The following is a 115,343-nucleotide window of genomic DNA, read 5'->3' as shown; positions in this document are numbered from 1 at the left end:
ATTAGCGCTCATACGTGCTGCAAACAATGCAAAGTATCCTGCGACTGATCCTGAAATACCTGAAACAGGAGGATACCAAGCAGTTGCCCCTGAAACGAGTGCGCCGCCACCTGCCACACTATTATAGTAATCTATCGCTTGTTTAGTTTGAGAGTCAGTGAATTTCCGATCATATCCCCACCAATGGTAGGTCCAGGATCCGTATTCTGCATTAAGCGAGATGGTATTGTCCTTTATGCTTAAATCGCTATTAACAGTAATTTTACCTGATTTTGATAACTCATTTAATTCATCAAAATGCTTTTGCAAATCCGATAAATTATACTGGTTATAAATATTTTCAGGAACGTCTTTTAGGGACAATACCCCATCCTTAACTTGTACATAGGGTTTTACTGCCTCAACTGCACTCTTTTGAGTTACACTTGAACTTGAATTTTGTGTGATTTGTTCTGTGGATGATTCAGCAGATGCTGCAATTGGAGCAACTGCTGTAAGAGCCAATACACCTGAAAGAATGATTGCTGTGTTCTTTAACTTCATCCAAAACCGTCCTCTCGAAATGGTATTATTTTGAACTACCAATCCAGTGTACCACAAAATAAGGAATAATTTGTGTGTTTTAAATAATTAAATGGAAAATGACACTATAGAACTATTTGTCTTACAGTAGTCGACAATATTCAAAAAATATAATTTAGTCGAATATCGAATGACAAAAATTTCAAAACTTATTGACAACTGTTAAATTATCGACAACAATAGATTGCAATAATATAAAAGTTTTGGGATTTCTGTATGAAGGGTGGATATGATATGAAGCATACACCTACGATTAGAGCAGAATTAGACAGATATCTAGAACAAAAGGGTTTGAGCTTAGCGCAATTTGGACAACTTGCAGGCATGAATAGGGGGATAATAAGTGCTATTGTGACAGGGAATAAGTCAATGTCTGTTAACCAGCTTGACCGAATCACTGAGGCTATGGGTTTACCAGAAGGGGAGTTTTACGATCTGTTTATAGAAAACTTCATCATCGACCATCCTCCGAATATGAGGCGTATCGAACCATTTTTGTTTCGGTGTGCGGAGTTGGACAAGTTGGATGCGATCCGTCGAGTGGTGGGAGCTATCATGGACAATCTACTCTACTCACCCAAGCTATTTGAAATAGCGGAAAAATTATTGTCGCAGGGACGACATGCGGCTGCATTGTTGCTGTATGAGGGGGTAGCTGAAGCGGAGAGATATCAACATTCTGAGCGTTTGGCAGTCTGCCAATATCGTATACTACGGAGGCGGCCATTCTTTAAGCGATGCCGTTATTTACGTGCCTGAAGAACGAACCTTGATTGCTGGTGATTTAATACCAACAAGACGATTCCGGTCATGCCATACGGTAATCCATACGCTTGGATACGCATCCTTAGACGCATTCAAAGAGATCTTAAGGTAGATACTGTCATTCCCGGGCATGGAGATGTGTCCACTCCAGATAAAATCCTAGATGTCATTCGCTTTTTAGAAAAAACGATCGCTTATGTGTCTGAAGCTGCGACGAGCGGAAAACCAGAGTCTTACTGGTTAAATGAAGGTGTATTAAATGGCTATGAAGATTGGCATCTAGCTCAGTATTTCAGATGGAATTTTCGCTGGCTCTTCAATACAATGCTTGTTCAAAAAAATAGATGAGACACAACTAGCACTCCCTTTAACTCCACCAGATTCACAAGACCAGTTCTGAATGTCAACCCGGCAGCACGTTTGGGGATTTTCAAACGTAATTGGCAGTCTGCTTGTTAGGTTAACCTGCCACGTTAGCTTAACATCGCCGTTCAGTCTACAACTTTTCAGCAGGCTGCCGTAACTATGTTAGATCTGGAGATAAAGACGCGGAGGTGTACAGAAAGCATAAAAAGTTAGTTGCTTGCTTTAGAGCAAAATAACTATATTCTGGGGCCGGATAAGTCTACACTACGAGATATCGTCATTCTGGAGAGTTGGGAGCGGGATAGAGCATACCTATGCCGCCAAGAGAAGGTGAGATATTTTAGAATATTAAAATTCAGAAAGATCATTGCTACTTCCTTTGTCTCAATATACAATAAAAGGAAAATGTTGATGGAACCGAATGGTGTGTGGCAACATGGCTGCTTGAATCTCAAAAAAATCACGTGAAAAATACCAATTCTGGCGAATGAGGGCAGATGTAGACGAATAAAACTTTCTGAAGATAAGCCCAAACAAGCTATACAATAGAAGATAAGTTTTATGACGTTCCTCTGCGCGAGTAAATCAAAGATGGGCGGCATGATGTAATAAGGGCCTCAAAAACCTGTAATCCCGCTATTTAAAGGGCTCCCGAGAGGAAGCCCTTTTTTATACCATTGCTACACCATGAGTGCTCAAACAGCTTACAGCAGAGTTTATGTAATTCGGCAGTTTACGTTAGATCATTTGCTCTAATAGTTTCTAACATACTGGTTGATTGATAACTCGCACAGGTGAAAATTAAAAAGAAAATAGGTTTTCTAGTATGCAGAGGTTGACCAATGTGTCGGCCTTTTTGATTTTCTTTAATATTTGAATAGGAACAAATTCATGAAGAAAAGCCCAGGGCACGAATATGTATGCATTGTAATGACTCCAACCCGAATCCAGAGAATACAACAATGGGCGCGTCCTTTTGCGATCAACTCAATTGTCAGATCCCTTTATTGTGGTGTAGTATATATTCAAATTATCCAAAGGGGGAAGTTTTGTGGAGCTTCAATCTATATTAGCTTTTTTGGGAGCAGCAATTGTTCTCACCATTATGCCGGGCCCCGACAACGTGTTCACACTGACACAGAGCATAGCAAAAGGTAGGAATGCAGGGATATTTACTACTTTAGGCCTTTGCACGGGATTGTTGGTTCATATTTTTGCAGCAACCTTCGGCCTCGCGGCAATAATTTATCAATCTTCCTTGGCGTTTGCAGTAATCAAATACGCTGGAGCAGCTTATCTATTATTTTTGGCGTATAAGTCATTTAGAGCAAAAGATACGAGTTTTGAACTTAAGAGTGGAGATACCTTAAATTACAAATCATTGTATAAAAAAGGTGTTATCATGAATGTATTGAATCCCAAAATATCACTTTTTTTCTTGGCTTTTCTCCCTCAGTTCGTAAACCAAGGAAGTGGTAATGTTTCTACTCAAATGCTAGTTCTTGGAGTAGTATTTTTAATGCAAACTTTAGTGCTTTTTATTTTGATAAGTATTTTTGCTGGAAAAGTAGGCTCCTTTCTACGGAGAAATCCATCCTTTTCTAAAAAAATCAATTATATTCAAGGCTCGTTATTTACACTTATCGGATTAAAAATCGCATTTTCCCAAAAATAATAGATTTTCAAACCAATCATTAAGGACTAGCTGTTGAGCTAGTTCTTTTTTTGTTGAAAAAGCATACAACCCACGGGTTGACCTTAGCCGGGCGATGTTGAATAAGAGAAGCTAAAGCAGTCCATTGTGTGGTTGGGTTACATCGACCCGATCATTTGGAACGAACGCACTGGGAACATAGTGGACGGTCACCAACGGTACAAGATCATAGTCAACGAGTTGGAGCATACGGACAGGCCTATGCCTATCTTTTCCTAGATGAAGTCAACAGCCCAATCTTTTTGGTTAATTGCACAATAAGCTAATTTGACTAGACTTTGGAGGTGACCATAAATTATGTTTCGACATTATTGTTGGCAAAAGAGAATGCATCGGAGAAAATTTAGAAGATGTGCAGTTAAAAAGGTCAAAGTTTTGCCGAAGGTCATTGTTAAAGGGATTAGAGGACCTCAAGGACCTCAAGGACCGCAGGGACCCCAAGGACTGCCAGGTCCACAGGGAGTTCCAGGTGCTCAAGGCCAGCAAGGGCTACAAGGTTTTCAAGGAATTCCCGGTCCTGCAGGGCCAGTAGGAGTAACGGGACCGGCAGGAGCAGTAGGACCAGCAGGACCGGCAGGAGCAATAGGACCAGCAGGACCAGCGGGAGCAACGGGGCCAGCAGGACCAGCAGGGCCTGCTGGCTTCGGGATATCAGATTTCTTAAGTGTTTTCCGAGCAGATCCTGGCACGGGGACTGACACAGTTCCGGGTAACACACCAATTACCTTTACTGGGGTTTTAGCGAATGTTGGAGGTGCATTTACTTTCACTCCTCCATCCCCAACGATAACAATTAACGAAACGGGGAGCTACTTCATCTCATTTTCTATTCATAACCAAGGTGATGCTGACTTCAATCTCACTGTTAACGGAACTCCTATAACACCTTTACCTTTCTCAGGTAATGGTGGGGGGCCTACGGCAGCTGAAGTTATTGTAACCGTTACAACAGTTCCAACTACAATACAACTGGTAAATGCCAACGCAACTCCTGCTCAGTTGCACAATAATATTAATACAACTATGACAATATTAAAGTTGACGCCTTAATATTGTTACTTAGTAGTAGCTTATTCAGCAAAAGGCTTAAGGTTTATGTCTTTTATCCAGTCAGTTTGTCTAATTATTCAGAGACCTAAGCTATGGAGGCAGTGAAATGCAGAATGTCTAGAGAGAGAAGTCCTGAACGGGACAAAATCAGACACATGTAGTTGGAGAGCAGCGGGACGATGCGATTTAAGGATATCACCGCTGCTCTTTCTGTTCCTGAAAGTCGGGTCCGCAAATGGAAGAACATTACCATGGCATCCGCGCCAGTTTTATTGGGAGCATCCTTTTGAGTCGGATACAACAGTGACCGAATTGCACATTAGCTTCAAAAGGATGAATGTTAGGTATTGAAATATGGCTGATATCGCGTTAGTATGGTGTATCCGAAATTTCATCTGGAGGCACATTATGAATGATATATTGGCATTTACGATACTACTCATCTTTATTGTCATGTCACCAGGGATTGATTTTGCATTAATAACGAAAAGAACTCTCACTGATGGCAAGAAGGATGGTTTCAAGATTGCACTAGGTTTAACTAGCGGAGCTCTCGTACATACCTTGGCAGCCGCATTGGGGCTTTCTTTAATATTAATGAAGTCAGCCGTAGCATTTGAAGTAGTCAAATATGCGGGTGCAGTTTACTTGATATTTATGGGGTTATCTTCCTTTATAAAAAAAGGAAAGAGTAATTTGGTTCAAGAGAAGCAAGAGAATTCTAAAAAATCAGCGTTTATACAAGGCCTGGTTTCCAATGCACTCAATCCGAAGGTTGCTATTTTTTTTCTCACGTTCTTACCGCAATTTGTTATACCAGATTATAATTCCAGTTTGCAGTTTTTACTGATGGGTTCTCTTTACGCTCTGCTTTCGATTTTATGGTTTACTACAATCGTATTATTGTTAAATTACATAAGAAAATGGTTAATGTCACCCAAAGTTCAGAATATTATCGATAAGGCCACGGGACTCGTGCTGATTGGATTTGGTTTAAATATGATCTTCAAAGTTCAAAAAACAGGATCATAAATAAAGGGACGGGCTATAGAAGCTCGTTCTTCTTTGTTGGGCGGTTGAACGCCTTGCATGAAAGCGTTGACATGAATTTCAACCCTCTATATACTTAGCTTAGTTAAATGAGAATGAATAGCACTAGGATTGTTACTGTTACGCAGGCAAAACCTAAGGAACAAAATGTTAAGATCCAAGGATCTTATGTATTTTGTTATCTTAGGTTTTTTTGTTTATGGAGAGAGGGAGGTATTATGTTCACATCTGAGAGGAGCGACAAACTTGGAATACAAATATGAGCTGGTCCAGGCAGACAATCATTTTCCATTAAAAATTATAGTTCATTCCTCCAATGAACCAGCATACATACCTAGGCATTGGCACGACAGCATCGAAATATCTTATGTACTCTCAGGAAGAATTGACAATATCTATATAGATGGCATGAATTATAGCTCCAAAGAAGGAGATATTGTGCTCATTAATTCGAATGCTATTCATTCCTTTTCTGTGGCTAAGGGCAAAGGTAGAGAGGCTATAACCATTCTGATTCCTTCTGGATTTATTCGAGAAAATACTAAGGACAGTAATCCCATTTCATTCGATTGTATATCCATTTTCGAAACCAATGAGCAGAGATTACAGCATTTTAAGGAGCTGCGTGATCTGTTAAACACATTATTTGTAGCTTACCTCAACCAGCACAATGACCCTTTAGTACATATCCATCTAACGTCGCTATCTTATAAACTGGTGTACCTTTTATTAATGTATTTTAAAATTGACAACGAATCGATCCCATGCTTTAACACTCATAAATATTTGGAGCGACTGACGTTGATAACCGATTATATCAAAGAAAATTACGATCAGAGTCTATCCCTGGATTTCATAGCTCAGATTTTTGGATTATCTCCCGAATATTTGTCCCGTTTTTTTGTAAAGCATGTAGGTATGACGCTATTTCAATATATCAATGCCATCCGTCTGGAGAAATCTTTCCGTGTTCTTATGAATACGGACCATTCTATTATACAAATTGCGCTGGAACACGGATTTCCAAACGAGAAGTCTTTTGCCAGGGTATTTAAAAAGGTTTATCAAGCGACACCGCATCAATATCGTAAAAAGCACAAGAGGCGTTCTGAAGCAAGGAGTCAGTAATTGACCTGAATTAGGCTAATAAAAGGCAGGATGAAAATAAAAAAATCATTAAAATTAATAATATAAGCGTTTTATCAATGGATCTGGGAGGTAAGACATCATGTTTAAACAGTTTAAAAAGGTTGCTAAAACAACTATGTTATTCACTTTAGCTATCAGTACGACCCTTGTATTCAGCAACGGTGCATGGGCTGCCAAGGATGCCAAGATGCAGCCTACTTCATACCGGACGGTTGCGGAGGTGAAGGATTGGGGAGCAACCATTACGAAGATCATTGTTAATCTGGGTAAGCCGGTACCCAAAGATGCGATAACCAAGGATACATTTAAGGTATATGTGGAAAGAAGCGACAATAGGTTGGTAAATTCCTTTGTTGAGAAAGGCAACCGGAAGGTCACCAAGGCCTATGTATCGGACAAAAGTGGCAACCCTGTAAGTAAAACAGGAAGCTACGTTGTGTTGGAAATGGAAATCGGCCCAGCGGTAACTCTAAGCTCTGCCATTCATTATGATGCGGCGGGTTCGGGGTTTAACGCATGGAATGATAACAAATATACGATCACGCAGCAAAAAGCTATAAAAACCAAATCAGGCACGATTTCCGGCTTGAAGATTGATACCTCTGCAGGCGAGATACGGCAGCTGGTTGATCAATTTACCACTGGTAAAGCTACTTCTGATGGGGTTACTTTAACCTACGCGAGCTATGCACCGACAAAAGACAAGGTGAAAAACCCTTTGGTGATCTGGCTGCACGGTATGGGGGAGGGAGGTACAGATCCGACGATTCCGATTTCGGGTAATAAAGCAGCGAATTTTGCTTCTAAGGATATTCAATCGTATTTTGGCGGGGCTTATGTGCTGGCACCTCAGACTCCAACCTACTGGATGGATGGTTTTACAGGCTTTGGAGACGGAACCTCGAAGTATGAGCAAGCATTGATGTCCTTAATTAAGGAATACGTGGCCAAAAACAAAGACATTGATACAGATCGAATCTACATTGGTGGAGACTCCAACGGCGGATATATGACTATGTTGCTGATCCGTGATTATAAAGACTATTTTGCAGCAGCCGTGGTGGCGTGTGAAGCCTTAAAGGATAGCCTAATCACCGACGAACAAATTAACGATATGAAGGACCTGCCGATCTGGTTTGTGGCTGCCCAAACCGATACTGTGGTTCCACCCAACGATTATATGATTCCGACCTACAACCGTTTAGTGAATGCCGGAGCAAAGGATGTCCATATGTCGTTGTTTGATAACGTAGTGGATACTTCTGGTTTGTACAAGAAGAGTGATAAAACACCGTATGAATACAATGGTCACTGGTCCTGGATTTACGTGTATAACAACGAAGTATCGAAGGTGATTAACGGAAAGAAAACAACGATGATGCAATGGCTGGCCTCCAAAACATTGAACTGAACGGTATAGCTGTAAAATAAGATGTGGTGCTCACTATTGAGGTTGGGATTTATCCTCTCACAAGTTAAATAAACTTGTGAGAGGTCTCTTGTATTACCTAATTTCCATTTCGTTCCTGCATACTTTTTGCATAGTCAACGGCGAGCCCACTTTCCTTGCTCTTTCACTTATTCACCTCAATCAGCCCATCCGGCTTTTCTCGATTAGAGAGTAATTCAGATACAGTGACGAAGGAATAACCTCTTTTCTTGAGCTCAGGGAGAATAATCTTCAAGGCTTCAACGGTTTGTGTACTTTGATGTACATAATCGTGCATGAGGACAATGTCGCCGTTACGGGCGTTACCAAGCACCTTATCTGCGATACGGTGTACACCAGGCTTTCGCCAATCTAGAGTATCCTGATGCCAGGACCATAAAATAATTTTTAGCCCCTTCTCCTTGGATAGCTTGACGACTGAATCGTTATAGGAGCCGCCTGGTGGTCTAAATAGATGGGTCCCCGCACCAGTTGCCTGAACGATGCTCGTCTGACCTTGGTCCAATTCGGACAGAGCTTTGTTGCGGGAGATATATTGAAAGGATGAATGAAGGAAGGTATGATTGCCAACTTCATGTCCTTCCTCTCGTTCCCGTTTTACAAGGTGTGGCAGCTTTTCTACACGACTGCCAACGACAAAAAAGGTCGCTTTCGCATCATATTTTTGAAGTAAATCGAGAATGGCAGGCGTATTGCTTTCGTCCGGTCCGTCATCGAATGTGAGAGCGATAAGCTTACGATGGGTAGGAACTTCCCATACAATGTCGCCCCGTTCTTCGTAATAGGCTCTTCCCTTTGTAGGAGCGGGGGAGGCATATGATGTGTCTTGTGCATTCGTATATGGAATGGGGCAAGAACTGATACACAGCAAAGAAACAGCGATTCCAGCGCATAGCAAACGGTTATATTTCATCAGGCTTCTTCTCCGTTCTGACGTATTCTCACATTAGCTTGCCAAGAAGAAGCGTATACCATTCCTCATTTCTGAATTTTGCTCAATAACAGTGCTAGCTTGCTTGTTGATAACATCCTGTGCCCATGTTAAGTTGTACATATCCATCCTTGGTTTTAATGTGCAGTGAAGATCGGTCATTGTCCAGTTCTTAATCTGACGAAAAATGGAAGAGGTCGACGGGACAAGCCGCAAAAGCTGATTTGAAGTCATGGAGTTGCGACTCGTTCCTGAGCTTCGAACAGGAGATGAGACGGGATGAAAACAGATGAAAAAGAGCTGCGAGCTATTAGTCTGACGTTGGAAGCTGGCGAACATATCCGATCCTGTATTAGTTGTACGTATAATTTGCAACAAAGCTCTGAGAAGATACCGCTTTATGGAATAATGGCAGTAACGTCCCAACGAATCATCTTTTATTCCTGCACTATGGGTATTCCTTGGATCAAGTTCATTAATTATCACCATATTTCGCAGGCTAAGCTGGAGAAGGATTTGTCAGGTACTAAAGGGAGCATCCTGTTGATCAATCAGGGTGTAAATGAGGTGTTCTGCCACCTGCCGAATGAAGATCGTATAGAGCGTTTTGTAGCTGTACTAGAGCAGGAAGCAGGCATCTCCTGTGAGAACTAATGATTATAAGAACACAAATAACTAAAACCTCCAACTACGTAATGTGCCAAGGGTAGGCTACTTACGGATTTGGAGGTTTTTTGTCTTTTAGTTAGGCAGATTGCATGGATTAAGCGCTAGCTCAACAGGACTATAACCAACAAATTAAATAGCACCAGCGGCAGAATGACATTGTTGTAGGCATAGGAACGATCAGGGGCTGGGGTGCCTGAGGAGGGTGAGTGATACTGCTGAGGGACTCTCAGATACAAATGATCCGCATCCATGTGCACAATCGTTCCTTCATACACATGATGATCCATCGTTTGTACCCTAACCGTGTGATTCATGTAGGGGCTCAATTGATAATGCAATTGATCGCGGACTTTTTTAAGTTCTTGTTGGAATTCCGGTCTAGCTTGATATAAAGTTTGCGGACTGACGGTATTGTACGACATTCGCCTCTGACCTCCATACTCATAATAATGATATATCGTATGCAGGAGCCTGTGCCCTTGTGCGAGTACCCAATTAGGATTGGTTTTACAAAGAGTAAAAACATTAACATTTTACTCCAGTCCACTTGATGTTCCCTTTACATCAAAACGATACACTTACTGAGGTTGGTTTAAAAGAAAGGGGCGTTCCGTTTTGGGTGAACTTAACAAATCTTTGGGACTGGGGACGAGGAGCCAGCAACGGACATCGTCTAAAGCTCGCATACGCACGGGTTCGCTAAAAATTCAAAGACTGCGCGAAAACGCGCTGGCGTATACCTTTTTGGCTCCATCGCTTATTTTGTTTGCTGTATTTATGTTTTATCCGATGATAAAGTCCGTTTATCTTAGCTTGCATTCTACAGATCCCGCAGGAAACGTTGCAGATTATGTGGGGTTCGATAACTTTGCTATGCTGTTCAGCTCAGGTCAGTTTCTACAGGGGATTAAGGTCACGCTGCTTTTTGCGGTATTGACGGTACCTGTGGGTATTTTACTGGCACTGGTACTCGCTGCCCTCACACACAGTAAGTTACGTGGGATGCGTATCTTCCAATTTGCCTTCTCGCTACCGATGGTGTTGTCGGTGGGTTCATCTGCGGTCATTTGGAAATTTCTTTTCCATCCCACACTGGGAATGTTCAACTATGTGCTTTCCCTGTTACATATCAATCCAGTTCCGTGGTTGACCAGTCCGGATTGGGCGCTGTTCTCCGTAGCCATAATGACCATCTGGATGAATCTTGGCTTCAATTACATTATCTTATCGAGCGGACTTCAAGGGATTCCAGACGACATGTACGAAAGTGCCAAAATGGACGGAGCCGGACCATTGGTCACGTTCTGGCGTATTTCTATGCCGCTGCTATCACCGACGATCTTTTTTGTGACTGTAGTTTCCATCATTGGTGCCTTCCAGTCTTTTGCTCAAATTAATATCTTGACCAAAGGCGGTCCGGTGAACAGTACAAATGTATTTGTATATTCCATTTATCAGGAAGCTTTCGTTAATTTCCGGTTCGGAACAGGGAGTGCGCAGGCGATTGTCTTGTTCGCCGTCATTTTGGTGCTTACGATGATTCAGTTTAAATGGGTGGAAAGAAAGGTGCATTACCAATGAAACAACACCTGAATTCAACATTACTGTATGTGCTGCTTACGATTGCAGCCGCTCTGATTTTGTATCCGGTGATTTATACATTTTTTATGGCGGTCATGTCACCGGAGGAAGCGAGCGCTTACCCACCAAGCTTTTTCCCGCATTCCTTTCATATGGTCAATTTCACTGAAGTGTTTGAAATCGTTCCGATTGCAGCCTTTATCGGCAACACCTTTCTCATTTCGGGTCTGACGATGATCGGACAACTGATTACAGCCAGCCTGGCGGCCTATGCCTTTGCCAAAATGGAATTCAAGGGGAAAAACTTCATTTTTAGCATGTTTGTCGCGACGATGATGATCCCTTGGGAAGTTACCATTATTCCTAACTATCTGACGGTGCGAAGCTGGAACTGGCTTGATACGTATCAAGGGTTGACGGTTCCATTTCTGGCGACGGCATTCGGAACATTCCTGTTAAGACAATTTTTCCTCCAGCTTCCCAAGGAACTGTTCGAGGCTGCTCGTATGGATGGGTGCGGACATATCCGATATTTCCTGTTCCATGTGCTTCCGTTATCGCGCCCTGCACTCGGAACACTGGCTGTGTATTCGTTCCTGAACATGTACAATTCCTATCTTTGGCCTTTGCTGGTCACAAATAGCGAGAATATGCGTACCGTACAGATCGGCATATCCATGCTGGAGTTTCAGGAATCGACTTCATGGAATCTGGTGTTTGCGGGTACAGCACTTGTCATTTTACCGTCTCTGCTCCTGCTGATCTTTGGACTCAAACAGCTGGTGCGTGGAATGGCAGCGGGTGCGCTTAAAGGCTAATCATAGATGCAAAAGACAGCAACACCTGCGCAAGCAGCCTATATACAAAGCTTTAACGCACAAGAGTACGAACATTTCATTCAAGAATCATTTAATCAAAGGGAGAGAAGAGAGATTATGAGATTTTTTCGTTTGAAAAGTGCTTTGACCCTGCTTATTCTGACTGCTATGGTAGTTGCAGCAGGTTGTAGCAACAATACAGCGGCGGAGAAGCCGAGTAATGGTAATGATGGGACTGCAGCGGCTTCACCTATAAAACTGACTTGGTGGCATTCAATGTCCGGCAACGGTGAAAAAGCGATCAAGCAGATCGCTGCTGACTTTAACGCTAGTCATAAGGACATTCAGGTAGAGCCAGTATATCAAGGTAAATATGATGACAGCTTGAACAAGCTGAAAGCGTCGCTGGGTTCTAATAGCGGACCGGACATCATTCAAGTATACGAAATCGGCAGTAAATTCATGATTGACTCTAAAATGATCACGCCTGTACAACAATTTATTGATGCAGATAAGTTCGATTTGTCGCAGCTTGAACCAAATATTACACGATACTACACGATTGATGGTAAATTGAACGCGATGCCGTTCAATACGTCAAACCCGATTTTATATTACAACAAGGATGCTTTCAAAGCCGCAGGACTTGACCCAGCTAATCCTCCGAAAACGTATGATGAATTCGAGAAAGCTGCCAAAGCCTTGAGTAAGGATGGTAAATCCGGTGCATCCATTGCCATCTACGGCTGGTTTATGGAGCAACTGTTTGCCAATCAGAACGCGGACTATGTGAATAATGGCAATGGACGCGAGCAAGCAGCTACAGAATCCTTGCTGAATTCGGATGCCGGTGTAAAAACACTGACATGGTGGAAGAAAATGATTGATGAAAAGGTCGTATCCAATTTAGGACGTAACTCCGACGATACGGCAAAAGCTTTTTCTGCAGGACAAATTGCGATGACGCTGGATTCTACCGCTTCGCTGCGTAATATTGTGGAGCAGGTTGGCGATAAATTCGAAGTAGGCACAGGATTCCTGCCAAGAGCCAATGAAGCAAAAGAAGGCGGCGTGGTTGTAGGTGGCGCGAGCTTATACATCATGAACAACAAGCCTGAAGCCCAGCAAAAGGCAGCATGGGAGTTCATTAAATTCGTCGCTTCCCCAGCAGTACAGGCACAATGGAGTGTGAACACAGGGTACTTCCCGATTACGAAAGCAGCTTATGACGAGAAGGTACTCAAAGATAATATGGTAAAATATCCGCAATTCCAGACGGCCGTTGACCAGTTGCACGCATCGGCACAATCCACTGCTACACAAGGCGCAGTAATGGGCGTATTCCCAGAAGCGCGTCAAATCGTCGAAGGTGCGATCGAAGCTGTTCTGAGTGGCCAGCAGCAACCAAAACAGGCGCTGGACCAAGCTGCACAAGAAATTACAGGCAAAATTGCGCAATACAATCAAACAGTGAAGAAATAGTCGGCCCTCCCTTAAAATCGGCTGATAATCCATAGGATGTGCCCCCTTATTAGCCGATTTTATGAAATAACGGATCGAATGAGTGACCCCCTCACTTATTCGATCCGTTTTTGCATTTCTGTTTTAGAATGATCGTTTAGACGAAGTGTCTAAAATAGTCATTTTTACACATTTCCTATTGCTGGATAACTGAAAATGGGCTTATAATAAATACATAATTTTTGTACTGGACGGTCAGTTCAAAAAAGGAGGAAGCATGAAACAGCAAACGAAGGAAATTATTTTTAACGGCGCACTCAAGGCTTTTTCCGAACGAGGTTTTAATGAAACAAATATGGAGGAAATTGCCAAGGTATGTGGCATAGCCAAAGGAACCCTGTACTACAATTTTAAAAACAAGCAAGAATTGTACATTTACATTTTGAAGATGGGGATGGAGCGTTTTGTCCAGGATATCCATGAAGCGATGGCTCAAATTCCTATGGATCAGGTAGAAGTGAGGGTTCGCAAGCTGATCCAAGTACATATTGAGTTCATTGGGAGAGAGCCGGATTTTTGCCGTCTACTGGTCAGTAAGGGATGGGTCTCACAGGAACAGCATTTTAATATTAGGCAGGTGCTGGCAGACTATTTTGATTTTATGGAGGCAGAGATTGATTCCGGCAAGTTCTATGGGAAAATTTCGAGTAAGCTGGATGCAAAAACGACTGCAAATTGTTTATTCGGCATTTACATTTTTACTCCGATGCGGTCGATGGTATGGGGCGAAACGATGAATCCGCAGGAAGTTCGCGAAAGTATCGAAGTATTTGTATGTAACGCGCTGGGTATGCAACATTAAATAGACAAGTGGAGTGATGAGAACATGAAAGCTAAAAAATATGCGATTTATATCGTACTCATTATTTTAATCGCTGTAGGAATCTATGCTTTAACTGCCTTTCCACGAGGGAGCAGCAGCCTGTCCGCAGATGAGTCTTCTTCAATCCCGACGGCTTATGTAGAATCAGATACGCTCAATGCCAGCTTTAAGATGGCAGGACGTATTGATCAGATGCTGGTGAATGAGGGCGACAAGGTAAAAAAAGGGCAAGTGCTAGCCCATTTGGAAAGCCGTGAGCTGGAAGATAAGGTGAAGCAAGCACAGGCTGCATTGCTGGCAGCCAAGAGCAATGTGTCCAAAGCGAAAGCCAGCGTATTGCAGGCTCAAGCAGGAGTAGGTCAGGCGCAGGCTACCGTGAGCGCCGCTCAGGCCAAGAAGAGCCAAGGCACGACAGCGGTCAGTGTGACTGCTGAGGCTTCCTCCAGCCAGATTGAACAGGCCAAAGCAGCTTCTAACGCCGCCAAAGCAAAACTGGATGCCCTCAAGAGCGGGGCAAGACCACAGGAGCTTGAGCAATTGCAAGCATCTGTGAAGGTAGCTAAGGAAACGCTGGACCTGACCGTTAAAAATCTGGAGCGTGCCAAAAAGCTTCAAGAAGCCGGTGCAGCAACTCAGGCCTCGTTGGATCAAGCGACATTGGAACATCAACAGGCAGTGGCCAAGTATAATGCAGAGTCGCAAAAATTGGATATGGCACGGGAGGGAAGCCGTAAGGAGGAAATTACGGCAGCTGAAGCTCAATACCGTCAAGCCTTGGCTGCAGTGAAGGAAGCACAGGCAGGAGCAGGCAAAGTTGCTGTGCAACAGGAAGATGTCAAAGCTGCTCAGGCTTCAGTAGAGCAAGCGCAATCCGCTGTGAAGGCGGCGCAATCGACGGTAGAGCAGGCACAATCTGCGGTTGAAGGTGCCAATGCACAGGTAGCCCAAGCGGAAGCTGCACTTCAGGAGGCTCAGACCTATTTGAGCTATACTACGCTGCGTGCGTCTGAGGATGGGATCATAAAATCCAAGTCGCTTAGCTTGGGTGAGATGGCTAGCGCAGGATTCCCGGTTTATACCATTGAAACATCCACACAGCGTTGGGCTAAATTCTATGTACCGGAAACGTCTCTGAACGGTCTTCAAGCAGGGGATACAGTTCAAATTAAATTACTGTCAGGTGGCAAGGAGCTGAAGGGTAAAGTCATTCTGTTAGAATCGGCTGCGGACTTTGCCATTCAAAAACCGAGCCAAAGTTCTGGTGATAAGGATGTCCGTTCCTTTGGTGTGAAGGTAGCATTACCGGATCTTGCGGCTTCGGTTCCAACAGGCTCCACGGTTCTGTTTACAGGCAAAGGGGCGCAGTAATATGCAGGATTCACAGGAAAGACTTCGTATCCGCGATGTGTTTCGCGAGGAATGGCTGAGTATCTTCCGGGACCGCCGTTTTATGGCTATTCTGCTGATTACGCCAATAGTGTATACGATACTATTCGGCTTCCTGTATTCGCATCAGCGGATTACCGAGATGCCTGTCACAGTGTATGACGGAGATAATTCGCAGCTTAGTCGCCAGATCATTCAGGCGTTCGATGCGACTGATTCATTTGCCGTTACACGGCAAGTGACCAATCAGGATGATGTAGTCCGCCAGGTGGAGACTGGGGAAGCTAAGGTCGGAATTGTCATTCCCGACAACTTTACCACTCGGCTTAAGCATGGGGAAAATCCACCTGTGCTTACGCTGATTGACGGCAGTAATATGATGTATTCCAATAGTGCCAGTCGGATTGCCAATCAGGTCATTAGTAGCGTGAGCGCGGGAGTATCGCTTAATTCCATGAAGCAAAAAGGGATGAACGCCGATCAGGCTGCCTCGACGCTGACTACCATCCCGTTTCGATCCAGAGTGCTATTTAACCCGGTATATGATTATAAGCTTTTCATGCCGTTGGGGGTTATTTCTGCGGCTCTCCAGCAGTGTTTGCTGCTAGGTATTGCGTTGTCTTGCACGCGGGATAAGGAAGCAGGGACTTGGGGAAGATTTGGCGCATGGAAAAATACCCCTTGGCGCTTGGCTATTGCCAAGCTGGCACCCTATTATGCGGCGGGAGCTTTCAATGTGCTGACTGTATTCAGTATTAGCGCTCTATGCTTCGATATTCCGTTTAGGGGACAGGTACTACCATTGATTTTGGTGTCGTTGGTCTTTAACTTTGCTTTGTGTGGATTAGGGTTCCTGTTCAGTCTCTTTTCCAAGACCAGAGTGGATGCGACACAAACTCTGATGCTCATTGCTGTTCCTTCCTTTATGCTGTCAGGCTATACGTGGCCATTGGAAGCAATGCCCGGCTTCTTGCGAGGACTTGCTGAAATATTGCCATTAACGTATTATTTGGACGCTGTACGGAACATTACTCTCAAGGGCCTGGATATCACCTACATCTTTAAGGATTTGATTGCTCTGGGCGTCATTGGTTGTGTGAGTCTGCTGGTGGCCTTCGTGATCTATCCGTTATTCTTTAGGCAGCATCAGACGACAGCACAGCATGCCGATATGCCCGTACAAGAAGGATTTACACTTAAAGGCTGAGAGCAATTTTAATCAAAAAGGCAGATCAGGAGTAACCCTGATCTGCCTTTTATTTATTAGTATAATTTAAAAGTGAAAGAAGTATTATTGCGTTTTAAGATCCTCAATAGAATCAATCGGTACATAGGATGGAACGACAAGTCCGGACATAACGCCAGTCATGCTGGTTCCGATGTCATCTACTTTATCCTTATATTGAGCCCAATAATCAGCATGCGTCAATGGAAGCCAGGCGGCTGCAGTAGCATCTACACTTCCGCCAGCCACGCCTGTCCACATAGGACCGATTTCCACTTGCAGCGCTGTTACTTTATAGCCCAATTTTTGTTCTAATACATATTTCAATACGTTCGTACTGGCAATTTCAGAATCCCAAGCAGCGTAGCTCAGCTTCAGGGGATCGCCGTTGACGGGCTGCAAGCCCTTGATCCATTCCTGTACCTTATCAGGATGCTTATCAGCCCAGTTCTTGGCAGCCTGCTGTGGGGGAGTACCATCTTGAATTGCGATCATCACTTCACCCATATCATCAGCAGTCCACTTGAAACGGCTTAGAAATTCATAAGCCACAGGAGCATCCTGTTTCAAGCCTTTGCGGGCAATGGTATGAATTTCTTCTTTATCACCGTATGCTTTTTTAGGGTCTTTCAAGTATTTCAAATCATACTTGTTAAACATCCAGTGAGGAGTCCAACCAGTTACAACGATAGGCTGCTTGGCTTTGATAGCTTTATCCAGTGTAGCGGTCATAGCAGCTCCAGAGCTTTCAAGCAGTTTCCAGTCAGACAATCCATAGTCACTGATAGCTTTAGCAGTCAGCTTCATCAGTCCGGCGCCAGGGTCGGTACCGACAATACGGTAGCCGACCTCCTTGCCAAAGTCCCCAGTAGCGGCGGAAGCCGGAGCCGCTTCGGCTCCGTTCCCCTGCAATTCAGTAATTGATTTAACATTCATGTAAGCTGGAACGACCAACCCGGTTTTAACACCAGTCATATTCGCACCTAGGTCGTCGAGCTTATCTTTGTATTTAGTCCAGTAATCCGCATGCGTTAACGGCAGCCATGCAGCCGGTGAGGCATCTACATCACCACTAGCGACACCCGTCCACATAGGACCTGCTTCAACTTGCAGTGCGGTTACTTTATAACCCAATTTGTTTTCCATTATATATTTCAGCAAATTCGTACTCGCAATTTCCGAATCCCAAGCTACATAGCTTAGCTTAAAGGTATCGCCATTGACAGTTTGCAGTCCTTGAGTCCATTCCTGAACCTTGTCGGCATGTTTCTCTGCCCAATCCTTGGCAGCTTGCTCTGGACTGGTTCCGCCTTGGATAGCAACCATCATTTCACCCATATCTTCCGCTGTCCATTTGAAACGTTTTAGAAACTCATAAGCAGTAGGAGCATCCTGCTGCAAACCTTTGCGGGCAATCGTATGAATACCCTCAGCTTCACCATAAGACTTTTTAGGGTCTTCCAAATATTTGAGATCATACTTGTTGAACATCCAGTGAGGAGTCCAACCGGTAATAATGATCGGTTTTTTCGCTTTGATGGCTTTGTCCAGTGTGGCTGTCATGGCCGCACCAGAACCCTCGACTAGCTTCCAATCAGACAAATTGTAGTCTTGAATTGCTTTAGCCGTCGACTTCATAATGCCTGCCCCGGCATCAATACCGATAATTCTATAATCAACCTCTGCACCAATCGGATTGGCAGCAGCACTACCTTTACCAGCAGCGGAATGATCAGTTCCAACAAAATATTGAGATGCGCCAGCGATCAGAATAACTGCTGTAACTGCTGAGGTGATCCATACCTTTTGCTTGCTGGATACACGACTTTTGCTTTTTTTCGTCGGTTTAAACAGGTTTTGTGTAAAGCGGTCAAGCACAATAGCTAGAACGACTACAGCCAAGCCGGCTTCAAAACCTTTACCAATTTGCAGCTGGGTCACAGCACGATACACAACTGCACCGATGCCTTCCGCACCGATCATCGAAGCAATAACAACCATGGACAGTGACAGCATAATCGTCTGATTAATACCAGCCATTAAGGTAGGCAATGCCAGTGGCAGCTGTACTTTAAACAGCTTTTGCGCTGATGTTGAACCAAATGCATCAGAGGCTTCAACCAGCTCATCCGATACTTGCATAATCCCCAAGTTGGTCATGCGAATGGTTGGGGGGATCGCGAAGATAACTGATGCGATAACACCTGGTACAACACCCAGGCTGAAAAAGGTAACCGCCGGGAGCAAGTACACGAACGCAGGCATCGTCTGCATAAAATCAAGTAAAGGCGTGATAATGCGTGATGCTGATTTACTGTATGCACACCAGATTCCGATCGGAATCCCGATAACAATGGATACAAGCGCAGACGTGATGACTAGTCCGAGCGTATTCATCGTTTCACTCCAATAGCCGAGATTATCAATCAGCAGGAAGCCGATGACAGTAAACAGTGTAAGCTGCACCCGGCCAATCATAAAGGCAATAATTCCGATGATCACGATGAACACCAGAGGGTGCGGAAGCATAAACAAGCCAGAGAAAAAGCCTACTACGGCTTCAATAACCGAAGAAATAACATTAAACAATCCAGCCAGATGAATACCCATCCAGTCTACAATGGATTGAATCCACTCAGCGATTGGCAGTTTCGGTATCATGGGCATTCACCTCCTTTGTAGTAGGTACATCTCCACTTAGTGCACCCAGTAAAGCTCCACGGACGATAACGCCCAGCAACTTCTGCTTGTCATCGACGACAGCCAGTGGCACCTTGGACGAGCTTGTAATTTCAAACAAATCATTAATGACAGTTTCAGCAGTCACCTGCGGTCCGTCAGTGATTAAAATATCTTCAATCTTCAGATTGTTGCGCAGAGCATGAACAGCATCCTCGGCATTAATAACACCCAGTAGCTTTTTGGTGCGATCAATGACGAATAGATTGGAAATCCCACGCTCCCGCATCAATTCCAGAGCTACACGCGGACCGCGGTCCATAGTGATGGTTTCTGGACGAAGCATGACATGAGCAGCCGTCAATACTTTGGACAGATCCACATCCTCGACGAAGCGAGCTACATAAGAGTTAGCTGGTTGGATCATAATTTCTTCCGGTGTACCAATTTGTACGACCACTCCGTCCCGCATCAATGCAATCCGGTCACCAATCCGCAGCGCTTCATCCAGATCATGGGTGATAAAGACAATTGTTTTCTTCATTTTATCTTGAAGCTCCAGCAGCTCATCTTGCATGTCACGGCGAATGAGAGGATCCAATGCGCTGAATGCTTCATCCATCAGGAGAACTTCAGGGTCATTCGCGAGTGCCCGTGCCAGACCGACACGCTGCTGCATACCGCCACTTAACTCATCGGGCATCTTATCGCCCCAGTTTTTAAGACCAACCAGTTCCAGCGCTTGTTGTGCCTTTTCCTGGCGTTGTGCTTTATCTACCTTTTGAATTTCAAGACCGTATTCTACATTTTCCAATACAGTCCGATGTGGGAACAGGGCGAACTTTTGAAAAACCATACTGATGGTTTTACGACGAACTTCGCGGAGTTGTTCTTTGTTCATCTTACGGAGATCTTTGCCGTGGACCAGAATTTCACCGGAGGTAGGCTCAATCAAGCGATTTAGCATTCGCACCAAAGTGGACTTGCCGCTACCTGATAACCCCATAATTACGAAAATTTCACCTTGCTTAATTTCCATGTTGGCCTTATTAACACCAACAGTAATCTGTTTTTCTTTGGCCAGCTTTTCCTTGCCCCAGCCTTGCTCCAGGAGCGGAACACCTTGCTCTGCGTGAGGACCAAAGAGTTTGCTGACATTTTTGACTTCCAAAATCGTCATACATACACCTCTTCTTTCTATACTTTGCTTGGTATTAACCCCATGTTGCATGATGGATTGAGTATAAAAATCATAATTCTGTACATCCTGAACGGTTAATGACAAAATTAATTGTAACAGAAGCATTGCTTACATTTCAAACAAAAAAACTGTTCGTAAAGTACGTACAGAAAAAACTGTACAAACTTTTCTTCGATATGCTCCTTCGTTCTTTAGAATGCTCAAACATTCGGAACTTTACAACCGATAGTGCTTTTTTTAAAATAGACAATGAAATATGACCATAAGAAAAAGATTTATGTATATCCATAATTTTAAAAGTTTACTATCATTAGCAATTTTGCGAATTATGATTTTGAACGATCATGCTGTTGTAATATAGACAGAAGCTTTGCTTTTGAAACATTTCATTCAGTATTTGAAAGATTTCATATATTGCGTCAAAGCTAATCCTTTACGGGTAAGTCGTTCATACTAGGTTGTGCAAAATGCTCTAAAATTAGGAGGTTGCAAGCATGAGCTTGTACCAGTTAGGTGATGAGCAGCAGGCATCGCTGCAAAAAATTCGCAAACGTGTCATAGAAGCTATAGGTAAAAACATGGACCTATATGGGATCACTCTGTCCGCGGGGCATTTGTACGGTTTGCTTTTTTTTGCGGATAAACCGATGACGCTGGATGAGATGGGCCGTGAAATGGAAATGAGCAAAACGAGCATGAGTACAGGAGTTCGAACGTTGTTGGATCTGAAAATGGTGAACAAGGTATGGAGCAAGGGCTCACGCAAGGACTTGTATGAAGTCGAGTATGATTGGTATCAAACATTTACTGACTTCTTCGCTATTAAATGGAGAAAAGCAGTAGAAACAAATTTACTCGTACTGCGCAAAGCCATTGATGAACTGGACAAATTGATGGCGCAGGGTGAAGAATACGAGGAATTTAAGGCGATTCTACAGCAAGACCGTATGAAAATGAAGCAGGCTGTGGCTTATTACAAGTGGCTAGACCGATTGATTGATTCAATGGAAAGCGAAGAAATTTACAAGCTGATTCCGAAAGAAGAGGTTCGGGACTAATCACGATCCGCCCATCCTGTTTACAAAATGCCGGAGCGCAAAAGCGCTTCCGGTATTTTTTGGTTTGGTCCTGCACAAAGGGTATAATAGAGATATGTAAAGATTGATATTATACCGTTATGTTAAACATACGAGATAAAGGAGGGTTCATGATGGAGAGTGTTACAGTACATACTCGTTTAGGTCAATTACGTGGGGAAACAAGGAATGGATATCATGTGTGGAAAGGTGTTCCATATGCACAGCCTCCTGTTGGAAAACTACGTTTTCATGGGCCACAGCCTTTGGAGCCGTGGGAGGGTGTACGGACTGCGACGAGTTTCGGACCCATCTGTCCGCAACCCATGCCCTCCGCTGAAAGTATGACTGGAAATCTGGTGGAACCGCCAGAGCAGTCCGAGGATTGCTTGTACCTGAACATTTGGACACCAGCTTCGAAGGCTCCTGAGAAGGGACGTCCGGTGATGGTGTGGATTCATGGTGGTGCCTTTGTCACTGGATCTGGGATTATACCTTTATATGACGGGGAACACATGGCGAAGAATGGCGATGTTGTTGTAGTTACGGTCAATTATCGGTTAGGGCCGTTAGGATTTTTGCATTTGACTCCAAAGGGAAATGGGCTGACCTCAAATGCCGGACTGTTGGATCAAATCGCTGCACTGAAATGGGTTAGGGATCATATTTCTGCCTTTGGCGGCAACCCGGATGAAGTAACGGTGTTCGGTGAATCGGCAGGCGCGATGAGTATTGCCGCTTTATTGGCGATGCCAGCCGCTGAGGGGCTGTTCCAGCGTGCAATTTTGCAGAGCGGGGCATCGCAGGTGTTGCCAACTGCACAGGCCGAGCAAGTGGCGGCTGTGTATTTACAGCAACTGGGTGTAGACACTCAGCATCCTGAGCGATTGTTTACGTTGCCGACAGATGCGTTGATGCTCGCTATGGCAAAAACACATGAAGTCATCGGACCAGGGATGGCGATGATTTATCAACCCGTTGTAGACGGGGTGACCTTGCCGGATGTACCCCTGTCTGCAATCGCCCAAGGCTCAGCCAAACAGGTATCTGTTATGATTGGAACGAACTTGCATGAGGGGAACTATTTCATCCGCAAAGAATCCCATCTAATGAACAAGCCAACAGCACGTCAGGCATTAGAAATGATGACAGGCATGTCCGACATTGGCGACCTGATAGAGCCTTTTCCAGTTACCATTGAGGAACAGGCGCAAATGTTGACCGATCTCTTTTTTTGGCGTCCCGCGCTGGCTCTTGCCGCTGCACAGTCGGCGTATGCATCGGTATGGATGTATCGTTTTGATTGGACCCTGCCGGGACATCCAACTTTCGGACAAGCGGTTCACGGTGCAGAGATTGCTTTTGTTTTCGACAATCTGGAGCTGCTAGGCAAGCTTGGATTAGAGATTCAGCCTTCGATGCAGAAGCTCGCTCATGATATGCAGCAGGCATGGATTGCTTTTGCACGTGATGGGGAGCCTATGCTGCCTGAGACGGCATGGCCGATGTACGACAAGCAACAGCGAGCTACAGCCATTTTTCATCAGAATATTATGGTGGAACATGATCCAGAAGGGGATAGACGCCGCCAACTAACGGGGCAGATGAGCATATAGGTAAATACGAGACATTGTCTAAAGGAACCAACGAAAAAGCCTTCGCCCGTATTTTGTATGCGGACGAAGGCTTTGTTAGTCAGGATTTTGAAAAATCCTCTAGTAATTAGATGTACTGCTGCCCATCTTACTAGCATGAAACTGCAACGATGCAATGTGTAGGTTAAATCTTAAATCGCTTAACCAGCTCTTGCAGATCCTGTGCCATGTTGGACAACTCTTGTGAGGAAGATGCGATTTCCTCCATGGCTGCCATTTGCTCTTGAGCGGCAGCGGAGGTTGTCTGCGAACTGTCCGCCGAATTGCGTGATAGGCTTGCCAAATGGGTAACAGTGGCGGAAACTTCCTCTGTACTGGCTGAGATTTGTTCAGCAGCAGCGGATACACTTTGAATTTGTTCCACAATGTGAGAAGTTGAGCGTTCAATATTCGCAAATGCACCTTCTGCATCTTGGCTAATTCGTAATCCTTCACCCACCTGATTACGAACATTGCCATTCATCGTGGCGGTAGAGCGTTGAATCAAATCGAGCATCTGCGTAATGATCTGACTGATGGAATCAGCGCTTTCCTTGGACTGTTCCGACAGTTTGCGTACCTCTATAGCGACTACGGCAAAGCCACGCCCAGCTTCGCCTGCTCTGGAGGCTTCAATAGATGCGTTCAGGGACAACAAATTAGTTTGCTTGGCAATGGCAGCTATAGCCGCATTCATTTGCTTCGCATCGTCCGAGAGTTGGGATAGCTCATCCATCAGACTAGCCGTTTGGCTTACAGCTTCCAGAATGCGGTCCATCTGTGTCCGCACATGGCTAATCATTTGACTGCCTTGAGCTACGTCTTGCTCGGTTTGTCCTGCTGAATCCACGATGGAGCTTGCCGATTCGGCAATCGTGCTGACACCCTTCGCCATTTCTTCAACGGCATTGGCAGTTTGCTCGGATGCCTCGGCGCTGGTTGCTGCATTTTCTGCGGATTCCATAACCGTTTCCGCTACGTGTTGTACGGATTCCGTCGTTTGTTCTGTGCTTTCCTTGATTACCAGAGAAGAGGAAGCAAGCCGTGAGGACGTTTGGTTGACCTCGGAGACCATCGTATGCAAGGAATGTGTCATCTGGTCAAAATTCTGTGCCAGCTCGCCGAACTCGTCCTTTCTAGATATATTAACACGTTCGGTCAGATTTCCATCACGGACGATCCGTGTTCCTGCTTGCAGCTTCTTGAGAGGGATCAGGAATGAGCGGATCATTAGCACTATGATGATCGCAGCGGCCAGTATGGAAATAACAATTACAATCAGGCTTTGCCTCAGAATCGGTTGGGCTGCATCACTATAATCCTCCAGATCCGATAATGCAACAATATTCCATCCAGTGAGAGGGTCCTTAAGTGTAAAGGCCAGCACATCCCGATTCATAAATTTAATTTGCGACACGGAAGGAGTATCATTTTCTCCGGTTGCCGCCACTTTGGGAAGTCCCTCCATAGTGTCAGCCGGTTTTTTGCCAGTCTTGTCAAAGGCTGTTCCAGCTCCAGATACAACCTTATGATCAGAATCAACAATGATGAGTCCTCCGCGTTCGCCTATCTTAACAGACTGCAGACTGTCCCCCATCTTGTCCAGATTCAAAGCCAATGCAACAGCCCCTTCACCGTTCTTCAGCGTTGCCGATACATTAACTACTAGGTTCCCTGTCGTAACGCTGGCAACTGGAACACCGACAAATATGTTGCCCTTATGTAGCATCGCATTTTTGTACCATTTTCTCTCCCTAGGATCATAATCAGCCTCCTTTTTTAGCGGAGAACGGATATATTCTCCTTTCGCATTGCCAAGGAGCGCGGCATCTAACTCAGGATGAGCTTTGACGATGTCATCCAATTTTTTCTGAAGGGCTTCTTGATCGGAACCAATGGAATCAGCCTGGATTTCACTGGTAAGGACGTCCACGTCCTTCATGATCGGGGATACATACTGATTGACATTGCTTTGGATCAGATACAGATTCGTGTATACGGAATTAGCCATTTGCTGACTGAGCTGTGTCGTAGCCCCCTGATAAGAAAAGTATCCAATAAGTAAGCTCGGAATCAATAACACAGCCAAAAAAGAAATGATTAATTTTGTCCTCATTAAATAAAATTGCTTGAGAAACCTGTTCCACCACGGAACTGTTTGTTTTTCTTTAGTCATGTTTTTTCTCCTCTGTGTCTGATGGTCACTACATTGTTTTATTCGACAGAAATCGACTGATTTTATAGATGTAATCTTAAAAAATGATGAATCAAGGCATGTTTTAGGTACATTTTTTAAAAAATAGTTCTTAAGGGCTAATCACGGTATGAATATGCATACATAAAAAGCCAAATCAGAGATGCAAAAGCACCTTCATGATTTGGCTTGAGGTGAGTATAAAGCAAATGGATCTGTTAATTTTTTTGCTGACGAGAAATCATAAAGAGTGTAACCCAGATAAGCATAAAACCAGTTAATTGCGCTACGGTAACGATTTGTTGGAAAGCGATCCAGTTAATCACAACACCTACCATAGGAAAGCTCAATTCTGCCATCGTAGCATAAGAAGCTTTGGTTGTACTTAAGCCTTTGTAATACAGTAATAAGCTGAGAAGACCCGGAAGCAATGCCTGCAGCAGCAAGTTGATAATTACAGCTGCGCCCGCCCATGTACCTGTAGGCATATTCCACGGAGCATGCTCCACAGAGGTGAGAACAATGAGCAGAGGGAGCGCCACCATGAAGCGAAGGGAGGTTACCGTTTCATATTTCATCGAACGGAGCAAGTAGCTGCCCATAACGGTCGAACCGCCCCACAGAATCGCTGCACCCAGTGCAAGCAGACTACCAACTTGAACAAAATCATGAACATGTCCAAAGGGAAGCGACCAACCGAAGGTCAGAAGATACGTCCCGAACAGAGCGATGACAATTAATATTCCAAAATGACGCGGTAACATTTCCTTCAATATCACGCGGGCCAGAATAATAGCAACCAAAGGTTGAAGCTTCTGAAGTAAAAGTACGGCATTCAGATCACCGTTGCTGAGTGCCATGGTGAAAATCACACTGGCCAGTGCCGAGCCACCCCATGAGACAAACAAAATAGCGAAAACCTGACGAAATCGTATCGTTTTAAGCTCCTCGCGATGCTTCCACAGCATCGGCGTCAGAGCGATAAAGAGCAGTACATGCTCCATCAGTACGATTTGTGCTGAGGTAAATGATTTTAACAAAATAATACGAAACAGCGGGTCTGCGCCCCACAAGGCCGCTCCAATTGCGACTAGCCAAAAACCGCTTTTCATGTGGGAGCTACGATCAAAATCCTTGGATGTTAGTACAGTTGATGATTGACTCATACTTATTTAGCTCCTTGCGAATACAGGACCGGTGGCACAAAAACCCCCGTCCATGGCGAAGGCCATGCAAGACGGGGGTTGATCAAATAAACTTGCCGTTTGATGCAAGTTAAATGAAGTCACTGCACAACCATAATGCAGTATTCATCGACTTTGCGGCATGTTCATATTTCGATCTTCTTCCATCCGGACTTTACCGTCGGCTTTGGCATCTCACCAAATCAGTCCGTATCTTGTTGCCAGATACAGAGTCGCGGGCTTAGCTCCATGAGCCATACCGCCGGTTAGGAATCTCACCCTACCCCGAAGATCCTTATTCCGTTTTTTAATTTCTCCTATAGGATATACCTGTTTTGGAATGAAGTCCAGTGAAAAATGTGTGTATATCAAGCAAGGATTTTCATTTTTTTATGAAAGCGTTCTATGTTTAATCCTGATTACTAGGCAATATCCTTATACTCAATGCGCCGAATGGCCGCATAAGCCACAAGCATTCCCAGTACAGAGAAGCTGATTTGCACGGGGGCAATGGAGCTAAGGGTAGCACCGTTATTATTGGAGAAAAGCAATGCTACAATCAGAATCGAGGTCACAATGGTCGTGGGTACAGAGTATCTTCGCATTCCCATATACAGCGGAACCAATCCCATAAAACTGGCGGCAACGGCATTGATTAGCGTACGTGCCGATTGGTCGGCTAGTATGGAAAGAGTAAGCTTATCCGGTACAATTATGACAAACTGGTTGAGCAAATGAATCGCAGCCGTAATGATGATTTCCGATATTACAATAGATAAAAACGTAAACATCAGTACAATCAAGAGCTTGGCGATCATTAGCTTTTGACGATGAATCGGATACATGAACAAGATTGTAATCGATTTGGATTTAAATTCTCCTACGATAAAACGGCACAGTAGAACGGAGGCAAATACAATAAACGTTGCTCTCACCATATTGTCCATAAGATCGAGAAGCTGAGCGTACTGTGTAAATTCGGGTACTCCTTCAATGTGGCTGTCCAGCCCAATAGTACTAAGTAACCCTAGAATACAGGCGTTGGCGATCAGCGCTGAACGGATATAACCCGCCAGATGAAGCTTTTTCATCTCCAACTGTATCAATTTAAGCATGGTGATCCCCTCCATGTAACAGACGTAAAAAGTAGTCTTCCAGCGTACTGCTCTTCTGATGAATGGAATCGACCTCTACATCATTTAAAATGAGCGTTTTCGTAATTTGCTTCTGCGGTACACTAGTATCGTAAATACGTATACTCTGTTCATTAAGCACCTTTATATTATTCAGACTCAGATGGTGGGAGAGGATGTAGGCTGCTTTTTTGCAATCGTTGGTCGTAAATTCGATATATTCCGTATTGGTATCCCGTACCTGTTCCATCGAAACTTCCTCAATCAGCCGTCCGTGATTAATCACGCCTATTGTATCCGCAATCTGCTCAATTTCCGCTAATAAATGACTGGACACGAGCAGCGTCATCCCATATTCCTTGCATAGCATATGGAATAACTGCCGAATTTCCTTGATTCCCACTGGGTCCAGACCGTTAATCGGTTCATCTAAAATGAGTAGCTCCGGCTTGGTCGCAATGGCTCGGGCAATCCCGAGACGCTGCTTCATTCCTAGTGAAAAGTCTTTTACCGGCTTGTCATCTGCATTCCGCAAGTTCACTAATTCCAGTGCATCCCGGACAGCCTGCTTATTATAATAGCCCATGTATTCACAATGAAGTTCGAGATTTTGCTGAGCTGTCAGCCTTTCATAAAAAATCGGATATTCAATAATCGAACCCATCCGTCCGAGCAGATGATAAGACTGTGGCGTTAGCTTTTCACCGAACAGTTCAATCTCGCCCGATGTTGGCTTGAGCAGGTTGGTAATCATTTTCATCACCGTCGTCTTGCCCGCTCCATTGGGACCGAGAAAGCCATAGGTTTCCCCCTTGCGCACATTCATACTGACCCCTGCTACAATTTCATTGCCCTTCATGGCTTTGGTCAGCTGATGTGTACGTAATATGTAAGTCATGGGTGTTCTCCCTTCGTGTGCTGTTGATAATTCAAGAATAAAGGGCGAAATGTTCATTTTTCTTTCGTAATCCTTACAAATTTATTAAGTTGAGCAGCTCGCTTAATAGTTGATCTTCTTCAAGGTAAAAGAGAAGACGGTCTGCTCATAAGGCTTGCTGGTCAATTGCATCTCTCCATTCATGCATTCAACCAGGCGCTTGGCAATCGTAAGACCCAGTCCACTGCCCTGTACCGCCTTATTACGGGAATCCTCAAGTGTGTACATGCGTTCAAAAACCTTATCCTGCTCCGGCTCCTGTATGCCTTTTCCACGATCCCACACCTCTATACGCACCGTATCCTGCTGTTCTGACAGCGTCAGGCCTAGCGTTCGACCCTCTGCCCCGTAGCGAATGGCATTCGAAATCAGATTGCTCAGCACCCGCCCAATGGCTCCTTCGTTCCCCAAGGTATGTATAGGATGCTCCGGGATATCAATATGTACCGTAAAACCCTGAGCCGTCAGCAGATCATAAAACTCCAAAATGCTGCGTCTGCATAGTTCTCCTATCTCCAGTCGGGTCAGTTGAATGTCAGTATCGTTAGCTTCCAGCTTCGCCAAACTAAAAAAACTTCCGATCATCTCAATTGCTTCGCTTGTCTTTTGATGAATTCTGGATAGCAGCTTTATACGTTCTTCTGGCGAAATATCTGGATCGTCATCCAGCATCTCGGCATATCCAAGCACAACGGTAAGCGGGGTCTTGAGATCGTGAGAAATATTTGAAATCATTTTTCGCATAGCGATTTGGCTTCGGTTGTAATCGGCTGATACCCTCAAATTTAAGTCTAGTAGCCGGTTGATTTCCGTCATGAGTCGCTGCAGTTCCACGTCACCTGTAACATATAGCAGCTTTTCCGCATGATTCACGGTCACGATCCGCTCAAGTAGGGTTCGGACATTCTTGATTTTACGCTTATGGGCTACACGTTCCCGCCAAAGCCATAGGATAACGACGGACATTATGAGGATGACAATCCATTCAAAAATAGTTTCGATGATCATATCAGCCATTCTCCCATTTGTAGCCGATGCCCCACAGCGTTTTAATATGGACAGGGTGAGAGGGATCTTCTTCAATTTTTTCACGTAGGCGGCGAATATGGACGTTAATCACATTCTCATCACCCATATAATCGTCTTTCCAAATAAACCCGTATAATTGAGCTTTCGTAAATACTCGGTTCGGATTGGATGCAAACAGCTTCAGAATATCGGATTCTTTGGCTGTTAGCTGAATTTCATTTCCATCGCGTGTGACAGTAAAGTGATCAAAATCAATGCGCAAATTTCCATAGGTCAAAACTTGTGCTTGCGGCTGTTCCTCCTGCTGTTGCAGACGGGCATATGTAGTCGATCTGCGGATCGCGGACTGAATACGAGCCGTCATTTCGAGCATTGAAAAAGGTTTGGCAACATAATCGTCTGCCCCGAAGCCCAGTCCAAGCGCTTTATCCACATCGCTGTCCTTAGCCGACATAATCAAAATCGGCACGGCACTACGGGTACGAATTTGTCGGATCACCTCCATACCATCGACCTTCGGCATCATCAGATCCACGAGTACCAGGTCGTAAGTGTGACGTTCAAAGGCATTAAGCCCTTCTTCCCCGTCAGAGGCGGTGGTTAAATTGTAGCCCTCCTTGGTGAGTGCTTTAAGCAGCATTTCAGCAATAGATAGATCGTCTTCAATAAGTAAAATATGCTGTGGCATAGGTGTGGAACACCCCTAATTTTTAGATTAGCTCGTGTGGCGAACTGTATCTGAATTATATAGAGTGGTGGAGGGGATTTCCATAAAAAATATCCAACGAATTTGAATAGGGGAATTTTTGGAGGAGCGTTAAAGGCTGTTTGTTTCCAAGCTCTCCAACATGATGAAAAGTTGAAAAACCTAAAATAGTTATCCTGTGTCCATCATCTTGTTTGGAGGCTAGCTATATTTCTTGAAAAATCAGCTGTACCATGGTAAGCGTCCTACTTTTGTAACAATTTTATAAGAGATTGTTTTCTGCTTTGGATTGCTGATAGCTAAAGAGATTCTGAATAGCTTTACTTCTATTGAAACATTGGATCAAACCAATGCTTAATTGATGGTATTTAGCTAAGTCAATTATATGTAAACAGTTTCTTCCTGATACTTGGGATAGGGTTCGTAACACAATCTGCGTGGATCGCAGATAGCCTCTTTTATTAGGGCGTGTATGCAAAACCTATTTCATCCAAATCCTTATTTGAAATGAACGCCCACAAAAGGCATTTATTCCATTTGAGCGAGGTGTTATACTTATTTCAGGAGGACCGTGCTGGTAACACGGCTCTCGGGCAGTCGCTTTAAATAAAGGCGGCGGCTTCAAGGTGGGCTTTATGGGGCAGACCGCATCCTTTGACCTGGGGCGGTCTGTTTCTCAAATTATAAACATTTACTTATACATATACGATTACATTTACGTATACGTAAATGTAACTTTTAAGCAAGCAAATAGACGGACGACTAAGACCGTTACCTTTTGAACGAGTATTGGAATTATTACTTATTATGAGACAGTCACCACGTCCAGTTAAGTCACCGTTAAATTTTCTTCGAAGAGCTATCCAAGAAGGTTGGAGTCCTGAAACAATGCCAGAAAAGGTTGATCGACACATGGAGTATGTGGAAGAGAATTATTATATTCGTAAGGGTTACACGATTGACCAAGCTCGGGAAATAGTCCAAAGGAATAGACGATAGCTTAGAATAGGAGAGTGTTAGGAATGGATATGAAGGATCAAATGAAAACGGAAAAAGAACAAAATGGACAAGCTACAAAAAAGGGCATGACGTTGGAAAACGTTTGGTTTGCTTCTAAGGAACACGGATTATACCCATATCATATCAATCACGATTTAAGACAGAGTGATTATTTTTATAATAAAAATTATACTCAATTTCACGAGCATGATTTTCAATCTATTGTGTTAAGAGTTTCAGAGGAACCAGAAGCATTTTACTTAACAGAATATGATAAGAAATATTATTCCACGCAAGAACTTGAAGTGATAGAGAAAATCAGTAAATAAAATGCTGTTTTTGTAAGGAGAAAAAACGTTAGGTTAAAATCGTATCCACCGCCCCCTTTTATACATTCTGCCGATCCGGCAGGGTACGAGAGGGCCTATGAAGACCTTCCTATGTAGGAAGGTCTTTCGGTTTTTTGCATGGTCCTATGATTCTGCTAACTCGCAGCCCAATTCAATCAAGTTCTTGTTTTCAGAATCTTTCTGCTCAGTCCAATAATGTTAGTTGTTATTCTTCTCAGAAGGCACAATCAGTAGCTGCTCATGAGCTAGGACATGTCTTAGGACTAGATGAAGACTTTAGTAAATGCTTGATGTATCCAACTACACCACAATGCTATGATAATTGGGGAATTTACACTCCACAGCCTAGCGAAGATGTGTTTGGTATTAATGATCTTTATTAATAAGGAACAGAATCAGAAGAAAATATTGTTATTACCCAATTAGGAATAAAAACAGACAATATTGTTGAAAAAACAGACAATCCCTACCTTAAGCAAGGCGATGAACTCGTTTTATTTTTGAAAAAGGGACAAGATCCTAAATTTAATCCAATTTACTTTGTGGCTGGTGAATATCAAGGTAAATTTGACATTAAAAACGGAAACGTTTATGCGGTCAATCAGGCGTTAAAAGAACAAGCTAGTCTTAATAGTATTGACGCAGAAAACAATCCATATATTGATGGGCAAAAACTAAGTACATTTAAAGAAAATATTAAAAGTATAGTTAGTAGGCAAGAATAAAAAACTCTATTTAAACCGCAATACATTTGTGAATAATTAGAAAAGGTTTTGGCCTAAATTGTAAAAAGCTGACTTCTTACCCCGTGAAGTCAGCTTTTTAATACAGATTTTCTTATGATTTTGGCTTGAAGCAGTTAATCTGCTGACATGTGACCTAACTCTACTACATTCTTTTCTCAGTTAGAATTAACTATTCTTTTTTAGATAAAAGTGGAAACCTTGTAGAGGCAAGGCTTTCTCCAAAGTTACTATTAATATTCTCAACCTGAAGGCACTCAAGTAGATTTTTTTCTCCATCCCCAGCGTAAGATGTAATTAAGCTACTGGAAATTCACCGCCTTCCTATATCATACTGAAATAGTCTATAATCCGATGTTTGGAATACGGAGTTATAATATCCAGGGTATGCCTGATGTGAGAGACTAGGTATGCCAGATCACGAGCTACGGTACAGGACCGTCAATAAAAAGGAGAGCAATGATGTTTGTTATACGGGGAACAGAAAAACTGCTGAAGGAATGGGAGACTGAACCACTTCAAGTTGATATTTATCCGCCTTTGAATAGTTGGCATGCCAGATTGTTCTTACTAAATCGCAGAAAAAATATTGTGTTTATGCATGATATTTCCCGCTTAAGCGTCACGCTGTTTGGAATTAAAAAATCGCAGTACAAAAATCTGCCAGCTCTTTTTGTACAAACCTTGAAGGAATTAATGATCAGCGAAGGGTTTGATGAACAGATCGTTAAGGCATACATACAGGAAGGCGAGCAGATGCTGGCGACTACGACGAACAGACATAGTGTGATGGTAACCTTAGATGAGATTATATTTATTATGAAGGAACTGGATATGGAGCATGGATGCGAGCTGGAAAAGAATCAATGGAATAACCGAATTGTGTTCAAAACGGATCAATACAAGTACCCGATTGATGTTTTTAAGGAACTGCTAGAAAAGCATTATAAAGTAGAGAGTAGTTGAGCGTTTACATATGGATGGTTTGTAGTCCCAAGCTGTCCTGACTTTTAGAGGATTTATGCTGATTAGGACATGCCAAAAGAGTATCCTCAAAGTTCATGCGGGCAGGGGATGCCTTTTTTTATAACTCACAGGATAGCAACGCTTGCGATGAAATGAATCATAGCGCAATAAACGGTACACTTTGGTAGAATGAAATGATAAAGGGTTTGACACCATTGTTCAGACTTATAAAACGGGGGGTACATAACGAAGGATGAAGAGGATTATTGATGTTGCCAAAGAAGCAGGAATTGAAGAAGAGCATCTGGAGACGTATGGCAAATATAAAGCGAAGCTGAATCCATCTCTATGGGAGCAGTTAAAGGATCGCCCGAATGGAAAGCTGGTGCTGGTTACGGCGATGAATCCCACTCCGGCTGGAGAAGGAAAAACACTGACAACCATCGGGCTGGCACAGGCCCTAAATACGATGGGGCATAAAACCGTTGCTGCACTGCGTGAGCCGTCTCTTGGGCCTTGCTTTGGGATGAAAGGGGGAGCAACCGGGGGAGGACAGGCCCAGATTGTTCCGGCGGAAGACATTAATCTGCATTTTACAGGGGATATCCATGCCATTTCAGCTGCGCATAATTTGCTGTCAGCGATGATTGATAACCATTTGTTCCATGGAAATGCTTTGCGGCTGAAGCCAGACCGAATTGTGTGGAAACGGACTGTCGATATGAATGACCGGAGCTTGCGAAGTATTGTGACTGGATTGGGAACGGGGAATGGAGCGGTAAGAGAAAGCGGCTTTCTGATCACCTCGGCCTCCGAAGTCATGGCGGTACTATGCTTAAGTGAAAATATGGACGATCTTAAAGTACGATTGGGTCGGATGGTAATTGGCTATAACGAAGCCGGTGAGGCGGTAACAGCAGAGGAGCTGCACGCGGTGGAAGCTATGGCTGTGCTGCTTCGGGAAGCATTAAAGCCTAATCTGGTGCAGACATTGGAGGGCACTCCGGTTATTGTGCATGGTGGACCTTTTGCTAATATTGCCCATGGATGTAGCAGTCTGATGGGGACAAAGCTGGCGTTGAAGCTGGGAGAGGTCGTCGTCACAGAGGCGGGATTTGGGGCTGAGCTGGGAGCGGAAAAGTTTTTTGACATCAAGTGCCGCCAGTCCGGATTGCAGCCGGATGCGGCTGTGCTGGTTGTAACCGCCAAAGCGCTGAAATATAACGGCGGTGTAGCTAAACATGAGCTGGATGCGGAAAATCTGGAGCAATTGCAACTCGGATTAGCCAATATGAGCCGACATGTATGGAATTTGCAAAAGTTTGGTGTGCCTGTACTGGTGGCGATTAACCATTTTGTAACAGACAGCGAAGCCGAGTTGGATTTGATTTTCTCGGAATGCCGCAAGCTGGGTGTACCCGCAGAGCTTTCACAAGTATGGGCGCAGGGAAGCCAAGGGGGAGAAAAATTGGCCCAAAGCCTGCTGAACTTACTTCAGGAGGACAAAGCACATTTTGCACCGCTATATGATCATACGCTTGATTTGCAAGCGAAAATTAGTGTCATTGCCAAGGAGCTTTACGGTGCGGCAGAGGTGGCTTACACGCCTGCGGCCAAACGGGCGTTGGCGGGTATGGAGCAGCTTGGTTTTGGACAACTGCCTGTATGCATGGCCAAAACGCCGTATTCTTTCTCAGATCAACCTTCCTTGCTAGGTGCGCCAGAGGGGTTCACCATTCACGTGTCCAGCGTATCATTGTCTGCAGGCGCAGGCTTTGTAGTCGTGGAAACAGGTAATACCATGACGATGCCAGGACTGCCCAAATCTCCAGCAGCTGAGCATATGTCGCTGGAGGCAGATGGGAGTATTCAAGGACTCATGTAGCATTTTTAGAAAAAATAGCAGCATTTCAGTATCAATGAATGAGCAGTTTGGGCAGTGCAGTGAGCAGCTTTTGCCGAGTCATGGCATCACTCCAGTTCCAGCGGTCTGCTTCTACGAAATATACCCGGCCTTGACATACAGCAGGGAGGCTGAGCCAGAGAGGGCTGTTGAGCATGCATTCCAGCGCATGCTTGGAGTCTGGTACTGTAGGGACGAGCATAAAAATGCGGTCTCCGGCGTAATCAGGCAATTCATTCGGATCAATTTCTGCGAAGCCTAGTCCCTCGTCAAGCACCTTACGAATTGGCTCTGCGGGTTGGAAGCCGTGCGGGTGGTAAAGGGACGATGAGAATCCGGACATGCCCATGACAAAGAGCCGATCGCCATGATCGAAAATAAAGACAGAGGCGGTTTCTCCGGCTGTGATATGCGCACTGAGTTGGTTCCACATTGCCAGATTACGAGCGGCAAAGGTAGCTAACCAGCGTTCGGCCTCTCGTTCCTTACCGAGCCAGGCGCCAAGTGTACGCAGCCGTTCCTCCAGGGCGGCAAAGGAGTTAAAGGTGACGGTGGGCGCGATGCTTGCAACGCGCTCATATTCCTGTTCATCCGAGTTGGCAATGATAATCAGATCAGGATCAAGAGCGCTGGTCAAGTGGGTATCTAGCGGAAGTCCTACATCAGTCACGTTCCCAAGACGATGTTTATAGACGCTGTATTCACTAAGCCGCAGACTTCCGCCGATGGCTTTGGCTCCTAACGCGAGCAGATCGCCCATCGTTTCTCCATGATAGATGATACGGCTCGCTTGGCGCGGGATATGAATTTGGTGGCCTGTCCAATCCTTAACGCACACAGAACCGGGAGCGGAAAGCGCATATTGACCAGGGGGAACCCCGGTCATTTGTCTAAAACGCCGATTAAAATAATATTCGTCAGAGAAACCCACCTGACGGGCAATTTCACGTAAAGGCCGTTTGCATTCCAGCAGCAGCCGCTTGGCATGAGTCAAGCGCAGCTCAGTGAGGTAATGCAGCGGCTTTTTGCCCGTTATTTTGCGAAACAACTGGGAGTATTGCCATATGGAAACGTTCGCCTGTTCGGCAAGCTGCTTGACGGTAATGGGCTTTTCGTAGTGTTTTTCCATATATGCAAGGGTACTTTCCACCGATGCGGGCAATGTCGGATTAAAGTCATCGCTATGCTTAATAGGGACGTGGGCTTCCTGCCACAGCAAGAGCAGCTCTTGAAACATGATTTGCTGACGCAATGCAGAGGTTTGGCTATGCGGCTGTATTGTTTGTTGGGTGCTATAAAATAGCTCTTCAGCCAACTGAATAGGCTTGGAGGAAGAGGAAACGACGTATTCACGCGGTTCTGGCAGGACGGAGCCAAGATAAATGGATGGCATGCCCGTTGCGTTTTCAGCCAAGGTCATGTCTGATTGTGCCTCCAACGACATAGCAATGACTCTGAACGTGATTTTGTAGTATTCAGAAACAGTTCCCTCCAAGGGAGCGATTCGATAGGATTCCCCAGGAGTTAACCAATACCCATGACCTGAATGGAATACATATTGTTCTTGACCAATATCCACCTTTCCAGCCCCGCCGATGAACATAAGCAGACAGTGATCTGAACTTGGACGAGATGTTAGTCCATCACTGGACTCACTAGCCAACACAATTTCCTTAAAATGAAAAAGCAGTGAGTTGAGCGGGGGTGCATTTACAGACGAAGAAGGCTGATTCACGGTGTAATACTCCTTTTATTGAGAATGGTTATCATATATGCATAATAAGTATACCTCCTTTAGGTTCAACAAAAAAGAAGCCTATCAACAAGGGCGATAGGCTTCTCCAATCTTATTTTATGAGCTTGGGCAATTCCTCCAGCAGCCATTCTCGAGTAGAAGCATCACTTTCGGTTTTGCCAATGTCCTGCATGTACACATGTCCCTGCTTGACAGCAGGGAGCTGAAGCCACAGCTTGCTTTTCATTAATTGTTCGGTGGATTGCTGGGCTTCTGAACTTGGAGTGCTTAGTATGAAAATCCGATCTCCAGCGTATTGTCCGATTACTTCCTGTGATAATTGCACGAATCCTTTGTCCTCATCCAGTGCTTTCTGAATAAGGGGAGTAGGCTTGAGACCATTTTTTTCATACAGTATTTGCGACAAGCCTGTCCGTGCCATGACGAACAGACGGTCACCGGGATAGTAGGTAAAGACCGAAGCTGTTTCACCCGGTTTTACACCTTTCGCCTGAAGTTTGCTCCACATCTCTGCTTCCTTGATTTTATATTGGGCAAGCCAGTCTTCAGCAGTCTTTTTCTTGTTCACAATGTCTCCGAGATGTACCAAACGCTCGTTTAATGGAGCAAAGGTATCGAACATAATTGTAGGTGCAATTTTTGATAACGCTGCGTATTGTTTTTCGTCCGTATCGGCGGTGATGATTAGGTCTGGTTGTAGAGCCAATGTTTTTTCTAAATCAATGGGAAATCCTAGGTCCGATACATTCTGAACTTTTTTTTCATATATCTTTCCCTCGATCATAGAAGTCGATGTACCAACAGCCTGTACGCCTAAAACCAATAGATCCCCATAGTTTTCTCCGAAGTAAGCAATGCGCCCAGGAGTCGTGGGAATGTCTACTGTATGTCCCTTATAGTCTGTGTAGGCGCGAGTTGTGGCTGCTTCCGATGTTTTTGTTGATGCTGCTGTGTTGCTGTTTGCAGTCTGATTGTTGTCTGATGCGCCGCACCCCAGCAGCAATGCCCCCATAAGAGAGAATAGATAGATCAGAGAAGTGTATTGTCGAGTAGGTTTTTTGTTAATCGTAGAGTTCTTGTTGATCATAGCAACCTCCGTATAATTGAATGATTCATAATATTGCAAATGAGAATTATTATCACAAAAGCAATGATAAGCGCTCAACCCTCAATACTCAATGGACAAACTTGGTCAATGCATCCGATTTTGTACAAAATAAGTCTCATGTGTTACTAGCATTTTATTCTTCAAATTTTATTGATTTGTCATTTTTTATGGTATAGAATATCATTTTTATACATTTGAAAGGGGTTTTGAAATGGCATTGTTTATTACATATGTTTTACTAGGTTTCTCAATAGCACTACCTGTAGGTACCATCACGGTTGAAATGACGAAGCAAGGGCTAAAGAATGGATTCATGCATGGATGGATTGTTGGGCTTGGGGGGATGACCATCGATTTGTTATTAATCATTGGTTTATATTTTGGTCTGGCCTCTGTTCTGTCCTTACCTGTTGTACAGGTGATCATGTGGCTGGTTGGAGCCATATTTTTGTGCTACGTAGGGTACGACAGCATTAAAAATGCGGATCATGATATTGCGCTAGAAGGAGAGAAAAAGACAAAGTCATTATTTTCTTCCTATAAAAATGGGCTGCTTGTAGCTGTTTCACCAGGGAATTTAGTGTTCTGGGTAAGTGTTTTTGGGACTGTGCTGGCAAGTTCGTTTGATCGTTCTAATACAAGTCAATTTTTGATTGTTGGCTTAGGTATTTTGTTTGGTATTCTTGTCCATGATTTAGGCTTAATGACCCTCGTAGCAACAACACGAAAAGCCATGAACCGAACTGCCATCAAGTGGGTTACGATCTGTGCCGGCGTAGTTTTGATTGTTTTTTCGGTTTATTTCCTATATGAATTTATGGTTAGTCTCCAAAAGATTTTGTAGCATTACACAAGAATACGCTCAAGCTTGTCATGCCAGTCTGCATAAATCGAACAAGTCCTTCATAGACATGTACTAATTCATTTAAAACATGTGCTGAAGGGGTTGATGACATGCGCCGGATTTCATGGATGCTTGCCATGGTCATGTGTGTAACGTTGCTGCTGGCCGGGTGCGGCAAGAAGAGCGCAGACGATGTGGTTAAAGATTTGAGTGACGTGGTGAGCGACCTGAACAGCTACCACGGTACAGCTTTGATGACGCTGCATACCGGCGACACGCCGCAGGAATACAAGGTCGATATTTCCTACCGCAAGCCGTCCTATTACCGCATTGCCATGACGAACGAGAAAAAGGATGTTACACAAATTGTGCTTCGTAATGATGAGGGTGTATTTGTACTGACCCCCAGCCTGAACAAGAGTTTCCGTTTCAAAAGTGACTGGCCAAACAATCAGGGTCAGGTATATTTATATGAAACGCTGGTTCGCAGCATTATCGGTGATGCCTCCCGTCAGCTGGCTACCGACGATAAATCCTATGTGTTTGATGTGGCTGCGAACTACAACAGCCATGCGCTGGTAAGGCAAAAGATTTGGCTATCCAAAAACAACTATGCCCCTACCCAGGTACAGGTATCTGATGCGAATGCCAAGGTGGTTGTCGATCTGAAATTCGATCAATTCGCTTTTGATACGAAGTTTGACAAAGATTCCTTTGATATGGAGCGGAATATGGCTTCCGGAAAAACGAGTGCTGGTAGCGAGGGATCGCCATCTTCAGGGGCAGTCGATTCCAGCGGTCTGCCCGATTCTTCCGGTACGTTAGAAGGGACGACTGGCGTGACATCCAGTGGATCTGGACAAGGGCAGGGAACCGTAGGAAACGATGTTCAGCAACCGGCTGGTGAAGCGAAGAGCGACGGAGCTGTCACAGGCGATACGTCCAAGCCGGAAGCAGCAGCTAACGCAGAGGCGCAGCAACAAACACCGAGCACAGCGGATGGTGCAACCGGAACCTCAGCAGGAACGGATGCCGCAGAAGCTGTATTGGGTGAGTTCGGCTTGATTGAACCTTCCTACACGCCAGCCGGAGTACAGATTAAGGATACGCCGGAGCTGGAGGATAACGGTACACATGCAGTGATGCTACGGTATAGCGGAACGTATAACTATACCATTGTGGAGGCGCGTCCAAAAGATCGGGCGGTCGCACTTTCCGCAGGCGAACTGGTTGATATTGGAGGAAGCTTTGCTGTGCTGACAGGAAGCGAACAGCAGACGATGACCTGGATGAATGATGGAATAGAGTTCAGAATCACCAGTGCTGACCTGCCTGTGAGCGAAATGATACAAATTGCCGCTTCTATACAGGATCAATCGGGTAAATAAAATTTTATAGACGGATGCAGACGGTCTAGAGTGTAAAATGCTCTGCTGCCGCCCGTATCCGTCTTTTTATTCATTCGCAGTCTAAGATGTGCATCGCTTGTATATCCTGTTCTATTGTAGATATGGTAGAGGAGGCTGGTAAAGCTCCCCTGCCATTGACAGCCACGTCTCTGAACATTACCATTAACCTTTGGAAGCAAGGAATTTGCTACATTCGAATGGTAAAAGGTTATGTTAGAGGCTAACAATTGAAGAAGGTGACTGGATTTTGCAAGCACAATACAGATCGACCCGGGCCGAAATCAACCTGGATCACCTTGGCGCCAACTATGAAGCCTTTCGCAAGGTATTGCCTGCGGATAAGCTGATACTGGTCTGTGTCAAGGCTAATGCCTACGGGCACGGTGCCGTAGAAATTTCAAAGGAAATGGAACGCCTTGGTGCGGATTATTTGAGCGTCGCTTTTCTGGATGAGGCTCTTGAGCTTCGTCATGCGGGGATTGAACTGCCGATCCTTGTACTCGGCTATACCTCGCCTGAAGCTGTCCAAACAGCTTGGGAGCATGATATCTCATTGACTGTGTTTAGTGAGGAAGTGCTGGAAGGTATCCGCAGATTGGACCGCCAAGGAAGCGAACGCAAGCTGAAGGTGCACATCAAAATAGACAGCGGCATGGGAAGACTCGGTTTGCTGCCTGGAGAAGCGGCTTTGGCTTTTGTCCGGCAGGCTCACGAATTAGAGCAGGTGCTGCTGGAAGGCATGTACACCCATTTTGCCCGCGCGGATGAAGAAGATAAAAGCTATACACTGCTACAATATGATCGGTTTCGGGGCGTGGCGGATGCGCTAAGGGAACAAGGTATTACTATTCCCATTATACATACGGGCAACAGCGCGGCCACCATTGATACCCCTTCCCTTTCCCCCAATATGGTGCGGATTGGCATCAGTATATACGGTTTGTATCCGTCTGATGAGGTTAACCGGCAAGTCATTGAACTGTTGCCTGTATTGTCATTAAAGACGGCGGTGGTTTATACCAAGACGCTTCCTCCTGGATGGGGAGTTAGTTATGGTACCCGGTATGTGACCTCTAGTGAAGAGCGGATCGGCACACTGCCAATCGGTTATGCGGATGGATATTCTCGCATGCTAAGTGGGAAGGTTGAAGTGTTGATACGCGGTCGTCGCGTCCCTGTACTCGGTACGATCTGCATGGACCAGTGTATGGTATCCTTACAATCTTTCGCAGAGGATGCGGAAGAAATCCAAACCGGCGAAGAGGTTGTTCTCATCGGCCAGCAGTCCGGCGAAATCATTGCGGCGGATGAGCTGGCATCCAAGCTTGGTACGATCCACTATGAGGTGATCTGCATGATCGCAGACAGGGTACCGCGTGTTTACATGCGAGATCATGTTCCTGTCGTTCGGGTGAACTCGCTTCTTCCAACCCACTGGAATTAATTTCATAACGCAAATTACCGGATAAAAGCAGGAGTTTTCGTAGAACGTCCCGAAATATGTACAAAGGAAAGAAAAGAGCGCTATAACTGTCAAAAGACGCATTAGGCTCCGCTGACACTTGTATTTCGGGGATCAAACGCCTGTACGAAAACGAACTGCGTAGTTTATAATGGAATGCAGCATAGATGATATACGAATATCATATACATTCTCTTATATTCCGTTTGAATAAATTACCGGGAATAACGTTATAATGGTACAATGGCGACAAGGTTTTGGGGGTGGAAGAGAAGTTGGCCAATTTGCAGAACACCAAAAGAATAATGATCAGTTTGCCAGATCATCTCTTGCAGGAAGTGGACGGGATCGTAGCTATGGAAAATTCCAACCGCAGTGAATTTATCAGGCAGGCAATGAAGCTTTATGTAGGTGAACGTAAAAAACGTTACATTCGTGAAGCTATGCAGCGTGGATACATGGAAATGGCTAAAATTAACCTGACCATGGCATCCGAAGCCTTTCACGCGGAGGAAGATGCAAACAGCACCTTGGGCCGTACAGTTAGCGGGGTGTAATCCATATTGATCGTAAAGCGCGGCGACGTTTTTTTTGCAGACCTTTCACCCGTAGTCGGTTCCGAGCAAGGTGGCGTCAGACCTGTGCTGATCATTCAAAATGATATCGGCAACCGGTTTAGCCCTACCGTGATCGTAGCAGCCATCACTGCACAGATTCAGAAGGCAAAGCTGCCTACACACGTGGAAATCGACGCGGCGACGCATGGCTTTGATCGTGATTCTGTTGTTCTTCTGGAGCAAATCCGGACAATCGACAAGCAAAGGCTTACCGACAAAATCACCCATTTGGATGAAGAAACCATGCGCAAAGTGAGCGACTCGCTACAGATCAGTCTCGGTTTGATTGATTTTTAGTATGATGGAACGACGAGTGAAACGGGAAAGGACAGCGCTCTAGCGCTGTCCTTTTGCATGTCCGAAGAACAATACAGGTAGGGCTTGCTTTTACGTCACCTGCTGGCGCTTTGAATCATTTTTTGTGATAATAAAAGATATGATGTATGACAAGAGCTGTGAGGAAGAAGGGATAGGTTTGTCTAACGAGGAAATGAAGACGGAAATTGGGCAGGAGCCGAACGAAGCAGAACGCCAAGAACGGATTGTCAAACAAGTGGCGAGAGAGCTGTCGCTGGCACTCAAGCAAATCCGGACAACGATCAGTTTATTGGATGAAGGAAATACCATTCCTTTTATCGCGCGTTATCGTAAGGAAATGACAGGAGAGCTGGATGAAAATCAGCTGCGTGAAATTGAAGATCGTGTGCTGTATTTACGTAATCTGGAGGATCGTAAGGTAGAGGTCATCCGCATTATTGATGAACAGGGCAAGCTGACTGAAGAGCTGCAGGCTGCTATCACTTCTGCGGTTAAGCTTCAGGAAGTGGAGGATCTGTACCGTCCATATCGGCAAAAGCGCAAGACTCGCGCCAGTGTGGCAAAGGAACGGGGGTTGGAGCCGCTGTCCATCTGGATTTGGGGTCAGCCGAAGCAGGGTGATGCTTTGAAAGAAGCTGAATCCTATGTGAATGCTGAGCTGGGAGTCGAAACCCCTGAGTCTGCCATCCAAGGAGCCATGGATATTTTGGCCGAAAATATAGCTGATGATGCGGCTATTCGCCAATGGGTGCGCCGATATACACTGGATCATGGAATGTTGACCTCTGAAGCAAAGGACACCGAGCAAGAGTCTGTGTATGAAAATTACTACAGCTATCGTGAGCTGGCTAAGAAAATGCCACCTCACCGTATTCTGGCGATTAATCGCGGGGAGCGGGAAGGCATTCTTAAGGTTGGTTTGGAGGTAGCGCCAGATTCCATTTACAATTATGTGGCAGGTCAAGTGATTAAAGGATCGTCTGTGGTGGAAGACCTGCTGCGCAGTGTCATTGAGGATGCATACAAAAGGCTTATCGCGCCATCTATCGAACGTGAAGTGCGTGCTGAAATGACAGAGAAGGGCGAGCAGCAGGCCATCTCTATCTTTGCAGGCAATTTGCGCAGCCTGTTGCTACAGGCTCCGATTAAGGGGCGTCGTGTGCTTGGAGTCGATCCAGCCTATCGGACAGGCTGTAAGCTGGCTGTTGTCGATGACACAGGCAAGCTGCTGGAAGTGGCTGTGACGTATCCGACACCGCCAAACAACAAGAAACGTGAGGCTGCAGAAACGTTCAAGCAGCTGATTGCCAAATACGATATCGAGTTGATTGTCATTGGTAACGGAACTGCATCACGTGAGACAGAGCAATTCGTAGCCGAAGTTATCGCGGATATTGGTGACAGCAGCCTCGCGTATCTGATCGTCAATGAGGCAGGTGCGAGCGTATACTCTGCCTCCAAGCTGGCACAGGAAGAATTCCCTGATTTGGACGTAGCTGAGCGAAGTGCGGCGTCTATTGCGCGTCGTGTGCAGGACCCGCTGGCTGAGCTTGTCAAAATTGAGCCGAAAGCCATTGGTGTAGGCCAATACCAGCATGATGTGTCGCAGAAACATCTGGATGAAAGTTTGAAGGACGTTGTAGAATCGGCTGTTAACCACGTTGGTGTGGATGTGAACACAGCTTCCTCGGCGCTGCTGTCCTACGTAGCAGGGATCAACGCGACCATTGCTAAAAACATCGTTAAGTACCGTGAGGAAAACGGGAAATTCAGCAACCGTCGTCAGTTGCAGAAGGTGCCGCGTCTTGGTGCAAAAACCTACGAGCAATCCATTGGTTTTATCCGTATACCAGGTGGCGAAAATCCACTGGATCGCACGCCGATCCACCCTGAATCGTATGCTGTCGTAGACCGCCTGCTGGCGGAACTGGGCATCAGTGCCCATGATCTGGGTTCGAAAGCTGCGACAGAAGCGCTGAATGTGTCTAATATTGAGCAGTTGGCAGCGAAGCTGGAAGTTGGTGTGCCAACATTGCGGGATATTTTGGACAGCCTCCAGCGGCCGGGGCGTGACCCGCGTGACGAGCTGCCATTGCCTGTATTCCGCAAGGACGTGTTGAAGATCGAGGATCTGGCACCGGGTATGGAACTTCAAGGAACTGTCCGCAATGTCATTGATTTTGGTGCGTTTGTTGATATCGGTATTAAAAGTGACGGTCTGGTTCATATTTCACAGCTGCGCAGTGGTTTTGTTAAGCATCCGATGGATGTTGTATCTGTTGGTGATAACGTAACGGTGTGGGTGTTGAATGTTGATTTGAAAAAAGGCAGGGTAGGTCTGACCATGAAACCTCCCGCAGATGCGCAGTCACAGGCATAGTGCTATAAATAAAGCTATATGACATTTTGTGAGGGTATAAAAAAAGCCGGAATCTCCGAATCATATCGGAGACTCCGGTTTTCCATTTCTGGATGTTTCTGATTCTATCCGTTGTTGGCATCAAATTCTATACCAGGTGCTTTATGATAAAAAAACCAACAATCATTCAACAGTCTAATTTGGCGTCGGTCCTTCTTGTAAAAGGCCCGCATGAGCTGGTTACTAAGCCATTGAGGCAAGCCGATCTCCTCCTCTGCGTTACATCTGTATGTTTAGCATATGGGGTGGATACCTAAAGTGTGCTTAATGAACCAGGGTTAGACTTCGGCCGTTATTTTATAATATGCTTGTCAGTATGGAGCAAAGGAGGGAAACCATAAAGATGGAGTCCGAGTCTCTGAGCAATTCAATGAACCCTTCCATGAGTAATAAAGAACTTCAAGAATGGGTAGAGCGCATCTCGCTGGAGAGCTTTGACGTGCCGTTTCAGCATCAAGCCACCTTTAACTCGCGCCTGTCTTCTACAGGCGGTCGATATTTTATGAAAAGTCATCATATTGAAATTAATCCACATCAACTCGCCGCTTATGGACGCTCTGAAGTGGAAAAAATAATAAAGCATGAGCTGTGCCATTATCATCTACATCTGCGCGGAATGGGCTATCAGCATCGTGATGCTGATTTCAAAGCATGGCTGGCCCGTGTAGGAGGGAGCAGGCATTGTCAGACTCTGCCGGGAAGAGTGGGAAGAAAACCTCAGCCTTATCGTTACAAGCTGGTGTGTGTTTCCTGTCAACAGGAGTATATGCGCAAGCGTAAAATGAACCCACAGCGATATCGCTGTGGAAAATGTGGAGGTAAACTTCGCTTGTTGACACTTGACGTAACCCCCTGATTCATGGTAAATTAACCATACTGTATGATAATTTACAGTAATGTTCCCTGATAGCTCAGTTGGTAGAGCACTCGACTGTTAATCGAGTTGTCACAGGTTCGAGTCCTGTTCGGGGAGCCATGGAGAGATACCCAAGTGGCTATAAGGGGACCCTCTGCTAAGGGGTTAGACTGCGTAAGCGGTGCGAGGGTTCGAATCCCTCTCTCTCCGTTGGTATTTTAAGTAGAATAAGGACGCTCGTATGCATGGTAACAATGCATGCGAGCGTCCTTTTCGTTTAGATCTGCTTTTGTATAGATCTGCTTTTTAAGTAACGTAGCAGCCAATCCCTTCTATTTCACAGTGTCAGCCTTGATGGTTTTGAGTAAGTTCAACAGAGCATGAGCAACGCCGTCTTCCACATTGGTCAGGGTAACGTCGGAGCAGACTGCCTTTATATCGTCTTTTGCATTGCCCATGGCGATACCTCTCCCAGCCATCGTCAGCATGGAAATATCGTTATAGCTGTCTCCGATCGCTACCGCTTCCTGCATGGGGATGCTCAGATGATTCGCGAGATAGCGCAATGCATTACCCTTAGACGCATCCTTATGCTCGACTTCAAAGTTACGATCTGAGGAAATGACCATGTTCAGACCTTGAAAATCTCGGTAACGTTCACGCCCCCATTCCAATTTGGCTTGATCAAAGGAGAAACAGAGCACATTATATATCTCTACATCCAGTGGAATCTGCTCATATGAAGCGATGCGGGTATGCCCGGTCTGTTCATATTGCTTTTCAGCTGCATGTAATAAAGTATCCAGTGAAATATCTGGGTTGGCGCTCAGCAAGCGGTCCATTTCAACAGCAAGTAGCTGATGTCCCTTTTGTGGAGAATAAATGGCCCGGTCTGTCATGACCTCATAGTAGAAGTCGTTACCCTCGAGCCAGCTCAGCACTTCAAATGTTTCGCTCCGGCCCATAGGAGTAGAGGTTAACTGGCGACGATGCGCATCGTGTACAGTGGCGCCGTTTGCTCCAATGACGGGAGTAACCAGCTCTGCTTCCTCTAACTTTGTCCAGGCGTCATAAGCGGCTCTGCCAGTGGCAATCGTCACTTGAACACCTTGCTGCTGTGCCTTGCGGATTGCCTCTGCGTTGGCTTTGCTTATTTTTCCTTCCTCGTTCAGTAGCGTTCCATCCATATCAATCGCAAACAGTTTCATTTCTCTCCAGCTCCTGTCTTTTGATCTCTCTGTTATACAAATATTGCGTCTAGTTAGAGCAATTGGCTTCAAATTTATGAGGGGACAACAACTTCGATATCATGGTGTTGCAAAATTTCCAGCATCGCTGATTCTGGCAAGCGATCGGTGATCACGATATTAACCTCAGACAAATCAGCAAAACGATATGGGAAATTGATTCCGAATTTCGAATGGTCCGCAAGGATGATCACCTGATCCGCCTGTTTCATCATCTGATGCTTCAGCATACCGTCTTCTTCATGAATCAGGCTTAGTCCGTGAGCTGATATACCTCCAATCCCGATAAAAGCTTTGTCTACAAAATAGTGAGACAAAGTGGCGATTACGGACGAGCCGTATACATATCGGTGTTCTTTTTGCAGGCGGCCTCCCAACAGATGAATGGAGATACCGTCTTTTCCAGATAGTACGTCAGCCTGATTAATTGAATTGGTGATAACCGAACATTCCTGCACATTCAGTCTTTCTGCACACGCCTGTACGGTGGTCGAGGAATCTAATATAATACGATCCCTATTTCGTACCATGCTGGCAGCCAGTTGTCCGATCACTTGTTTTTCCTCTGATACAGTAAGTAGTCTTTCGTTATAATTTCCAATTGGATCGTGATGCAGTTTAGGGAGTAGGGCGCCGCCGCGGGTGCGAATAATTTTTTGATGCTCTTCAAGTTTTACCAGGTCTCGACGGGCCGTATCCCGTGAAACATTAAAAATTTCACAAATATCATCCACCGAAATACGCTTGTGAAGCTGTAAGTAATCAACGATTTTTAACATTCGTTCTTCCTGATACATAGAAAGCTCCTCTGATATATAATCATTTCGGTATCTCGTAAGTGATTATAAGTAAATGTAAGTGATATTGCAATCATTTATCATGATTTTTCAGGGGTTAGATGATTATAGATAAGTTAATGTAAGTGAACATGCATTTTTTAATTATATAAAATAGCTTTTTTAAAATTTTTAAAAATAAGTATTGCCATTTACTATTCTATTTGATATACTCTTTCTTGTCGCCAAGTTGGTGTACATTAATAGGGCCCGTTGGTCAAGGGGTTAAGACACCTCCCTTTCACGGAGGTAACAGGGGTTCGAATCCCCTACGGGTCATTGTTGTCTTTATAGACTACATGTTGCATGCTTAAGGGGAATTCCTGAGGTCTGGTCTAATGGCGGACAGCTTGGATGAATAGCATGAGCCATTAGCTCAGTTGGTAGAGCACCTGACTTTTAATCAGGGTGTCGAAGGTTCGAGTCCTTCATGGCTCACCATTTATATTTTGTTATGCGGTCGTGGTGGAATGGCAGACACGCTATCTTGAGGGGGTAGTGAGCGTACGCTCGTGGAGGTTCGAGTCCTCTCGACCGCATCAATGGAATAAACGGAAAAGTCTCTCGCGTTAGAGGCTTTTTTTATTTGTGCATTGATGCAATTAAACAATGATTATGATGAAATAATGATTCCATAGTATAATATGACGCCATAATGTTATAGAATAATAAATATATAAACTTATGAAGTGACGGTGAAAAATATGGACACTCAACTGTTAGGAAATATATCAGAAAATATTTTGGGCTTGTTTCCGATTGTGAAGAAGAAATTTTTCACCTACGGTCCGCTTGATTTTCCGTTGCATTTGTCGCCTAATAACTTTCAGGTGCTCATGCTTCTGCGTGAAGTGCGTTCGTCTACAGTATCCGATTTGTCCAAACAACTTAATGTCTCACGCCCAAATATGACTCCTCTTCTGGATAAGCTGGTGGAGCATGGATTGGCTGACCGCCAATCGTGTGACTCGGATCGTAGAGTCGTGAACGTAGCCATTACAGAAGAAGGCGACGCTTTTTGTGAACAGGTATTTCATACCTTCTCTAATAAAATTCAAGAGAGACTGGTGTATCTGCCGGAAGAAGAATTATTGCACTTGAGTGAAACGTTGAACGAATTGAAGCAGATTTTACTTAAAATCGACAACTCTGCTACGTGATTGATTGGCGTAAGCGAACTGACTTAAAGACCGCCCTTTCTTCGGAAAACAGGCGGTTTTTGTTGCATATTGTGGTATAATGAAAACCAACATACATAATTCGGTAATTTTAGCATACGTGATCTTTGAAATGGGAACAGGGTACATGATATCGTTATTTGGAGAGCCTGCTAGGGAGGAAGGAACTTCTATGCAATCTATTTACCAACGCATTGAGGAGCTCATTAAGGAACGAGGTATGACGAAAAAGGCGTTTTGCCAGCAGTTGGGCATTAGTACAGGAAACTTTGGAGATTGGAAAAGAGGAAAAACGACACCGGGCACGAATAAACTCATTGAAATCGCTTCGTTTTTTAATGCTAGTCTGGATTGGATTATGCTGGGTCGAGATGTGCAGAGTAAAGTACTAAAGGAGTCGCAGGACCCTTATTTTTTTGGAGCTTCAGGGCAACTGAATTGCCAAGGGGAATCGCTAAGTGAGGCGGAAAGAGATTTTATACTTGAGTATATTGAATTTACCCGCTTTCGTAAAGAGAAAAACCAGCATAATTCAACTACTGATTAATGTTTGCTGTGAGGTTTGATAAGGATATTCTAATGTGTGCAATTGAAAAATAATTAGAAAAAAGCTACAGTGTCGGAGGGGAAACGTTTTGGGAGATCAAACTATTTATCAGCGGATTGAAGCTTTAATTAAGGATCGGGGAATGACCAAGAAGGCATTTTGTGAAAAGCTTAAAATCAGCTCAGGGAATCTCGGTGATTGGAGAAGAGGAAAAACAACGCCAGGTACCGCCCATTTGATTCAGATTTCGGACTTTTTTAATGTATCGCTCGACTGGTTGATGAAAGGGATTAAGCCGGGGGAAGGCGTGCTTCAGGAGCAGAAGGCTGCTTATTTTTTTGGGGTGATGGGGCCATTGAATTGCCAGGCTGAAGATCTTGAGACAGAAGAACAGAACTTTATTTTAGAATATGTTGAATTTGCGAAATACCGTAAGCAAAAAAGGGAGAAGGACAAAGCGAAACTTGAATAATCTATGGCTAAACGCCTGGGTGGATAACCCGTAAAACGGACTAAGGGGTTCGGTTTACGGGTTTATTTGATTTCCTGATAATATGGCGGCGCGTCGGATGCTGGATGCTTGTTGGGTTTAGTGTGGTGTCGCCTCCTTATAATCGTTATCGTCGATATTCAGAATTGCAGCAACTTGTTTTCTGTACCTTTGTGCTTTACGGGTGCCGTGAATCAGATTGGACAAGCGTGAAGGCGGGATATTGTGTGTCTCGCAAAATGTTTTCTGATCCAGTCGAAGCTCGACAAGCCTTTGTTTGATGGCCCACCCGAAGGAGGTGACAGGCATTTTGTTGTTCAAGAGAAATCGCCCCTTACGGATTCTTGCAGAATAATTGGTGTGATATAATAATCATCAGTAAACATGTTAGAATTAACCATCTAAAACTATGATACACTTTTATACGTGTTTATACAATCTTAAATGCGTTATTTTATTAAAATAATTACTTAATTAAGTGCAAAAAGTGAAAATAATCCGACTATAGTCTGTGAGTGGTATGAATTTGGATACATGAATTAAAAATACTCTGCCGCTTGAGAAAAGGGCAGAGTATTTTTATTGTGACTGCTAGACTGGTAAAACGACGCATCAGAGGGAGGCTGGAAGGCGTTTGAATAGGATGGAGGAGGAAAAGGGCCTGGATGCATTCAATTGGCTACTATGGCTCATATAGGGTGGCTGAGTGATGTAGGAACTGGTCTGATGGCTATGGAAAAGGTGAGGCTGAAATAAGCTTGGCGTAGGTTCGTTAAATTTCTTCCAGGTGGTGAGCAACTCGCTGGTCATGTGATCGATAAGAGGATTCTTTTCCTCGTAAGGAGGATTGAGCAGTCTGAAGGCATCTTCGATACAGAAGGATACCGCTGTGGCAAAATAGCCGTGAATGGTCTGTTCTATATCGGTTCCGAGAAGGAAGTTAATCCAAGTGTGGACAGTAGCGAGTGTGCCAATTGCATTGTATTGAGTGAGTGTGTCTTCCAGTTGGTCAAATGCAAGCCAAGGATAAAGAGCCTTGGTGAGCTTGAGCAGACGCTGGCCAGAAAGTCGCGATTTTTTCACATACTGCGAGGAAGGATGTTGGGTGTACAGCATTTTATCAATAAGGGCGATCCGCCAACCGTCATTCTGCTGGATGGCTGCATACAGACTTTTGATGGCCATGCCGTCAAGGGTTGTAATTTGAGGATACCAATCGTCTCGCATAAAATGTTTCAGATCCTGTAGACTGTTCAAGTTTCCGTTACGGAAACGTTCATCCAGTCCGTAGAAACGGGTAAAACCACCAATGGGTAGGGAAGGGTCCAACAACAATGCGTAGTTTAGCAATCGGTTACCTTTATGCAGGATGGTTCGCCTCCTTGAGGTGAATATTTGTGTCAGTTTATTTGACTCTAATCTTATTTATATAATAATAGTTCAATTATTTATGTAATATATATTTACACTTTGAGCTCTTTCATGTCAAATTAAATAATTTTATCGCTTATATATGTTATATAAAGTTACATTAAAAAAATTATAATATTATTGTTTACAAATTGTTGCTGAGAGAGTATAATAAATCTGTTGCCTCAATACATTATGACATGCGGTCGTGGTGGAATGGCAGACACGCTATCTTGAGGGGGTAGTGGGCGTACGCCCGTGGAGGTTCGAGTCCTCTCGACCGCATTATGTGCAATACCCAGTTGAAAAAGCATCCTGACACGTTTTACGTGAAGGGGTGCTTTTTTCGTTAAATATTTTTCGTTATATCATTCTGTTACAGAAGCGGTCATATGGACAGCGGACCGCTCGTTAACTGTAATGAAGAAAGATGTCAGTTTTTCCGCAAAAGCTTCTCAATATCTCCTATAAGCTTATCTGGAGTGGTTTGCGGCGCATAACGCTTAAATACGTTACCTTCTCGTGTAATTAAGAATTTAGTAAAATTCCATTTGATCGCTTTGGAGCCTAATACTCCTGGAGCGGTGTGGGTCAGGTAGTGAAATAGAGGATGTGCCTGATCACCGTTGACATCTGTCTTGGCGAACATGGGGAAGGTCACACCGTAATTGATTTGGCAAAACTCGGAGATCTCCTCGCTGGAGCCCGGCTCTTGTTTGGCGAACTGGTTGCTGGGAAATCCCAAAATTTCGAGCCCCTGTTCATGATACTGGTCATATAGCTCTTGTAGCGCCTTGTACTGGGGGGTTAACCCACATTTGCTGGCAGTATTCACGATAAGTAGAACTTTCCCTTCGTATGTGGATAACGGAATTTGTACCCCTTGTAGGGTCTGTGCATCATATTTATATACGGTCAAGATATCCCTCCTCATTCAATATTCTGCAATTAAATTGTAAGCAACTCAACAAGGGGTTGCAAGTCCGGAAGAGTATACGGGCATTGGACCATTGTAAAATCGTCTTTTGTTCAAAACGGTAAATCGCACCTCAAATGGAGCTAATTGAGGTGTTTCTTCTCATAAAAACGGGTTCAATCGGTAATTATCTGGCACGTATAGCGTATTTTCTTTCCTTTTTGCAAATAAGGAGTAACTAAGCCATACACTACGCCAATATTGACATGCCTTTCATTTTCAAAAAGGGGTGAAATACAGAGTTTTAAAGAGATACGAGAAGCATAGCTGCCTTGTAAGCGTTATTCTTAATCTCCTATGCTCTAAAGGGTGGTTTATAGCCCCGCCGTTGAGCTTTACAGTCTTCCTTGCACGGGTGTATGATTCAAGACGTAATTTCAAATTAACACCAATGAAGCAACAACGAATTGTCTAAAGCGCTGAATTTTGCAGTTGCAAAAGCGGGGGAACCAACGAGTATGTACGGTTTTGCAAGCCGTGTGTGTCTCATGGGGTGAATTTTCCGGCCAAGTGCCGTAAATAGGGCGACTCTCACGTCCGAATCCGACAGCTAACCTCGTAAGCGTACAGGGAGAGGCAACAAACCGCCGTGTGCAACCATGGTTTATTTTATCATGGAATGTATGAAGCCGGAGGAAGCCTTTTTCCTTCGGCTTCTTTTTGTTGTCTTTTTATACCGGGAGAGGAGCTACTGATGGAAGGTCGGTTAATTATTGTCACTGCACCGAATGAAGCGGGCAGAAGTTTTGTGAAATTGCTTATGTTCAAAAAATTGGCGTTTGCAGTTCTCACAAATAGCACTCAGGAGGAACGACAGCTCAAAAAAATGGGTGTGGAGCACATTGTGCGCATCAATACCATGCAAGCGGGAAAATGGAATTTTCCTAGTAAAGAAATTGGGAGTGTGTATTTGTTCGAAAACAGCTTGAATTTGACTTGCCGTTTCCTGCAAATATGTCGGCCACTAACATCAGAATCGATCTATGTTATTACGCACGGCTGTAATCCGCAAGGAATTTATCGGGGATTGGGAGCGGACCATGTGATCTACACATTGAACGGAGAGGTGGGTTTCCTGCTGAACGGATAAGCACTTATAACATAGCTGGTTTATGATTTTATGATGGAATCAAAAGGACAATCTGAGGAGCGATACGGAGGATAGGAACATGATGGATTTATACATGCTGCTCGTAATGGCTGTGAGTTATGGAGTGATATTACTGTTTATACGCTGGTGTGATGCGCAGACCTCAAAAGGAGGGCGAAGAGGATGATCGTTGTGCTAGGGCTCACGGTTATTGTGTTCGTGTATTTAATCTACGCACTCCTGAATCCTGAAAAGTTCTAGTCAACTATAGGATCGAGCAGGCGGGAACAGCAGATCAAGAATGAAGCATCAGAGGGGCAGATTTTCGCAAACGTGTGCACTCAATGGATGGTCTGAAGCAGGTCTGTTGTTCCAAATGCAGGAGCATTTTAAGGAGGAATAGAGGATGGAGCTACTGCAAATTGGAATTGTGATCGTCATATTGCTGCTCTTGGTAAAGCCGGTGGGCACCTATATGTATCACGTATTCTCGAATGAACCGAATCGGACGGATCGGATTTTTAGTGGAACGGAAAAGCTGATTTATAGGGTTGTAGGCTTGAAGAAACAGGACAGCATGCGTTGGACCACGTATGCTATGAGTTTCATTGCAACCAATGTGGTGCTTGTGGGGATCAGCTACCTGCTATTGCGCTTGCAGGCTATACTCCCAGGCAATCCGGTTGGAAACAGTAATATGGAAGCATCATTGGCCTTTAATACGGTAATCAGCTTTATGACCAATACGAATCTCCAACATTATAGCGGTGAGAGCGGGCTTACGTATCTGACACAGATGGCGTTCGTCACGATGATGATGTTTACTTCGGCTGCTTCGGGGTTTTCGGTTGCTGCGGCTTTTATGAGGGGATTGACGCGGCGCGGTGAAGGGCTGGGTAATTTTTTTCAAGATTTTATTAAAGCCAACATACGGATTTTCCTGCCGCTTGCCTTTATACTTACGCTGGTGCTGGTGGGACTAAAAGTACCACAGACGCTACAGCCTACAGCGGATATTACGACTTTAAGCGGTACACAGCAGCAGATTGCTATGGGACCTATTGCCTCATTGGAATCCATCAAGCATTTGGGCACGAACGGGGGCGGTTTTGCGGGAGCTAATTCTGCTCATCCTTTTGAGAATCCAAGTCCTTGGACGAACGTACTGGAAATTTTAGCAATGTGGGTAATGCCGGCTTCGCTGCCGTATACTTTTGGATTGTTTGCCCGTAATCGCAAGCAGGGCTGGATTATTTTTAGCTCGATGATGGTCTTGTTCCTTATTTTTCTATCCATAACGTATGTGTCGGAGAAGACAGGTAATCCGTTAATCCAGGCACTGGGTATGGATGCATCTCAGGGAAGCATGGAAGGGAAAGAGGTTCGTTTCGGCATTGGACAATCGGCATTATTCACTGCGGTCACAACGGCGGCGACGACAGGTTCGGTCAATAATATGCATGATACACTGACCCCGCTAGGTGGTATGGCTGCTTTGGGAGAAATGATGCTAAACGTCATTTTTGGCGGAAAGGGCGTCGGGCTGATGAATATGCTGATGTATGCGATTCTGGGGGTGTTTATATGCGGTTTGATGGTCGGAAGAACCCCGGAATTTATGGGTAGGAAAATTGAAGGCAAGGAAATGAAGCTGATTGCGATTGCCATTTTGGTACATCCGTTTCTTATTCTTGCTCCAACTGCGCTTGCGTTTATGAGTCATTGGGGATACGATGCGGTCTCTAACCCCGGATATCACGGGTTGACTCAGGTGCTTTATGAATATGCATCATCTGCGGCAAATAACGGTTCAGGATTTGAAGGCCTTTCAGATAACAACGTGTTCTGGAATGTTACAACAGGAGCAGTTATGTTTTTTGGACGATATGTATCCATGATTGCATTGCTGGCTGTGGCAGCTTCGTTGAATGCCAAAGACCCGACCCCGGTGACGATAGGCACACTGCGCACGGACAACAAGCTGTTTGGAGCCATCCTCATCGGAGTTGTTCTGTTGATTGGTGCGTTAACCTTTTTGCCGGTGATCGTATTGGGTCCTGTAGCTGAATTTTTGACCATGTGATGAAAAATGAGCATGAAGAAGAAAAATGAGAATGGATGAACGGGGTGCTTGATCATGAAGGAAGAACGCAAACGCATGCTGGATAGAAGCATCTTGAAGCAGGCGATCAAGGATAGCTTTATCAAATTAAATCCAATGATCATGATGAAAAATCCTGTCATGTTCGTCGTGGAGATCGGTACATTGGTCGTACTGCTCATGCTACTGCTTCCCGGTTATTTTGGAGCCGGCAAGGAAATGGGCTTTAACTTGGCTGTATTTATTATTCTGTTGTTCACGCTGCTTTTTGCTAACTTTGCCGAAGCGCTCGCGGAGGGACGGGGGAAGGCACAAGCTGCTTCCTTGAAAAAATCCAAGCAGGACTCGCAAGCTAATAAGCTTGTCGGAAATGAGATTCAAGTAGTCAGCTCGACAGCATTGCGTAAAGGTGACGTGGTAATCGTCTCTCAGGGCGAAATGATTCCAAGTGATGGTGAGGTCATTGAAGGCCTGGCTTCGGTGGATGAATCTGCGATTACGGGAGAATCAGCTCCGGTCATTAAGGAATCGGGCGGTGATTTTTGCTCGGTAACCGGTGGGACGCGGGTGGTCAGTGACCGTATTAAGGTGCGGATTACAACTGAGCCGGGTGAGACGTTTATTGATAAAATGATTTCGCTCGTGGAAGGTGCACAGCGGCAAAAAACGCCAAATGAAATTGCACTGAATACATTGCTGATTAGTTTGACGATTATTTTTCTAATTGTGGTGGTGACGCTAGCTCCGATAGCCCGTCATTTTAAGATTGATTTACCTGTTCCCGTGCTGATTTCGTTGCTAGTCTGTCTGATTCCGACCACGATTGGCGGGCTTTTGTCGGCTATTGGGATTGCCGGTATGGACCGGGTTACCCAGTTTAACGTGCTGGCCATGTCAGGCAAGGCGGTAGAAGCATCCGGGGACATCAACACGATGATTCTCGATAAAACGGGTACCATCACCTTCGGAAACCGGATGGCGAGTGAATTCGTGGTGGTAGATGGTGTAGAAAAGGCAGAGTTAGCGAAATGGGCGGCGATGAGTTCACTAAAGGATGAGACACCTGAGGGGCGCTCGGTGCTGGAATTGATGCGCAAGCAGGAGTACACGTTGGATGAATCCTTGGCAGCAGGTGGGACCTTTATCGAGTTCAAGGCAGAAACCCGGATGAGTGGTCTGGATCTCGCCGATGGACGAAGAGTACGCAAAGGCGCCGTGGACTCTGTCCGGCAGTGGATTGTATCGCAAAAAGGCAGTGTTCCGGCCGATCTGGAGGAAAAAGCAAATCAGGTAGCCGCAGAAGGAGGTACACCGTTAGCAGTGGCGCTGGATGATCGGATATACGGCATTATTTATTTGAAGGATACGGTGAAGCCGGGCATGAAGGAGCGCTTCGATCAGCTTCGGGAAATGGGCATCCGCACGATTATGTGTACCGGTGATAATCCGCTGACCGCTGCTACAATTGCACGTGAAGCAGGTGTGGACGATTTTGTAGCAGAAAGCAAGCCGGAGGACAAAATTGCGGTTATCCGCCGTGAGCAGGAGCAGGGCAAGCTGGTTGCCATGACTGGAGATGGTACCAATGATGCGCCTGCGCTGGCCCAGGCAGATGTCGGTCTTGCCATGAATAGCGGTACGGTCGCGGCCAAGGAAGCTGCTAATATGGTGGACCTGGATTCTGATCCGTCCAAAATTATTGAGGTGGTCGCCATCGGAAAGCAACTGCTTATGACACGTGGGGCATTAACAACGTTCAGTATTGCGAACGATGTTGCTAAATATTTTGCTATCATTCCGGCGATGTTCATGCTGGCTATTCCACAAATGAGTGCACTGAATGTCATGGGACTGGGTTCCCCGCTCTCGGCTATTTTATCGGCGCTTATTTTTAATGCAGTCATTATTCCACTTCTGATTCCGCTGGCAATGAAGGGCGTGAAGTATAAGCCAATGAGCTCGGATCGTTTGCTGGGACGGAATTTACTGATTTATGGCCTGGGCGGTATGGTGGTACCGTTTGTCGGCATTAAGGCCATTGATTTGCTGGTACATTTGTGGATTTAGCGCAGAAAGGGTGAGCGACATGAGTGGTTTTTATCGGATGTTGTCTGGACGCAGGTTTGCTGCACATGAGAAAGCCGGATCTGGCGGACAAGGTCATAACAAGCGTACAGGGACGGAGGCAGTGTTGGAAAACCAACCGGAGAGACAAGAGATGCGAGGAAGCGCGGTTATTGGAGTGGCTTTGCGAACTTCTGTGCTAATGATCCTATTGTGCGGATTGGCATATCCGCTAGTTAGTACAGGAGTGGCGCAAGTCCTGTTTCCGCAGCAAGCAAACGGCAGTATGCTTCGTGACACGGAGGGGCGGGTAATCGGCTCTGAGCTGATTGGGCAGTCCTTTACCAATCCGGCGTTTTTCCAAGGTCGGGTATCAAGTATCGATTACAATGGGGCTGGTTCAGGCTCAAGTAATTACGCACCCTCGAACCCGGCATTGGTGCAGCGGATCAAGGATTCTATTGCGGATTGGCAGAAGCATAACCCGGATGTACCCGTCAGTCAGGTTCCATTGGACCTGATTACGAACTCTGGCTCCGGTCTAGACCCGCACATCTCGCCACAGGCGGCACAGGCTCAAATTTCGCGTATTAGCGGCTTGACGAGGATTGGTCAGGACCAGCTGAAGGCGCTGGTGCAGGAGCAGACAGAAGACCGCAGCGCAGGGGTATTCGGCGAGCCGCGTGTGAACGTGCTCAAGCTGAATCTCGCGCTTGAAGCGCTAATGAAGGTTAAGCCAGTTAAGTCATAGATGGACGAAAAAGGTATCCCCTAGCGATAAGTTTGGAGGGATACCTTTTTCTATGGATTAGGGTGCTCTGGGATGGATAGCTGCAAAGGAAGTATTTTATTTCTTATAGGTGATATGAATTTGTTGTTTACTTATTTACTTAGTTTTATATTGTTTGATGAATTTTTGGCTTTCCTTAAGGCTGAAGCGAGTACCAACATGTATATTAATACAATAATACCAATGACTAAGTAAGATAATTTAATATTCATTAAATCGGTGAGAGTACTGCTCAAAATAGGGCCGATCATTAGACCAATCGAGTATGCCGTGTTATAGAGAGCAAAAGTAATTCCATAAGAATGAATTCCACTTCGTTGAGAAATATCAGCAAGTTGAGGTAAGCAGGGAGCAAGAACCATACCCATGCTAACTCCTAAAACAGCTAAAATAACAGCTTGAAGTGATAATATTGCTGGAAGTGCAGTTAGAGGAAGAGCAATGGATACCATAAGTAGACCGAGGAGAATTCCATTTTTATAGCCGATCTTGCTGGAGAATTGACCTATAAAGGGGGTTGCCAGGCCATAAGCAAGTGTGGGAATAGCAAATAACAGTCCGATAACTCCTGGATTAGCGTTAAAATTATGCTGTAGGTGTAACGGTAATGTTGGCTCAAGTACGCTTGGGACGGATGCACCGATAATTACAACCCCGATAACCAAAAGCAAATCTTTATTTTTCATGAACGAAAAAGGAGATAAGTACTTTTCATTTTTCTCTTCCGTAATATCGTGCAGGAGTACTAGTCGAAGTACAGCATCGACGACGGCCAATGCGATGGCAAGGTAAAAAGGGAACTGGTAACTTCCCCATTGATACAACCAACCGCCTATTGTCGGTCCGAGAAGGGTTCCAGCGGCTTGCCCAGACAACGCCAAGCCCATGGCTTTGCCGCGTTCTTCAGATGGGTATAGCTCAGCCAGCAGAGCGAGCCCTGCTGTCCAGGTCATGGCGGCTGCGACCCCTTGAAGAGCACGTGCCAGTACAAGCAGCCAGAAGGTGTGGGCTATGGCGAACATTAAAGTGGAAGCTATGAGTCCAATTAACCCCCATAACAGAGGAGTCTTTCTCCCAATTCGATCCGTTAACAGACCAAAAATAGGAGTAGCTATAAACAGTGCAATTGCATAACTGCTGAATAAAAATCCAATTTCGGTTTGAGTTGCTCCAAGAGAATCTGCGTATCTTGGCAAAATGGGGACGACTAATCCATAGATTAACATGTCAATGAACACAGCTAATCCGACAACCGTTAGAGCAGCTTTTTGTTTATAGTGCGCTCCTTTACTCATTTTCATCATTACATCCTCCTATAAATTTCTTCTGATTTCCTCTTTAATTTGCTTAATAAATTTTAATTGCAGCTCGCATTGATCATAAATATTTTTGAAAATTAACATGACGTTTACAGGGATATCCATAAGTTCAGCTTTTTGCTCCTGGCCTAGTTTCATTTCTTTATAAATTTTTTCAATGGCTTGATGCTGAAAACTTAAAGCTTCTTCTATTTCATGGAGGCCAGCCTCATCCATAAAAGTCAAAGCTGTGTACAGGGCTGTTGGAAACACAACAGAAGTTTCTTTAAATGATTCGATTAAAAGTCGACTAAACTCGCCTTTTCCAGTCTCCGTGATAGCATATATAGCTTTGGACCGATTCCCTGTCTGTTCTAATGTTTCTAAACGTACAATTCCTTCTGAATCCAGTTTTTTTAAGGCATGATATATGGAAGCTGGTTGCACATAAGCCCATTTATCCGTCTGTGCTGATTGCATTTTCTGTTGTATTTCATATCCTGACATTGCTCCATATTGCAGCAAGAGCCCAAGAACCATTACACGTGTTGTACTCATGATGATATCTCCTCCATAACTTTATTGCTAAATGTTTTATACTAAATATTTAGTAAAGGATTATAGTCGGATTATATCATTACAATCCAATGATGTATAGATTTACATTGGAAGGGAGTCGTAAATATACGAAAGAAACGATAGACCTTATGTTAGAAAAATATCCACACTTGCAAAGGGAAGGAGAACTTTTTCATCTCCATGTTGGCGAGAAGATTCAAAGATACGATGCTTATTTGGATAATTTAGTGAATTCTGGGATATCCGAATGTGGGAGCATTCGACAATTGGGGAGTATTCTATTTGTAATGGGTACGGGGATCATGATGAAAAAGAGGTATTCCAATGGCTATTTTGCCTCCTGGAATACCTCTTTTTTTACTGGTTACATCCAAACAGTCTATCAACCTGTAATTGTCTGAATAATAAGCACTACATTCAAGATAATGATGATAGCGGTCACGATCCAGGTTAGTACTTTTTGCCACATTTTATTCGCAAATTCACCCATAATCTTTTTGTCACTGGTAAAGAGCAGTAATGGAATGATGGCAAAAGGAAGCTGGATGGATAAAATAACCTGACTCAGCACAAGCAACTCTTCCGCACCTTTTTCACCAGCAATCGCAGTGACGATGACCGCTGGAATGATCGCGATAAGACGGGTCACCAGACGACGCAACCAAGGTGAGAGACGAAGATTCAAGAAGCCCTCCATCACGATTTGTCCGGCTAAAGTACCTGTCACGGTCGAGTTTTGACCTGAGGCGAGTAACGCCACTCCAAACAGTATGCTCGCAAGTGTGGTTCCCAGCAATGGCGAAAGCAGATAATAGGCATCACTAATCTCTGCTACATCTGTTCTTCCTGCTGTATGGAATACGGCAGCTGCTACGATCAAGATGGCTGCATTAATGAATAGAGCGAACATGAGCGCTATACTGGAATCCCAAGTTGCAAATGTAATAGCTTCCCGTTTACCTGCTGATGTCTGCTCATATTTGCGGGTTTGTACAATAGAAGAATGCAGATACAGGTTATGTGGCATTACGGTAGCTCCCATAATACCGATGGCAATATACAGCATGCTTGGATTCGTCAATATTTGTGAGTCCGGTACAAAGCCACCCAATACGCCGCCCCATTCTGGTTGTGCCAAAATGAGATTAATGCCAAAACAGCCGGCAATCGTGGCCATTAATACAATAACGAGGGTTTCCAATGCCCGGAAACCTTTATTTTGCAGCAGCAAAATGAGCATAACATCAAATGCGGTAATGATGACTCCGTATAGTAACGGGAGACCGAACAGTAGCTTCAGGGCAATGGCTGAACCGATGACCTCGGCCAAATCCATGGCTGCAATGGCAATTTCACATAAAAGCCATAAGCCGATCGCGACAGGGCGACTGTAAGCATCCCGGCACATTTGAGCCAAATCTTTACCTGTAGCAATACCGAGCTTGCCAGATAAGGCTTGCAGCAGAATGGCCATCAGGTTGGAGATTAGAATAACACTAAGTAGTGTGTAGCCGAATTTTGATCCGCCAGCGATGTCTGTAGCCCAGTTGCCAGGGTCCATATAGCCGACAGCAACCATATAGCCTGGTCCAGCAAAGGCAAGAAACTTCCGAAACCAGGTCCCATCCTTCGGGATGCTCAAAGAACGATTCACTTCTGATAGTGAAGCGATTTCCGCGAAGTTGCCCTTTGAATTTTTCATACGCTTCACCTTCTTTGTTCATATTGAAATATATTATTAGTGACATAGCGATTGCGTTATCCCTATTGTACACCCACAATAGTTTTTGTCTAGTGCAACTTTTGTGTGGTCAAGCAAAATCATCGTATTTTTGAAGCAATTGACCATCTTAATTAAGACTAAACAATGGAAAAAACCAAGCTATATTGCTCTCAAGGGGCAGCTTGGTTGTTTTGGATTTTCTAAATGCAGGCGGCCCATCAAGTTAGGGGTTAGGGGCTTATAACATATAGTGTAAACACAAAAGAGGTGGAACTAAACGGTAAATAATACGGTAAATAAACGGGTTATCATCCCTTTTTAAATGATTCATTTTGCGTGGCTCGTTTAAAGTACATACGAGAAGGAAATCATGTATTAACATGACGAGGATTCCTGCGGAATGTCAATAAGATGGAAGAAGGAGAGATGAAATCATGGAAGCGTTATACACAGCATCAGCAACGGTACAAGGTGGAAGAGACGGTTCAGTGACTTCTTCAGACGGGGTATTGAAGCATAAGCTGAGCACACCAAAGGAACTGGGTGGCGCAGGTGGAGACGCTACGAATCCGGAGCAACTGTTTGCGGCAGGCTATGGCGCATGCTATGAAAGTGCGTTGGCAAATGTGGCCCGTAAAGCCAAGGTAAAGGTGGACAATGTAGAGGTCACCAGCCACGTATCGATTGGCAAGGACCCAAGCGACGGGGGTTTCCAGTTAGCTGTGCGTCTGGATGTAAAAATACCGGGGATTGAGCGTTCCCAGGCTGAAGACTTGGCACGCCAAGCACATGATTTTTGTCCGTACTCCAAAGCCACTCGCGGTAACATTGATGTTGAACTCAACGTCATTTGACCGCATTTTTAAAAATTTCACACACGGCCGCCGATTGATCGGCGGCTTTTGCACCTAAATCTTGATTCGCTGAGAATGGCGTCCATTTGACATCATCGCCAAAATTCATTAAGATGTCATAGGTGATTCTGGTCATCAGGTACGAAACAAATTTGAAAAATACGGGTGATATGATGTCTTACAGACCGAATATTGTTAATTTCACGCTGGCTGGTAGCAACGAAAAGGAAGGGCTTTATGAGTTTAAAATGAGTTTGGCCGATGGAACGGAGTGCCGCGTTTTTTCTCAACGTAATCCGGAGTGGACTTTGACGAATATTAGTCGACTGCTAACGACGCCTTGCCCGGTATGCCATAAGGATTTTATCTGCAAGTGTATGGATCAGTTCCATGATGAGTTTTTAGAGCAAATTAATGCAAAACAGCTGTTTGAGAAAGCATTGAGCTAGTTTTTCGAACAGGCAAGGATTATACATTTCTAGACAAGCGTCGGATACTTTCGGCGTTTTTTTGTTTATAATCGAACCGTTGCGTTTTCATGCCGTTGATTTCTCTGTGGAGGTGAAATGCGTTGATGAACCAGTCTGATCATGTCCATACCGAACATTCCATTGTATTGGTGGATGGGGTATGCCACTTTTGTCAGGGAGCAACCCGCTTCATTATCAAACGTGATCCTAAGGGAATATTCCATTTTGGTTCCCTGCAATCCGAGGTAGGGCAAGAACTTTTACGTGCAGGTGGACTGTCTACAGATCAACTGGATACATTCGTTCTGATTGAAGACGGTACGTATTATACAAGGTCAACTGCAGCTTTACGGATTGCCAAACGCCTTCGTTTTCCATACCCGCTGGCCTATGTATTCATCTTGATTCCCCGCTTTGTGCGCAACGCAGCCTATAACTGGGTAGCGCGTAACCGATATCGTTGGTTTGGCAAGGATGAGGAGGATCAATGTCAGATCCCCCCACCAGAAATTAGGAAACGATTTTTTTAGTTGCTTTATTTATGTTTATTTTTACGACGATAATTACGAATCAGTAATATCACAGCTACCGCGATCAGTATGAGACCCGTAGCCGATACATACACGATATGGCGTACATTGGGTACGTTGACCGACAATTTTAGCTCGTTTGACTCTAATGGAGCAATGTCCCAATAGAGTGTTTTTCCATCATCCGACACACGGTCCGCATTGCTGGAAGCAGGCTGGATGGGCAGGGATAGGCTGAAGTTAAGATCCAGTTGCCGTTCTAGTAATTTGCGTGCGAACACATTCATTTGTTCTAATTTATCACTCAGGCCACGAGCTTCTTCAGGAAGCATCCGAGGCAAATCGAGCTTAAGCGTAAGATCCATATTGGTTGTGAAAAAATGCTGGCTCACTGCGCGATTTATTTCTAATCCCTCAGGCAGGTTTAAACCCTGATCGGGATTTTTTTGGTTTGTACCCCAATCCCCTTGATAATGCCCCTTTATTTGATATCCCTTTCTCCCTTGTTCCGAAAGCGGCTGCACGTCTACATTATTGCTTTGCATACGTTGAACTAATCGATCGAGCAGCCCCGGATTGTCCAACATCATCAGTGTCTGGTTGTTTACACTGAACGTTGCATTCATATCTACACTTTGATCTAGATGAACATCTACATGAATGTCACCCCGAGCACAGGAAGTTAGGGCAAACAGACAACACACCAGCATAAAAATGAGCAGTATTTTTCGTAACTGTATTTGCCGACGCTTGTTCCAATTAGGGCTGTATCCTGTTGGGTCCATGACTTGCACCTTCTTTGTATGGTTTCTTTGGTATAACGACCGGATATCTTCTATATATTACACATTCGGAGAGCCAAAATCGAATGATATAAAAGAATAGTTAAGATTTATATTTCAAAAATGTTTCCTTAGGTAAAAACTTTAGTGTATACTCTAAAATATAGTATGGATAAAAAATAATTGTCTCAAGGAAATAGTTTGTCCTAAAACAAATATTAAAAGGAGGATTTTAAAACATGAACAAGCAGTTTAAGAAGGCTTTGCCACAATGGGTAGCGACGGTTGGAGTGTTGTCTCTAGTTCTGGTTCTAGCGACTGCATGTACAGATGCCAAGAAGACAGAACAGGGAGCTACGAAAGAGGCGGGACAGAAAATAAAGGCTACGACTACCATCGGTATGATCTCTGACATTGTCGGGAAGGTCGGCGGTGCTCATGTGGAGGTCACGGGAATTATGAAGTCAGGCGTTGACCCACATTTGTACAAGGCGTCTCAGGGAGATATGCGTAAGCTGGATAAAGCCGACATCATTTTTTATAACGGGTTGCATCTGGAAGGGAAAATGCAGGACATTCTGGAGAAAATCGGCAAGCAAAAGCCTGTTATACCCGTGTCCAAAAACATTGCCCAAAATCAATTGCGTGCAGCTAGCCCAGAAATGGGATCTGAGTATGATCCACATATCTGGTTTGATGTACAAAACTGGATGTCTGCGGTAGAAACCGTCAGAGATGAATTGTCGGCACTTGATGCTGCTCATGCGGAGGATTATAAGGCCAATGCCGAAGCTTATCTCGCTGAGCTACGAGAACTGGACGATTACACGAGAGAGCAGATTGCCAGTATACCGAAGGCACAGCGCGTACTTGTCACGGCACATGATGCATTTGGCTATTTCGGAGACGCTTACCAGATTCAAGTAAGAGGCCTTCAAGGCATGAGTACAGAATCAGAGGCGGGCTCACAAGATGTGACCAAGCTGAGAGATTATCTGGTGGAGCATAAAATTAAAGCCATATTTGTAGAATCAAGTGTTCCGAGAAAGGCCATAGATGCGGTTATTCAGGGTGCAGCTCAGCAAAGTCATACCATACAGGTTGGCGGCGAGCTTTATTCGGATGCTATGGGTGAAGAGGGGACAGAAGATGGAACGTATATTGGAATGGTCAAGCATAACGTGAATACGATCATTAGAGCTCTTAAATAAGGAGGCGTAGACACATGGGACATTCACCACTTGTTGTTCGTGATTTATCGGTAGCCTATCAAAAAAAGCCCGTTTTGTTCGATGTCTCCTTTGAGGTGCCGGAAGGTAAGCTGATTGGTATTATCGGCCCCAACGGGGCTGGCAAATCTACACTGATCAAGGCCGTGCTTGGGCTGATTCCAAAGCTCAGGGGCGAGGTGCTGGTCTACGGCAAGCCCTATAAGCAACAGCTGCTCAAGGTTGGATATGTACCGCAGCGGGAGTCGGTGGATTGGGATTTTCCGACGAATGCTCTAGATGTGGTTATGATGGGACGTTACGGCAGACTGGGCTGGTTTAAACGTCCGGGAGCAGCAGATCGTCAGGCTGCGATGGAGAGTTTGGACAAGGTTGGAATGAGCAAATTTGCAGACAGGCAGATTAGTCAATTGTCAGGCGGGCAGCAGCAACGCGTTTTTTTGGCGAGAGCGCTTGCGCAGGACGCTCAGCTTTATTTTATGGATGAACCGTTTGTTGGTGTGGACGCTGCAACAGAAAAAGCTATCATTTCATTGCTGAACGATCTGAAACAGCAGGGGAAAACCGTGCTTGTCGTTCATCATGATTTATCTACGGTCACGGATTATTTTGACCAGGTTATGCTGTTGAACGGGCATCTGATGGCATTTGGAGAGACCGCAGATATTTTTACCGGGGGAAATCTGCAACGTACGTATGGCGGGCGTCTGAGTATACTCAAAACAGGTTCGGAATCCGGCACGATACTCGGAGTGAGGTGAGCAGTATGACAAGCTTGACAGCGCTTTTGACAGACCCGAACATGCAATGGATTTTGCTTGGATGTATTTTACTCGGTTTAAGCAGCGGGGTGATTGGCAGTTTTATGTATTTGCGTAAGCAATCGCTTATGGGAGATGCTTTGGCACATGCGGCTTTGCCGGGAGTATGTGTGGCTTTTATGATCACAGGTACAAAATCCATGTTTGGATTTATGATTGGAGCAGCCATTGCAGGGATTGTTGCTACCTTTGCCATCAGTGCGTTAACCCGGTATTCGCGAATTAAAAGCGATTCAGCGATTGCAGCGGTGCTGTCCGTATTTTTTGGCTTCGGCATTATGTTGTTGACCGAAATTCAGCATAGTGGCGCAGGCAACCAAAGTGGGCTGGATAAATTTTTATTTGGCCAGGCTGCGGCAATGGTGTTGTCTGATGTCTATACGATGGCGGTAATTTCGGTGGTGCTCATTGGAATATGTTTATTATTTTTCAAGGAATTTAAGCTGCTCAGCTTTGATCCCGGCTTTGCCCGTGGACTTGGTTTTCCGGCAGGTCTACTGGATAAGTTATTAATGCTGTTGATTGTCATTGCGGTGGTGGCTGGCATTCAAGCTGTGGGCGTCATTATGATGGCTGCCCTGCTGATTACCCCGGCCGTGTCGGCAAGATACTGGACAGAGAAGCTGGGTGTTATGGTATGCCTTTCAGGTTTGTTTGGTGCTATAGCGGGTCTTGGTGGGACTGTTATTAGCTCTCTGGGACAAAATTTGCCTACAGGACCATTGTGCGTGTTGTGTGCGACTGTGGTATTTGGTGTAAGTCTGATCTTTGCGCCGCAGCGTGGAATGATTTCCAAGGCTATCGTTCGGTTAAACGCCAGAAAAAGTCTGGAGCAGGGAGTTGGAACGTTGCCCAGGGAGGAGCGTGCCCTATGAGTTCATTTTATGTTATCCTGACGGGAATGTTAGTGGCAGGGGGATGTAGTATCGTCGGATGCTTTCTCGTGCTTCGGAAAATGGCTATGATCGGTGATGCCATCAGTCATGCGGTACTGCCTGGTATTGTCATTGCCTTTCTCATCAGCGGATCGAGGGATTCGGTGTGGATGATGTTTGGTGCGGCCGTGCTGGGGCTTCTAACGGTCTATCTGATTCAGCTATTCCAACAAAGCGGTCTGCAAAGTGATGCTGCCATTGGCGTGGTGTTTACAACATTGTTTGCTATCGGTGTTTTACTGATCAGTGTGTTTGCTTCCAATGCTCATCTGGATATGGACCACGTTTTGTATGGGGAAATTGCTTATGTCCCGTGGAATACGATAGAGATTGCTGGCTTCGATATAGGTCCGAGGGCTGTGTGGATTACGGGCGCAATGTTTTTGATCAATCTGCTCGTGGTAGGGGGCTTTTTCAAGCAATTTAAAGTCACTTCCTTTGATCCCGCATTGGCAGCTTCATTGGGCATTCCGGTTGTTTTTTTTCATTATCTGCTAATGAGTCTCGTATCACTAACGACAGTGGCGTCATTTGAGAGTGTGGGTGCAATTCTAGTGGTTGGCATGCTCGTTGTACCGCCTCTTACCGCTTATTTGCTGACGGAGAAGCTGTCCCGTATGATTGCATACAGCGTGGGAGTTGGAGCCACTAGCTCGATCGTAGGCTTTTATACAGCAACTGTATTAGATGCTTCTATTGCGGCATGTATGCTGTGTGTATCGGGTGTGTTGCTGCTTTTGGCTTTTCTATTTTCCCCGTCTCATGGTGTGGTATGGCGAAAGTTATTTCAACAACGGGGAATTGTTGGCGAAAATAGCAAGTGAGTCTCGTAGGAAGTGATCCTATATGAATTACTCAAAATAGCGTGCAGACGGGCATAAAGTGCCTGAATGCACGCTTTTTTACGCTTATGCTAATCTGTGCGGCTTTTTTTGAGGCAAGCTTGTTGGGTCATCTTGAATTAACCGGGACACGGGAGTACATTCTTTACAATCACACAGAAGGATTCGGAACGAGCTGTTACGCTGCGGGGAGGAACGAAATTGGAGAGCTTCAAACGTAAATCACCAGAGGAGATACTGGATTCCATTAACAAATTGCATCGAGGCAGACTCAAAATATACATTGGCGCGGTCAGTGGCTCTGGCAAAACGTATCATATGCTGCAGGAGGGACAATCGCTGCAGCATGAAGGGATTGATGTTGTAATTTGTGCGGTATCGACTCTGCAACGGCGTGAGACCGTGGAACAGGTCGGCTCGCTAGAGCGAGTACCCAGTATTCATTGGATGAAGGATGGCGAAGAACAAAAGGATCTGAATTTGGAAGCTTTGGTGGCACGAAATCCTGAGGTGGTGCTGGTGGATCATTTGGCACATCATAACCGAAAAGACGCCTCGTTTCCAACAAGGCTGGAGGATATTCGGTATTTGCTGGAGATGGGAATTAGCGTCATTACGACGGTCAATGTTTATGAACTCGAAGGGATCACGGAGTGGGTATATCAGCTGACTGGCTTTGAAGCGGAATATACGGTTCCGGTTGATACATTGGAGCTGGCGGATGAAATTCGTCTAATTGATGCCACCCCGGAGATGATTCTGGAACGGCTGGCGAAAGGTTACATGCATACGCCCAATCCAGAGATGTTTCACCGGGGGAATTTGGGTAAATTGCGTGAGCTCGCTCTGCGATTAGTAGCAGAGGATGTGAATGATTCGCTGGAACGGCACCGGGAGGAGCTAGGCTTGCACGGGGCGTCAGGAGCAGCAGAGCGTATTTTGGTGCCTGTCCAATATCATTGGAATGGGTCCATTTATGTACGTAGGGGAGAACAGGTGGCCAAGCGGTTGGGTGGAGATATGCTGGTGGTCTCTTTTGTCAGCTCGAAGCGCAAGCTGTCCAAGGAATCAGCAGCCTTCAAACGTTCCATTGAGCAGTTGGCCGATAAGATCGGTTCGACATTTGAAGAAATCCCGCTCTTTTCCCGCAGAAGGCTGCCACGTCAACTTATCCATTATGCGGTGACTCACAATGTTACCCGAATTGTTATGGGGCATTCTCGGCAGACTCCGTGGCAGGAGCTGGTTAAAGGATCACTGGTGAACGGAATTTTAAAACGAATGAAAAATATGGATCTGCTGTTGATTGCAGACCGAGCCGAGCAGGAGGGCGAACGGATTTTGCCAACGATGAGACAGGAGGAAGGAGATACTGATCCGTATCATCGTTTGAGCGTTGAGGAAGTACAGGCTGAGGAAGCCAAAATTCTGCGGGGCAAGCTCAAAGTATATATTGGGGCTGCTCCGGGGGTCGGCAAAACATACACCATGCTGAGAGAGGGAAATGATCTGCTGGAAAGCGGGATTGATGTGGTTATCGGATTGCTGGAAACGCACGGAAGAGCAGAAACACTAGCCCAGGTAGGATCTCTGGAGATGATTCCCCGTCAGTCTATCGAGCGTCATGGTGCACATTTGGAAGAGATGAACACTGAAGCCATTCTCAGGCGTAATCCTGAGGTAGTGCTAATTGACGAGCTGGCGCATACCAACGTTCCGGGAAGTCTGAGATCTAAGCGTTATGAGGATGTACTGGCCATTTTGGAACAAGGTATTTCTGTTATATCCACAATGAATGTGCAGCATCTGGAGAGCTTGAATGACGCAGTAGAACAAATTACTGGCATTCGGGTGAGAGAGACTGTCCCCGACCATATGATGCGTCTGGCCGATGAAGTCCAGCTTGTTGATGTGGCTCCCAAATCGTTACAGCAACGTATGCGTGAGGGCAAAATTTACGCTCCTGCGAAGGTGGAGCAGGCACTTAGCCACTTTTTTAAGCTGGGTAATCTAATTGCGCTGCGAGAACTTGCTTTGCGGGAATTGGCAGATGATGTAGATGAGCGGCTGGAATCCTGGGATCGGCACGAGTCACTTCGGGGACCGTGGCGCAGGGAGGAAGTGATTTTTGTAGGCGTGACGCTAAGCGAAAATGCTGAAAGGTTGATTCGCCGCGGTTTTCGTATCGCCTTTCGCCTGAAGGCTGTGTGGATTGTGACTTATGTTCATGTTGGGGAGCGTATACCGGAGAGGTTGAACCCTCGTCTGGAACAACTAAAGTTGCTGACCCACCGACTGGGGGGAACCTTTGAAATTCGGCTTGTTTCCAGTCGGCGCGAGATTGCCGACATTTTGATTGCTCCAGTAGAAGGATATTCAGGTACGCAGCTCATCGTGGGGCAGTCTTTCCGAAGTAGCTATTGGGGGAAGACTGCGGTTGTGCCGAGGATTCTCCGTCAAGCACGTCATATGGATGTTCTTATCGTGGCGGATTATGATCCGGATATTAAGCTGGAGACAGATTATTAAAATGCCCAATCCATTCATAAATAGTCATATGCTGGTTACCGGTTATTCACTGCTTCCATAGTATATTCTATCTCAAAGAAATGGAGGCGAGTTTGAATGTATAAACATCGTAAGCATGATTGTCATTTTCCAAAGCCAAAAAAACGTGTTTTTAAGAAAATCATTAAGGTGACTGTCATTAAGTTTAAACCAAAATTTAAACGTGATCACTGGAAACATGAAGACTTTGATAAGAAATGTCATTGCCGGAAACGTCGCCATCATCGCCATCATGACTGTCATCGTCGTCACCACAAATTCTACTAAGTTGAAGATCGTAGGAGGCGGGGCTAGACTGCCCGCCTTCTCCTAGTACCAGAATTCTAAGAAAATACTTGCGCAAAAAATACTTGCTCTAACACAGGTGCTATGCTATTCTACCAATAAATAGATTGCACGTGACGGAAGCACCGTTCACCAACCGTATGTACTTACGGATGGATGAACGGTGCTTTTTTGCGTTGTTGTGTTGGGAAAGGGGATGAGCATATTGGTTCCGGTAAAAGTGGTATTGGCCGTAGAAGGCCGGGATTATATTGAGCCTCTGCTGAATTATGTTCACGGAAGCGAGTACGCCAGAAGGCTCAGAATAACGGCTTTTTCGCAGCCGGAGGCATTTCATCAATACATGATGGAAACTAGCGGAATGAAAAGACCAGATGTGGTAGTAGGTGAAATGCCCTTTCTGAATCTATGGACAGCTCGGGAAGATGCGGATATTCCTTGTTTGGTATTACATGAGGGAGAACAAGTAAGTGAATATGGGCAGCCTGTATTAAAATATCAGCCTTTATCTGAACTGGCCGGTATTATTTTGGAAACGGCGAGACAGAGGTTGAATGGTCGGAAAAGCGTAAACAGTCGGGAAGGTGGAATGATTATCGGCATGGTGGCAGCTTCAGGTGGATTGGGCAAGACAACGGCCGCGCTCAATATGTCCAAGCAGCTGGGGTATGAGGGATATTCGGTATTCTACTTGAATCTGGAAACGGTGGATTCAAGCTCGTTGTTCACTGGTTCAGACAGTTCTAGCGGAGCACAAGGAGAAGGAGAAGGAGAAGGAGAAGGACTGTCCAGACTGCTGTATGATCTCAAGTCGGAGGGAAATGAGGACACTTCGTTATCTTTGGCTTCGTATTGTGTGCGTCGTCCTGAAATTCAGGCTGATACGTTTCAACCTGTCTATAATCGCAAGGAATTGACAGACATGACTTGTGATGAAGCGAAAGAGCTCATTCGAACGATTGCTGAAAGCGGGCAGTATGATGTAGTGATCGTAGATTGCGATTCTGAACATGGTGAGCGGGCTCAAGCCGTGCTTGAAGCTAGTCATAAGCTGATCTGGTTGCTGGCTGACGATTTAATGAGTATGCACAAGTGCGGATTATGGCTGGATGTTTTAGAAACTACACAGCCTGAAGGGCTTGAAGCCATGATATGCAAAACCAGCTTTGTGGTGAATCGCTACATGGGAACTATGATCAACTCGTTACCTCGTGACTTCATGGAACTGAACGGAGCGTTACCCTATATACCTTCATGGAAACAAATGCAGCACCGTGAGCTGCTGCTTAGTTCACCGATTTATCAGCGGGAAATTCGTCATTTGTGCCGCGAGCTGCTGGATATGGAGAGCGCAGCACAGTCGACGCTTGCTTGGTCTTAAGGGGATGATGACATGAATGAGGAACAATTTAAGGCATTGCGCGCGGATATTCGTAACGGGCTGGACGTAACGTCCTCGGTAAAGGATACAGATCTAGTACGGCATATCGAAAAGCGAATTTTACACGACGTAGAGCTGGCGAGCTTAACTTCCCGAGAAAAGCATGCACTTGTCCGCAAAATTTTCAACTCTTTCCGTGGGCTGGATGTGCTCCAGCCGTTGATTGACGACCCGACCGTAACGGAAATTATGATCAATAGTCATCGGGAAATCTTCGTGGAGCGGGCAGGTGAGGTGATTCAGGTGCCCGATCAATTCGAATCCCGCGAACGACTGGAGGATTTGATCCAGACGATTGTAGCCGGGGTGAACCGAATTGTGAATGAGGCTTCTCCTATTGTGGATGCCCGACTAAAGGACGGATCACGTGTGAATATCGTGCTGCCGCCAGTTGCTCTCAAGGGTCCGACGATGACCATACGGAAGTTTCCCGAGCGTCCCATGACGATGGATGATTTGATACGAATGGGTGCACTCAATACAGAAGCCGCCGCTATGCTCAAAGACTTGGTACGTAGCAAGTACAACATTTTTATAAGCGGCGGAACGGGCTCTGGTAAAACAACTTTTCTGAATGCATTATCCCAGTTCATCCCTTCGTCTGAACGGATTATTACGATTGAAGATTCGGCAGAGCTGCAAATTGTGACTGTCCCCAACCTGGTTTCCATGGAAACACGGAACGCGAACACCGAGGGGAAGGGAGAAATCACGATTCGTGATCTGATTCGTTCCTCCTTACGTATGCGGCCTAACCGCATTGTGGTGGGTGAGGTCAGAGGGAGTGAGGCGTTGGATATGCTGCAAGCGATGAACACGGGACATGATGGAAGCTTATCAACTGGGCATGCGAATAATATCCGCGATATGGTCAGCCGGCTGGAAACGATGGTGCTCGGTGGGGCAGAGCTTCCGCTTGGAGTAGTACGGCAGCAGATCAGCTCGGCCATTGATATATTCGTTCATCTGTCACGGCTACGCGACAAATCCAGAAGGGTGCTGGAAATTAGCGAAGTGATTGGTTTTGAAAATGGTGAGGTGACGCTGAATCCCCTTTATCGCTTCCAGGAACACGGAGAAAGTAAAGGACAAATTGTAGGGGAACTGGAACGTTGTGGTGGGGGGCTACAACATACATTGAAGCTGCAAATGGCCGGGATCAAGCCGGAAATTTGGCACAAGGGAGGAGTATCGGCATGAGAACAGGAAAGGCGACTGCCAAGCAAGTGTCACGTGAGGTCCCTTCTCTGCCAAATTATACGGTGTATACATTATCGACTGTACAAAAAAGTATGTGCATTCTCTCTAGTGGAGTGTTGTTCGCGACGATCGGATATCTATTTTATCACCAATGGATATTATCGTTGCTGTGTGCTGCTGGAGCTGTGGTGATGCCTCGTTATTTTAGAAAGTTTTTGCTGCAACGACGTAGGTCTGCTTTGGGCATTCAATTTAAGCAGGCTTTATACTCGCTTTCGTCTTCTCTTTCAGCGGGAAGATCGGTGGAGAATGGGTTTCGTGAGGCTGTAGAGGATTTGAGGTTGCTTAGTCCAGATGGAGATCACGATCTAATTTTTGAATTTAACATTATTACAGCCTGCCTTGAAATCGGACAGCCTGTAGAGGCTGCTTTGCAGGATTTGGCTCGTCGGGCTCAGATGGAGGATATTACGAATTTTGCGGACGTATTTGCGGCTTGCAAACGAACCGGAGGTGATCTGGTGGAAGTCGTACGACGGGCTTCAAGTGTCATTGGTGAGAAGCTGGAAATTCAGCAGGAGATCGGTGTAATGATTGCGCAGAAACGTTTTGAATCGAGGGTTATGTTTGCAGCGCCTTTTTTGTTTGTTTTGTTTATGACAGTGACATCAGGAGACTACATGATGCCCTTATACAGCGGTACAGGTATGATTCTGTCAACCTTTTGCCTACTGGTGCTTGGTGGCTGTCTCGTGTGGATCAACCACATTATGAAGATTGAAGTGTAAGGAGTGATGGGTGTGGTGACGTTGGTTTGTCTGGTTATGCTGGTTCTGCAAGTGGGAGGTTGGGTGGTGCTGAACCAAATGTACACTGCTAAGTATGCACATTTTCGCCATATGAAGCTCGAAGGACTGCGGCTGCAAAAACTTTCGGTGCCTTTTGTACACATACTTCATGTTTCACGTGCCACTCATAGGTTGCCTTTGCTGATGTTCAAGCTACAGCGTTCCATACAGAAGCTGTATGGTATGCGCAACAGCGGAGAAAAAACGATGCTTTTTCTGGCAGAAATGTTGGGGTACGGATATATGGTGGCTGCTGGTGGAGCTTTAATATCCATTATGATGGGCGGGGAAGCGACCGGACTGGTGCTTGGCTTGGGGCTCGGTGTTCTGGTGCCAGTAGCGCTGGTCAAGGATTTGCATGGGAAAGTACAGAAGCGGGATCAGCAAATCTTAATGGAATTGCCTGAATTATTGAGTAAAATGATGCTTTTGGTTGGTGCGGGAGAGACAGTACAACGGGCTTTGCTTCATTGTGTGGAGCGTAAAGGGGCGGATACGGTACACCCATTGTATCGGGAATTGCTGCAGACAGTGGGGGAATGGGAAAGTGGCTATTCCTTTCAACAGGCATTTGAACATCTGAGCAAACGTTGTGGTATTCAAGAAGTGACGATATTTACAACAACAGTTTTATTGAATATGAGGCGTGGCGGGAGCGATTTTGTAATGGCTTTACGTGAGTTATCTCAGACGTTATGGAGCAAGCGGACTTCGATTAGCCGTACAAGAGGGGAACAGGCTTCTTCAAAGTTAGTCTTCCCGATGGCACTAATTTTGCTAACGGTCATTGTGCTGGTGGGCGCTCCGGCTTTAATGATGATGAATATGTAGGAGGAATAAAATGATGATGACAATTGTAGCAGGTAGTATTCGTAAATTGCACAAGGATGAGGATGGTTTGGGGACGTTAGAAATGATCCTGATCATTGCGATTCTGATTGCGGTGGCGATTATTTTTAAAGATCAGATCAAGAAAATTGTAGAAGGGCTGTTGAAAAAGGCGGATAAAAAAAGTAACGATTTTATGGATTCATAATGCTGTGCAAATTGGTACAAAAAGAGGACGGAAGCTTCTCCTTGGAGACTTCCCTCGTCTTTCCCATTTTGCTGCTGGTTATTTTTATAATGTTATTCTTTTGCCTGTATATATATCAAAAATCTATATTGGTGCAGGTTGCCTCTACTGCTTCGGAAAGAGCCGCTTACAGTTGGGATAACAGCTTTAAGGACCCGCGTACGGGAGCATTTGCGCAAGGGCAACGGGATTCTCTCTATTGGCGCTTGAAGGATGACGTTATGTTAGGCGCCCTGTTTGGCTGGGCCGGAGCCAATAATCAGGAAAGTGTACAGGTACCGGGCGGCAATGAAGGAGGCTCGTTACCTGCTCAGAAGCTGTCCAATGCAGAAAATAGAATGCCTGCGGGTATGCATGGGCAGATGACATATGAGAACAGTATGATTCACCGTAAGGTGACCACAGAGCTAAATAAGATCGTGGAGGTACCTTTGTTGAATCAGTTTTTAGATCAGACAGATTTACAAGGAAAAATGAGCTCGGGTGTGGTGGAACCTGTGGAATGGATTCGTACAGTGGAGTTGGTCCGTTACTATGGTGCGAAGTTTATGGGTAGAGGCTCAGGTGAAAAGGTAGAACCGGCAATTGTAGGGAAAGTATTGATGCAATATGGGCAAAACGGTCAGTAAGGAGTAGTTAACGGGAATATAACTGGAAAGGAGGAAGCGGGTGTTTGGTAAGGGACGAAATACAAAGGACGGAGAATCAGGTGCTGTCACGGTATTCCTCATTCTGATTTTGGCGGTCATGTTCGGTTTTATTGCTGTATTTATTGATTACGCTAGAATTGCTGCGCTGCATGTGCAGACTGAACGGCTGACCCATGCAGCAGTACGGTCAGTGATGTCTGCTTATGATCCGGCATTACAGCAGGAGTACGGTTTGTTTGCTTATGGTGAAGGCGGCGGCGAACAAATTATGGTCAAAGTGCTGAATGACAGTGCGCGGCGTACGGCGCGCGCGGAAACGCTACCGCTAATGAATATGAAGCTGGATTCCAGTTCACTGCAAATGGAAAGGGAGCTTGGTAAATATGCCATATTTAACGAGCAGATCCGTGAAGAGATGAAGTATAAAGCGCCTGTAGATTTTACGATGGAAGTGCTAGAAAAGCTAAAGCCACTCTCTCAAAATATGAAGGAGGCTTCACACACGGTAGATTTGCTGAAACGGCTGCAAAAGCTGTATGACAGACGTGAGGCCAAACTGGATGACATGCTGGAGAAACAGCGTAAGGCAGGAGCTTATATGGAAGAGGTTCGCAAACGGATAATTAAACAGAGGGGGACATATATGCCTAATCAGTATATATGGGACCCACTTGAAGTTGTAGCCGACATTGCTGCTCAATATAAGCATTACGTACATGTATATGAGGACAACAAGAAGAGTGTGGATGACGTTAAAATCATGCAGATGGAGAAATATGCAAGAAGGGCAAGGAAAGCACTGGATCGCCTGCGACAGGTCATGGTTCAGACTGGAGAGGAGCATGATAAGCTGCTTCTGCAAGCCAAGGAACCGTTAAATGAAGCCCGGCAGATTAATGAAGAAATGCGCAAAGTCATTGTTCAATATAAGCAGAGGGCGGCCAATGCAGGCTATGACGAGGTTTCTGCAGCCCCCACCCCAAGCGGAGCAGGCTCCAACGCTGATCCGTCTGTAGGAAGTGCCCGGCAAAGGGCAGAGGATTTGTTGGTTCCGAGCAATGAATTTGAGCAATGGGAAGCAGGAATCGAAAAGCAAAGGATCGCAATAAATACTGCTAACAATAGAATAACGGGCATGATGCGTACGCTGTCTTTCTATACAGATCCATTTTTGAATGCAGACATGCTCAAGCAAGAAGTTGCTTCAAGGCTCAAGGAGATAGATAAATACTTAAATGCATATGCTTGGGCGGGACCCGCCAATGTACTCGACGGTGAGGCCAGAACGATGGATACGCGACGCGGCCCGGACAAAGAACGCAAAAAAATGGAAAAAGAGGCGAAAAACAAGCTCAAGCAAGCCTATCGGATCATTGAGGTTCTTTCTAAAGGTAAACAAAGTGCTGAGCAATTCCGAGTGGTAGAGCAGTATTACAATGAAAGTATTTCTTTTAATCAGTCTTCATCCAGTCCATCTGTATCTGCTGATTTGTCCTATGACACCTACGATGCAGCGGGGGATTCCATGGATAGTATGGATGGTCTATACGAGGCGGCATCTAACTTACTGACTCAACTGGGAGACGAGTTTTACCAGAATGAATATGCACTTTCATACTTCCATCATGTGGATTTCAGCCGATTTGGCAATTTGGCCGGATCAGGTGGAAATGTGGGTAATGCTGCACAGATTTTAGGGGACCAGCTGGAGGTGAATAATCAAGAAGTTGAGTACATCTTGTATGGGTTTCATAATCCGACGGGTAATCTGGCAGCTGCCTATGGGGAGATTTTTGCTATGAGGCTTGCCATTCGAACGATGGAGGGACTGGTCAAAAACAGTTCAAAGGGTAACCCGTTGGTCGTTTTGGCGGCAGCTTTGTTATATGGAGTAGAGAAGGCGATTGAAGATATGATCATGCTGGCGCAAAAAGGGGATGTGCCTTTGTCTGATTTTCTTAAATTTCGAATGACTTACAAGGATCATTTGCGATTGTTCCTGATGCTCCATAGCAATAATGAACGAAAAATGTCCCGTATGCTTGCTCTGATCCGCCTGAATACAGATGTCAATCCAGCTGAGCGACGGACGTATGCGAAGGGTGAGGTCAAGAATGGGATGAGGCTGTGGTTTCTACCTGGAGTAATGAAAATGCTCGGAACCGCCTCCAAAGAAGACGAGAGTATTAAGGGAAGTGTGTACTATGTCACGAAAACAGCGCATTTTTCCTATTAATCATTATCTACGGCAGGCTTGTGGATTGAAGCAGCGTGAACAAGGAAGTATTGTTTTAGAAGCGTCACTGGTATTGCCATTGTTTTTGTTTTTTATTATTTTTCTCATTTATATGGTCCAAATGACACTGGTCTCCACAGCCTTGCAGACTACTGCTTCAGAAACGGTTAAGCAGGTTTCGGCTAAAATCTACCCGGTGTCTCTAGCCGTGGAGGCGGCGTCCGCTAAAATAGATGCAGTCCGCAAACCGCTAGATGAACTTCCCAAGTTATCTGTGAGTGAATATGCAAGCCAATTCGCTGCCCAACTGCCACCTCCAATCGGCGACTGGGTAGAAAACGCTGTTCAAGGCGGTCAAAAGCCGCTGGAGGAGTTGCGGGGACGCTTGACGGAGGCTGCACTTGATCCTGTTCTGAAGCCGATGCTAAAGCCTTTTATGGAGAAAAGTATTCTGGAGTATGACCGTATTCATATAACGAGCGTACATGTACCCTCTCTTACAGAAACTAAGGACCCTTATTTTAGAGTAGAACTATCGTATGAACTACCGATGAAAGTCCCCTTTTTGTATCGCAACATTGTGCTCCAAGCGGCGGCTGAGGAACGTCTTTGGATTGGTGATACAGGAGAGGGAGCAGGTACAGGAGATGAAACAGGGGATAAGGATGCGCAGCATTCCATACAGTTGCTTGTCAAGCCTGAGCCTGCTGTGAAGGGTGTATACAATTTGATCAAGGCCAAGGTTGAACCTGGGATGAATGCTACCCTTTCTGTACTTTATAAGTCAGGTGAAAGCACAGCTCAGCACTTGGGCTGGACCTCAGCCAATGCAGACGGGATTGTTGAATGGAACTGGTTTGTAGGAACAAACACAACACCAGGTCAATGGAGCTTTGTAATTGAAACGGAGGATGGCCAACGTATTGAGGTTCCGTTTTCTGTGCAGAAGACAACTGATGGATAGGCTAGATATAGACTTATAGAGATAACTACAATGAAAAATGATTTGGCAGGCCTGCTAATTTTCATTGTTATGAAGGGGGAAGACCGCATTGACATGGATGTATATTGTGTGTGGAGTTCTGCTGGCGATCGCGCTAGTGACAGATTTACGAAGCATGAAAATCCCTAATAAGCTTACATTGCCCGGCATAGTGGTGGGTTTGCTGTTCAATACTCTGTTCGGAGGCTGGCACGGTTTTTTATTTGCTATTGCTGGTCTTGGCACCGGCTTTGGATTCATGCTGATTTTGTACTGGATGGGAGCAATTGGTGCAGGAGATGTAAAGCTGTTTGGCTTAATTGGAGCATGGACAGGTGCAGCTTTTGCGTGGCAATCGGCTCTATATTCGATTTTTTTTGCAGGCATTATTGGTATAGGGATTTTGCTATGGAGGAGGGAAACCATCATGAGATTGCGACGCGTGGCGTTTAATTTAGGAGGATTTTTCCTATTTCGCAGCGGCAAAACGCTGACTAGTGGGAGAGAAGCGCACCTCAGGTTTCCCTTTATGACGGCAGTCATTCCAGGAGCGGTCAGCGCTTATCTTTACTTCTTGTCATGACGTGTCCGCTTGGGGAGATCATGCTACCTCAGGGGATAAGAATTGTTAAGGAGGTCATGAATTGTTTGGTTTAAGCAGGGATTTTGCTCGTAATGGCGGGACGTTTATGATTCTAAACAAGGAAGGCGGGCTCAAAACCGATGATTTAAATTCTGTACAGACCCGAATGATGACTGGTAATCGGATTCCCGGTCTGCTGGAACTTAGAATCAAAGAAGTCGATTTTCAGATCGAGTTACATTACGATATTTCGGGGCAACGTATGCTTTCCCAAGTATTGAAAGGTGGGAATGTGTCGACTTCTGATTTCTACCGGATTCTTTTTGAAGTGGTAGATGCTCTTCATCGTAGCCCACAATATATGTTAAATATCCGCCAGTTTATTTTGCACGAAGATTACATTTTTATAAGCGGTTCAGGCACAAGGAAGAACGTTAGTTTAACCTATGTTCCTTTGTGTAGTGTACAGTATACGCAACAAACAGGTAGCTATTTTAAGCAGATGGTTATTCGTTTGATGACTCGTGTGGCTCACCTTCAGGGAGAATCTATACAGCGCATACTTGATCTATGCGATAGAAATGAATTTGAGTTGAGCGCGTTGAAGGAACTACTATTACAGGGGATGGCGACTGGTGAACAGAGCATCAGCGGTCAGGCTGAAGGTAGATCATCTGTTCATTCCTCTCATACCATACAGGATAACGATACAGATCGTGGCGGAAGAACGTACGGCCAAGAACATCGGGAGACTCTGCAGGAAATTCAGGAGCTTAAGCGAGTCAATCGACTCAAGCAGTCCGCAAAATCAGAGGAGAATGTCGAGGTAGGAGCCGACAACGAAATGGAAAATGAAGAGGTGGAGCCTAAATCACAAAAATATAAAACATACATTGCTCTCGGATGTCTGCTCGCCTCGGCCATTGTTTGGCGTTATATTTATTTGGATCATCCAGAGACGGTGCCCTTGCTTATTTCGATTGTGCTAACTTTAGTGCTTGTCGCTGTTGCTTATAAAAGCTGGACGGGGAAATTAGAGCGCAACCGAGCTTTATCTCCTTTTTATAGCGAGGCAGTACCTGTATTGGATTCGGAATGGTTAGGAGCTGCTTCTCCAGCACAGCGAAAAAATGACCGTTATCAGGTAGATAAGCTAACTGGGTTTGTAGCGGGACGCCATCATCATGACAAGCAATCATCCGATTCAAGTGATCAAGGACAGGAAAGCTGGCGTTGGACTTTTCCAGACTCAGAATCTAAAAGCATGGGAAGCCGAACGACGGAGGATAGAGGGAAAGTAAGTACAAATTATGACTTGCACGAGCCTTCGAGGAAAGGTGCCATGCGGGGAAATGAATTGGACGACAGCGATACTAGCGAGGCTTATTATAAGTCCTTGTCCGGGGTAACGGAGCTACTCAATACTATATCCAAGCAGGAAACCGTGCTGCTTCGTCCAGATCAAGAGATACCGAGTCCAACCGTTCAGCACTCGCCGATTGCTTGTTTGGATCGTAAGTTATCTGGGAGTGGAGAAACCGAGCGCATACGGTTGCAGCCAGACCAATTCGTTGGAGGTAGCTTTATCATCGGAAAAGATCCGCAATTGGTCCAGTTTGTAGAGCATACCGATGGAGTTTCCCGTTCTCATATTGAGCTTTGTATAGTTACAGGAGGACAGTGCCATATCATTAAAGATTTATCCTCGACGAACGGAACAGTGCTGAATGGAGAGCCTATGGTGCCTTATAAGGAGTATACTATGAAGGATGGAGATACTTTTAAAATCGCTGGAGTCTCTTATATTTATCGATTGGACTCTTTTAAATCCTCTAATGCATCTTGAGTAAACGTTAAATGGATATATGTTAAGAAGAGGCCTGTTATATTCTGGGCTTCTTTTTTATAACTAGAAGACCATTCATAGGCCTAAAACAAGACAACTCAAAGATCTCAGGTTTAATTGATAGATTATGTCTAAATCAAAAATGAAACCTAAGCTGGTAGAGATACAAAGATATTATCTATCATCCATAGAGTTCATTTTTTAATTCAGCGCTACTTGTGAGAAGAATGGAGTTCCTCTAGCGCTTCCTTCAGTGAAGAATACTTAAACTTAAATCCGTGCTCCAGCGCTTTACGCGGTATTACCTTTTGACCGTCTAATACAAGCGTGCTCATCTCACCCAATAGCTTTTGGACGAGAAAGCTAGGAACGGGAAACCAGTGCGGACGACGATATACCTTAGCTACTGTTTTCCCAAATTGGTCGTTCGTCATGGGGTGTGGTGATGAAGCGTTCACTGCCCCGGAAATCTCTGGTGTATGAACGCAGTACGAGATCAGACGAACGATATCGGCAATATGAATCCAGCTCATCCATTGATGCCCGCTACCTATTTTTCCGCCGAATCCGAAGACGTAAGGCATCTTCATGAGTGGAAATGCTCCTTTTTTTCTATCCAGCACTAGGCTGATGCGTAACTTAATTAAACGGACATCGGCAGGGTAGGCGTTGGTAGCTTCCTCCCATTGCTCAACCACCTGAGACAGAAAATCATTCGAACGGCGCGGACTTTTTTCGTCAAATGTTTCGGTCAGGGAGGTACCATAGGCGGCAACAGCCGAAGCCTGAATGATAACTTCCGGTTTTTTTTGCAGAGCATTCAATGCTTGAGCCAACCGGGCAACGGACAGCAGTCGTGATTGAAGAATTCTTTGTTTGGACTTGTCCGTCCAGCGCTGATTCAGCGTCTCACCTGCTAAATTAACGACCGCATCTGTGCCTTCCAGTAATTCAGGCTTTTGTTTTAATTCGTTCCAGCTCATATACTGCAAGCGGGGGCTCGCTTCGTGTCCAACCAGCGGCTTGCGGGTAATGACTTTCACGGTATATCCGTCATCTAGCAGACTTTTGACCAGTGCACTCCCCACCAATCCAGTTCCTCCGCATACGATGATATTCATGGAGTTATTCTCCTTCCAATTCAAAAAATGTTTCTGTTATAAAATATAACCCTTTTTGATACAAAAGCTTCATATTGAATGTATCTGGTGTACGCAAAAGAAAGTCCATTCATGCTTTAATCTACCTACATTTCAATAACATATATTCTGATGTGCGCTATGTCTGTAGGTTCCCTTAGGGAGTCACCTAAAAAAGTTGCCATAAACGCTATGTTGTTTGATTTCAATAATCACGTTAAAATGATTAAATTAAAATAAGACAAGCATAACAGGATAGGGGGATGAATCAAAATCATGCTGAAAATTGGTTCTCATGTGTCTTTCTCGGACAAGGGTCTGCTCAGCGCTACAAAAGAAGCGTCTTCTTACGGGTCCAGCTCGTTTATGATATACACGGGGGCACCTCAAAACACACGTCGTAAGCCGATGGAGTCTATGTATTTAGAGGAAGGCAAGCAGCTAATGGCGGAAAAGGGAATGGAAGATATCGTGGTGCATGCTCCGTATATCATCAATCTCGGCTCCTACAAAGAAAATACCTATGAGCTTGCTGTCAGCTTTCTTCAGGAGGAAATTCGGCGCACACATGCGATTGGTGTGAAAAATATCGTGCTGCACCCAGGGGCTTTTACAGATAAAGATGCAGAGTACGGAATTGGGCGAATTGCCGATGGTTTGAACGAGGTACTGAATGGTGTGAAGGAGACCGATGTCAACATTGCACTTGAAACGATGGCTGGCAAAGGCACAGAAATGGGTCGTAGTTTTGAGGAAATTGCCTCCATTATAGATAAAGTAGAGCGCAACGAGCGTCTGACGGTTTGTATGGACACCTGTCACATTCATGATGCGGGTTATGACATTGTCAATGATTTGGACGGTGTACTGGAGCAGTTCGACCGTATTGTCGGCTTGAATCGCATCCAAGTTGTTCACATAAATGACAGCAAAAACCCGGTTGGCGCTCATAAAGACCGCCATACGCCGATTGGATCAGGTTGGATTGGTTATCAGACTATTCATAATGTGGTACATCATGAAGCACTTCAAGGACGTCCGTTTATTTTGGAGACGCCGTGGATTGGAAAAGAAGCCAAAACTCAACGACCAATGTATGAAGTTGAGATTGCTTTGCTTCGTGGTAATGTAAAGGAACGCTTTGGAGATGAGTTTTTGGGTCAGGTGGAGCAGCTGCATTCGTTTTTCAAAAAACAGGATGTGGATGTCCGTAAATTTGTACTGGATACTTGGACTCTGCTGAAAAATGATGCCAAAGCAAGAAAAGCAGACCCGCGTGAGCCGCTGGAGCGTCTGTATGACATGATAACAGAAGCAGCACTCTTCCCAGAGATGAGCGAAGAACACATTAATCAACGGTTGATTGCCTGGTTTGCCGGTAGTCATCTGCCAGTGACGGTATAAGACAAGGGGGACTAATAGCCACATGGAACTTCACGTAAAACATCAGCCAAACAGCACTGTATCTACACATGAAAACCGTGCACGCATGCTTGTATCTTGTCCAGATGGTCCAGGTATTGTAGCGACTGTGTCCCGCTTTTTGTACGAGCATGGGGCCAATATCGTTCAATCTGACCAATATACAATGGACCCGTCCGGCGGTATGTTTTTTATGCGGATTGAATTTGATCTGCCAAATTTGAGTGCAGCTCAGTCGCAATTGGAGCAGGACTTTGTCGCTGTTGCTGAGCAATTCCGTATGGAGTGGACGATTTCTGCGGTCAGCCGTAAGAAAAAATTGGCTATTTTCGTTTCCAAAGAAGATCACTGTCTGGTAGAACTGCTGTGGCAATGGCAGGCAGGCGATCTGGATGCGGATATTGCATTGGTGGTTAGTAATCATCCGGATATGAAGGAGTATGTGGAATCCTTTGGCATTCCATATCACCATATCCCGGTGACAGCCGATACGAAGCCAGAGGCAGAGCGCCGTCAGCTAGAGGTCATTGGCGAAGAGATTGATGTGATCATTTTGGCTAGGTATATGCAGATTATTTCGCCTAAGTTTATTGAGCATTATCGCAACCGGATTATCAATATCCATCATTCCTTTCTACCTGCATTCGTGGGTGGTAAGCCGTATGCCCAAGCTTATAATCGTGGTGTGAAAATTATTGGTGCTACTGCGCATTATGTAACCGAGGAATTGGACGGTGGTCCGATCATTGAGCAGGACGTACAACGGGTAAGCCACAGAGATGATGTAAATGAGCTAAAACGGATCGGTCGTACTATTGAACGGGTCGTGTTGGCAAGAGCCGTGAAGTGGCATACTGAGGATCGTATACTGGTTCATGAGAACAAAACGGTCGTTTTTAATTGAACTTAACAATTTCAAATTGATGAAAATACCTTTCGGATAAAACAAAGCCCAGTGCATAATGGGCTTTGTTTTTTTGTGTGGGGTAATTGTATTATATCTGGGCCCTATATAAATTTTTTTGCGATTTCATTATTTTTTAAATGATGTTAATACATAACGGGTATATTGATATGAGGGCTGTACTATATTTCGACCATTTCGACAATCATCTTTACAAACGATCTGGCAAACTTCCACGGCAAATGGTACAATACTTATGAGTGTATAAGTCATATTGAAACATTCAAGCAGATTCACTCACTTCAATAGTCTCTGTTTCTATATGAGACGGTGATTTTGAAGAGTATGACCGAATGCAATTGACATACTTCATACAATATGAGGAGGCAAACCATGACTGATCAGAATCAAGCGATTCAAAAGGATGAAAACTCCACTATCGACAATTTGTCCATCACAACAATTCGTACGTTGGCAATTGATGCCATCGAGAAAGCAAATTCAGGACACCCTGGTATGCCGATGGGCTCCGCGCCAATGGGCTACCAACTTTTTGCTAAAACAATGAACCATAACCCAGATCGCCCAACATGGGTGAACCGTGACCGTTTTGTACTGTCTGCAGGACACGGTTCCATGTTGCTATACAGCCTTCTGCACCTGAGCGGATATGATCTGCCTATGGAAGAGCTGAAGCAATTCCGTCAATGGGGCAGCCTTACACCGGGTCACCCTGAGTTTGGTCACACTGCCGGTGTAGATGCTACAACTGGACCTCTGGGACAAGGTTTAGCAATGTCCGTAGGTATGGCTATGGCAGAAGCACAACTGGGTGCAACATATAATAAAGACGAATTTAAAGTTGTGGATCACTTCACATATGCTATTTGTGGCGATGGCGATCTAATGGAAGGTATTTCCCACGAAGCTGCTTCGCTGGCTGGTCGCCTTCAACTGGGTAAGCTGATCGTATTGTTTGATTCCAATGATATTACACTGGATGGCAAGCTTAATCTCTCCTCTTCCGAGAGTGTTGCCAAACGCTTTGAAGCTTACAACTGGCAAGTGCTGCGCGTAGAAGATGGTAATGATCTTCCAGCGATCCAAAAAGCAATTGAAGAAGCACAAGCTGACTCGACTCGTCCTACGTTGATTGAAGTAAAAACAGTCATCGGTTACGGAAGCCCGAACAAACAAGGTAAAGGCGGACACGGTGGTACTCATGGTTCCCCGCTGGGAGCAGAAGAAGCTAAACTGACTAAAGAATTCTACAAATGGGTATACGAAGAGGATTTCCACGTACCACAAGAGGTTCGCGAGCACTTTGCTAAAGTAAAAGAGCGCGGTATCGCTGCTAATAAAGCATGGGATGAACAATTTGCGAAATACAAAGCGGCTCACCCTGATTTGGCCGCTCAGTTCGAAACAGCTGTAAACGGCAATCTTCCAGAAGGTTGGGATCGTGATCTTCCGAAATACTCCACAGAAGACAAAGCAGTTTCAACTCGTGTAGCTTCTGGTAATGCATTGAACGGATTGGCTCCAAACGTTCCTTTCCTGACAGGCGGATCTGCTGACCTGGAAAGCTCCACAATGACACATTTGAACAACCTGACGAACTTTACGCCAGAAGACTACGCTGGCCGTAATATTTACTTCGGTATTCGCGAGTTCGGTATGGCTGCTGCGATGAACGGTATGGCGTTGCACCAAGGTGTAAAAGTATTTGGCGGTACATTCTTCGTATTTACAGATTATCTGCGTCCGGCCGTTCGTCTGGCAGCTCTGATGGGATTGCCTGTAACCTACGTTCTGACTCACGACAGTATTGCTGTTGGTGAAGATGGTCCAACTCATGAGCCGATTGAACAATTGGCTTCTCTGCGTATTATTCCGAACCTGACGGTCATTCGTCCGGCTGACGGTAATGAAACTTCTGCTGCTTGGGCTTACACCCTGGAAAACAAGAAAAACCCGGTTGCACTGGTATTGACTCGTCAAAACCTGCCAATCCTGGCTGCTACTGCTGAGCATGCACGCGAAGGTATCAAACGCGGTGCTTATGTGGTTGCAGATGCAGCAGATGGCAAACCGGTTGCTCAAATTCTGGCTACAGGCTCCGAAGTACAACTGGCTGTTAAAGCACAGGAAGCACTGGCAGAGCAAGGTATTCAAGTACGCGTTATCAGCTTCCCAAGCTGGGATTTGTTCGAAAAACAAGACAAAGCTTACAAAGATTCCGTTCTGCTGCCTGAAGTTAAAGCTCGCTTGGCTGTAGAAATGGCGTATCCACTGGGATGGGAAAAATATGTTGGCGACCAAGGCGACATTCTCGGTATCAGCACATTTGGCGCATCCGCACCTGGCGACCGTGTAATTAAGGAATACGGCTTTACAGTAGAGAATGTTGTTAGCCGTGTGAAAGCTTTGTTGAAATAAAACACTGGAGCATCAGCAATTAGGAAGAGTTTGTCCATAGAGCAATGAGCGTGTATTGCTGGCAAACAACGTACCTGATCGTGGCAATCCATGTATCACAAACAGTCGTAACCTGAGTAAGGCTTACGGCTGTTTGTTTCATAAATTTGTAATTTGCGAAGAAAAGCTTTTGAATTATCGGGGTATAGAGTACGCAGATACAGTGTGTATTTTCATACTGAAGCTGGAATTCAAATTATGTTATGATGCACCATATTCATTCACCATTGAGAGCAGATGAGGGGATAACGAATGACACAGTTCGATGGAGTAAGCGTAATTAAAAAAGCAAATGTTTATTATGATGGTCAGGTTACAAGTCGTACAGTTATCCTGGGTGACGGCAGTAAGGTAACACTGGGGATTATGTTGCCGGGAACGTACGAGTTCGGGACGGATTCCCGTGAGATCATGGAGATTTTGGCAGGGGACCTGAGAGTGTTGCTTCCAGGTACCGAGGAATGGCTGGAAATACAAGGTACATCAACCTTTCATGTGCCTGCAAAGTCTTCCTTCAAGCTGGAAGTACGAAGTGTAACGGATTATTGCTGTTCTTATCCGGAATAATTAACTGAAAAGGGTAAGAGCACTCAAGCTACAAGCCAAGTGTTCTTACCCTAAAGCTGTGTTATAAGTACAAATGCACAGCAGCATGGTTACAAAGAAAAGTCCAGCTTACTCAAGAGGCTGACCACCAATGGTGCGGCCAATCCATGCTTCGTATGTCTTTACGACGGCAGATAGATCCTCATCGCCGTAGCCTTGTGTTTGTCCGGCTTGAAACAAGCTTTTGGCAATGGACAACATAGGCGTAGGGATGGACAGGCTGTCTGTTAGTGAGGCAGCGAGCTTCAAATCCTTGAGCATCAGAGCAAGTGAGAACTGGTTGCTAAAATCATGCTCGATGATTTTGCGCCCTTTCAGGTCAGCGGCCTTGCTACCTGCCGATCCGAGCTGTACCAATTCTAGGAAGCTGTCTGCTGGAATGCCGGATTTAGCCGCAATAGCAAAGCCTTCAGCCAGAGCGAGGTTATTTATACCGACCATCGTATTGTGAGCAAGCTTGGCTACGGCCCCGCTGCCGTTTGGTCCCATATGAAGCACTTTTTTGCCCAAGGTATCAAAAACATCTGATTGTGCCGCAATCGCTTCTGCGTGACCGCCGACCATGAACACGAGTGTTCCATCAACAGCGGCAGGCTTGCTGCCTGTTACAGGTGCATCAATGAAGGAACAGCCCAGCTTGTCCGCCTCAGCGGCCAGTTGTTTAACTAGCTCAGGTGAAATCGTGCTGTTGTCCATCACGGTCATGCCAGCCGTAAGACCAGCAAACACACCGTCCTGACCGTAATAGACGTCACGTATTGATTGATCATCGCTGACCATGGTAATGACCAGGTGCTGCCCTTCGGCCGCTTCGCGAGGGGTTGAAGCTGTACGTGCGCCTTGCTCTATCAAGGGTTCGCAGCGCGAAGCGGTACGATTATAAACTGTGACTCCGAATCCCTGCTTTAGCAGATTGGATGCCATCGGGGCGCCCATGGTGCCCAGTCCGATAAATCCGATGTTTTTCATTGCTAATCACCTTTCTTGTTGGAAGTTGCCGTCCGATGCAGATGCGAGTTCGGCTTGAATTGAATATTGAAACAGATTGATCTCAGTTCATTGTAGCATGGGCATGCTACCCTATCTACAGCAGGGTCTGTCAAGGCACAGGACATACAGGTAACACAAGCTTGTCAGGCTCAGCAAATTAAAGTATCCTATTCCTAAGTCCTTATGTTCGTATTCATGGTCTTAGTAATACCAAACAGGAGGTTCCAAACATGTCTAAAAAAGTTATTTTTGATTACACAAAAGCGCTCTCCTTTGTGGGTCAGCACGAAATTGATTATTTTGCAGAGCCCATCAAGTTGGCTCATGAGCAACTGCACAACCAAACAGGTGTAGGTTCCGATTTCTTGGGTTGGATTGACCTGCCTACCAATTATGATAAAGAAGAATTTGCACGCATCCAAAAGGCTGCTGCTAAAATTCAAAGCGATTCCGAGGTATTGATTGTAATCGGTATTGGTGGTTCTTACCTTGGAGCACGTGCTGCGATCGAAATGCTGTCGCATTCTTTCTACAATGCGCTGCCTAAAGATCAACGCAAGGGTCCAGCTATCTATTTTGCAGGCAACAACATCAGCTCTACATATGTGAATCATCTGTTGGAACTGATTGAAGGAAAAGACTTCTCTGTGAATGTCATCTCCAAATCAGGTACGACAACAGAGCCAGCTATCGCTTTCCGCGTATTCCGTGCGGCTCTGGAGAAAAAATACGGTAAAGAAGAAGCACGCAAACGTATTTACGCGACAACGGACAAAGAACGTGGCGCTTTGAAAAAGCTCGCTAACGAGGAAGGTTATGAATCCTTCATTATTCCTGATGATGTGGGTGGCCGTTACTCCGTGCTGACAGCAGTAGGCTTGTTGCCGATTGCTACAGCAGGCATCAACATCGAAGAAATGATGCAAGGTGCGGCGGACGCTTCCAAAGAATACAGCAACCCGAATGTAGCTGAGAACGAGGCATACCAATATGCAGCCGTTCGTAACGCTTTGTACCGTAAAGGTAAAGCAATTGAAATTCTCGTAAACTATGAGCCGTCTTTGCATTTCGTATCTGAGTGGTGGAAACAGCTGTACGGAGAAAGCGAAGGTAAGGATTATAAAGGCATTTATCCTGCTTCTGTTGACTTCTCGACAGACCTGCACTCTATGGGACAATTCATTCAGGAAGGTAGCCGTAACATTTTCGAAACGGTAATCCAAGTAGAAAATGTACCTAGTCACATCACCATCGAAGCAGATGAGGATGATCTGGATGGACTGAATTTCCTGGCAGGCAAAACGGTGGATTTTGTAAACAAAAAAGCATTCCAAGGTACATTGCTGGCTCACACAGACGGACAAGTACCGAACCTGATTGTAAATATTCCTGACTTGAGCCCTTACTCCTTTGGCTATCTTGCTTATTTCTTCGAAAAGGCTTGCGGCATCAGCGGCTACCTGTTGGGCGTAAATCCGTTCGATCAACCCGGCGTAGAAGCTTACAAAAAGAACATGTTTGCGCTGCTTGGCAAACCGGGCTTCGAAAAAGAAAAAGCTGAGCTTGAAGCAAGATTGTCTGAATAAGGGAGCTATAATCTCTGATTCGAAACAGGGTTTTCGGTCAGAAGCGTTATAGTGTATAGCATGAATTAAGTACAGGAAAGCAGTTCACCAGCTGCCAGAAGCGGGGAACTGCTTTCTTGTAAAATGAAGTAAGGAAGGTTATACGTGTATGTTGGAACAATACCGAACCGTACGCGGTGCCGGCAACAAGGAAATTGTAATCCGAAAATCCCGTTTTATCGGCCATATTCAGCCTGTTCAAACTGAGGAAGAAGCAGTTGCTTTCATAGAACGCATCAAAAAAGAGCATTGGAACGCTACCCATAATTGTTCGGCTTATATGATTGGGGAAAGAGATGAAATCCAAAAGCAATCCGATGACGGAGAACCGAGTGGGACGGCTGGTAAGCCTATTTTGGAGGTAATCCGTAATCAGAAGCTGAAAAATGTCGCTATTGTGGTTACTCGATACTTTGGCGGAATTTTGCTGGGAGCAGGCGGACTGATTCGTGCATACTCAGATGGTGCTGTTGCAGCTATTGAAGCAGGGGATGCGATTACGCGTGTGCTGCATCGTGAAGTTTTTGTGGAGTTGGATTATACTTGGTTGGGCAAAGTGGAAAATGAATTACGTAATCGCAGTATCCGTACTGGAGAAACGATGTTTACGGATAAAGTTACCTTAACCTGTCTGCCGCTGGCTGGTGATGCGGAATCCTTCTGCAACTGGATAACCGACTTGACACAAGGACAATCGCTTGTGTCGGAGGGAGAGCAGCTTTACTTTATTGAAGGGGAATAAATAATATGGCTAGAAGAGCAGTAGAACAGGAGTTGTCAAGAGGGCGGATTCTGGAAGCGGCCAGGCACTTGTTTATCACCAAGGGCTACCGTGCGATTTCAATGCGCAGCATTGGCCAGCATCTGGGTTACAGTCATGGTTCGTTATACTATCATTTTAAAGAGAAGGCTGAACTGTTCTATGCCATTGTGATTGAAGATTTCAATACATTGCGTGGGATTCTACTGCAAGCAGCAACAGGCACGCCTGATGATGGCTTGAGCAGATTGGAGTACCTGATGTTGGAATATATCCGTTTTGGCTTGGAAAATCCATATCAGTACGAAATTATGTTCATGATGCATGATGAAGAACTATTTGCATACTGTCGTACAGAGCAAAACCGTTGTGTGGAATTATTTGCGTCTATGATTCGCCAGGAATTAAGTGGTCAGGGACATTCGGAGGAAGAATGCTCAAGAGTACCGAAAAGTCTGTTTTTATCCATGCATGGCTTCGTGTCATTTTATATTCAGGACGGTTTAACATTTGAAGAGATCAGGCCCGCTGCTTTAGCACATGTAAAGCTGCTGTGCAGACAACTATGAGCGTACCTGCATTCACACGCTTCAGCTATGAACATGTAGGGCGCTTTTTTGGGTGTTTTCACTTCATGACGGTGACTTATCATTACGGTACTTTGCGAAAGCGACTAAGAATTTAACAGACGATGGTGTATCCAGCGGGGGAACATCATCGTCTGTTTTTTTTTGCATGCCTCCGTCAGCCCTTCATAATTTTTACATGGTATTGACGTCTGCGTGGGCCGTCGAATTCACAAAAATAAAGTCCCTGCCATCGTCCAAGCAACAGCTTTCCATCATGAATGATAACCGTTTGTGAGGGGCCTGTTGTTATGGATTTAAGGTGGGACGCCGTATTTCCCTCCATATGGCGATATTGGGGATGTTCCCAGGGATAAACCTCATCCAGCCTTAAAATGACATCATGTTTGACGTCTGGGTCGGCATTTTCATTAATGGCGATGCCGGCAGTCGTGTGTGGACAATAAATCAGAGCTGTTCCTTGCTGCACCCCGCTTTTTTCAATGAGTGCCGCAACTTCGCGTGTAATATCACGCATTTCATCTCGCCGTGTAGTGGATAATTCAAAAGTATGCAACATAAATCCATCTCCCTTCTATGTATTACTTTACCCTTTTCATTCTCAAGATAATATATAGAGTTGACGAAAATTACTTTCCTTTGATAAAGTATCACATAAGAAAAATAAAGTAAGTTTATTGGAATAATTGAATGCTTTCGAATGAGGTGCGTGCTTTGCGGTAAGCAAGGCTGCTGCTGTTCCTGAACTGGTCCAGAAGCGGAAAGGAAGTGTACGGATATGCATGTGGAAGTAAGAGGGTTAAACAAGCATTTCGGTAATTTTCATGCGGTAAAGGACGTATCTTTTGATATTCAGACGGGCCATCTTATTGGTTTGCTCGGTCCAAGCGGCGGGGGGAAAACCTCCATTCTTCGTATTTTGGCAGGGCTGGAGCAACCGGATGCAGGAGAGATCCACTTTCATGGAAAAAGGGTAAACGAGCTGGCACCACAGGAGCGTGGAATCGGATTTGTATTTCAAAACTATGCTTTGTTCAAGCATATGAGCGTGTACGACAATATTGCCTTTGGTTTGAAAGTGAAAAAAAGCTCCAAAGCCCGCATCAAGGAAAGGGTCACTGAGCTGGTCGAACTCACGGGGCTCAAAGGCTTTGAGCATCGTTATCCGCATCAATTGTCAGGTGGACAGCGACAACGGGTTGCTTTCGCGCGTGCTTTGGCACCGGAGCCTCAACTACTGCTGCTGGATGAACCATTTGCGGCTATTGACGCCAAGATTCGTCAGGAGCTGCGTACCTGGTTGCGAGAGTTGATTGAGAGGGTGGGTATTACCTCCATTTTCGTCACCCATGATCAGGATGAGGCGATTGAAGTAGCCGATGAAATTATGGTGATTAATCAAGGTCGACTGGAGCAGAAGGGAACGCCTTGGGATATCTATAAAAAACCGGGGACCCCGTTTGTGGCTTCTTTTATTGGGGAATCCACGGTGATTGAACAGGCGGGTAGTCTCAGAGGCTTCGAGGAAGCTGCCGGAGTGGGAACACGTGCCTTGATTCGTCCGGAGTACATTGATGTCGGACCTAGTGAGGAATTTGCGTTGCTGTCGGCGACCGAGGAAGGCATTGTGAAGCATTTACATTTTCGCGGGAGTGAATGGATGGTTGAAGTACAGGTCGGGGACCAGCGTCTCATGACATACCGTCCATTGGAGAAGTCTACGCTGGAACCTGGTCAGCAGGTGCGAGTGTTGGTGCATCGGGCCTATCTATATAATGAAGAGTCCAGCTGGATGGTGGAAAATCGTCTGAAGGAAGACCCGATGCCTATCATCATTTGAAAATAAAACGATCACATATAAGGGGGGTGTCTGGCCTGTTTTACGGCTTTGGACATGCTCCTTTTGTCGTTGGTCGCTGGGGTGATTTACGCAGACTTGATATGTTCGTTATAATAGTAGTAAAAACACCCAGATAGATAGGAGTTAAATCATGAATCGTCTTATTTTTCTTGGCACGGGGGATGCAATGGGGGTTCCGCGTGTGTATTGTGATTGTCTCGTGTGCACAGAGGCACGCACGACAGGAACGAATGTAAGGTTGAGATCGTCTGTGCTGATCAAAAGCGAGACAGAGGATTTTATGATTGATTGTGGCCCCGACTGGCGTAGACAGTTAGAATTGCGCAGCCTGCGTTTTATCCCTACGATCCTCGTGACACATGCACATTTTGATCATATTGGAGGATTGCCAGAATGGGCGGATGCCTGTCGCTGGACGGGGAACAGAGGGCGTTTGTACGCTCCACAGGAAGTGATTGACACGATCCTGCGTCAATTTTCCTGGCTCCCTGGAAACCTGGATCTTATTCCAGTAGATCAGGGAGTCCAGCTTGGCGGATGGAACATCCGGGGATGGCGCGTGAATCACGGAAAGAACGGATATGCTTACGCTTATCGGTTGGAAAAAGACGGCTTCTCATGGGCCTACTGTTCAGATTCGATTGGACTGAATGAGGCGGAAATTTTGCCTTTACATAATCTGAATTTACTCGTGCTGGGGACGAGTTTTTACCATGAGGAAGCGGAGTATGCCACCCGCTCGGTATATGACATGCTGGAGGCTCAGGAGCTTGTAGGAAGACTGAAGCCTGGAAGCACGGTGTTTACACATATGTCCCATGATGTGGATATCACGTACAACTACGGGCTGCTGGAAGGGATCAGCTTGGCACACACAGGCATGAGTTTGCCGTTAGAATAACGATTTACATCGTTCGACTAATGCGTAGAAGTGTGGAGAGTCCTTCTTTGATTTGCAGCTCATTGGCGTATGAATAGGACAGCCGTATATGCGTTTTACCCTCTGCACCGATAGGATCAAATACATTGCCTGGGACAAAGGAAACGGACTCTTGTATACTTTTGGCAAGCAGCTCATTAGGTTTTATCGTAGAAGGTAGCTGGAGCCACAGGTTGAGTCCTCCCGCCGGGCTGGTCCATGTCCAGCCGGAATCGCGGAGACTGGCTTCCATCGTTTCCTTACGAATCTGGAGTGCGATACATAGTTTTTTAATATGCTGCTGCATACGTGGGGATTGAAAATATTGTAAAAACAGCTTTTGATTCAGCAGTGGTGATCCATTGTCCACTAGCGCTTTGACGCTCAGCAGACTGTCCATGAGCTGAGGCCGACAAGTCACGGCTGCGATTCGCAGGCCGGGTGCGACATACTTGCTATAGCTGCGAATATAGACGACGCTTCCCGAGATATCATAGGAGAAAATCGGAGAAGGCGGCTTTTGCCTAAAGCTGATATCATAGGTGCTGTCATCCTCGACAATAAGACAGCCGTAGCGCTCGGCCAGTTCGGGCAGACGTTTGCGCTGCTCATCGGGGATGGTAAAGCCGGTCGGATTGTGAAATGTCGGATTCATATAAAAGAGACGCGGTTTTTCCGTTTTCAGGCACCATTCAATGTGATCCATATCATAACCTTCCGGTCGTATATCCGTTACAGTCAGGCGGGCGCCTTGTCTGCGGAATATTTCCATGGCCGGGCCATAGGCTGGACGTTCGATTAATACACGATCTCCTGTACGGATCAGAGAACGGGAAACCAAGTCAATGGCTTGCTGTGCGCCGGAGGTAATCAGTACTTCGTCCGTTGATACTGCGAAATGCTTATCTGTGCTAAAATGCTGCGCCATGGCATCACGAAGCTCAGCATCTCCTTGTACAGCAGAATAGGTAGCCGCGATTTTCGGATGTTTTTCAAACACCTGGATCATTAATTCTCTCCAGTATCGGTTGGGTAGGAGAGAGGGATCAATCAGGGCCTTGGAAAATTGGAAGTCCGCGTTCATGGCATGAACCTGGGTGAGTCCATCCATCCCCCTCCAGACAGAAACAGACGGATCGTCTGCCATGTAAGTGGATTCTGAATGGAAGATCCGTCTTGTGGATGAACGCTCCGAATAGGTAGTAAATGGCCCCAATTCTGCTGCATGGGAAGCATGAGCGTAATATCCCGATTTATCCTTTACATAGATACGCCCTTGTTGCTTTAACTCCTGATATGCCCGGAATACGGTTAACCGGTGCACACCCAATTCCTGAGCCAGACTTCGCACAGACGGCAATTTAGCGTCTGCTGGCCAGTCCCCGCGCTCCATCCGCACATTTATGTAATGGACGACCTGCTCATACAGCTTTAAGCCCGGATCTGTCGAGATATGTTCTGTTGAAAACAATAATTCGCTGTTATCCTTGCCCATGCGGTCCACGCTCCTTTGTGTGTATTGTACTATACAGCACTTCAAAAACGTGTACAACTGTTCTGTGGTTGCCCATCTGTTCTGTCTGTCTCCTTGTATGCTTGTGAGTAACAGAAGGGAGAGAGAAGTGTCATGATTGGTATCGCCTTTACAGTTATGTGTCTTATTTTTGGTACTACATTTTTGGCTATCAAAGTGGGAGTGGAGGCCGGACTTCCGCCGTTCTTATCGGCAGGCGTACGTTTTATGACAGCAGGGGCAATCTTGTTTATTGCGATGAGGCTGTCAGGAAAGGTTCGATGGTCGTTATTATGGCGAAAGGAAATGCTGCTAATTGGGACGGGAACGACCTTCGGCACATTCTCAACACTGTATTGGGCGGAGCAATATGTCAGTTCGGGAATCGGTGCTATTTTGTCGGCCACCGGACCGATGATGATTGTGCTAATGCAGTCTGCAATATTGCGGCAAAAAACGACGAGAATTACGCTCATGGGTTGCATGATCAGCTTTCTCGGGGTCGTGCTGGTGGTATTGCCCGGCTTGGCGGTTCAAATCAGCGGTCTGTGGCTGGCTGGTTGTATGGCCATTTTGCTGGGTGAGCTGTGCTATTCGGGAGGAGCTTTGTATTCCAAGCGAGTCATGGACGCGTTTCGTGATACGAACCCGATTGCCTTGAATGCAGCACAAATGTTTCATGGTGGTTGGATGCTGCTAGTACTGTCGGCTTTTACAGAGTCTTGGAATTCTGGGGGATGGAATCTGCTGCCTGCCATAGGCTCTCTATTTTATTTGATCGTGTTTGGTTCCATGATTGCGCAGACACTATTTTACTGGCTTATGGCGCGTACGAATCCATTGTTTCCGACCACATGGCTCTACATTTCACCACCGATTGCTGTAGGCCTGGGTGCTTTTTTGTATGGAGAACATGTAAGCTGGTGGACGCTGGCAGGAGTGCTGCTCATTGTGACCGGGTTGATGTGCATGAATAACGGAATTATCCGTCTGGTGAACAGACGTAAATTTCGCTCTGCTGCCTGATACTTTGAAGCGGTCAGTTATGATATGATCTGACAAAAAGAGCCTCCAAACTGCCGTATGTTAATGAACATGCGACGTTTGGAGGCTTTGTTGTTGAAATACTTTATATAAGTATTACGGAAATAGTCACTTTTTGCTTATTCAACATTGAGTACGAATTTGTCGATGGCGTGCTTAACACCGTCTTCATTATTGCTGCGAGTAATGTAATCAGCCAGCTTTTTCAAATCAGGAATCGCATTCTCCATCGCTATGCCGAGACCAGCACATTCCAGCATTTCATGGTCATTCCACGAGTCGCCGATCGCAATGGTCTCCGACAGATCACAGCCAAAATGGTTTGCAAGGAAGGCAAGGGCGTGGCCTTTAGTGCCTTCATGATGCATAATTTCCAGGAAATGAGGTTTGGATTTTGTAATATGCACCTCGTTGCCAAGCAGTTCGCGCAGTTCGGGAATTAATTCATCCAACACTTCTGGCTCGTCGATAATTAGCAATTTAGGAGCCGGTTGCTCTATAACTTTACTGAACACAGGCTCTACAAAATATTCCGTGTTGTTCAGCTCGGTGTAATCTTTAATTTTCTGATTATCTTCACGTGTGTACAATTTGTCATCTATATATGTTTGCAGATGCAGATTGCGTTCCACGCAAAATTCGTACAGACGACGTGCAGCCACGAGTGGAACATAACGCTCATACAGCACGTTTTCGTCGAGCAGGTTTTTAACCAAAGCTCCTTGGTACGTAATAATCGGTACATTCAACCCCGTCTGGCGTGCAATTTTGTGCGCGGAGGCATAAGCTCGTCCAGTAGCGAGAGTAACCACCACACCTTTAGCTACAGCAGCTTCCAATGCCTGTTGTGTCGCTGGAGTAACTTCTTTCTGGTCATTAATGAGAGTATCATCAATATCAATGGCAATTAATTTATACATATCGGTATCTCTCCTTTATCTCTATCATGGGGCAATATTAAAATTGTATCTTATAATATTCAAAATGACAATATTGCATTGAAAAAGGGACGACGCCCATAAGAGCCTGTCCCCTTATAACCACTGAAGTATTGGCTTGAAACCATGGAAAAAAGTAACGCTTAGTCTTCCAAAAATACAAGTCCAACAAAGTCGTCCAGCTCAATATTACCAAAGTAATGCTTCAAATCGAGAGATGATAAGGCTTGACGGACCTCACCTTCATCATAACGCTTGCCGCGCAGGATATTTTCAATATCAGCGACATCACCTACACCGAAGAAATCCCCGTAGATTTTAATATCACGGATGTAGCCTTCCTTCAGATCCATGCGGATATCTATAATACCGACCGGGAATTTACGTGTGTGCTTGATATTGCTCTCAGGGGATAGACCGTAGTTCCAATCCCACGACTGATAGCGTTCTTTGGAAATTTCATGGATTTTAGCCCAATCCTCATCGGTGAGCTTATATTGAGGCACCTGATCCAATTCTGAGCCAAAGATGGACCGCAGCAGTTCCTCGCGAAATTGTTCTATGGTCATTTCACGGTCCATCAGTTCGCTGATGTTAGCCACGCGACTACGGACGGATTTTGTGCTTTTGGATTTGAATTTCTCGGGATTGGCGTGCAGCGATGCAGCCACATTGTCTAGATTCAAATTGAACATCAATGTACCATGGCTGAACATACGTCCACGTGTGGCAAATTGAGCGTTTCCTGAAATTTTACGTTCTCCGACTTGCAGATCGTTGCGTCCAGTCATTTCGGCTTCTACTCCCATTTGGCGGAGGGCGTCAATCACAGGTTGCGTAAATTTGAGGAAATTATGAAAGGACTCCCCGTTATCCTTGGTAATGAAACTGAAATTTAAATTACCGAGATCATGATATACAGCCCCGCCGCCGGACAGGCGACGAACGACTTGAATATTGTTGTCTCTCACAAACTCAGCGTTGATTTCTTCAACGGTGTTTTGATGCTTGCCTATAATAATAGAAGGCTGATTAATGTAAAACAGCAGATAGCTGTCGTCCAGCGGTAGATGCTTGAGCGCGTATTCCTCAATAGCAAGATTAATAGCTGGATCGTGTATGCCCTGGTTGTCGATGAACAGCATGTCCATTCCTCCGTATATAACTGTGTAATTTATGTGTGCCTCCCTCTATTGTAACCCAAGTGAGCCATGTACAAAAGCTCATTTGCATTGACGGGACGCAAAAAGCAGCCTCATAATGGATCTAAATGATTGGAAACGGCCGGAAAGGATGAGAGGCAATGATAGAGGTTTACGGTCATGGCGGGGACAGGGAGACGGCTGCCGCGACATTTGGTGGAGCTGCTGCGGATTTTGTGGATTTTAGTGCGAATATTAATCCGCTCGGTCCGCCACCGGAGGTGCTTGAGGCGCTGCAAAGCTCATTGGACACGGTGATTCGCTATCCAGACCCTGGACACCGCCATTTTAAAAATATGCTGGCACGGCGGCTGCAGGTTCCACCGGAGGCTTTGAGCATCGGTAACGGCGCGGCTGAAAGCATGGCGCTCTTGCTATTAGGGCTGGCACCCAAGCGTGTGGGTACAGTGGAGCCGTGTTTTTCGGAATATGCCGAGCTGGCTGGCAAATTCGGAGCCGAGATCCATCGGGTATACGGGAAGGCTTCGCTTCAATGGAAGGCAGACGTGGAGGACATCCTTCAGCTCATGGAGCAGGTAGATGTATTGTTCCTTGGGCAGCCGAATAATCCAAACGGTGTGCAATATGGTGAGCAGGAGCTATATGAACTGGCAGAGGCGGCTGGCAGAACGGGTACCGTGTTGGTGGTGGATGAAGCCTTTATTGATTTTATCCCACTGGAACGGCAAATCTCATTATTGCCTGTGCTGGAACGCTATCCTCATGTGATTTTGATCCGATCGATGACCAAATTTTATGCCATTCCTGGCTTACGATTGGGCTATGCGATTGCTCATCCGGACTATATCCGGCAAATGACGGCCAAACAGGTGACCTGGAGCGTTAATGGACTGGCGTTGCTGGCTGGAGAGGCGTGTCTGAGAAGTGGGCAAGCTTATGAGCGCCGCACACAGGAACTGATTGCTACGGAGCGCAGTCGCTTACTGGCTGCCTTGGCGGAATGGGGCTGTGGTGTCGTTCCCGGCGAAGCCAATTACGTGCTAGCAAGGGCGCCGGGAACGTGGAGTGCATCGGCTATTCAGCAGGCGCTTGGACAACGCGGGATTCTTATACGTAGCTGTGCCATGTATCCTGGACTGTCAGCGAGCCATTTTCGAATTGCGGTTAAGGACGCCGAAGCCAACAATATGCTGCTGTCTGCACTGAGTGAAGTGCTGGAGGAGGAGCGGCGTGATCGTTAGCTTGGTTATCATGGCAGCCTATCTGCTGGACAGGCTAATCGGTGATCCGAGGTGGTTGCCGCATCCAGTCATCGGGATGGGACATGCCATTTCAGCATTGGAAAAAGCGATTCGCCGTAAGGTCCGCAGTGACCGAGGACTGAAACGTGCGGGCACACTGCTTCCATTTATTGTGGCTGGGGGTTCCTTTGTGCTTGCCTGGGGGCTGTTGCGTGTGCTTGCCTGGATTCACCCGTGGTTGTCTGTCGTCGTAGAAATTGTTCTGATTGCAACTACGATTGCTTCCAAAGGTCTAAAGGACGCAGGGATGGCAGTATACCGAGCGTTGCAGGCGAATGACCTGACTGCGGCACGTCGGGAGCTAGGCATGATTGTCGGAAGGGATACGCAGCAGCTTGACGAGCCCGAAATTGTGCGCGGTACCGTCGAAACGGTCGCTGAAAATATCGTGGACGCCATTATTTCCCCGCTTTTTTATGCCCTGATCGGGGGAGCACCCTTGGCACTGGCATATCGAGCCGTAAACACGCTCGATTCAATGGTTGGCTACAAAAATGAAAAGTACCTGCATTTAGGCTGGGCCTCGGCACGGCTGGATGATGTAGCTAACTACATTCCGGCTCGCATGACAGCAGTTATGCTAGTGATAGCGTCGTGGTTGTATCGGCTGGATGCTGCAAGAAGCTGGCGGACAATCAAGCGGGATGCCCGTCTGCATCCAAGCCCAAATAGCGGATTTCCCGAATCAGCGGTGGCAGGTGCCCTAGGGATTCGTCTCGGTGGCTATAATGTGTATCACGGCATACGCTCCTTTCGGGCATATATGGGCGAAGGGATACGACCGTTGGAGTCGAAGGATATCCGGCATACGATCCGGCTGATGTTCGCCGTATCCACTATGTTTGTAGGATTGTGTTTGATGGGAGCTGCAGGGTGTTTTGCCTTGGGATGGATGCAGTGAGGAGTGACACGATTTTGAAACAAGATACAGAAGGAAAAAGAGTGCGAGAAAGTGCACCAAGTCCGAACTCACAACAGGTTAGTAAGCCGAATGATGCTAAAGAAGATCTGCAGTGGGACATGGAGCTCGTGCTAGTTCGTCATGGCACGACCTTATGGAATAAGGAACGTCGATATCTGGGACATGCCGACTTGGGTTTGCTGTCGGGAGCAGAGCAGGAGTTAAAGACTTTACAGAAAAAATTGCAGGGACATTCCTTTGCTCGAATCTATTGCAGCGACTTGATGCGATGTCGCCAGACCTTGCAGATCATTTTGCCGGAGTCAGCATTGACGTCTGAATGTTCCCTCTCTGCTATGCCTCCTATCATGGAACCACGTCTGCGAGAACTTCACTTTGGTGAGTGGGATGGAAAAACGTATGACATGCTTAAGGATGTGGCGTTGTATCGCGCTTGGATTGATGAGCCGCAACAATTCACCCCACCTGGAGGAGAGCCTTGGATTCATTTTGTGAATCGTCTGCGTGAATTCCTAGACTCTCTGTTTGCGTGGCGCATTGCTTTGGAGGTTCAGCCAATGGAGTCGAATGCTGCGCCGCCCTCTGTTTTGATTGTCACGCATGGTGGTGTAATTCGTCAGTTGGCTTGTATGCTTATGCCTGGCCATGATTTTTGGAGTCTGAATCCGAAGCCGGGAGAAGCATTTAGGATTCAGTTAAGGTTGACAGGACCGCACAATTGTATAGCAAGATTGCTTTCTCATTAGGTTAAACAAGGCGAATAAAGCGACTGTTTGGGTTGTAAGCTAACTCTTTTTAACCTATAATCATCAAGTAAAAGAACGGCTTGACTACCACTACATCAAATATCCAGCAGACGAGGTCGGCGCTATGTGAGGAACTTGCTTTCCTTTATTGCGTTGTTAAAAGGGAAGTCGGTGTGAGTCCGACACGGTCCCGCCACTGTAAATGGAAACATGCCCATTAGCCCTGTTTTATGTGCCGCCAGGCATATGAAAGAATATCAGGACATGCATTTTCCATAAGTCAGGATACCTGCCCGTCCGCCTGTCACCATAATCCTTCGAGGAAAGGATGACGTGTTCGCAGTGACTGTCCATGCGGAAAGAAGCTGCCCGCCTGCGCACGATCTGTGCTAACGTGACCCCTGTGTCCTGATATGAGGATGCGGGGGTTTTTGATAGGAAAAGAAGGCTGGAATGAGAAAATATCGGATGAAGTTCAAGTAACGCTCTTAACGATTTATGTATGAAGGGGTGCAAATCATGGCAGGAAAAAAAATAAAGGTATGGACTACAGGTCTATTGGCGCTGATATTGGCAGTTGGGCTGAGTGCATGTGGCGCGAATGGAAAAAATGCAGAAAATAAAGAGGGTCAAGCTTCTTCACAGCAGCCGGGACAGATCGTAACCGCACAAGAGCCTCCGGGTAAAACGGTTTACCCGCTAACGCTTAAGGATGCAACAGGACAGGAATTTACATTTAAAAAAGCACCGGACAAGATCGTTTCCGTCTCCCCGGCAGAAACCGAGGCGCTGTTCGCTATCGGACTGGATAAGGAAATTGTTGGTGTATCCGACTACTCTGATTACCCGGAGGCAGCTACGAAAAAGCCTAAAATGGGCGGTATTATGAAACCGAACGAAGAGGCGATCATTGCTGCGAACCCGGAAGTTGTTTTTGCAGGGATTTCACTTAGTGAACAGGCTACGACTAAGCTGCGTGACATGGGAATTATGATTTTTAAAACAGAACCGAAAACAGTTGAAGATGTCATAGCTAATATCGAATTGTATGGGAAAATCACCGATCATCAGAAAGAAGCGAGAGCGGTGACTGACAAGATGAGAGCAGATGTAGCAGAAGTGAAAGAAGGAGTTAAAAATATCGGCAAAGGGCAGAAGCTGCGGGTATACGTCGAGTTTTCACCAGGCTGGACAGTGGGTAAAGGCGAGTTTATGGACGAGCTGATTACATTAGCAGGTGGTGAAAATGTAGGTGCTACGCAGAAGGGGTGGTACCAAATCAGTGAGGAAAATATTATAGCTGCAAACCCTGACGTGATTTTGTACAGCAAAAGTGTGAAGGACGACAAAACGGGCCAGACCCTCGGCGATATCATTAAAGCTCGTAGTGGATGGGATCAAATATCCGCTGTTCGTAACCATCGTGTATTTGCCGTGGATGATAATTTGATCAGCCGTCCGGGGCCACGCGTAACGGAAGGGCTCAAGGAAGTGGCTAAGGGCGTGTACCCTGAAATTTTCAAATGAACCGTAGACTGATCGGTTTTGGGGGGACAGGTCTTGTCTTGCTGCTGCTGACGCTGCTACTCTGTCTTGGCATCGGCTCGGTCAGTCTTCCGGTCAGCCAGATCACAGGTATTTTGATCAACCACCTACCGTGGTTAGGTGATACGTTTACACCGGATTGGAATACATCCTCAGAGCAAATCATTTTAAAGGTCAGATTGCCACGGGTGTTACTGGGAATGTTGGTTGGAGCAGCGCTGGCGTTGGCGGGAGCCGGATTTCAGGGTGTGTTGCGTAATCCCTTGGCTGATCCGTATACCCTTGGGGTATCCTCGGGAGCTTCGGTCGGAGCAGCAGTACTGATTTATTGGGGGCTTCAATTTTCATTTGTGGGTATATGGACGCTTCCGCTAGTTGCATTTATAACCGGCATGCTGACGCTGTGGATGGTGTTGACGTTGGCGCGTGAAGGTGGGAAAATTCCGACCCAAAGCCTCATTTTATCAGGTGTGGTGATGCAATTTTTTGGGGGAGCCATTGTTTCTTTTCTGGCAGCCATGTCGAAGGAAACAGTCAATGAAATATTGTACTGGACGCTGGGAAGTCTCAGTCTGCGCGGTTGGTCATATACGGGAATTCTTTTACCTTACGTGATCGTTGGGCTGGTGTTTCTATGGAACCGGGCACGGGTGCTGAATATTCTGGCTTTGGGAGAACGTCAAGCGGCTCATATGGGGGTTCATGTAGATGCGACGAAGCTATCTGTCCTGATCATATCTACCTTGCTGACAGCTGCCGCTGTCTCGGTATGTGGAGTCATTGGCTTTGTTGGACTTGTTGTGCCTCATATCATTCGTCTGATGGCAGGTCCCGATTACCGGATGATTGTTCCGTTATCTGCACTGGGTGGAGCTATTTTTATGGCTTGGGCAGATACGGCGGCTCGCACGTTGTTGGCCCCAACAGAAATTCCTCTGGGCGTTATGACGGCCTTTGTTGGGGCACCGTTCTTCGCGTATCTCCTGTACCGGAACAAGAAGCTACGCAGGGGGGATCTGTTGTGACCAAACAAAGTGAATCACAGAAGGTGTATGATCGGGCGCTAGAGGTAGCAGGCCTGACCCGTGCTTATGGAGAGTTCCATGTGTTGAAGAATATTAGCTGGAACGTAGACGAAGGAGCTTGGTGGGGGATCATTGGTCCGAATGGGAGTGGAAAATCGACGTTGCTGCATCTGCTTTCTGGCGTAGATCAGCCGACTTCTGGAAGTGTTCATATCTATGGTAAAAAGGTCGGTAGCTACAGCAGAAAAGAGCTTTCCCAACTTGTAGCCGTACTCCAGCAGGAGGGAATTCCTCCAGTGGGATACACCGTCAGGGAAGTTATAGAAATGGGACGGTTTCCTCATCAGGACTGGCTAGGCAGGGAAAAGGGAGTTGATGTGGAGGCGATTACGGATCGGGTCCTAGCGCGATTGAGTCTAACTTCACTGGCCGACAGAACATTGGACCGCTTGAGTGGGGGACAGCGACAGCGTGTAGCATTAGCAAAGGTGATGGTACAGGAGCCACAGGTATTGCTGCTGGACGAACCTACGACTTATCTGGATTTGCGCTATCAGCTTGAATTTATGGAGTTGCTGGCAGAATGGCGCCAAGAAACGGGCGTGACAATCATTGCTGTCCTGCATGATCTTAATTTGGCGGCACAGTTTTGCGATAATTTGCTTGTACTTAAGGATGGAATGGTTGAAGGATTGGGTACTTCATCGGATTTGCTAACAGAGGACCGGATTCGTCGTGTATATGGTGTTGAGCCTGTGATGCTTCCGCATCCCGATAGCGGTGTGCCGCAGCTCTTGCTGCGCAGAAGCGCTGCGTCTACAGCAGACCAATAGGAGATTGGGAACATACTAAAAAAAGAGCAGGGAGTGGAAGATATGAACGACAAGCTGCGTCAGCTGATCGATAGCATTGCCCAGCCGGATGGAGTGGCGGCTTCGGCAGCTTCAGCACATTTGGACCAATTAACGAAGCCACCTGGAAGTCTTGGAAAGCTGGAGAGTTTGGCCATCCAGTTAGCAGGAATTACTGGCGTGGATAAGCCTGAATTTGATCGTAAAACGGTGATGGTCATGGCTGCGGATCATGGTGTGTGTGAAGAGGGAGTTAGCGCCTTTCCAGCTGAGGTTACGCAGCAAATGCTGTATAACATGCTGTCAGGCGGCGCAGCAATTAATGTGCTGGCACGTCATGCGGGCGCTGATGTCCAGGTAGTAGATGTTGGCGTGAATGCGGATGTCTCTCACCCGAGTTTGGTGAATCGTAAGGTGCGCATGGGCACTTCGAATATGGCTAAAGGGCCAGCCATGCTGCGTACGGAAGCGGAACAAGCAGTTTTGGCCGGAGCTGAAGCTGTAGCAGAAGCGGTTAAAGGTGGCACACGGCTATTCGTTACCGGAGAGCTGGGCATCGGGAATACGACAGCCAGCGCTGCGGTCGTGTGTGCGCTCACCGGGCTTGAGCCGGAAGTTATCGTAGGCCGGGGGACAGGTGTAGATTCGGCGGGACTTACCCGTAAAATAGCCGTTGTCTGCCGCGCATTGGAGGTGAATCAGCCGGATGCCAATGACGCGCTTGACGTGCTGACCAAGGTCGGCGGTCTGGAGATTGCCGCCCTGGCAGGCGTCATCCTCGGCGCAGCCGCACATCGCTGTCCAGTGGTGCTGGACGGCTTTATTTCCGGCGCGGCTGCTCTCGCTGCACGCGCGCTTGCGCCTGCAAGCGCGGCGTACATGCTTGCTTCGCACGCCTCGGACGAGCGCGGACATGCGGCGGTGCTCCGCCAGCTCAAGCTGGAGCCCATGCTCCATCTGGACATGCGGCTCGGTGAGGGCACGGGCGGTGCGCTGAGCTTGCACCTGATTGATGCGGCGTGCCGGATTATGCGCGAAATGGCGACCTTTGCCGATGCAGGCGTATCGGACGGTCAGGGAGCCGCGCAGCGATGAAGGCGCTCGTGACCGGCGGGGCACGCAGCGGAAAAAGCGGCTTTGCCGAGCGATTATGCATGGCGCGCGCACCGCGTGCCTGCTACATTGCAACGGCGCAAGCCTATGATGTGGAGATGAAGGAGCGCATCGCCCTTCATCGGCTCCAGCGCGATTCTGCCGGGTATGACTGGCAGACGCTGGAGGAAGCGCAGGCGCTGCCGGAGCTGCTGCGACAACTTGGCAACGCTCAAGCGTCGCAGCCTGCGTCTATGGTGTTGGTCGACTGCCTGACCCTGTGGCTGTCGAACGTACTGCTGGCCGCAGGCGAGGACGGTGAAACTGCCGCCAGAGCCGCCATGGATGAACTGGCGGCAGCTGTGGAGCAGTATCCGGGATCGCTCGTCATCGTAACCAATGAGGTCGGTGACGGTATTGTACCAGAATATCCGCTTGGAAGGCTGTATCGGGATTTGAGCGGAGTTATGAATCAGCGGATTGCCCGTCTTTGTGATGAAGTTTTTTTAGTAACGGCGGGTATCCCCGTAGAACTTAAACAGTTGGAATATAAGCTATGAGTAGTGAACGTCAGGCTGTTGCTGCGGCTTTTCAATTTTTATCCCGTCTACCGGTCAAGGCGGAGCTCGATTTTTCCCCGGAGTTGCTGAAACGCAGTACAAGCTATTATCCGCTGGTTGGATTGGTTATTGCCATTATCGTTTGGAGCTTTGCGGCGCTTACGGCTATGGTGCTGCCACCAGTGCCATGTGCGATTCTTACCCTTGCTGTCTGGGTGTGGTTGACGGGCGGACTGCATCTGGATGGGTGGATGGATGCGGCTGATGCCTTGTTTAGCTACAGGTCCCGTGAACGGATGCTGGAAATTATGAAGGATAGCCGTGTAGGAGCGATGGGTGTTATTGCTTGTGTACTGCTACTCATGCTCAAGGCTTCTTTGTTGTATACCGTGCTGGTTGAGCGAAATGCGTCCGGCTTGCTGATACTTCCGATGGTTTGGAGCCGTTGGTTTATGGTACATGCGATGAGGCGCTGGCCTAAAGCCCGTAACGATGATGGGCTGGCAGCGCGTTTTGCTGATATGAACGGTAAACGTGTCGGACTGGCCGTATTCTGGGCAGTATTAGTGACGCTATGCGCTGCTGTAGGGCAATATATCTTTGCAGGTTTAGCTACAGTAACAGAGGAAGCAGGGGGCCTATCGTTAGCAGGGGCATACTTACAGATGCATCTTTCGAATTCTGGGTCTTTTCCAATCTGGCTAGGATTTGCATTGCTTCCGCTTTTGGCCTACGGAGCTGGAACCTTTGTTGCAAACCGTATTAACCGCCGCCTTGGGGGACTTACGGGGGATATATACGGAGCTTTGAACGAATTGCTGGAGACGGTTTTGTTGCTGTTTATTGTCATTTTGTACGGGTTGTGACCCAATTTGAAATGAATTCGTTAAAGGGGAAGAGGCAATTGTCAACTTTCGAACCGTCCCGCACGAACCCGGCAGCTATATTGATGCTTCAAGGAACAGCGTCGGATGTGGGCAAAAGCGTAGTAACGACTGCACTGTGCCGGATCTTTCTGCAGGACGGCTATCGTCCCGCACCGTTTAAGTCACAAAATATGGCGTTAAACTCTTATGTTACTGAGGACGGCAAGGAAATTGGACGTGCTCAGGGTGTGCAGGCCGAAGCCTGTGGTATTGAGGCGACGACCGATATGAATCCAATTCTGATTAAGCCGGTCAAGGACATGCACTCACAAATTGTTGTACACGGTGTACCTTATGCCTATATGAGCGCCTCTGATTACCGAAAGGATTTTTTGCCACAAGCCAAGCATACCGTTATGGATGCGCTGAATCGGCTGCGTGATACCTATGATATTGTGCTTATGGAAGGGGCGGGCAGCCCAGCAGAGATTAATTTAAAGGACCGCGATATTGTAAATATGAACCTTGCAGGCTGGGCGGATGCTCCAGTATTGCTGGTTTCGGATATTGACCGGGGCGGTGTCTTTGCCTCTCTGGTAGGGACTATCGAATTGCTGGAACCCCATGAAGTACAGCGTATCCGTGGATTTATCATTAACAAATTCAGAGGCGATTTGTCCCTGCTTCAACCGGGATTAGACTGGCTGGAAGAACGGACAGGTATTCCTGTACTCGGTGTACTGCCCTATTTACCGGACATTCGCATTGAAGCAGAGGATTCGGTCGTACTGGACAAGAAGCCTAAGCAGTCAACAAAAGATAAAGAATTAGATATAGCGGTGATACGCTATCCGCGTATTTCCAACTTTACGGACACGGATGCTTTGGCTGCAGAGCCTGACGTGAGTGTACGTTATGTCACAGAGGCCGGACAATTGGGCGTACCGGACGCTATTATCTTACCGGGAACCAAAGACACCATCGGAGACCTGCTGGAATTGCGTGAAAGAGGGCTGGAGGAAGACATTCGAGAGGCCATGAAGACGGGACGCACACAACTGGTTGGTATTTGTGGGGGCTATCAGATGCTGGGCACAGCGCTATTTGACCCCGATGCCGTCGAATCTGGGTTGCCGCAGCAGGCAGATGGATTAGGATGGCTAGCTCTATCCACGACCTTCTTAAAGGAAAAGCAAACCGTGCGTGTTCAAGGAACCCTGTCTAATCATTGCCCGCTTTTGCTAAGCGCTGCACCTGATTCAGATTCTGCCGCCAAGCCAATCATTGAAGGTTATGAAATACATATGGGTGTTACGGAGTATGTCACGGAACCACATGTATCTATAGACAGGACTCCAGACTCAACGAATATGAAAACATTATTCCAGATTAAGCGTGGGGAAGGGGCCGCCTTTGAGGAAGGTTGGGGCACGATTGACGGTAAGGTATGGGGAACCTACTTGCATGGTGTGTTTGATAATGACCGTTTTCGCCGGTCCTGGTTGGATGGATTGCGACAAGCCAAGGGCTTGGCAGCTTTAGATAGCACTTTTACTGTACGTGAAGCCAAGGAACAAGAGTTTGACCGTGTCGCAGAGGTGGTACGCGCTCATTTAGATATGGAGCAAGTTTATCGCATTCTGGGGATGGATTCATAAACTTCTTCATGGAAGATCCTTTAAATCGCTTTTAAAAAATAAAGAGGTATCTCTACAGTCATTTTTGTGACTGAGAGATACCTTTTTTAGCAGCTCAGCTTACTTAATTTTAAATTTTTGGACCGCCTTTTGCAGCTCAGTTGCTTGTTGGCTTAATTGACGAACAACCTCACTGTGGCTTTCCATTTCATTCAGTTGCTCGTCGGCATTTAAACCGATCTCCTGAATCATATGCTGTGCATTGGCAGCAATGAGAGCTGTTTCTTCCACGGAAGCAGATACTTCCTCCGAGCTGGCGGATACTTGCTCTGTTGCTGCGGATACGGTTTGAATCGTAGCGTTGATCTTTTGCATGAGCTCACTTAGCTGGTTAAAAGCGAAACTCGCCTGCTGAACCATTTCTGTTCCCGAGTGAATCTCACGGCTAACCTGGGTCACAGAGTCCACAGATTGCTGCGATACTTCCTGAATGGTAACCAAGTAGTCCGAAATTTCCTGTGTTGCTTCTTTGGATTGCTCTGCGAGCTTGCGAACTTCCCCGGCAACTACAGCGAAGCCCCGTCCATGCTCGCCCGCACGGGCAGCCTCAATGGAGGCATTCAGGGACAACATTTGAATCTGCTTTGTAATATCGAAAATTGCAGAAACGATGCTACCAATAGCTTCTGAGCGTTCATTCATACTATGTATGTATCGAAGCGACTCATCAGCGGCATGTCCTACCTGTGACATTTGAGCTACAGCTTTTTGAGCAAGCGTATTACCGTTAACCGTTTCTTTCGTCGCTTCACTGATTTGATCAGATACATCATTGGCAGAGGAAGCGATATGCTGAACACCTTGAGCAATCTCCTCCATAGCCTGCGCATTTTCAGCAGCAGCAGAAGCGATGCTGTTGCTGCCCTTGGCTACTTCTTCAGCGGCAGCTGTAGAGTCCTGCACTTTTACACTCATAGCCTTAGTCCGACGAAGCAGCTCGTCCGACCCTTTAACAACTGCACCTGATGTAGTAAGCACATGGCCAATCATTTCTTTCAAGTTATGAGACATAGATTGGAAGCTGCGGGCAAGTTGAGCGATTTCATTAACTCCATGAACCTTCGTGTCTTGTGAAAGATCACCTTGGGCAATTTTTTCGCTATGACGAACCAATTCGGCAATGGGCTGTACAACTTTACGTATGACAAGGGTAGAAATAACTCCGCCTAGTATAAGTGTTGTCAGTGTAATACCTATGCAAATCCATAGAATTTGTTGGGATTTTTCCTGTACGAATCCAACATCTTCGTTCACGCCAAGAATCAGATTACTGCCTGATATGGCAAAGAAGGCGGTTTTGTGTACTCCGTGCGAGTCGCTGTAAATGCCACTGATATTCATCTCGCCTTGTTTTGCTTCTTTAATATCCTCGACAGGAACGAGAGTATCCTTGACCTTATATGCTGATTTTACGTTTCGTGCGACAACTTCGGCCTTACCATCATCCTTCAGCACCGCAATATATGCCGATTCTAATTTGAGGTTGTCGACCTTGTCCTGAAGATAAGCTTCCATCTGCATAGCAGAGCCCGAATCAGAACCACTTCCTTGCCCAGCCTGAACAGCTAAGGAGATATTGAGATCCTGGTACACATTTTTAGCTCCAGTTTCTAGCAATTGGTCTACTTGAGGCATGACACTGCTATTAATGATACTCATAGAAACTGCATAAAAACTAATGCTGAACAGAAGGGACGCAAAGAGTTGAATCAGCAAAAACATAATCCGCAATTTTGCGCCTAGGGAACGATTAAAAAGCTTCATGAAAATTCTCCTCTCACATGATGGTAATAAAACAGACGGATTGCCCTGCTTGATGTAGGCCGCTTGTCCAATGAGATACTAGACAGCCATGATCTACTTGTTTCCTTTCTTTGCTTGAAGAAAAGACTGAAAATGTTCGGATTCTATGTATATTTCAGCTGTATTCAAGGGACAAGAATGAGAAAGGGAAGTAATCCATGATTTACTAAAAAGTAGGTTAGACCTATTTTACATAATTAACAGACGGTTGAATAGTCATATTTGCCCAAAAACAAACAAAAAATATATAACTATGGTCTTAGGTGTTTAGATGTAAGTTTGATGTAAATTATCAGGAGTAAGAAATTAAAAGGCTTTACCTGTGCTTTTATAACTATTGTAAAAAAGAAGGAATATAAGTAGTATAAGGAATGCTACTTTTTACAAGCTTCTTCTAAGCTAGCTTTAATACGTTCGAATGTGGCCTTCAATATACATATAATATAAAAGGGGTAAAGGCAGTTATGGATCGTGAATTACTTTCAAAGGAAATAAACTCGGAGGTAGAAGGAGAAGATAAACAGGAACCGACTAGAGACAAAGATAAAGCGAATAGAGGAGGGAATCCGTTCAGCCGCCTGTTTGATTTTATCTCAGATGTATTCACTCCGTGCTTGCCATTGCTAATTGGTGGAGGAATCATTCAGGTGATTGCGCCTGTTTTATTGTTCTTAGATTTATTTTCTGATACTCAAGTTTCCACTGTTTTAGGGTACATTGGTGGGGTCGTATATTATTTTTTGCCCGTTATGATAGCGGTAAATGCGGCAAGAAAGCTTGGTAGCAATTTATTTATTGCGGCGGCAATTGCGGCCTGCTCATTTCATCCTGGCATTATAGAACTGCTGCAATCCAGCATAAAAATGAACTCAGACGATTTACCCGTGGTGGAGCCACAGTATGTTGCTTCTTTTATACTGATCCTTATTGTTGTCTGGCTTGCATCAAAGATTGAAAAGGGATTGAGTAGGTTCGACCGCTATTCTATTCAACTATTGGTCGTTCCGACATTGACGCTTATCATTATTGTGCCTTTATTACTGTTTGTTTTTGGTCCGCTGTGGACGACCCTGGCTCATAACTTGTCAGATGGTCTTGCTTCACTGTTTGACGATGCGGAAGTATTTGCGGGTCTGCTGTTTGGCGGGACGATACCTGTGCTCCATTTTGCGGGTATGCAATATATGATGTCGATGAACATAATAGAATCCATGGCTACGAAGGGCTATGATTCTATTACTCCTATTGTTGCGGCAGCAGTTATGGCTCAGGCAGGCGCGGCCTTCGGTGTATGTGTTAAATCCAAAAATGCCAAAGTCAAAACACTAGCTGCTTCCACAGGCATATTGGCTATGTTTGGAATCATTGAACCGGCATTATACGGCGTTAATGTGCGCTTCAAAAAACCGCTTATCGCGGGACTGATCGGCGGAGCTGTTGGCGGGGCGTGTATGTGTCTGTTTGAAGTGAAATTGACTGCTTTTGCAGCCTTATCTGGCTTGCTTAGCTTACCACTGTTTTCCGACGCTACATTTGTTTACGCCATTTTGAGCATGCTGATTTCGTTTGTTACGGCTGGCGTAATTACGTATTTTATGGGCTTTGTGGACGAAAAAGAGGAGCAATCCAAAATTGCATCCGCATCCCGCATCAGTGCTTCCTCCGATGTGAATGTGGAAAAGAGCTCTAACAGTTAAGGTGCAGCGACAGTACATAATTACATCATGAAAGTGTTTACAAAAAAATCTTGTCAGCTCAGTGTTTATATGATACTCTGATGACAGTTATTCAAAACTGCACAATCATGGATTGTTACTGAGCATATCGGGCAAAACCATAAACAGGCACTTTGTGTCAGTTTTGGTGTTGCCTTTTTT

105 protein-coding genes, 6 tRNA genes, 1 pseudogene and 3 riboswitches (1 of these 115 running past the window's edge) are annotated in these 115,343 nt (G+C 45.7%); of the genes and pseudogenes, 82 read left to right on the top strand and 30 right to left on the bottom strand.

Going from position 1 to position 115,343, the window contains the following annotated elements; translation table 11 throughout:
- Nucleotides 1–543: the 5' portion of a hypothetical protein gene (locus KSP24_RS09290; RefSeq protein WP_216974976.1), read on the bottom strand. 66 nt of this gene lie to the left of the window's left edge; 543 of the gene's 609 nt are visible here — the first part of the coding sequence; its start codon is at nucleotides 541–543; its stop codon lies off the left edge, out of view.
- Nucleotides 544–816: 273 nt separating this feature from the next.
- On the opposite strand from KSP24_RS09290, the pseudogene KSP24_RS09285 reads away from it, so the two are divergent.
- From KSP24_RS09285 to KSP24_RS09250, 8 genes and pseudogenes are all read left to right on the top strand, one after another.
- Nucleotides 817–1,293: pseudogene (locus tag KSP24_RS09285) on the top strand (helix-turn-helix domain-containing protein); the annotation flags it as partial.
- 99 nt (nucleotides 1,294–1,392) lie between these two features.
- On the top strand, nucleotides 1,393–1,695 hold the full coding sequence (locus KSP24_RS09280; RefSeq protein ID WP_216974975.1) for a hypothetical protein: 303 nt from the start codon (nucleotides 1,393–1,395) through the stop codon (nucleotides 1,693–1,695).
- Nucleotides 1,696–2,764: 1,069 nt separating this feature from the next.
- Entirely contained in the window at nucleotides 2,765–3,388 is a 624-nt protein-coding gene (locus tag KSP24_RS09275) for a LysE family translocator (RefSeq protein WP_216974974.1), read from the top strand.
- A gap of 336 nt (nucleotides 3,389–3,724) precedes the next feature.
- Entirely contained in the window at nucleotides 3,725–4,477 is a 753-nt protein-coding gene (locus KSP24_RS09270; RefSeq protein WP_216974973.1) for a collagen-like protein, read from the top strand.
- 161 nt (nucleotides 4,478–4,638) lie between these two features.
- Nucleotides 4,639–4,767 carry a phage terminase small subunit-related protein gene (locus tag KSP24_RS25225; RefSeq protein ID WP_267893736.1) on the top strand — a complete coding sequence of 43 codons (129 nt, stop codon included), beginning with the start codon at nucleotides 4,639–4,641 and terminating at the stop codon, nucleotides 4,765–4,767.
- Nucleotides 4,768–4,885: 118 nt separating this feature from the next.
- Nucleotides 4,886–5,509, top strand: a complete 624-nt coding sequence (locus tag KSP24_RS09260) for a LysE family translocator (RefSeq protein WP_216974972.1) — start codon at nucleotides 4,886–4,888, stop codon at nucleotides 5,507–5,509.
- Between the two features lie 264 nt (nucleotides 5,510–5,773).
- Entirely contained in the window at nucleotides 5,774–6,655 is an 882-nt protein-coding gene (locus KSP24_RS09255; RefSeq protein ID WP_216974971.1) for an AraC family transcriptional regulator, read from the top strand.
- Between the two features lie 100 nt (nucleotides 6,656–6,755).
- Nucleotides 6,756–8,087: a prolyl oligopeptidase family serine peptidase gene (locus KSP24_RS09250; protein ID WP_216974970.1), complete on the top strand. Its 1,332-nt coding sequence runs from the start codon at nucleotides 6,756–6,758 to the stop codon at nucleotides 8,085–8,087.
- 163 nt (nucleotides 8,088–8,250) lie between these two features.
- On the opposite strand, the gene KSP24_RS09245 is transcribed toward KSP24_RS09250, so the two are convergent.
- The gene (locus KSP24_RS09245) at nucleotides 8,251–9,039 is read right to left on the bottom strand and encodes a polysaccharide deacetylase family protein (RefSeq protein WP_216974969.1); all 789 of its coding nucleotides are present in this window, start codon (nucleotides 9,037–9,039) and stop codon (nucleotides 8,251–8,253) included.
- Nucleotides 9,040–9,336: 297 nt separating this feature from the next.
- On the opposite strand from KSP24_RS09245, the gene KSP24_RS09240 reads away from it, so the two are divergent.
- Nucleotides 9,337–9,711, top strand: coding sequence for a PH domain-containing protein (locus KSP24_RS09240; RefSeq protein WP_216974968.1), 375 nt, complete (start codon nucleotides 9,337–9,339; stop codon nucleotides 9,709–9,711).
- A 116-nt stretch (nucleotides 9,712–9,827) separates the two neighbouring features.
- Here KSP24_RS09240 and KSP24_RS09235 read toward each other — a convergent pair whose 3' ends face one another.
- Nucleotides 9,828–10,148 carry a hypothetical protein gene (locus tag KSP24_RS09235; RefSeq protein WP_165080513.1) on the bottom strand — a complete coding sequence of 107 codons (321 nt, stop codon included), beginning with the start codon at nucleotides 10,146–10,148 and terminating at the stop codon, nucleotides 9,828–9,830.
- Between the two features lie 193 nt (nucleotides 10,149–10,341).
- On the opposite strand from KSP24_RS09235, the gene KSP24_RS09230 reads away from it, so the two are divergent.
- The 6 genes from KSP24_RS09230 to KSP24_RS09205 all read left to right on the top strand — a co-directional run bounded on the left by KSP24_RS09230 (nucleotide 10,342) and on the right by KSP24_RS09205 (nucleotide 17,062).
- Nucleotides 10,342–11,307, top strand: a complete 966-nt coding sequence (locus tag KSP24_RS09230) for a carbohydrate ABC transporter permease (protein WP_040101879.1) — start codon at nucleotides 10,342–10,344, stop codon at nucleotides 11,305–11,307.
- The gene (locus KSP24_RS09225; protein ID WP_216974967.1) at nucleotides 11,304–12,125 is read left to right on the top strand and encodes a carbohydrate ABC transporter permease; all 822 of its coding nucleotides are present in this window, start codon (nucleotides 11,304–11,306) and stop codon (nucleotides 12,123–12,125) included. The genes KSP24_RS09230 and KSP24_RS09225 overlap by 4 nt, the downstream gene beginning before the upstream one ends.
- Nucleotides 12,126–12,242: 117 nt before the next feature.
- Nucleotides 12,243–13,607 (top strand): ABC transporter substrate-binding protein, encoded by a 1,365-nt coding sequence (locus tag KSP24_RS09220; protein WP_129548877.1) that lies wholly within the window; start codon nucleotides 12,243–12,245, stop codon nucleotides 13,605–13,607.
- 256 nt (nucleotides 13,608–13,863) lie between these two features.
- Complete coding sequence (locus KSP24_RS09215; RefSeq protein WP_216974966.1) at nucleotides 13,864–14,448, top strand: TetR/AcrR family transcriptional regulator; 585 nt, start codon at nucleotides 13,864–13,866, stop codon at nucleotides 14,446–14,448.
- Between the two features lie 24 nt (nucleotides 14,449–14,472).
- Nucleotides 14,473–15,837, top strand: a complete 1,365-nt coding sequence (locus KSP24_RS09210) for an HlyD family secretion protein (RefSeq protein ID WP_058710868.1) — start codon at nucleotides 14,473–14,475, stop codon at nucleotides 15,835–15,837.
- 1 nt (nucleotide 15,838) lies between these two features.
- The gene (locus tag KSP24_RS09205) at nucleotides 15,839–17,062 is read left to right on the top strand and encodes an ABC transporter permease (RefSeq protein ID WP_013369903.1); all 1,224 of its coding nucleotides are present in this window, start codon (nucleotides 15,839–15,841) and stop codon (nucleotides 17,060–17,062) included.
- An 84-nt stretch (nucleotides 17,063–17,146) separates the two neighbouring features.
- On the opposite strand, the gene KSP24_RS09200 is transcribed toward KSP24_RS09205, so the two are convergent.
- Together KSP24_RS09200 and KSP24_RS09195 are read right to left on the bottom strand one after the other, a co-directional pair.
- Nucleotides 17,147–19,741, bottom strand: a complete 2,595-nt coding sequence (locus KSP24_RS09200) for a glycine betaine ABC transporter substrate-binding protein (protein WP_254207706.1) — start codon at nucleotides 19,739–19,741, stop codon at nucleotides 17,147–17,149.
- Nucleotides 19,716–20,939: a quaternary amine ABC transporter ATP-binding protein gene (locus KSP24_RS09195; protein ID WP_014599546.1), complete on the bottom strand. Its 1,224-nt coding sequence runs from the start codon at nucleotides 20,937–20,939 to the stop codon at nucleotides 19,716–19,718. Before KSP24_RS09195 ends, KSP24_RS09200 begins: the two co-directional genes overlap by 26 nt.
- 515 nt (nucleotides 20,940–21,454) lie before the next feature.
- Between KSP24_RS09195 and KSP24_RS09190 the strand changes: the two genes are divergently transcribed.
- Nucleotides 21,455–22,018, top strand: a complete 564-nt coding sequence (locus KSP24_RS09190; RefSeq protein ID WP_013369906.1) for a GbsR/MarR family transcriptional regulator — start codon at nucleotides 21,455–21,457, stop codon at nucleotides 22,016–22,018.
- Between the two features lie 152 nt (nucleotides 22,019–22,170).
- Nucleotides 22,171–23,652 (top strand): carboxylesterase/lipase family protein, encoded by a 1,482-nt coding sequence (locus KSP24_RS09185; RefSeq protein WP_216974964.1) that lies wholly within the window; start codon nucleotides 22,171–22,173, stop codon nucleotides 23,650–23,652.
- A 163-nt stretch (nucleotides 23,653–23,815) separates the two neighbouring features.
- Here KSP24_RS09185 and KSP24_RS09180 read toward each other — a convergent pair whose 3' ends face one another.
- The 6 genes from KSP24_RS09180 to KSP24_RS09155 form a co-directional block, all read right to left on the bottom strand.
- Nucleotides 23,816–25,846: a methyl-accepting chemotaxis protein gene (locus KSP24_RS09180; RefSeq protein WP_216974963.1), complete on the bottom strand. Its 2,031-nt coding sequence runs from the start codon at nucleotides 25,844–25,846 to the stop codon at nucleotides 23,816–23,818.
- 236 nt (nucleotides 25,847–26,082) lie between these two features.
- Entirely contained in the window at nucleotides 26,083–27,030 is a 948-nt protein-coding gene (locus KSP24_RS09175; protein ID WP_064962348.1) for a DMT family transporter, read from the bottom strand.
- A gap of 170 nt (nucleotides 27,031–27,200) precedes the next feature.
- A riboswitch (FMN riboswitch) is annotated at nucleotides 27,201–27,345 on the bottom strand.
- A 125-nt stretch (nucleotides 27,346–27,470) separates the two neighbouring features.
- Nucleotides 27,471–28,163 carry an ABC transporter permease gene (locus KSP24_RS09170; RefSeq protein WP_216974962.1) on the bottom strand — a complete coding sequence of 231 codons (693 nt, stop codon included), beginning with the start codon at nucleotides 28,161–28,163 and terminating at the stop codon, nucleotides 27,471–27,473.
- Complete coding sequence (locus KSP24_RS09165; protein ID WP_216974961.1) at nucleotides 28,156–29,079, bottom strand: ABC transporter ATP-binding protein; 924 nt, start codon at nucleotides 29,077–29,079, stop codon at nucleotides 28,156–28,158. Before KSP24_RS09165 ends, KSP24_RS09170 begins: the two co-directional genes overlap by 8 nt.
- Before the next feature lie 102 nt (nucleotides 29,080–29,181).
- Nucleotides 29,182–30,126, bottom strand: coding sequence for a sensor histidine kinase (locus KSP24_RS09160; protein ID WP_129548884.1), 945 nt, complete (start codon nucleotides 30,124–30,126; stop codon nucleotides 29,182–29,184).
- Nucleotide 30,127: 1 nt separating this feature from the next.
- Nucleotides 30,128–30,835, bottom strand: a complete 708-nt coding sequence (locus KSP24_RS09155) for a response regulator transcription factor (RefSeq protein WP_216974960.1) — start codon at nucleotides 30,833–30,835, stop codon at nucleotides 30,128–30,130.
- 1,040 nt (nucleotides 30,836–31,875) lie between these two features.
- Here KSP24_RS09155 and KSP24_RS09150 point away from each other — a divergent pair.
- From KSP24_RS09150 to KSP24_RS09130, 5 genes are all read left to right on the top strand, one after another.
- Nucleotides 31,876–32,181, top strand: coding sequence for a hypothetical protein (locus KSP24_RS09150; RefSeq protein WP_216974959.1), 306 nt, complete (start codon nucleotides 31,876–31,878; stop codon nucleotides 32,179–32,181).
- A gap of 146 nt (nucleotides 32,182–32,327) precedes the next feature.
- On the top strand, nucleotides 32,328–32,585 hold the full coding sequence (locus KSP24_RS25620) for a matrixin family metalloprotease (protein WP_155742191.1): 258 nt from the start codon (nucleotides 32,328–32,330) through the stop codon (nucleotides 32,583–32,585).
- Nucleotides 32,586–32,702: 117 nt separating this feature from the next.
- Nucleotides 32,703–32,927, top strand: coding sequence for a hypothetical protein (locus tag KSP24_RS09140; protein WP_216974958.1), 225 nt, complete (start codon nucleotides 32,703–32,705; stop codon nucleotides 32,925–32,927).
- Nucleotides 32,928–33,407: 480 nt separating this feature from the next.
- Nucleotides 33,408–33,911, top strand: coding sequence for a DUF6933 domain-containing protein (locus tag KSP24_RS09135; protein WP_013369916.1), 504 nt, complete (start codon nucleotides 33,408–33,410; stop codon nucleotides 33,909–33,911).
- A 253-nt stretch (nucleotides 33,912–34,164) separates the two neighbouring features.
- The gene (locus KSP24_RS09130; RefSeq protein ID WP_216974957.1) at nucleotides 34,165–35,796 is read left to right on the top strand and encodes a formate--tetrahydrofolate ligase; all 1,632 of its coding nucleotides are present in this window, start codon (nucleotides 34,165–34,167) and stop codon (nucleotides 35,794–35,796) included.
- A gap of 31 nt (nucleotides 35,797–35,827) precedes the next feature.
- Here the strand turns inward: KSP24_RS09130 and KSP24_RS09125 are convergent, their stop codons facing one another.
- A complete protein-coding gene (locus tag KSP24_RS09125; RefSeq protein ID WP_216974956.1) occupies nucleotides 35,828–37,549 on the bottom strand; it encodes a helix-turn-helix domain-containing protein in 1,722 nt (573 codons plus the stop codon).
- 112 nt (nucleotides 37,550–37,661) lie between these two features.
- Entirely contained in the window at nucleotides 37,662–38,657 is a 996-nt protein-coding gene (locus tag KSP24_RS09120) for an ABC transporter substrate-binding protein (protein WP_216974955.1), read from the bottom strand.
- 232 nt (nucleotides 38,658–38,889) lie between these two features.
- On the opposite strand from KSP24_RS09120, the gene KSP24_RS09115 reads away from it, so the two are divergent.
- The 6 genes from KSP24_RS09115 to KSP24_RS09090 all read left to right on the top strand — a co-directional run bounded on the left by KSP24_RS09115 (nucleotide 38,890) and on the right by KSP24_RS09090 (nucleotide 45,708).
- Nucleotides 38,890–39,522: a LysE family translocator gene (locus KSP24_RS09115; protein ID WP_040101871.1), complete on the top strand. Its 633-nt coding sequence runs from the start codon at nucleotides 38,890–38,892 to the stop codon at nucleotides 39,520–39,522.
- A 110-nt stretch (nucleotides 39,523–39,632) separates the two neighbouring features.
- Nucleotides 39,633–40,910 (top strand): outer membrane lipoprotein-sorting protein, encoded by a 1,278-nt coding sequence (locus KSP24_RS09110; protein WP_040101870.1) that lies wholly within the window; start codon nucleotides 39,633–39,635, stop codon nucleotides 40,908–40,910.
- A 268-nt stretch (nucleotides 40,911–41,178) separates the two neighbouring features.
- On the top strand, nucleotides 41,179–42,375 hold the full coding sequence (gene alr / locus KSP24_RS09105; protein WP_013369924.1) for an alanine racemase: 1,197 nt from the start codon (nucleotides 41,179–41,181) through the stop codon (nucleotides 42,373–42,375).
- A 293-nt stretch (nucleotides 42,376–42,668) separates the two neighbouring features.
- Nucleotides 42,669–42,950, top strand: a complete 282-nt coding sequence (locus KSP24_RS09100; RefSeq protein WP_007429334.1) for a CopG family ribbon-helix-helix protein — start codon at nucleotides 42,669–42,671, stop codon at nucleotides 42,948–42,950.
- A 6-nt stretch (nucleotides 42,951–42,956) separates the two neighbouring features.
- On the top strand, nucleotides 42,957–43,307 hold the full coding sequence (locus KSP24_RS09095; protein WP_007429335.1) for a type II toxin-antitoxin system PemK/MazF family toxin: 351 nt from the start codon (nucleotides 42,957–42,959) through the stop codon (nucleotides 43,305–43,307).
- A gap of 178 nt (nucleotides 43,308–43,485) precedes the next feature.
- On the top strand, nucleotides 43,486–45,708 hold the full coding sequence (locus tag KSP24_RS09090; protein ID WP_216974954.1) for a Tex family protein: 2,223 nt from the start codon (nucleotides 43,486–43,488) through the stop codon (nucleotides 45,706–45,708).
- Nucleotides 45,709–45,812: 104 nt separating this feature from the next.
- On the opposite strand, the gene cmpA is transcribed toward KSP24_RS09090, so the two are convergent.
- Nucleotides 45,813–45,947: a cortex morphogenetic protein CmpA gene (gene cmpA / locus KSP24_RS09085; protein WP_013369928.1), complete on the bottom strand. Its 135-nt coding sequence runs from the start codon at nucleotides 45,945–45,947 to the stop codon at nucleotides 45,813–45,815.
- A 143-nt stretch (nucleotides 45,948–46,090) separates the two neighbouring features.
- Here cmpA and KSP24_RS09080 point away from each other — a divergent pair, with 143 nt between their 5' ends.
- From KSP24_RS09080 to KSP24_RS09070, 3 genes are all read left to right on the top strand, one after another.
- Nucleotides 46,091–46,603 (top strand): SprT family protein, encoded by a 513-nt coding sequence (locus KSP24_RS09080; protein ID WP_216974953.1) that lies wholly within the window; start codon nucleotides 46,091–46,093, stop codon nucleotides 46,601–46,603.
- 44 nt (nucleotides 46,604–46,647) lie between these two features.
- Nucleotides 46,648–46,723 (top strand) — tRNA-Asn (locus KSP24_RS09075).
- Nucleotide 46,724: 1 nt separating this feature from the next.
- Nucleotides 46,725–46,813: transfer RNA gene (locus KSP24_RS09070), tRNA-Ser, on the top strand.
- A gap of 122 nt (nucleotides 46,814–46,935) precedes the next feature.
- Here KSP24_RS09070 and KSP24_RS09065 read toward each other — a convergent pair.
- Nucleotides 46,936–47,811 carry a Cof-type HAD-IIB family hydrolase gene (locus tag KSP24_RS09065; protein ID WP_040101869.1) on the bottom strand — a complete coding sequence of 292 codons (876 nt, stop codon included), beginning with the start codon at nucleotides 47,809–47,811 and terminating at the stop codon, nucleotides 46,936–46,938.
- A gap of 74 nt (nucleotides 47,812–47,885) precedes the next feature.
- Complete coding sequence (locus KSP24_RS09060; protein WP_216974952.1) at nucleotides 47,886–48,647, bottom strand: DeoR/GlpR family DNA-binding transcription regulator; 762 nt, start codon at nucleotides 48,645–48,647, stop codon at nucleotides 47,886–47,888.
- A 246-nt stretch (nucleotides 48,648–48,893) separates the two neighbouring features.
- Between KSP24_RS09060 and KSP24_RS09055 the strand changes: the two genes are divergently transcribed.
- The 6 genes from KSP24_RS09055 (at nucleotide 48,894) to KSP24_RS09030 (ending at nucleotide 50,883) form a co-directional block, all read left to right on the top strand.
- Nucleotides 48,894–48,965 (top strand) — tRNA-Glu (locus tag KSP24_RS09055).
- A gap of 86 nt (nucleotides 48,966–49,051) precedes the next feature.
- Nucleotides 49,052–49,127, top strand: a tRNA-Lys gene (locus KSP24_RS09050).
- Between the two features lie 15 nt (nucleotides 49,128–49,142).
- Nucleotides 49,143–49,225: transfer RNA gene (locus KSP24_RS09045), tRNA-Leu, on the top strand.
- A 165-nt stretch (nucleotides 49,226–49,390) separates the two neighbouring features.
- The gene (locus KSP24_RS09040; protein WP_014599548.1) at nucleotides 49,391–49,846 is read left to right on the top strand and encodes a MarR family winged helix-turn-helix transcriptional regulator; all 456 of its coding nucleotides are present in this window, start codon (nucleotides 49,391–49,393) and stop codon (nucleotides 49,844–49,846) included.
- A gap of 190 nt (nucleotides 49,847–50,036) precedes the next feature.
- Nucleotides 50,037–50,411, top strand: coding sequence for a helix-turn-helix domain-containing protein (locus tag KSP24_RS09035; RefSeq protein ID WP_013369933.1), 375 nt, complete (start codon nucleotides 50,037–50,039; stop codon nucleotides 50,409–50,411).
- A gap of 88 nt (nucleotides 50,412–50,499) precedes the next feature.
- Nucleotides 50,500–50,883: a helix-turn-helix domain-containing protein gene (locus KSP24_RS09030; protein WP_013369934.1), complete on the top strand. Its 384-nt coding sequence runs from the start codon at nucleotides 50,500–50,502 to the stop codon at nucleotides 50,881–50,883.
- Between the two features lie 117 nt (nucleotides 50,884–51,000).
- On the opposite strand, the gene KSP24_RS09025 is transcribed toward KSP24_RS09030, so the two are convergent.
- Both KSP24_RS09025 and KSP24_RS09020 read right to left on the bottom strand, forming a co-directional pair.
- On the bottom strand, nucleotides 51,001–51,222 hold the full coding sequence (locus KSP24_RS09025; protein WP_013369935.1) for a Rha family transcriptional regulator: 222 nt from the start codon (nucleotides 51,220–51,222) through the stop codon (nucleotides 51,001–51,003).
- A gap of 291 nt (nucleotides 51,223–51,513) precedes the next feature.
- The gene (locus tag KSP24_RS09020) at nucleotides 51,514–52,251 is read right to left on the bottom strand and encodes an urease accessory protein UreF (protein ID WP_013369936.1); all 738 of its coding nucleotides are present in this window, start codon (nucleotides 52,249–52,251) and stop codon (nucleotides 51,514–51,516) included.
- A 262-nt stretch (nucleotides 52,252–52,513) separates the two neighbouring features.
- On the opposite strand from KSP24_RS09020, the gene KSP24_RS09015 reads away from it, so the two are divergent.
- Nucleotides 52,514–52,596 (top strand) — tRNA-Leu (locus KSP24_RS09015).
- Nucleotides 52,597–52,744: 148 nt separating this feature from the next.
- Here KSP24_RS09015 and KSP24_RS09010 read toward each other — a convergent pair.
- Nucleotides 52,745–53,230, bottom strand: a complete 486-nt coding sequence (locus KSP24_RS09010) for a glutathione peroxidase (protein WP_081317828.1) — start codon at nucleotides 53,228–53,230, stop codon at nucleotides 52,745–52,747.
- Nucleotides 53,231–53,694: 464 nt separating this feature from the next.
- Nucleotides 53,695–53,868, top strand: a riboswitch (cyclic di-AMP (ydaO/yuaA leader).
- A gap of 113 nt (nucleotides 53,869–53,981) precedes the next feature.
- Here KSP24_RS09010 and KSP24_RS09005 point away from each other — a divergent pair.
- From KSP24_RS09005 to kdpC, 5 genes are all read left to right on the top strand, one after another.
- A complete protein-coding gene (locus tag KSP24_RS09005; RefSeq protein WP_025679877.1) occupies nucleotides 53,982–54,377 on the top strand; it encodes a hypothetical protein in 396 nt (131 codons plus the stop codon).
- Nucleotides 54,378–54,560: 183 nt separating this feature from the next.
- Entirely contained in the window at nucleotides 54,561–54,638 is a 78-nt protein-coding gene (gene kdpF / locus KSP24_RS25615) for a K(+)-transporting ATPase subunit F (protein ID WP_080567893.1), read from the top strand.
- Nucleotides 54,639–54,783: 145 nt separating this feature from the next.
- Complete coding sequence (gene kdpA / locus KSP24_RS08995) at nucleotides 54,784–56,460, top strand: potassium-transporting ATPase subunit KdpA (RefSeq protein WP_216974951.1); 1,677 nt, start codon at nucleotides 54,784–54,786, stop codon at nucleotides 56,458–56,460.
- A gap of 54 nt (nucleotides 56,461–56,514) precedes the next feature.
- Nucleotides 56,515–58,545, top strand: coding sequence for a potassium-transporting ATPase subunit KdpB (gene kdpB / locus KSP24_RS08990; RefSeq protein ID WP_129548893.1), 2,031 nt, complete (start codon nucleotides 56,515–56,517; stop codon nucleotides 58,543–58,545).
- A 19-nt stretch (nucleotides 58,546–58,564) separates the two neighbouring features.
- Nucleotides 58,565–59,293: a potassium-transporting ATPase subunit KdpC gene (gene kdpC / locus KSP24_RS08985; protein WP_216974950.1), complete on the top strand. Its 729-nt coding sequence runs from the start codon at nucleotides 58,565–58,567 to the stop codon at nucleotides 59,291–59,293.
- Nucleotides 59,294–59,424: 131 nt separating this feature from the next.
- Here kdpC and KSP24_RS08980 read toward each other — a convergent pair whose 3' ends face one another.
- The 3 genes from KSP24_RS08980 to KSP24_RS08970 form a co-directional block, all read right to left on the bottom strand.
- Nucleotides 59,425–60,633 (bottom strand): MFS transporter, encoded by a 1,209-nt coding sequence (locus KSP24_RS08980; protein WP_216974949.1) that lies wholly within the window; start codon nucleotides 60,631–60,633, stop codon nucleotides 59,425–59,427.
- 12 nt (nucleotides 60,634–60,645) lie between these two features.
- Entirely contained in the window at nucleotides 60,646–61,188 is a 543-nt protein-coding gene (locus tag KSP24_RS08975) for a PadR family transcriptional regulator (RefSeq protein ID WP_013369943.1), read from the bottom strand.
- Between the two features lie 403 nt (nucleotides 61,189–61,591).
- Nucleotides 61,592–62,911 carry an Nramp family divalent metal transporter gene (locus KSP24_RS08970; protein WP_013369945.1) on the bottom strand — a complete coding sequence of 440 codons (1,320 nt, stop codon included), beginning with the start codon at nucleotides 62,909–62,911 and terminating at the stop codon, nucleotides 61,592–61,594.
- Between the two features lie 455 nt (nucleotides 62,912–63,366).
- Between KSP24_RS08970 and KSP24_RS08965 the strand changes: the two genes are divergently transcribed.
- The 3 genes from KSP24_RS08965 (at nucleotide 63,367) to KSP24_RS08955 (ending at nucleotide 64,786) form a co-directional block, all read left to right on the top strand.
- Nucleotides 63,367–63,786, top strand: coding sequence for an organic hydroperoxide resistance protein (locus tag KSP24_RS08965; RefSeq protein WP_040101864.1), 420 nt, complete (start codon nucleotides 63,367–63,369; stop codon nucleotides 63,784–63,786).
- 122 nt (nucleotides 63,787–63,908) lie between these two features.
- Entirely contained in the window at nucleotides 63,909–64,235 is a 327-nt protein-coding gene (locus KSP24_RS08960) for a hypothetical protein (protein WP_013369949.1), read from the top strand.
- 125 nt (nucleotides 64,236–64,360) lie between these two features.
- A complete protein-coding gene (locus tag KSP24_RS08955; protein ID WP_058711850.1) occupies nucleotides 64,361–64,786 on the top strand; it encodes a thiol-disulfide oxidoreductase DCC family protein in 426 nt (141 codons plus the stop codon).
- A 5-nt stretch (nucleotides 64,787–64,791) separates the two neighbouring features.
- Here KSP24_RS08955 and KSP24_RS08950 read toward each other — a convergent pair whose 3' ends face one another.
- Nucleotides 64,792–65,571, bottom strand: coding sequence for a DUF3153 domain-containing protein (locus KSP24_RS08950; protein ID WP_216974948.1), 780 nt, complete (start codon nucleotides 65,569–65,571; stop codon nucleotides 64,792–64,794).
- Nucleotides 65,572–65,807: 236 nt separating this feature from the next.
- Here KSP24_RS08950 and KSP24_RS08945 point away from each other — a divergent pair, with 236 nt between their 5' ends.
- The 15 genes from KSP24_RS08945 to KSP24_RS08875 all read left to right on the top strand — a co-directional run bounded on the left by KSP24_RS08945 (nucleotide 65,808) and on the right by KSP24_RS08875 (nucleotide 83,109).
- On the top strand, nucleotides 65,808–66,779 hold the full coding sequence (locus KSP24_RS08945; RefSeq protein WP_216974947.1) for a metal ABC transporter solute-binding protein, Zn/Mn family: 972 nt from the start codon (nucleotides 65,808–65,810) through the stop codon (nucleotides 66,777–66,779).
- Nucleotides 66,780–66,793: 14 nt separating this feature from the next.
- Entirely contained in the window at nucleotides 66,794–67,558 is a 765-nt protein-coding gene (locus KSP24_RS08940) for a metal ABC transporter ATP-binding protein (RefSeq protein WP_025677759.1), read from the top strand.
- A gap of 5 nt (nucleotides 67,559–67,563) precedes the next feature.
- Complete coding sequence (locus KSP24_RS08935) at nucleotides 67,564–68,493, top strand: metal ABC transporter permease (protein ID WP_216974946.1); 930 nt, start codon at nucleotides 67,564–67,566, stop codon at nucleotides 68,491–68,493.
- Nucleotides 68,490–69,377, top strand: a complete 888-nt coding sequence (locus KSP24_RS08930) for a metal ABC transporter permease (protein WP_019686573.1) — start codon at nucleotides 68,490–68,492, stop codon at nucleotides 69,375–69,377. Before KSP24_RS08935 ends, KSP24_RS08930 begins: the two co-directional genes overlap by 4 nt.
- 219 nt (nucleotides 69,378–69,596) lie before the next feature.
- Nucleotides 69,597–71,924 carry a histidine kinase gene (locus KSP24_RS08925; protein WP_216974945.1) on the top strand — a complete coding sequence of 776 codons (2,328 nt, stop codon included), beginning with the start codon at nucleotides 69,597–69,599 and terminating at the stop codon, nucleotides 71,922–71,924.
- A 520-nt stretch (nucleotides 71,925–72,444) separates the two neighbouring features.
- A complete protein-coding gene (locus KSP24_RS08920) occupies nucleotides 72,445–73,629 on the top strand; it encodes an AAA family ATPase (protein WP_216974944.1) in 1,185 nt (394 codons plus the stop codon).
- A 12-nt stretch (nucleotides 73,630–73,641) separates the two neighbouring features.
- Complete coding sequence (locus KSP24_RS08915) at nucleotides 73,642–74,889, top strand: TadA family conjugal transfer-associated ATPase (protein ID WP_216974943.1); 1,248 nt, start codon at nucleotides 73,642–73,644, stop codon at nucleotides 74,887–74,889.
- Nucleotides 74,886–75,677: a type II secretion system F family protein gene (locus KSP24_RS08910; protein ID WP_216974942.1), complete on the top strand. Its 792-nt coding sequence runs from the start codon at nucleotides 74,886–74,888 to the stop codon at nucleotides 75,675–75,677. Before KSP24_RS08915 ends, KSP24_RS08910 begins: the two co-directional genes overlap by 4 nt.
- 6 nt (nucleotides 75,678–75,683) lie before the next feature.
- Nucleotides 75,684–76,568, top strand: a complete 885-nt coding sequence (locus KSP24_RS08905) for a type II secretion system F family protein (RefSeq protein WP_216974941.1) — start codon at nucleotides 75,684–75,686, stop codon at nucleotides 76,566–76,568.
- Nucleotides 76,569–76,578: 10 nt separating this feature from the next.
- Nucleotides 76,579–76,773, top strand: a complete 195-nt coding sequence (locus tag KSP24_RS08900) for a Flp1 family type IVb pilin (protein WP_013369963.1) — start codon at nucleotides 76,579–76,581, stop codon at nucleotides 76,771–76,773.
- The gene (locus KSP24_RS08895; RefSeq protein WP_013369964.1) at nucleotides 76,773–77,441 is read left to right on the top strand and encodes a TadE family protein; all 669 of its coding nucleotides are present in this window, start codon (nucleotides 76,773–76,775) and stop codon (nucleotides 77,439–77,441) included. Before KSP24_RS08900 ends, KSP24_RS08895 begins: the two co-directional genes overlap by 1 nt.
- Before the next feature lie 40 nt (nucleotides 77,442–77,481).
- Complete coding sequence (locus KSP24_RS08890) at nucleotides 77,482–79,698, top strand: DUF5702 domain-containing protein (protein WP_216974940.1); 2,217 nt, start codon at nucleotides 77,482–77,484, stop codon at nucleotides 79,696–79,698.
- Complete coding sequence (locus tag KSP24_RS08885; protein ID WP_216974939.1) at nucleotides 79,667–80,662, top strand: pilus assembly protein; 996 nt, start codon at nucleotides 79,667–79,669, stop codon at nucleotides 80,660–80,662. Before KSP24_RS08890 ends, KSP24_RS08885 begins: the two co-directional genes overlap by 32 nt.
- A gap of 88 nt (nucleotides 80,663–80,750) precedes the next feature.
- The gene (locus KSP24_RS08880; protein WP_216974938.1) at nucleotides 80,751–81,263 is read left to right on the top strand and encodes an A24 family peptidase; all 513 of its coding nucleotides are present in this window, start codon (nucleotides 80,751–80,753) and stop codon (nucleotides 81,261–81,263) included.
- 61 nt (nucleotides 81,264–81,324) lie between these two features.
- Nucleotides 81,325–83,109 carry a DUF6382 and FHA domain-containing protein gene (locus KSP24_RS08875; protein WP_216974937.1) on the top strand — a complete coding sequence of 595 codons (1,785 nt, stop codon included), beginning with the start codon at nucleotides 81,325–81,327 and terminating at the stop codon, nucleotides 83,107–83,109.
- A 212-nt stretch (nucleotides 83,110–83,321) separates the two neighbouring features.
- On the opposite strand, the gene KSP24_RS08870 is transcribed toward KSP24_RS08875, so the two are convergent.
- Entirely contained in the window at nucleotides 83,322–84,230 is a 909-nt protein-coding gene (locus tag KSP24_RS08870) for a TIGR01777 family oxidoreductase (RefSeq protein ID WP_216974936.1), read from the bottom strand.
- A 294-nt stretch (nucleotides 84,231–84,524) separates the two neighbouring features.
- Here KSP24_RS08870 and KSP24_RS08865 point away from each other — a divergent pair, with 294 nt between their 5' ends.
- The 4 genes from KSP24_RS08865 (at nucleotide 84,525) to ppnP (ending at nucleotide 89,619) form a co-directional block, all read left to right on the top strand.
- The gene (locus tag KSP24_RS08865) at nucleotides 84,525–85,652 is read left to right on the top strand and encodes a deoxyribonuclease IV (protein ID WP_216974935.1); all 1,128 of its coding nucleotides are present in this window, start codon (nucleotides 84,525–84,527) and stop codon (nucleotides 85,650–85,652) included.
- A gap of 22 nt (nucleotides 85,653–85,674) precedes the next feature.
- The gene (purU, locus tag KSP24_RS08860; RefSeq protein WP_216974934.1) at nucleotides 85,675–86,574 is read left to right on the top strand and encodes a formyltetrahydrofolate deformylase; all 900 of its coding nucleotides are present in this window, start codon (nucleotides 85,675–85,677) and stop codon (nucleotides 86,572–86,574) included.
- A 393-nt stretch (nucleotides 86,575–86,967) separates the two neighbouring features.
- On the top strand, nucleotides 86,968–89,013 hold the full coding sequence (gene tkt, locus KSP24_RS08855) for a transketolase (RefSeq protein ID WP_216974933.1): 2,046 nt from the start codon (nucleotides 86,968–86,970) through the stop codon (nucleotides 89,011–89,013).
- Between the two features lie 291 nt (nucleotides 89,014–89,304).
- Nucleotides 89,305–89,619: a pyrimidine/purine nucleoside phosphorylase gene (ppnP, locus tag KSP24_RS08850; RefSeq protein WP_013369973.1), complete on the top strand. Its 315-nt coding sequence runs from the start codon at nucleotides 89,305–89,307 to the stop codon at nucleotides 89,617–89,619.
- Nucleotides 89,620–89,727: 108 nt separating this feature from the next.
- Here the strand turns inward: ppnP and KSP24_RS08845 are convergent, their stop codons facing one another.
- The gene (locus KSP24_RS08845) at nucleotides 89,728–90,627 is read right to left on the bottom strand and encodes an NAD(P)-dependent oxidoreductase (RefSeq protein WP_013369974.1); all 900 of its coding nucleotides are present in this window, start codon (nucleotides 90,625–90,627) and stop codon (nucleotides 89,728–89,730) included.
- Nucleotides 90,628–90,878: 251 nt separating this feature from the next.
- Between KSP24_RS08845 and KSP24_RS08840 the strand changes: the two genes are divergently transcribed.
- The 3 genes from KSP24_RS08840 (at nucleotide 90,879) to KSP24_RS08830 (ending at nucleotide 93,602) form a co-directional block, all read left to right on the top strand.
- Nucleotides 90,879–92,234: a glucose-6-phosphate isomerase gene (locus tag KSP24_RS08840; RefSeq protein WP_013369975.1), complete on the top strand. Its 1,356-nt coding sequence runs from the start codon at nucleotides 90,879–90,881 to the stop codon at nucleotides 92,232–92,234.
- A 148-nt stretch (nucleotides 92,235–92,382) separates the two neighbouring features.
- Nucleotides 92,383–93,015: a YigZ family protein gene (locus KSP24_RS08835; RefSeq protein WP_013369976.1), complete on the top strand. Its 633-nt coding sequence runs from the start codon at nucleotides 92,383–92,385 to the stop codon at nucleotides 93,013–93,015.
- A gap of 5 nt (nucleotides 93,016–93,020) precedes the next feature.
- On the top strand, nucleotides 93,021–93,602 hold the full coding sequence (locus KSP24_RS08830; protein WP_013369977.1) for a TetR/AcrR family transcriptional regulator: 582 nt from the start codon (nucleotides 93,021–93,023) through the stop codon (nucleotides 93,600–93,602).
- Between the two features lie 175 nt (nucleotides 93,603–93,777).
- Here KSP24_RS08830 and KSP24_RS08825 read toward each other — a convergent pair whose 3' ends face one another.
- Nucleotides 93,778–94,179 (bottom strand): secondary thiamine-phosphate synthase enzyme YjbQ, encoded by a 402-nt coding sequence (locus tag KSP24_RS08825; protein ID WP_013369978.1) that lies wholly within the window; start codon nucleotides 94,177–94,179, stop codon nucleotides 93,778–93,780.
- Nucleotides 94,180–94,398: 219 nt separating this feature from the next.
- Between KSP24_RS08825 and KSP24_RS08820 the strand changes: the two genes are divergently transcribed.
- Together KSP24_RS08820 and KSP24_RS08815 are read left to right on the top strand one after the other, a co-directional pair.
- Nucleotides 94,399–95,460 (top strand): sulfate/molybdate ABC transporter ATP-binding protein, encoded by a 1,062-nt coding sequence (locus tag KSP24_RS08820; protein WP_216974932.1) that lies wholly within the window; start codon nucleotides 94,399–94,401, stop codon nucleotides 95,458–95,460.
- 151 nt (nucleotides 95,461–95,611) lie between these two features.
- Nucleotides 95,612–96,382, top strand: coding sequence for an MBL fold metallo-hydrolase (locus KSP24_RS08815; protein ID WP_025677791.1), 771 nt, complete (start codon nucleotides 95,612–95,614; stop codon nucleotides 96,380–96,382).
- A 4-nt stretch (nucleotides 96,383–96,386) separates the two neighbouring features.
- Here the strand turns inward: KSP24_RS08815 and KSP24_RS08810 are convergent, their stop codons facing one another.
- A complete protein-coding gene (locus tag KSP24_RS08810; RefSeq protein ID WP_216974931.1) occupies nucleotides 96,387–97,895 on the bottom strand; it encodes an aminotransferase-like domain-containing protein in 1,509 nt (502 codons plus the stop codon).
- A 132-nt stretch (nucleotides 97,896–98,027) separates the two neighbouring features.
- Between KSP24_RS08810 and KSP24_RS08805 the strand changes: the two genes are divergently transcribed.
- Nucleotides 98,028–98,939 (top strand): DMT family transporter, encoded by a 912-nt coding sequence (locus KSP24_RS08805; RefSeq protein ID WP_216974930.1) that lies wholly within the window; start codon nucleotides 98,028–98,030, stop codon nucleotides 98,937–98,939.
- 137 nt (nucleotides 98,940–99,076) lie between these two features.
- Here the strand turns inward: KSP24_RS08805 and KSP24_RS08800 are convergent, their stop codons facing one another.
- Entirely contained in the window at nucleotides 99,077–99,877 is an 801-nt protein-coding gene (locus tag KSP24_RS08800; RefSeq protein ID WP_013369983.1) for a Cof-type HAD-IIB family hydrolase, read from the bottom strand.
- Nucleotides 99,878–100,038: 161 nt separating this feature from the next.
- Nucleotides 100,039–101,040, bottom strand: a complete 1,002-nt coding sequence (gene lplA, locus KSP24_RS08795; protein WP_025677798.1) for a lipoate--protein ligase — start codon at nucleotides 101,038–101,040, stop codon at nucleotides 100,039–100,041.
- Between the two features lie 158 nt (nucleotides 101,041–101,198).
- Here lplA and cobD point away from each other — a divergent pair, with 158 nt between their 5' ends.
- From cobD to KSP24_RS08745, 10 genes are all read left to right on the top strand, one after another.
- Nucleotides 101,199–102,299: a threonine-phosphate decarboxylase CobD gene (gene cobD, locus KSP24_RS08790; RefSeq protein ID WP_013369986.1), complete on the top strand. Its 1,101-nt coding sequence runs from the start codon at nucleotides 101,199–101,201 to the stop codon at nucleotides 102,297–102,299.
- Entirely contained in the window at nucleotides 102,289–103,260 is a 972-nt protein-coding gene (gene cbiB, locus KSP24_RS08785) for an adenosylcobinamide-phosphate synthase CbiB (protein WP_058711829.1), read from the top strand. The genes cobD and cbiB overlap by 11 nt, the downstream gene beginning before the upstream one ends.
- Before the next feature lie 14 nt (nucleotides 103,261–103,274).
- Nucleotides 103,275–104,027 carry a histidine phosphatase family protein gene (locus KSP24_RS08780; protein ID WP_216974929.1) on the top strand — a complete coding sequence of 251 codons (753 nt, stop codon included), beginning with the start codon at nucleotides 103,275–103,277 and terminating at the stop codon, nucleotides 104,025–104,027.
- Nucleotides 104,028–104,123: 96 nt separating this feature from the next.
- Nucleotides 104,124–104,338, top strand: a riboswitch (cobalamin riboswitch).
- A gap of 208 nt (nucleotides 104,339–104,546) precedes the next feature.
- Entirely contained in the window at nucleotides 104,547–105,554 is a 1,008-nt protein-coding gene (locus KSP24_RS08775; protein WP_216974928.1) for an ABC transporter substrate-binding protein, read from the top strand.
- Nucleotides 105,551–106,597, top strand: coding sequence for a FecCD family ABC transporter permease (locus KSP24_RS08770; RefSeq protein ID WP_058829192.1), 1,047 nt, complete (start codon nucleotides 105,551–105,553; stop codon nucleotides 106,595–106,597). The genes KSP24_RS08775 and KSP24_RS08770 overlap by 4 nt, the downstream gene beginning before the upstream one ends.
- The gene (locus tag KSP24_RS08765) at nucleotides 106,594–107,430 is read left to right on the top strand and encodes an ABC transporter ATP-binding protein (protein ID WP_058829193.1); all 837 of its coding nucleotides are present in this window, start codon (nucleotides 106,594–106,596) and stop codon (nucleotides 107,428–107,430) included. Before KSP24_RS08770 ends, KSP24_RS08765 begins: the two co-directional genes overlap by 4 nt.
- Nucleotides 107,431–107,472: 42 nt before the next feature.
- The gene (gene cobT / locus KSP24_RS08760) at nucleotides 107,473–108,543 is read left to right on the top strand and encodes a nicotinate-nucleotide--dimethylbenzimidazole phosphoribosyltransferase (RefSeq protein ID WP_129548904.1); all 1,071 of its coding nucleotides are present in this window, start codon (nucleotides 107,473–107,475) and stop codon (nucleotides 108,541–108,543) included.
- Complete coding sequence (gene cobU / locus KSP24_RS08755) at nucleotides 108,540–109,100, top strand: bifunctional adenosylcobinamide kinase/adenosylcobinamide-phosphate guanylyltransferase (protein ID WP_216975105.1); 561 nt, start codon at nucleotides 108,540–108,542, stop codon at nucleotides 109,098–109,100. The genes cobT and cobU overlap by 4 nt, the downstream gene beginning before the upstream one ends.
- Nucleotides 109,097–109,966 carry an adenosylcobinamide-GDP ribazoletransferase gene (gene cobS, locus KSP24_RS08750; RefSeq protein WP_129548906.1) on the top strand — a complete coding sequence of 290 codons (870 nt, stop codon included), beginning with the start codon at nucleotides 109,097–109,099 and terminating at the stop codon, nucleotides 109,964–109,966. The genes cobU and cobS overlap by 4 nt, the downstream gene beginning before the upstream one ends.
- 38 nt (nucleotides 109,967–110,004) lie before the next feature.
- Nucleotides 110,005–111,624 carry a cobyric acid synthase gene (locus KSP24_RS08745; protein ID WP_019686602.1) on the top strand — a complete coding sequence of 540 codons (1,620 nt, stop codon included), beginning with the start codon at nucleotides 110,005–110,007 and terminating at the stop codon, nucleotides 111,622–111,624.
- A 99-nt stretch (nucleotides 111,625–111,723) separates the two neighbouring features.
- On the opposite strand, the gene KSP24_RS08740 is transcribed toward KSP24_RS08745, so the two are convergent.
- The gene (locus KSP24_RS08740) at nucleotides 111,724–113,427 is read right to left on the bottom strand and encodes a methyl-accepting chemotaxis protein (RefSeq protein WP_216974927.1); all 1,704 of its coding nucleotides are present in this window, start codon (nucleotides 113,425–113,427) and stop codon (nucleotides 111,724–111,726) included.
- A gap of 503 nt (nucleotides 113,428–113,930) precedes the next feature.
- Between KSP24_RS08740 and KSP24_RS08735 the strand changes: the two genes are divergently transcribed.
- Nucleotides 113,931–115,163 (top strand): PTS transporter subunit EIIC, encoded by a 1,233-nt coding sequence (locus KSP24_RS08735; RefSeq protein ID WP_216974926.1) that lies wholly within the window; start codon nucleotides 113,931–113,933, stop codon nucleotides 115,161–115,163.
- Nucleotides 115,164–115,343 lie beyond the last annotated feature (180 nt).

Origin of the sequence: Paenibacillus sp. AK121, from assembly GCF_019042715.1 — a bacterium.
GTDB classification, from domain to species: Bacteria; Bacillota; Bacilli; order Paenibacillales; family Paenibacillaceae; genus Paenibacillus; species Paenibacillus polymyxa_C.
This window is presented reverse-complemented; position numbering and strand designations above follow the sequence as displayed.

Coding starts and splice junctions, on each gene's coding strand:
- KSP24_RS08920 (WP_216974944.1), top strand. CDS start 72,445: ATGAGCATATTGGTTCCGGTAAAAGTGGTATTGGCCGTAGAAGGCCGG.
- KSP24_RS08800 (WP_013369983.1), bottom strand. CDS start 99,877: ATGTATAAATTAATTGCCATTGATATTGATGATACTCTCATTAATGAC.
- KSP24_RS08840 (WP_013369975.1), top strand. CDS start 90,879: ATGTCTAAAAAAGTTATTTTTGATTACACAAAAGCGCTCTCCTTTGTG.
- KSP24_RS25620 (WP_155742191.1), top strand. CDS start 32,328: ATGATTCTGCTAACTCGCAGCCCAATTCAATCAAGTTCTTGTTTTCAG.
- cobS (WP_129548906.1), top strand. CDS start 109,097: ATGAGTAGTGAACGTCAGGCTGTTGCTGCGGCTTTTCAATTTTTATCC.
- KSP24_RS09245 (WP_216974969.1), bottom strand. CDS start 9,039: ATGAAATATAACCGTTTGCTATGCGCTGGAATCGCTGTTTCTTTGCTG.
- KSP24_RS09165 (WP_216974961.1), bottom strand. CDS start 29,079: ATGACTTACATATTACGTACACATCAGCTGACCAAAGCCATGAAGGGC.
- KSP24_RS08870 (WP_216974936.1), bottom strand. CDS start 84,230: ATGAATATCATCGTATGCGGAGGAACTGGATTGGTGGGGAGTGCACTG.
- KSP24_RS08935 (WP_216974946.1), top strand. CDS start 67,564: ATGACAAGCTTGACAGCGCTTTTGACAGACCCGAACATGCAATGGATT.
- lplA (WP_025677798.1), bottom strand. CDS start 101,040: ATGCTGTTCATCGACAACCAGGGCATACACGATCCAGCTATTAATCTT.
- KSP24_RS09250 (WP_216974970.1), top strand. CDS start 6,756: ATGTTTAAACAGTTTAAAAAGGTTGCTAAAACAACTATGTTATTCACT.
- KSP24_RS08810 (WP_216974931.1), bottom strand. CDS start 97,895: ATGGGCAAGGATAACAGCGAATTATTGTTTTCAACAGAACATATCTCG.
- KSP24_RS08835 (WP_013369976.1), top strand. CDS start 92,383: ATGTTGGAACAATACCGAACCGTACGCGGTGCCGGCAACAAGGAAATT.
- KSP24_RS09200 (WP_254207706.1), bottom strand. CDS start 19,741: ATGATACCGAAACTGCCAATCGCTGAGTGGATTCAATCCATTGTAGAC.
- tkt (WP_216974933.1), top strand. CDS start 86,968: ATGACTGATCAGAATCAAGCGATTCAAAAGGATGAAAACTCCACTATC.
- KSP24_RS09220 (WP_129548877.1), top strand. CDS start 12,243: ATGAGATTTTTTCGTTTGAAAAGTGCTTTGACCCTGCTTATTCTGACT.
- KSP24_RS09065 (WP_040101869.1), bottom strand. CDS start 47,811: ATGAAACTGTTTGCGATTGATATGGATGGAACGCTACTGAACGAGGAA.
- KSP24_RS09270 (WP_216974973.1), top strand. CDS start 3,725: ATGTTTCGACATTATTGTTGGCAAAAGAGAATGCATCGGAGAAAATTT.
- KSP24_RS09190 (WP_013369906.1), top strand. CDS start 21,455: ATGAGCTTGTACCAGTTAGGTGATGAGCAGCAGGCATCGCTGCAAAAA.
- KSP24_RS09115 (WP_040101871.1), top strand. CDS start 38,890: ATGGCATTGTTTATTACATATGTTTTACTAGGTTTCTCAATAGCACTA.
- KSP24_RS09225 (WP_216974967.1), top strand. CDS start 11,304: ATGAAACAACACCTGAATTCAACATTACTGTATGTGCTGCTTACGATT.
- KSP24_RS09215 (WP_216974966.1), top strand. CDS start 13,864: ATGAAACAGCAAACGAAGGAAATTATTTTTAACGGCGCACTCAAGGCT.
- KSP24_RS08735 (WP_216974926.1), top strand. CDS start 113,931: ATGGATCGTGAATTACTTTCAAAGGAAATAAACTCGGAGGTAGAAGGA.
- KSP24_RS09130 (WP_216974957.1), top strand. CDS start 34,165: ATGAAGAGGATTATTGATGTTGCCAAAGAAGCAGGAATTGAAGAAGAG.
- KSP24_RS09005 (WP_025679877.1), top strand. CDS start 53,982: ATGGAAGGTCGGTTAATTATTGTCACTGCACCGAATGAAGCGGGCAGA.
- KSP24_RS08770 (WP_058829192.1), top strand. CDS start 105,551: ATGAACCGTAGACTGATCGGTTTTGGGGGGACAGGTCTTGTCTTGCTG.
- KSP24_RS09120 (WP_216974955.1), bottom strand. CDS start 38,657: ATGATCAACAAGAACTCTACGATTAACAAAAAACCTACTCGACAATAC.
- KSP24_RS08820 (WP_216974932.1), top strand. CDS start 94,399: ATGCATGTGGAAGTAAGAGGGTTAAACAAGCATTTCGGTAATTTTCAT.
- KSP24_RS08830 (WP_013369977.1), top strand. CDS start 93,021: ATGGCTAGAAGAGCAGTAGAACAGGAGTTGTCAAGAGGGCGGATTCTG.
- kdpB (WP_129548893.1), top strand. CDS start 56,515: ATGAAGGAAGAACGCAAACGCATGCTGGATAGAAGCATCTTGAAGCAG.
- KSP24_RS09205 (WP_013369903.1), top strand. CDS start 15,839: ATGCAGGATTCACAGGAAAGACTTCGTATCCGCGATGTGTTTCGCGAG.
- KSP24_RS09150 (WP_216974959.1), top strand. CDS start 31,876: ATGGATATGAAGGATCAAATGAAAACGGAAAAAGAACAAAATGGACAA.
- KSP24_RS08930 (WP_019686573.1), top strand. CDS start 68,490: ATGAGTTCATTTTATGTTATCCTGACGGGAATGTTAGTGGCAGGGGGA.
- KSP24_RS09110 (WP_040101870.1), top strand. CDS start 39,633: ATGCGCCGGATTTCATGGATGCTTGCCATGGTCATGTGTGTAACGTTG.
- KSP24_RS09060 (WP_216974952.1), bottom strand. CDS start 48,647: ATGTATCAGGAAGAACGAATGTTAAAAATCGTTGATTACTTACAGCTT.
- KSP24_RS09235 (WP_165080513.1), bottom strand. CDS start 10,148: ATGTCGTACAATACCGTCAGTCCGCAAACTTTATATCAAGCTAGACCG.
- KSP24_RS09155 (WP_216974960.1), bottom strand. CDS start 30,835: ATGCCACAGCATATTTTACTTATTGAAGACGATCTATCTATTGCTGAA.
- purU (WP_216974934.1), top strand. CDS start 85,675: ATGGAACTTCACGTAAAACATCAGCCAAACAGCACTGTATCTACACAT.
- cobU (WP_216975105.1), top strand. CDS start 108,540: ATGAAGGCGCTCGTGACCGGCGGGGCACGCAGCGGAAAAAGCGGCTTT.
- KSP24_RS09240 (WP_216974968.1), top strand. CDS start 9,337: ATGAAAACAGATGAAAAAGAGCTGCGAGCTATTAGTCTGACGTTGGAA.
- KSP24_RS08945 (WP_216974947.1), top strand. CDS start 65,808: ATGAACAAGCAGTTTAAGAAGGCTTTGCCACAATGGGTAGCGACGGTT.
- ppnP (WP_013369973.1), top strand. CDS start 89,305: ATGACACAGTTCGATGGAGTAAGCGTAATTAAAAAAGCAAATGTTTAT.
- KSP24_RS08740 (WP_216974927.1), bottom strand. CDS start 113,427: ATGAAGCTTTTTAATCGTTCCCTAGGCGCAAAATTGCGGATTATGTTT.
- KSP24_RS08905 (WP_216974941.1), top strand. CDS start 75,684: ATGGGTGTGGTGACGTTGGTTTGTCTGGTTATGCTGGTTCTGCAAGTG.
- kdpA (WP_216974951.1), top strand. CDS start 54,784: ATGGAGCTACTGCAAATTGGAATTGTGATCGTCATATTGCTGCTCTTG.
- KSP24_RS08815 (WP_025677791.1), top strand. CDS start 95,612: ATGAATCGTCTTATTTTTCTTGGCACGGGGGATGCAATGGGGGTTCCG.
- kdpF (WP_080567893.1), top strand. CDS start 54,561: ATGATCGTTGTGCTAGGGCTCACGGTTATTGTGTTCGTGTATTTAATC.
- KSP24_RS08970 (WP_013369945.1), bottom strand. CDS start 62,911: ATGAAAAATTCAAAGGGCAACTTCGCGGAAATCGCTTCACTATCAGAA.
- KSP24_RS08940 (WP_025677759.1), top strand. CDS start 66,794: ATGGGACATTCACCACTTGTTGTTCGTGATTTATCGGTAGCCTATCAA.
- KSP24_RS09035 (WP_013369933.1), top strand. CDS start 50,037: ATGCAATCTATTTACCAACGCATTGAGGAGCTCATTAAGGAACGAGGT.
- KSP24_RS08845 (WP_013369974.1), bottom strand. CDS start 90,627: ATGAAAAACATCGGATTTATCGGACTGGGCACCATGGGCGCCCCGATG.
- KSP24_RS08895 (WP_013369964.1), top strand. CDS start 76,773: ATGCTGTGCAAATTGGTACAAAAAGAGGACGGAAGCTTCTCCTTGGAG.
- kdpC (WP_216974950.1), top strand. CDS start 58,565: ATGAGTGGTTTTTATCGGATGTTGTCTGGACGCAGGTTTGCTGCACAT.
- cobT (WP_129548904.1), top strand. CDS start 107,473: ATGAACGACAAGCTGCGTCAGCTGATCGATAGCATTGCCCAGCCGGAT.
- KSP24_RS08975 (WP_013369943.1), bottom strand. CDS start 61,188: ATGAGTACAACACGTGTAATGGTTCTTGGGCTCTTGCTGCAATATGGA.
- KSP24_RS08885 (WP_216974939.1), top strand. CDS start 79,667: ATGTCACGAAAACAGCGCATTTTTCCTATTAATCATTATCTACGGCAG.
- KSP24_RS09170 (WP_216974962.1), bottom strand. CDS start 28,163: ATGCTTAAATTGATACAGTTGGAGATGAAAAAGCTTCATCTGGCGGGT.
- KSP24_RS09210 (WP_058710868.1), top strand. CDS start 14,473: ATGAAAGCTAAAAAATATGCGATTTATATCGTACTCATTATTTTAATC.
- KSP24_RS09280 (WP_216974975.1), top strand. CDS start 1,393: ATGCCATACGGTAATCCATACGCTTGGATACGCATCCTTAGACGCATT.
- KSP24_RS08775 (WP_216974928.1), top strand. CDS start 104,547: ATGGCAGGAAAAAAAATAAAGGTATGGACTACAGGTCTATTGGCGCTG.
- KSP24_RS08825 (WP_013369978.1), bottom strand. CDS start 94,179: ATGTTGCATACTTTTGAATTATCCACTACACGGCGAGATGAAATGCGT.
- KSP24_RS08865 (WP_216974935.1), top strand. CDS start 84,525: ATGCTGAAAATTGGTTCTCATGTGTCTTTCTCGGACAAGGGTCTGCTC.
- KSP24_RS08805 (WP_216974930.1), top strand. CDS start 98,028: ATGATTGGTATCGCCTTTACAGTTATGTGTCTTATTTTTGGTACTACA.
- KSP24_RS09260 (WP_216974972.1), top strand. CDS start 4,886: ATGAATGATATATTGGCATTTACGATACTACTCATCTTTATTGTCATG.
- KSP24_RS09180 (WP_216974963.1), bottom strand. CDS start 25,846: ATGACTAAAGAAAAACAAACAGTTCCGTGGTGGAACAGGTTTCTCAAG.
- KSP24_RS09175 (WP_064962348.1), bottom strand. CDS start 27,030: ATGAGTCAATCATCAACTGTACTAACATCCAAGGATTTTGATCGTAGC.
- KSP24_RS09040 (WP_014599548.1), top strand. CDS start 49,391: ATGGACACTCAACTGTTAGGAAATATATCAGAAAATATTTTGGGCTTG.
- KSP24_RS09135 (WP_013369916.1), top strand. CDS start 33,408: ATGTTTGTTATACGGGGAACAGAAAAACTGCTGAAGGAATGGGAGACT.
- KSP24_RS09195 (WP_014599546.1), bottom strand. CDS start 20,939: ATGACGATTTTGGAAGTCAAAAATGTCAGCAAACTCTTTGGTCCTCAC.
- KSP24_RS08950 (WP_216974948.1), bottom strand. CDS start 65,571: ATGGACCCAACAGGATACAGCCCTAATTGGAACAAGCGTCGGCAAATA.
- KSP24_RS09080 (WP_216974953.1), top strand. CDS start 46,091: ATGGAGTCCGAGTCTCTGAGCAATTCAATGAACCCTTCCATGAGTAAT.
- KSP24_RS08910 (WP_216974942.1), top strand. CDS start 74,886: ATGAGAACAGGAAAGGCGACTGCCAAGCAAGTGTCACGTGAGGTCCCT.
- KSP24_RS08915 (WP_216974943.1), top strand. CDS start 73,642: ATGAATGAGGAACAATTTAAGGCATTGCGCGCGGATATTCGTAACGGG.
- KSP24_RS08980 (WP_216974949.1), bottom strand. CDS start 60,633: ATGAAAATGAGTAAAGGAGCGCACTATAAACAAAAAGCTGCTCTAACG.
- KSP24_RS09160 (WP_129548884.1), bottom strand. CDS start 30,126: ATGATCATCGAAACTATTTTTGAATGGATTGTCATCCTCATAATGTCC.
- KSP24_RS08965 (WP_040101864.1), top strand. CDS start 63,367: ATGGAAGCGTTATACACAGCATCAGCAACGGTACAAGGTGGAAGAGAC.
- KSP24_RS08955 (WP_058711850.1), top strand. CDS start 64,361: ATGAACCAGTCTGATCATGTCCATACCGAACATTCCATTGTATTGGTG.
- KSP24_RS08900 (WP_013369963.1), top strand. CDS start 76,579: ATGATGATGACAATTGTAGCAGGTAGTATTCGTAAATTGCACAAGGAT.
- cobD (WP_013369986.1), top strand. CDS start 101,199: ATGATAGAGGTTTACGGTCATGGCGGGGACAGGGAGACGGCTGCCGCG.
- KSP24_RS09185 (WP_216974964.1), top strand. CDS start 22,171: ATGGAGAGTGTTACAGTACATACTCGTTTAGGTCAATTACGTGGGGAA.